Raw genomic sequence first — 113,610 nt, forward strand, 5'->3', positions numbered from 1 at the left:
GTCGACGAGCGGGGCGTCGGCGACGTCGCCCTCGACGAAGGTGATCCGGTCCGACACCGGCGCTACCGAGCGGAGGTCGCCGGCGTAGGTGAGCTTGTCGAGCACGGTGATCCGGACGTCGGGGCGCTCGCGCAGGGTGAGGTGGACGAAGTTGCTGCCGATGAAGCCGGCACCGCCGGTGACGAGGATCCGCACGAGTGCTCCTACTGGTTCGAGGAAGGGACGAAAGGCGTCGGACGCCCGGGTCGCGATCGACGACACGGGCGGACTCCGGTGGGCGCTCAGACGGAGGATGATCCCCGCGCGAGAGCGGGCAGCTGCTGGAGGTAGGCGCCGTATCCGCTCTTGACCAGCGGTGCGGCGAGCTCGGCGAGGCGGGTGTCGTCGATCCAGGAGTTGCGCCAGGCGATCTCCTCGATGCAGCCGATCTTGAATCCCTGCCTCTGCTCGATCACGCGCACGAACTCCGTCGCCTCGATCATGGAATCGAAGGTCCCGGTGTCGAGCCAGGCCGTTCCCCGATCGAGCACCTGGACAGTGAGAGCACCGGCCTCGAGATACCGCTCGTTGACCGTCGATATCTCCAGTTCGCCGCGCGCGGACGGCTTGATGCTCTTGGCTATCCCGATCACGGAGTTGTCGTAGAAGTAGAGGCCGGGCACGGCGTAGTTGCTCCGCGGCTGCTCGGGCTTCTCCTCGATGGAGACGGCTCGGAAGTGCTCGTCGAACTCGACGACTCCGTAGGCGCGCGGGTCGGCGACCTGGTAGGCGAAGATGACGGCGCCCTCGATCGTGGTGTTCGCCGCGAGGGCGGTGCCCAGGGCGGTGCCGTGGAAGATGTTGTCGCCCAGGACCAGGGCGACCGACTCGTCGCCGATGAACTCCTCGCCGATCAGGAACGCCTGCGCGAGCCCGTCGGGGGAGGGCTGCACGGCGTACTCGATCCGCATGCCCAGGCTCGACCCGTCGCCCAGCAGTGCGCGGAACTGGTCGTTGTACTCGGGGGTCGTGATCACGAGGACCTCGTCGATCCCGGCCATCATCAGCGTCGACAGCGGGTAGTAGATCATCGGCTTGTCGTAGATCGGCATCAGCTGCTTCGAGATGCCCTTGGTGATCGGCCACAACCGCGACCCCGAACCACCCGCGAGGATGATGCCCCTCACAGATGAAGCCCTCTCGACACAGGAGCGGCGGAGGCACGGAGCGGTTCCTGAGCGGAGCAGGTCCCGCCGGCGGCGGCTGCCGGAGGAGAGGAGATGAGCACGGGCGTAACCGTAGCAAGGTCACGTTTCGCCGAAATCACAGGAGGCCCCGTCAGGCCCTGTTTCGGCCTCTGGAGCGTCCCCCGGAGAGGGTAGCTGGAGAAGGAGAATGAGTCACCGACGGTTGCTCTGCCTCTCCGCGTCTCATTCCTGCTTCTGTGGGGAGTGCTTCTCCTCTCTCATTCCTGAGCGGAGTACTTCTCCTCGGTGGCGGCCTTCGCGGGGCGCCACCAGTCCTCGTTGGCGCGGTACCAGTCGATGGTGGCGGCGAGTCCGGCGTCGAAGTCGGTGTAGCGGGGGCGCCAGTCGAGCTCGGTGCGCAGGCGGGTGGAGTCGATGGCGTAGCGGAGGTCGTGTCCGGCGCGGTCGGTGACGTGGTCGAAGGCGTCCTCGGGTTGTCCGAAGGCGGTGAGGATGCGGGTGACGACGTCGAGGTTGCTCTTCTCGCCGTCGGCGCCGATGAGGTAGGTCTCGCCGATCTCGCCGCGGTCGATGATGGCCCAGACGCCGGTGTTGTGGTCGTCGACGTGGATCCAGTCGCGGACGTTGGCGCCGGTGCCGTAGAGCTTGGGGCGGATGCCGTCGATGGCGTTGGTGATCTGGCGGGGGATGAACTTCTCGACGTGCTGGTAGGGGCCGTAGTTGTTGGAGCAGTTGGAGATCGTGGCGCGCACGCCGAAGGAGCGCACCCAGGCGCGCACGAGGAGGTCGCTGGCGGCCTTGGTCGAGGAGTAGGGGCTGGAGGGGTTGTAGGGGGTGTGCTCGGTGAAGCGCGCGGGGTCCTCGAGCTCGAGGTCGCCGTACACCTCGTCCGTCGAGATGTGGTGGTACCGCACGTCGTGAGCGCGCACCGCCTGCAGGAGCGCGAAGGTGCCGATGACGTTCGTCGCGAGGAAGGGCGTCGGGTCGTGCAGGGAGTTGTCGTTGTGCGACTCCGCGGCGAAATGGACCACCAGATCCGCGTCGGCGACCAGCCGGTCCACCAGCTCGGCGTCGGCGACGTCGCCCTCGACCAGCCGCACTCGGTCGGCGACGGGGGCGAGGGAGTCGCGGCTGCCCGCGTAGGTGAGCTTGTCGAGCACGGTGATCCGCGCGTCGGGACGCTCGCGCAGGGTGAGGTGGACGAAGTTGCTGCCGATGAAGCCGGCACCGCCGGTGACGAGGATCCGCACGGGTTCTCCTGGAGGTCGGGAAGGTCGGGGGAGGCCGGGCTCAGCGGCCCGCGTTCACGCCTTCGAGGCTGAGCAGGCGGTGGAGGTAGGCGCCGTATCCGCTCTTGACCAGCGGTGCGGCGAGCTCGGCGAGGCGGGCGTCGTCGATCCAGGAGTTGCGCCAGGCGATCTCCTCGATGCAGCCGATCTTGAATCCCTGCCTCTGCTCGATCACGCGCACGAACTCGGTCGCCTCGATCATGGAATCGAAGGTCCCGGTGTCGAGCCAGGCCGTTCCCCGGTCGAGGACCTGAACGTTCAGCCGCCCCGCCTCGAGGTAGCGCTCGTTGATCGTCGAGATCTCGAGCTCGCCGCGGGCCGAGGGCGTGATCGTCTTCGCGATCGCCACGACGTCGTTGTCGTAGAAGTAGAGGCCGGGCACGGCGTAGTTGCTCCGCGGCTGCTCGGGCTTCTCCTCGATGGAGACGGCTCGGAAGTGCTCGTCGAACTCGACGACTCCGTAGGCGCGCGGGTCGGCGACCTGGTAGGCGAAGATGACGGCGCCCTCGATCGTGGTGTTCGCCGCGAGGGCGGTGCCCAGGGCGGTGCCGTGGAAGATGTTGTCACCCAGGACCAGGGCGACCGACTCGTCGCCGATGAACTCCTCGCCGATCAGGAACGCATGCGCGAGCCCGTCGGGGGAGGGCTGCACGGCGTACTCGATCCGCATGCCCAGGCTCGACCCGTCGCCCAGCAGGGCGCGGAACTGGTCGTTGTACTCGGGGGTCGTGATCACGAGGACCTCGTCGATCCCGGCCATCATCAGCGTCGACAGCGGGTAGTAGATCATCGGCTTGTCGTAGATCGGCATCAGCTGCTTCGAGATGCCCTTGGTGATCGGCCACAACCGCGACCCCGAACCACCCGCGAGGACGATGCCCCTCATCGGAGCAGCCCCGGGTGAGGAGTGGCGGCGGGGGTCCGCTGCACCGCCGAGGGGAGCGTGAAGATCTGCGGGGAGAGGGTCACGGAGCCGACTCTATCGGCGGCGCCTCGGTGCCTCCGCATGCCGGTGCGGCGGGCGCGGAACCCGTGGCGGGGACTGACGGTCGAGCGATCGCTGCCGACGCGATCCGACTCCGTGAGCGGCGCGCACGCCGCCTCCGCGTCCGTATCGCGCCTCCCACTCGGAGGCCGCCGGGCACGGGGATAACTTCTCCGACGTCCGCGGCTCCGCCTGCCGCGACGGAGAGAGGTACCGCCCTGTGCACGAGGTCATCGACCAGCGGGACTCCGCGCTCCTCCCGTCTCCCGGTCCCTGCCGCCGATCCCCCCTGACGGGGGGAGTCCGCCCGTGCTGACCATCGGGATCGTCGCCCTCGACGCCTGGCACGCGGCTCCGCTCGAGCGCGCCTGGCGCCGCCAGGGGCACCGCGTGGTCGTGGTGACCGGTGACCCGGAGGGGTTCAGCGGGGCGGAGCTCCGCCCCAGCGTGCTCGCCCGCTTCCTCGAGCCCGCCCGCCGGAGGGGCGCCGGGTCCGTCGGGCTCGCCGTCGTCACGCGCCGGGCCCGCCGACTGCTCGCTCCGGAGCGGCCCGACCTCGTGGTGGCTCTCCCGGGGACGGCCGTGGAGCTCGCCGGGCTCGCTCCGATGACCGTCCTCCTGGCCGACGACCTCCCGGCACTCCCGCGCCTCCGGTTCGAGGAGGAGCGCCGCGGTGCTGTCGTCGTCGCCCCGACGGAGCGGCTCGCGTCAGCCCTCGCGGGAACGGTCGTGCCCCTGGGCCTGCCGGACGCGTCGTTCCCGACACCGTCCGCCCCCGACGGGCCCCTCCGCTTCGCCGCCGTGGGAGCCTCCGGTCTCGACCGGGGCGCCGAGCGGCTCGATCTCCTCGCCCGGCTGGACGGCACCGAGTACGTCACCGTGATCGACGACGGCGGCGGCATCGCCGACGACCTCGCGTCGGGGCTGCGCTCCGTCGGCGAGCAGGACCGCGACGGCGTCGTCGAGGTGCTCCGCCACTCCCACGTGTACGCCCACCTGACGCCGTCGACGACCGGCGCGGCCGCCGGACTCGACGCGCTGGCGAGCGGGCTGCCGGTCCTCGCGATCGAGTCGAGCGTCCTGGCCGATCTCTGCGCGGCGGGGGCGGGCGTGGTCCTCTCCGACGACGCGACGCGCGAGGAGTACGAGGACGCCCTCCATCGGCTCCGGCGCGAGTGGACGGCTCTCTCCCGGGGGGCCGCCGAGCTCGCGCGGGAGCGCCCGTGGTCCGTCGCGGCCGAGGAGATCCTCGCCCTCGCGGAGGGACGCGTCCGTGTCGCCTGAACCGGTTCCTGCTGTCGGCGCCTCCGCCGACGCGATGCTGCCGAACGCCGTCGCCCTGCGCCTGGCCGCCGTGCTGGTGCAGTACACCCTGCGGACGCACGGCGTCCGCAGCCTCGTGGTGAAGGGCGAGGGTCTGCACCGCCAGGGGATCCGCGCGCCGATGACGTCGGCCGACGTCGACCTCTGGGTCGACCCCGAGCGCTTCGACGAGGCTCTCGGGCTGCTCGCCTCGATGGGCTGGCGCCGCCGCGCCGAGGCTCTCAGCTGGACGCTCTTCGTCGACCACTCGATCACGCTCGTCCACCCCTCGTGGCCGTGCGACGTCGACGTCCACCGCTCCTTCCCGGGTGCCTTCGAGGAGGAGCGGATCGTCTTCGACCGCCTCTGGGCGGCCGCCGAGGATCTGCCGCTGAGCGACGAGACCCTGCGGATCCCCGGGCGCGCGCACCACCTCGTGCTGCACGCCCTGCACCAGCTGCGCAGCGCGCGCTCCGCCTCGGCGACCACGGCGCTGGCGGTTCTGAAGGCGCACGGCGCCGGCCTTCCGAGCGAGGAGCGCGAGGCGATCCGCGACGCGGCCGTCGAGCTCGGCGCGCAGACGCCGATGACGGAGCTCCTCACCTCCTGGGGAGTCCCCGCCGCGCCTGAGGAGCGCTACCGGCACGCCCAGACTCTCTGGGACGTGCGCCGCAGCTCCGACCGGCACACCTTCAACTGGCTGCATGCCGTGGCGTCCGCTCCCTGGCGCCTGAAGGGAGGCCTGCTGCTGAGAGCCGCCTTCCCCACCCGCGCGGATCTCGAGGCGAGCCATCCCGAGGCGACGACGGTCCGACGTCGGCTCCGGCTCCGGGGGGAGCGGACCCTGCGGGCGCTCCGAGGCCTCCCCTTGGCCCTCACCGGTTTCGCCAGGGTGGCGCTGAGCGGCCGCAGCGAGAAGCAGGGCCCGGCGTCCTCGTTCGAGGCGATCGCGGCGACCACGGCGCCGGTGAGCGACCTCCCGGCCTCGTCCGATCCCGCGGCGAGCGCCGTGCATCCGGTGGAGGCCTCCGCCGAGGCGCAGGGTGGCAGCGCGCCGCCGGCCCAGCGCTTCGCCGTCGAGCGCACGGACCGTCAGGTCTACGTGCTCGACCTGTCCCGCCCGTCGGTGCCCCCGATCGTGCTCTCGCTGAGCGCCGCCTCGGTCTTCGAGGCCGCGATCCGGCAGCGCCGGCCCCGGGACGAGGTCGTCGACCTCCTCGCCGATCACTACGACGTCGACCCCGGGACGATGGGCCGCGACGTCGACGCCGTCCTGGCCGAACTCGACGTCCGCTTCCCGGGCGCGGTTCCCGACGGGGCACTCTCATGAGGGCCGCCCGTTCCCGATCCCTGCGGATCCTGCACGTCCTCGACTCCTTCGAGGACGGGGGCGCGCAGCGTGTGGCCCTCTCCCTGGGTGCGTGGAGCCGCGAGCACGGCTGCGAGACCGCCTACTGGGGGCGTCCCGGGCCGCTCAGCGACCGCGCCGCGCAGGAGTCGCCCGTCTTCGTGGTGCCGAGACCCGGACAGGGCTTCGCGGCCGATCTGCGCGAGATCGCACTCGCCGTCCGCCGGTTCCGCCCGCACGTCCTGCACGCCCACCAGCGCCGCGAGGCTCTGCTGGCCCTCCTCGTCGGCGCCGCGCTCGGTGTCCCCGTGGTCGAGCACGCGCACACCGAGCTGCCCGGGATCGACCGTCGAGCGCTCTCCTTCCGCTCCCGGCGGGTGTTCGCCGTCTCCGCCTCCGTGGGGCGGATGGTCGTCGAGGGCTACGGCCGCCCGCAGGAGCGCGTCGTGGTCACCGGCAACGCCCCGGCGAACGTCACCGCGGAGCCCGCGCTCGCGCCGGAACTCGCCGAGCCGGTCGTCCGCGTCCTCGGCATCGGGCGGCTCGCGGAGCAGAAGGACCCGATCCGCTTCCTCGCGGCAGTCGAGGCCCTCGCCCGGGTCCGGCCCGTCACCGGCACCTGGCTCGGCGACGGTCCGATGCTGCCGGTGCTGCGCGAGCGAGCCCGGGGGGCCGGAGTGGTCGACTTCGCCGGTCCGTCGGCGGACGTGACCGGAGCGCTGGACGCGGCGCACCTCCTCCTGTCGACCTCGCGGTGGGAGGGGACTCCGCTCGTGATGCTGGAAGCGATGGCACGCCGTCGCCCGGTCGTGGCGACCGACGTCGGCGGTGTGGGTGAGTTGCTCGCCGACGGTCGGGGCCTCCTGCTCCCCGCCGACGCCGACGGGGAGCGGATCGCCGAGCTCGTCGCCGCCGCTCTGGAGCGACCCGAGGGGCTCCTGATGCAGGCCGACCGCGCGAAGGCGTGGGTGGACGAGGCCGCCTCGCCCGACGCCGTCTTCGGACCCGTCGTCGCCGCCTACCGCGAGCTCGGGGGCCGACGGTGAGCGGGGGCGTGCACTCGGTGACCGTCGTGGCTCCCTGCTACAACGCGATCGCCCGGCTCGACGGCTTCCTCGCGCGGCTCGCACTCACTCTCGGACCGGGGACGCGGGTCGTCCTCGTCGACGACGCGTCCTCGGACGGCACGGCGGAGGTGCTCGAGAAGTGGGCCGAGGGACGCGAGGACGCCCGGGTCCTGCTCCTCGAGCAGAACGGCGGCGTCGCTGCCGCCCGGAACCGCGCCCTCGACGGCATCGACTCCGAGTTCGTCTGGTTCGTGGACGTCGACGACGAGTGGGACACGGAGATCCTCCGGACCCTCACCGCCGAGGCCGAGCGGACGGCGGCCGACGTCGTCGTCTGCCGGGCGCTCTACCGCACCCGGCAGTCGACCTCCGGACGCGTGATCGACGGTCTCGACCGACGCGAACTGGTCTCGTCCGAACTCGCTCTCGAGCGGATGGCGTCCGGGCGCCTGCACGGCTTCCTCTGGAACAAGCTCTTCCGCCGCGCCGTCCTGCAGGAGGAGCTCTTCCCGCGCTTGAGCTCCCAGTCCGACTTCGTCGGCGTGCTGCGGGCGGTCCAGGCGTCGGAACGGGTGCTCTTCGTGCCGGAGATCCTCTACTCCTACGTCTACACGGCGTCCTCGATCACCCGTCGGCGCGACCCGGACCTCCGGAACCTCCTGGTCTGCGCCGAGGAGATGCGCGCGGCGCTCGCCCGAACGTTCGAGGAGGTGCCGCGCCCGCTGTCGGACTGGTTCACGACCTGGTTCTACGCCGTCCCCGTCGCGCTCACCCCGATCCGCCAGAACTCCGACGCGGCGCTCGTCGAGACCGGCGTCCGGCTCGGGTCCGAGGCGCTGCGCGACGTCCGCGTGCTCCGCTCCGCGCGGTCGCCGCGGCTGCTCGTCCTGGGGCTGGTGCTCAAGCACGTCCCCGCCGCCTTCACGGCGCTCAGCCGGATCCTCTACGCCGTGCACGACACCCGCCGCCGGCTCTCCGATCGGAGGAGAACCCGGTGGACGACGTGACCGTCCCCGTGCAGGCGGCCGCGACCGGCCCCTTCCGCACACCAGCTCCGTTCCCTCCCTCCCGCACCGACCCCCGAGGAGCACCGGCATGACCTCCTACATCACCGGCCGCATCGAGCGGATGCCGGCCAGCATCACCACGCTCGACGAGGCGGCGGAGGCCGTGCTCGAGCTGTCCCGGAGCGGCCGCGACGAGCTGGTCGTCACGCCGAACACCGACCACTTCGTGCGCTGGAAGCACTCCGGCGAGTTCCGGCGGTACTACGGCCGGGCGTCCCTCGTGGTGCTCGACGGGGCGCCTCTGGTCTGGCTGGCCCGCTCGTACGGCCACCGCACGGCGAGCCGCGTGACGGGCATCGACCTCTTCACCGAGGTCTGCCGCCGCGCGGCGCTCGAGGGTGCGCCGGTCGCTCTCATCGGCGGACGCCCCGGAGTCGGCGATCGCGCAGCCGCCGAGCTGCAGCAGCGCTTCGCCGGGCTCCAGGTTCCGGTCGTCGTCTCGCCGGAGCCGGCCGAGCTCGCGGACGACGCCTACCTCGCCCGCCTCTCCTCGACTCTGCGCACGGCCGACGTCCGCATCGTCGCGCTCTGCCTCGGCTCCCCCAAGCAGGAGGAGGTTCGCGAGCGCCTGCTCGTCGTCGGCGGCACGGGAGCGGTGTGCCTCGGCGTCGGCGCCGCCGTGGACTTCCTCGCCGGCGAGATTCCGCGGGCGCCGCTCGTGGTGCAGCGCCTCGGCCTCGAGTGGGCGCACCGGCTCAGCCGGGAGCCCGGCAGGCTCTGGCGGCGCTATCTGGGCGACGCCGTGCGGGTGCTGCCGAGCGTGGTCGCGGCCCTCCGCTACCGGGTGCGCCGTGCCGTCCGCTGAGCACGCGGGCGGCGTCGCCGGCGAGAGGCCGCTGGTCCTGGTCTGGAAGCGCGCGTGGCTGCAGGACTCCGAGACGTTCGTCCGCAATCAGATGCACGGACTCGAGCGCTGGCGCGCCCTCGGAGTGGGCCTCGAGCGCACCGGCTCGGGCGTCCTCCACGACCGCACGGACATCGTCCTGCACGATCCGATCACCCCTCGCGGGCGGCGGTCCCTCCTCCTGCGATGGCTCGGAGTGTCACGACGGCTCGACGCGATCGTCGATGAGCACCGGCCCGCCCTCATCCATGCACACTTCCTCATCGACGCCGTCTCCATCGCCCGGTACGCACGGAGGAGGCGCCTTCCGCTCGTCGTGACGGGGCACGGCTACGACGTGACCAGCTGGCCGCTCGCGACCGGAGCTCCGCGCCTGCTCCGACCCCTCGCCCGAGCTCACCGCGCCCTCGAGGCCCGCACCGTCTTCCGTACCGCGCACGCGGTGATCGGCGTGTCCCGCTTCATCACCGACGGGCTCCTGCGCCTGGGGGCGGACCCGCGGCGCACCGGAGTGGGCTACATCGGCGTCCCGACCTCCCGCCCCGAGGCCGCACCGGCTGCGGAGCGCGCGGGAATCGTCTTCGTCGGACGCCTCACCGACAAGAAGGGCGTTCCGGATCTGCTCGAGGCGGTCGCCGCCCTCCCCGGACCGATCCGGGACGTCCCCCTGACCGTCGTCGGCGACGGCCACCTGCGGGAGGCGCTCGTCGAGCAGGCGGCGCGGCTGGGCCTGCAGGTGACCTTCACCGGCTCCCTGCCCCCCGCCGAGGTCGCCCGCATCCTCGCCGGCGCCGCGGTCTTCTGCGCACCGTCGCGGACCGCGGCGACAGGCGACTCCGAGGGCTTCGGCATGGTCTTCCTCGAGGCCGCGCTCGCAGGCGTCCCCGTCGTCTCGTACCGCCACGGCGGCGTCCCGGAGGCGGTCCAGGACGGCGTCACCGGGCTGCTCGTCCCGGAGGGGGACGTGCCCGGCCTGACCGGGGCGCTCGCCGCCCTGCTCCGGGACCCGGACCGCGCGACGCGGATGGGCGCGGCCGGGCGGGAGCGCGTGCTCGCCTCGTTCGACCTCGCCGAGCGGATCCGCGACCTAGAGGACCTCTACGACCGGACGGCCGGGCGGTCAGCGTCGACGACGGACGGAGATCGCGGATGAGCCGCGCCGAGCACCGCGCCGACGATCCGCGACCGGGCCTCCGTCCGGCCTCCGCCGGGCGGGAAAGGTGAGCCTGCGCCGGAGCACCGTCGACGCGACCGCCTGGACGGCGGTCTCGTTCGCCGTCGCGCTCGTCGTGCAGCTCGGGCAGTTCGCGCTCCTGGCGAGACTGCTGGACCCCTCCGAGATGGGGATCATCGCGATCGTCGCCCTGCTCAACGCGTTCGTCGACATCTTCCTCGGCATGGGGGTCGCCCAGGCGATCATCCAGCGCCGGCGGGCGACCAGCTTCGAGCTCTCGTCGGTCTTCTGGCTCAACCTCTCCGTCGGGCTCCTGGTCACCGTCGCCGTCCTCCTGGGCGCCGCACCGATCGCCTCCCTGCTCGGGTCCGCCGCCGCGGCGCCGGTCCTCACCGTCGCCTCGCTCGTGTTCGTGGGCAGCGCAGCCGGGCAGGTGCCGAGAGCGGTGCTCGAGAAGGGGATCCGGTTCCGAGCGGTCGCCGTGTCCGAGACGATCGCTCTCGTCGGCGGCTTCGCCGTGACGGTCTGCCTCGCGGTCTCGGGCGCAGGGGCGCTCTCCTACGCGTGGGGGCTCGTCGCGACCGCGGCTCTGCGCTCCGTGCTCGCCCTCCTGCAGGCTCGGCGCTGGTTCCGACTGCGGTTCCGGTTCCGGATCCGCGAGACCGCCCGCTTCCTCTCCTTCGGCGTCTTCCAGACCCTCGACGGCATCGTCAACTACCTGGGCTCGAACGCCGGCTCGCTCGCGATCGGCCGCCTGCTCGGACCGGCACAGCTGGGCGGGTACACCCTGGGATACAACCTCGCCGTGAACCTCCCCGCGAGGGTCAACCCGATCGTGACGCGGGTGATGTTCCCGGTGTTCTCCTCGATCCAGCACGACCGTGAGCGCGTCGCGCGGAACCACCTCCGCGTCACCGCGGTGCTCAGCATGGCGAGCATCCCGCCGCTGATGCTGGTGGCGCTGCGCTCCGAGGAGATCGTGCGACTGTTCTACGGACCCGGCTGGGGCTGGATCGCGGGCATGACGAGCGCACTGACGGTGGTGGGCGCGGTGCGGGCGATCGGCAATCCGGTCGGCTTCATCCTGATGGCGATGGACCGGGTGCGGTTCGGGCTGGTCGTGAACATCGTGAAGACCGCGATCACGGTCCCGATGATCGTCGGCGGGGGAGTGCTGTTCGGACTCGACGGCTTGATCGGCGGGCTGCTGCTCTCGAGCGCTCTCGGCTTCGCCGTCACCTGCGCCGTGCTGCGGGTGGTGCTCGGAGTGCGCCTCGGCGCGTTCCTGCGCGCGTGCGCCGCGGGGCCGCTGCTCGCCGCACCGATGGCGATCGTGCTGCTCCTGCTCCGCCTGCTCCCCGAGGGCGCGCCCCTGCGGCTGCTCCCGGTGGAGCTGGCGCTCGCGGTCCTCGTGCTGGGAGCGACCGCCCTCCTGGCGCCGGGGCGCGACATCGCCGAGGCGCGATCGCTCGTCCTGTCGCGACTGCCCGCCCGGCTCCGGCTCGGCTCCGCCGCCCCGGTCGAGGTCGCCGTGGTGCTGGCCGCCGAGGAGCGCTTCGACGGCAGCGGGGGAGCCGTGGCGACCTGGGTCCGCGAGACGGTGTCCCGGTCCTCGCTCCGGATCGCCGTGCACGCGCCGTGGTCGTCGGCGTCACCGGGTGTGGACGTCCGGCCGCACCGCCTGTACCGGCGGATCTACGCGGTCCAGCGGCGCGCGGCACTCCTCCTGGCGCGTCGGCGCGACAGCGACCCGGGCGCCGAGCTGCGTCGGCTGTCCTTCGGTGGCCGCTTCTGGCTGCTGGTGCTCGCTCCGTCGCTGCGCCGTGTCCCGACGGTCTGGATCCACAACCGCCCCCGCTACGCCGTGCGCCTGCGCCGCCTGGGCTACCGGGGGCGGATCGTCGCACACCTTCACAACGACCTGCTCGATCACCTGCCGCCCGATCCCGCCGCGTCCCGGCGCTACCTCGACGCGGTCGACGAGTGGATCTTCTGCAGCGAGTTCCTGCGCGCCCGGGCGGTCGACCGGTACGGCCTGATCGCCACAGCCGTCCTGTACAACGGGGTCGTCCCTCCGCCCGAGGTCCCGCCGGCGCCGCTCGGCGGTACTGCGGAGGCGGTCTTCGCCGGGAGGCTGGTGGCCGAGAAGGGAGCCCGCGAGGCCGTCGAGATCGTGAAGCGGATGCGGACCGAGCACGGCGCCGATCTGCGGCTGGTCATCGCCGGCGCATCGGGCCTCGGGGACGACGCGACGCCCACCCCGTACGTCCGAGCGCTCAACGAGGCGGTCGCCACCCTGCCCGGCGTCGTGCGCCGGCTCCCGTTCCTCCGGCGCGAGGACCTGCTGGAGCTGTTCGGCTCCTCGGCGCTCCTCCTCTACCCCTGCCGCTGGGACGAGCCGTTCGGGATGGTGGTGGTGGAGGCGCTCTCGCGGGGGATCCCCGTCGTGACGGTCGAGCGCGGAGGCCTCCCCGAGATCCTGCGCACCTCCGACGGAGTGGTCGACGGATCCGTCCTCGTCCCGCCGGGCACGGAGGAGGAGGTCGCGGACGCCGTCCTCGCGGAGCTCCCCGCCCTCATCGCCTCGCTGCGCGATCCCCGGCGACGCGCGGAGGTCGCTGCGGCGTCGCGGCGCCGAGCGGCGGACTTCGGCTGGCCGGGCATCGCCCGCCGCGCGGACGAGCTGCTGGCACACCCCCGCGACTGAGGCGGGACCGCCGCGCGCACACGGATCGACGTTCCGCGCCAAGCCCGTCGAGGCTCGTGCCGCGCGATTAGTGTCGGCGCGACATGCCACCTGCATCCCTTCTCCCGCCCGCGTCCGCCGACGCCACCGCCTCTCCCGTGCTGCTCGATCCGCCTCCCGCCCCGGACCGGCGCCCGCGGACGACCCTCCCGCCGCGAGAGGTCGGCCCGTCGTCCCGGAATCGGCGCGCCGCTCCTCCGCTCCGCCAGACGGAGGCCGCCACCGGCACCTCCGCGGAACGGCTCTGACATGGGCCGCCACGCCGACGACGCCCTCCTCCGCCGCCCGACCGCCTCTCGTCCCTCCGTCATCGCCGCGACCCGCGTCACCGACGCTCCGGAGACCCGCGGGCGGCCGTCGCGCGCGTCGGCGGATCCCGCTCAGCGGCGGCACGAGCGGATCGTCCTCGTCTTCCTCGCGGTGCTCCTGGCGCTGAGCGTCGTGCAGCTCTACACCCTGGGCCCCGTCACCGCTCCGGTCGCCTGGAGCCTGCTCTTCCTCCCGTACTCCGTGGCTCGGCTGCGCGGCGGGCGGATCGACCGGTTCGTGGTCGTGGTCCTCCTCGTGATCGCCGGCACCCTCTTCGCGCTCACCTACTCCGGAGCACGCGCGGCCGCGCTGCGCGACGTGGTCTCCGTCGTCTCCTTCCTCACTCCGTACCTGGCCGTCCGCGGGCTCGGCGACGGCGCCTGGCGTGTCGTCGGCCGCGCCCTCAACTGGGCGGCGCCCGTGTTCCTCCTCCAGGTGACGCTCACGATCCTCTTCCAGCTCGATCCCGTGCAGGAGACCGCCTACCTCCGGTGGCCGGACGCGGTGCTGTTCTCCGACATCTACGTGCGGGACATCTTCACGACGTCCTTCAACAACGTCCTGCAGGAGAAGTCGGGAGGGTTCTTCCTCAACGGCAACATCGCCTCGATGTACATGGCCACGACCGGCGCGCTGGCCTTCGCCGTCTGGAGACGGCAGCGGGGGAGGCTCCTCCTGCTCGTCGCCGTCGCCGGGCTGGTCGGCGCCCTCTTCACGCTGTCCAAGACCGCGATCGTCCTCGCGATCGTCCTGCCCCTGCTGGTCGCCGCGATCCGCGGACTCAAGGGACGCAGCCTCGGTCCGGTCGCCTGGATGATCACCATCCCCTCCGGGATCACGGCCGTGTACGCCGTCGCCGTGTCCTTCCCTCAGCTGGCGGAGGCGGGCCTGCTCACGCTCGGGGCCCGCGGCGACTTCCTGCGCCTGGCTGCGAGTGCGTTCCCCGACAACTGGCTGCTGGGGCTGGGGTACGGCGGATGGCAGGAGCTGTGGCTGGCGCGCGGGTCGCAGTTCACCCAGCACAGCGAGCCGCGCCCGCCTCACAACCTCCTCGTCACCGCGTGGACCAACGGCGGGCTCCTGATCGCGCTCCCCGTCCTCGCGTTCCTCCTCCTCACCACCGTCGCCGTCGTGCGCCTGCTCCTCCGGGTCGCCCGGAACGAGGCCGTCGCCGTCGGGGCGCTCGCCGTCGCCGTCCTCTGGACGTTCCTGCACGGGATGGCCGACAACACCACCTGGTTCGGCGATCAGCACTCGCTCGCGACGCTCGCCGTCTCCGTGGCGCTCGTGGGCGTCCTGTCGGCGGAGGCGCCCGCCACGCCGGGCCGAGTGCCTCACGGAAGCGCTCCGGCGGCCTCGGCCGGCGCGGGTCGGGCGCCGCTGCGACGGCCGCCGAGCCCCGGCCTCGGGCGGCGCTGACGCGACCGCCGCGCCGCAGCCGGTCCGGACACGGACCGCGCCGGTATCATCGACCCGTTATGGCACGCATCTACGACTGCTCCGTCGACACGGACCTCCTGACCGGCACCCGTCTCGCGCGGACGGCCATCGGCCGCGGCGAGCTCGTGGTGATCCCCACCGACACCGTCTACGGCGTCGCGGCCAACGCGTTCGACGCCGCCGCGGTCCAGCGCCTGCTCGACGCGAAGGGACGGACGAGGCAGTCGCCGCCGCCCGTCCTGATCGGGGACGTGGCCGCCCTCGACGCCCTCGCCGAGAACGTGCCGGAGGCGGTGCGCGACCTCGCGCGCGAGTTCTGGCCCGGCGGGCTCACCATCGTCCTGCACGCCCAGCCCTCACTGGTCTGGGACCTGGGCGAGACGCGCGGGACCGTGGCGCTGCGCATGCCGGACAACCCGGTGACGATCGAGCTCCTCGCCGAGACCGGCCCGCTGGCGGTCTCCTCCGCCAATCGCACGGGGCAGCCCTCGGCCACGACCGCACAGGAGGCGTTCGACCAGCTCGGCGACTCCGTCGACGTCTATCTCGACGCCGGCGCCGCCGGATCGCGCTACAGCGACCGCCCCGCGGGCGCCAGCGAGTCCTCGACGATCGTCGACGCGACAGCGCTGAGCTTCGAGGGCGGCACCCTGCGCATCCTGCGCCAGGGCGTCGTGTCGGCCGAGCGGATCCGCGAGGTCGTCGGAGACCTGCTGCCGGATCCGGACGCGCCTCGTGCCGAGACGTCGGAGCCCGACGCCTCCACGGCCGGCGCGGCGCAGGCCGGGGACCAGCAGGAGCCCGCCGAGACCGCGACCGGCAGCGACCCGTACGCCTTCGAGCGGACCCCGACCGCGCGCCCCGACTGGGCCTCCGGCGCCCGCCTGCAGGACGACTCCGCGCCCGGCGACTCCGCGCCCGTCGATTCCGCCGATGCGCCGGACACGGGCTCGTCGAGCACGAACGCGCCGACGCCCGGCACCGGCGCCGCCCGCACCGACTCCGCTCCGGGTGAGTAACCGGTGATCACCTTCGCCCTCGTCTCGCTCGCGGTCGCGCTCGTGACCGGAGCGCTGTCGTGGGTCATCTGGAAGCTGAGCCTGAAGTACCGGCTCTACCCGAAGATCCGCGTCAGGGACATGCACACGCGGCCGACCCCCCGCCTGGGCGGCATCGCGATGTTCCTCGGGATCCTCGTCGGCTTCGGCATCGCCTCCCAGCTGCCCTACTTCCGGCTGGTGTTCGCCAATCCCGAGCCTATCCTCGCGATCCTCGGCGCGAGCCTGCTCATCGTCCTCATCGGCGTCGCCGACGACATCTGGGACCTGGACTGGACCACGAAGCTGGCCGGTCAGCTGATCGCCGCGGGCCTGATCGCCTGGAAGGGCGTGCAGATCGTCTCCCTGCCGATCGGCGGCCTGACCGTCGGCTCGCCGTGGATGTCGCTGATCATCACCGTGCTCGCGATCGTCCTGGTCACCAACGCTCTCAACTTCATCGACGGCCTCGACGGCCTCGTGGCGGGCGTCGCCCTGATCGCCAACGGCGTCTTCTTCCTCTACAGCTACCTGCTGGTGCAGCAGACCTCGCCCACCGACTACTTCAACCTGGCCTCGCTCATCGCGGTCCTGCTGGTCGGCGCCTGCGCCGGATTCCTCCCCATCAACTGGCGTCCGGCGCGGATGTTCATGGGCGACAGCGGCGCACTGCTGATCGGGATGCTGATGGCCACCTCCGCGATCGCGGTCACCGGCCAGATCGACCCGGCCCAGCTCGCGGCGAAGGAGCTCCTGCCCGCGTTCATCCCGATCATCCTGCCGTTCGCGATCCTCGTGGTGCCGCTGATGGACTTCGGCCTCGCTGTGATCAGGCGCCTGCGCGCGGGAAAGTCGCCGTTCAGCGCCGACCGGAAGCACCTGCACCACCGCCTGCTCGACATGGGGCACTCCCACCTGCACGCCGTGCTGATCTTCTACGCGTGGACCGCCGTCGTCGCCGTCAGCTGCCTGCTGATGTTCGTGGTCGACGTGCTGTGGGTCCCGCTCGTCTTCCTCGGAGTCGGTCTGCTGGTCTGCACCGTCGTCACGCTCGCCCCGCTCAGCCGCCGCAAGCGGCTCGAGGCGGCGGCGCAGTCCGCGGAGGCCTCACCCGTCCTCGACCCCCTCGACCGCGCGTCCTCGACGGAGCTGCTCCGTCCGCCGGCCGGACTCCCGATCGACCGGGACACGACAGCGCCGACCACGGCGCGGAAGGAAGCATCATGACCGGAGCCTCCCCGGCCACCCCCCGTCCGCAGCCCGCGTCCGTCCCCGTCCTGCGCCGCGCGCTGGTCGTGGGCGGCCTCTTCGTGCTCGCCCTGGCCGTTCTCGGCACCGTCGTCGGCGGGATCGCCGCCGGGGGAGAGGGCGCGATCGGAGCCCTCCTCGGCGCGATCGTCGGCGGCGTGATGGTGCTCCTCACCGCCGCGAGCATCCTCGTCGCCAACCGCCTCGACATCGGCGGGTTCTTCGCCGTCGTCCTCGGCACGTGGCTCGCCAAGTTCGTGCTGTTCGTGATCGCCGCCCTGGTCCTGCGCGATCAGCCGTGGCTGAACAGCACCGCGATGTTCGTCACGATCATCGTCGCCGTCCTGGGGTCCCTGGTGATCGACGTCCTCGTCGTCTCGCGCTCGCGCATGCCGAACGTCAGCGACATCGCTCGATGAGGACGAGCCGAACGGTTCCTGAGAGGACCACGATTCGGCTCTCAGGCCGTTCTGTTGCTACAGTAGGGACGAATCCCGCAGGCGAACGTGTCCTCAGATCGTCTCATCGTTGATGGCGGTCGTCGAGCACGATCGCCGTCCGAGCGGAAAACCCCACCTTTCGTCGTCGCGAGAGCGTTGCGTCCGAATGATTCGATTCGGTCGGCTGCAACGTGCCACGCCCCGAATTCCAGGAGCTAGCGCTGTTTGCTAACGCTGTGACCCTGTTGGTCTCGTCCTCGACCGGTGAGAGTGACTTCCACACCCCGTCGATCTCCGAGTTCTTCCCGCCCGGTTTCCTCTTCGAGGGAACCCCTTTCGAGATCAACCGCGTCATGCTGGTCCGCTTCATCGCGGTCATCGCACTGATGCTGTTCTTCTGGCTCGGGACGCGCAAGCTGCGCCTCGTCCCCGGCCGATTCCAGAACGTCGTCGAGCTCGCGTTCGACTTCGTCCGCGTCACCATCGCCAAGGACATCCTCGGCGAGAAGGACGCGCGCCGGTTCCTCCCGATCCTCGTGACGATCTTCTTCGCGATCATCTCGATGAACCTGACCGGCATCGTCCCGTTCCTGAACATCGCGGGGACCTCCGTGGTGGGCATGCCGCTCTTCCTCGGCCTGGTCGCCTACGTGACGTTCATCTACGCGGGCATCAAGGACCGGGGGATGGGCTTCTTCAAGAACGCCCTGTTCCCGCCCGGAGCGCCGTTCCTGATCTACTTCATCCTCACGCCGATCGAGCTGCTGCAGACGTTCATCATCCGTCCGCTCTCGCTCGCACTGCGGCTCGTGATGAACATGATCGTCGGCCACCTCCTGCTGGTGCTGTGCTTCTCGGCCACGCAGTTCTTCCTCTTCAGCTCCCAGATCGACCCGGGCTTCAAGCTCTTCGGCGTCGTGACCTTCGCCTTCGGCGGTGCGTTCACGCTCTTCGAGCTCCTCGTCGCCGTGCTGCAGGCCTACATCTTCACCCTCCTCGCTGCGGTCTACATCCAGTTGGCCGTCGCCGAGGAGCACTGACCCCACTACTCACGGGCTCCCGCCCGTTCTCACGATCACCCCACTGAAAGGACCCACTCGTGGACTCAGTCACCGTTCTCGCCGAACTCACCGGCAACATCGCGACGGTCGGTTACGGCCTCGCAGCGATCGGCCCCGGCATCGGTGTCGGCATCGTCGCGGGCAAGACCGTCGAGGCCATGGCGCGTCAGCCCGAGATGGCCGGCCGCCTCCAGACCACGATGTTCCTCGGCATCGCGTTCACCGAGGTGCTCGCGCTCATCGGCCTCGCCACCTACTTCATCTTCGCGGCGTAGTCGTGTTCAGCACCGCTGTGAACATCGCTGCGGAAGAAGGTGACGTCCCCGCGGTCATTCTGATCCCGGAGTTCTACGACTTCTTCTGGTCGGGGGTGATCTTCCTCATCCTGCTGTTCTTCTTCTGGAGGCTGGTCCTGCCGCGCCTGCAGAAGATGCTCGACGCGCGCTCCGCCGCGATCGAGGGGAACATCGCGAAGGCCGACGAGGCCCAGCGACAGGCCGAGGCCGCCCTCGAGAAGTACACCGCCCAGCTGGCCGAGGCCCGCGCCGAGGCCGGAGTGATCCGCGAGAAGGCGAACGCCGACGGCAACGCGATCGTGGCGGCGAAGAAGGAGCAGGCGCAGGTCGAGGCCGAGCGCATCCTCCACAACGCGCACGCCCAGATCGAGGCGGACCGTCAGGCCGCCGTGGTCTCGCTCCGCTCCGAAGTCGGAACCCTCGCCATCGACCTCGCCTCCGGCGTGATCGGCGAGAGCCTCAACGACGACGCGAAGGCGTCCGCGATCGTGGACCGCTTCCTCGCCGACCTCGAGGCCTCGGAGAAGGCGAACAACTGATGGGCAGCGCGTCCAGGCAGGCACTCGCATCGGCGAAGGCGGAGCTCTCCGCCCTCGCCGGTCAGGCGTCCCTCGACACGGCCCAGCAGCTCTTCGAGGCCGCACGGGTCATCGACGGCCAGGCGCAGCTGCGCGCGGCCCTCGCCGACCCGAGCGCCGACTCGAGCAGCAAGCAGGCTCTCGTCGCCCGCGTGTTCGGTCCCTTCGGCGAGCCGGCCAAGCGCCTGCTCACCGTGATCGTCGGCCACCGCTGGTCGAGCCCGAGCGACATGGTCGCCGGGGTCGAGGAGGTCGGGGTCCGCGCGATCGCGTCCTCCGCTCCGGAGGGCGTCAACCTCGAGAAGGAGCTCCACTCCTTCGGCGAGGTCGTCGCCTCCGACGCCCAGCTCGAGCTCGCGCTCGGCAGCAAGCTCGCCGCCGCCGACTCGAAGGTCGCGCTCGTGCAGCGCCTCCTCGAGGGCAAGGCCGCGGCCGAGACGCTGGCGATCCTCCGGCAGCTGATCGCGCACCCGCGCGGTCGCCGCATCCCGGAGCTCGTCCGCTTCGCAGCAGGCGTGGTCGCCGACCAGGGCGGGTTCATCCTCGCCACGGTCTCGGTCGCCGCACCGATCGCCCCCGAGCAGCTCGACCGGCTCCGCTCGGCGCTCACGCGCCAGTACAGCCGACCGGTCTCCGTCAACGTCGTGGTCGATCCCTCCCTCCTGGGCGGGATGCGCCTGCACGTCGGCGACGAGGTCATCGACGGAACCGTCTCCGCACGGCTGTCCGACCTGAAGCTCCAGCTCGCGTCCTGACGGGCGCACGTATCCTCAGAGGGCACTGCCCTCGACCCCCGCACCATCCAGGTCAGGCCCCGACGACCTCTTCGGCTCGCACGGACCCAACGAATAGGAATTCCCATGGCAGATATCACCATCAGCCCGGATGAGATCCGCGACGCGCTGAAGGACTTCGTCTCGTCGTACGAGCCGGGCAAGGCCTCCACCACCGAGGTCGGCTACGTCATCGACGCCGCCGACGGCATCGCCCACGTCGAGGGCCTCCCCGGCGTCATGGCCAACGAGCTCATCCGCTTCTCCAACGGTGTCCTGGGCCTGGCCCAGAACCTCGACGAGAACGAGATCGGCGTCGTCGTCCTCGGCGAGTTCTCCGGCATCGAGGAGGGCATGGAGGTCACCCGCACCGGCGAGGTCCTCTCGGTCCCCGTCGGCGACGGCTACCTCGGCCGCGTCGTCGACCCGCTCGGCAACCCGATCGACGGGCTCGGCGAGATCGCCTCCGAGGGCCGCCGCGCCCTCGAGCTCCAGGCTCCCGGCGTCATGTCGCGCAAGTCGGTCCACGAGCCGCTGCAGACCGGCATCAAGGCCATCGACGCGATGATCCCGGTCGGCCGCGGCCAGCGCCAGCTCATCATCGGCGACCGCCAGACCGGCAAGACGGCCATCGCGATCGACACGATCATCAACCAGAAGGCCAACTGGGAGTCGGGCGACACGAACAAGCAGGTCCGCTGCATCTACGTCGCCATCGGCCAGAAGGGCTCGACCATCGCCTCGGTGAAGGGCGCGCTCGAGGACGCCGGAGCGATGGAGTACACGACCATCGTCGCGTCCCCGGCCTCCGACCCCGCCGGCTTCAAGTACCTCGCCCCCTACACCGGCTCGGCCATCGGCCAGCACTGGATGTACGGCGGCAAGCACGTCCTGATCATCTTCGACGACCTGTCGAAGCAGGCCGAGGCCTACCGCGCCGTGTCGCTCCTCCTGCGCCGCCCGCCGGGACGCGAGGCGTACCCGGGTGACGTCTTCTACCTGCACTCCCGTCTGCTGGAGCGCTGCGCGAAGTTGTCCGACGAGCTCGGCGCCGGCTCGATGACCGGTCTCCCGATCATCGAGACCAAGGCGAACGACGTCTCGGCCTACATCCCGACCAACGTGATCTCGATCACCGACGGCCAGATCTTCCTCCAGTCCGACCTCTTCAACGCCAACCAGCGTCCCGCGGTCGACGTGGGCATCTCGGTCTCGCGGGTCGGCGGCGACGCGCAGGTCAAGTCGATCAAGAAGGTCTCCGGCACGCTGAAGCTCGAGCTGGCGCAGTACCGCTCGCTCGAGGCCTTCGCGATGTTCGCCTCCGACCTCGACGCCGCCTCGCGCCGTCAGCTCGCCCGCGGCGCCCGCCTGACCGAGCTGCTCAAGCAGCCGCAGTACTCGCCGTACCCCGTAGAGGAGCAGGTCGTCTCGATCTGGGCCGGAACGAACGGCAAGCTCGACGAGGTCCCGGTCCCCGACGTGCTGCGCTTCGAGCGCGAGCTCCTGGACTACCTGGGCCGCAACACCCAGGTGCTGAACACCCTCCGCGACACCAACGTGCTCTCCGACGACACCGTCGCCGAGCTCAACCGTGCCGTCGACGGCTTCAAGCTGGAGTTCCAGACCGGTGAGGGCAAGCCGCTCGCCTCGGTCGGGCGCGAGGAGCACCAGGCCATCGCGGCCGACGAGGTCGGCCAGGAGAAGATCGTCAAGGGCCGTCGCTGACCAGCGGCACCCCGTCGATTCGCCACTTTTAGGACAACAGGAGACACATGGGAGCGCAACTCCGGGTCTACCGGTCGAAGATCCGCTCGGCCCAGACGACCAAGAAGATCACTCGGGCCATGGAGCTGATCTCGGCCTCGCGCATCCAGAAGGCGCAGAACCGCGTCGCTGCCGCGGCGCCGTACTCGAACGCGATCACGCGCGCCGTGTCCGCTGTCGCGACCTACTCGAACGTGGAGCACCCGCTCACGACCGAGCGCGAGAAGCTGGACACGGCCGCGATCGTGATCTTCACCTCCGACCGCGGCCTCGCCGGCGCGTTCTCCTCGAGCGTGCTCAAGGAGGCCGAGGAGCTGGCCGCGCTGCTGCGCAGCGAGGGCAAGGAGGTGGTCTTCTACCTGGTCGGCCGCAAGGCGAACGCGTACTTCTCGTTCCGGAAGCGGGCCAGCGTCCGCGTCTGGACGGGCGGCACCGACCAGCCCGTGTTCGAGACGGCGAAGGAGATCGCGGACGCGGTCGTCGAGTCGTACAACCTCGATGACGAGGAGGGCGGCGTGGACGAGATCCACCTCGTCTACAACCGCTTCGTCAGCATGGTCACCCAGCAGCCGACCGTCGTCCGGCTGCTGCCGCTCGAGGTCGTCGAGGGCGCCGAGGAGCAGAACAGCGAGCTGTACCCGCTCTACGAGTTCGAGCCCGACCCCGAGACGGTCCTCGACCGCCTCCTGCCCGTGTACGTCGAGAGCCGCATCTTCAACGCGATGCTGCAGTCGGCGGCCTCGGAGCACGCGGCACGCCAGAAGGCCATGAAGTCGGCGAGCGACAACGCGGACACGCTGATCAAGACCTACACCCGTCTCGCCAACAACGCCCGCCAGACCGAGATCACGCAGCAGATCGCCGAGATCGTCGGCGGCGCCGACGCCCTGTCCTCCTCCAAGTAAGAGGGCTCCGCTCCACACAGTTTCGACTCCGCCCTCCGGGAGCGGTGAGACCACAGAAGGAAGTAGCAATGACACTGACCGCACCTGAGGCGGCGACCGGGACGTCGGGCGGGGCCATCGGCCGCATCGCCCGCGTCACCGGCCCCGTCGTTGACATCGAGTTCCCCCACGACGCGATCCCCGAGGTCTACAACGCGCTCTACACGCACGTCGAGGTCGAGGGCGTCTCGAGCAAGCTGACCTTCGAGGTCGCGCAGCACCTGGGCGACGACCTCGTCCGGGCCATCTCCCTGAACCCCACCGACGGACTCGTCCGCGGCCAGGAGGTCCACGACACCGGCCTGCCGATCTCGGTCCCGGTCGGCGACGTGACCAAGGGCAAGGTCTTCAACGTGATCGGTGAGGTGCTCAACGCCGACGCCGACGGGAAGATCAACGGAGAGTCGTTCGAGATCACCGAGCGCTGGCCCATCCACCGCAAGCCCCCGCAGTTCGACCAGCTCGAGTCCAAGACCGAGCTGTTCGAGACCGGCATCAAGGTCATCGACTTGCTCACTCCGTACGTGCAGGGCGGCAAGATCGGCCTGTTCGGCGGAGCGGGCGTCGGCAAGACCGTCCTCATCCAGGAGATGATCCAGCGCGTCGCGCAGGACCACGGTGGAGTGTCGGTGTTCGCCGGCGTCGGCGAGCGCACCCGTGAGGGCAACGACCTCATCGCCGAGATGGAGGAGGCGGGCGTCTTCGACAAGACCGCGCTCGTCTTCGGCCAGATGGACGAGCCGCCGGGAACGCGTCTGCGCGTCGCCCTGTCGGCACTGACCATGGCGGAGTACTTCCGCGATGTGCAGAAGCAGGACGTGCTGCTCTTCATCGACAACATCTTCCGCTTCACGCAGGCCGGCTCGGAGGTGTCGACCCTCCTGGGCCGCATGCCCTCCGCGGTGGGCTACCAGCCGAACCTCGCCGACGAGATGGGTGTGCTCCAGGAGCGCATCACCTCGACGCGCGGACACTCGATCACCTCGCTGCAGGCGATCTACGTCCCCGCCGACGACTACACGGACCCGGCGCCGGCAACCACCTTCGCCCACCTCGACGCGACCACCGAGCTCTCCCGCGAGATCGCGTCGAAGGGCCTCTACCCGGCCGTCGACCCGCTCACGTCCACCTCGCGCATCCTCGACCCCCGCTACCTGGGCGCCGACCACTACCGCGTGGCGACGAACGTGAAGCAGATCCTGCAGAAGAACAAGGAGCTGCAGGAGATCATCGCGATCCTCGGTGTCGACGAGCTGTCGGAGGAGGACAAGATCACGGTGTCGCGTGCGCGCCGGATCCAGCAGTTCCTCTCGCAGAACACCTACATGGCGAAGAAGTTCACGGGTGTCGAGGGCTCGACCGTCCCGCTGAAGGACACGATCGAGTCGTTCGACGCGATCACCAAGGGCGAGTTCGACCACGTGGCCGAGCAGGCGTTCTTCAACGTCGGCTCGATCTCGGACGTCGAGGAGAAGTGGACCCAGATCCAGAAGGAGAACGGCTGATCATGGCCGGGACCCTGAAGGTCAGCGTCGTGTCCGCGAACGCCGAGGTGTGGTCCGGAGAGGCGAAGCAGCTCACGGCTCGCACCGTCGAGGGCGAGATCGGCATCCTCGCCGGCCACGAGCCGATGCTCGCGATCCTCGCCACCGGCGAGGTGCGCGTCACGGCCCTGGACGGCACGCGTCTCACCGCGCAGGCCGACGACGGCTTCCTGTCCGTCGAGAACGACGTGGTGACCGTGGTCGCCCGTCAGGCATCGCTGGTCTAGTACACCGCCGCTCACCGCGGCACGGAGGGGCCGGACGATCATCGCGATCGTCCGGCCCCTTCGTCGTGCCGCCCGTCCCTCTTCTCCGAAGGAGTCCTGTGCACGTCCTGCTGCCACCGTCCGAGACGAAGCGCGACGGCGGCGACGAGCCGTTCGTGCTCGAGTCGCTCGCCTTCCCCGAGCTCCACCCGAAGCGGCGCGAGCTGGCGGAGGCGCTGATCGCGCTGGCCGGGGACCGCGAGCTCTCGGCCCGGGCGCTGAAGCTCGGTCCGCGTCAGCTCGGCGAGATCGATCGCAACGCGGCGCTCGCGACCGCGGCAGGCCTCCCCGCGGTCGACCGCTTCGACGGGGTGCTCTTCGATGCGCTCGACGCGCGCAGCCTCGATCCCGGTGCACGGGAGGTGCTCGGTCGGACGGCGATCGTGCAGTCCGCGCTCTGGGGGCCGATCCGCGCCCTCGACCTGATCCCTGCCTACCGTCTGTCCCACGACTCCCGCGTCCCGGGGAGGCCGCTCAAGCGCTGGTGGGCAGCGGAGGCCGGGCGGGTGCTGAGCGCGCTCGACGGGCTCGTCCTCGATCTGCGGAGCGAGGCGTACGCGGCGCTCGGACCGGTTCCCGCGGGCGAGGGGCGGTTCTTCGTCCGCGTCCGCTCGCGCGGGGCCGACGGCGCCCTCCGGTCGCTGAACCACTTCAACAAGCAGGGCAAGGGGCGCTTCGTCAGGGCGCTGGCGGAGGACCGGGTGGCGACGGAGTCACTCGGCGAGCTCTCGGCGTGGGCGGCCGGGCGCGGGTTCCTGCTCGCCGAGAACCGGCACACGGGAGAGCTCGACCTCGTCGTGCCGGAGTCGTAGGCGTCAGCGTCGGCGCCAGCAGCCGGTGAGGTGGTCGTCGACGACTCCGGCCGACTGCATCAGCGCGTACGCGGTGGTCGGTCCGACGAAGCGGAGCCCAGCGGCCTTCAGCGCTCGCGCGAGCGCCGTCGACCCGGGCGTCGTCGCAGGGACGTCGGCGGCTCGGACCACCCGGTCCTCGACGTCCGGATCGTGGAAGGACCACACGAGCTCGTCGAGCGCGCCCTCGCCTCTCTGCTCCAGGAGCGCGAGCACGGCCCGGGCGTTGTCCCGGGTGGCGATGATCTTCGCGCGGTTCCGGATGATGCCGCTGTCCTCCATCAGCCGCTCGACATCGGTGTCGTCGTACCGGGCGACCCGGGCCGGATCGAAGCCGTCGAAGGCCTCGCGGAACCTCGGCCGCTTGCGGAGGATCGTGATCCAGGAGAGGCCGGACTGGAACGCCTCGAGGGAGATCTTCTCGAACAGCGGGCGATCTCCGTGCAGCGGGGTGCCCCATTCCTCGTCGTGGTAGCGGCGGTACTCCGGATCCGCGCCGCTCCAGGCGCAGCGGACCAGGCCGTCCTCTCCCTCGACGAGTCCGTCGGCCGTGCTCATCGGTGGGGGATCCCCTCGTGATCGAGAAGCCAGGCTTTCGTGGCGACGCCCTCGCCCGCGCTGAAGCCGGTGATCCGTCCGTCGCTCGCGAGGACGCGGTGGCAGCCCACGATGATCGGCACCGGGTTCGCACCGACCGCTCCGCCGATGGGCCGGCCCGCCCGGGGGCGACCGGCGGCCGTGCCCAGTGCGCCGTAGGAGGTGATCTCCCCGAAGCCCAGAGCCTGGAGCCGCTGCCAGATCTCGAGCTGGAAGGGCGTGCCGCGCAGAGCGACCGGCAGATCGAAAGAGCGGCGGGTCCCGTCGAAGTACTCGTCCAGCTGCTCGACGGCCCGCAGGAGCACCGGGAGGTCCGACTCCGGGAGGTGCTCGTGCGGGAGCAGACCGGCCTGCTCGATGGCGAGCGAGACGATCGCATCGCCGTCGCTGCCCACCTCGATGCGGCCGAGGGGGCTCGTCGTCCGTCGGACGTGAAGGGGAGTCGTTCTCATGCGTCGAGAGTATCCGCGGGACTCCCCACCGACCGGCGGGAATCGGACGCCGGTGCAGAACTCGGCCGATCGGCCCCTGTGGAGGGATTCCTGGCCAGAGGGCGCCATCCGTGCGCCGGCGATTCGGTGTCGATGGGACCTATTCCTCCACAGGCGACGATCTCGAGATCCTTCCGATGATCCCGGAGGACCGTCGCTCCCGGCGGGTGCGGTGGTCGGCAGGATCGCAGCATGACCTCCTCAGCGCTCCTCCTCCGCCCCGCTCCCGCCTCGCGTGTCCCGGCCTCACCCGACGACGCCGCACTGTTCCATGCCGCTCACGGATCCCGGCGGGGTGCGGCGGAGGCGAGCCTCGTGCTCGTCCCGTTCCGGGCCGGCGCGCCGAGCGGCTCGCTCCGCTTCGAGCTGTCGGGGGCGGATCCGGCCCTGGTCGCGCGGGCCTGCCTCGGCGCGCTCGGGCGGTTCGGGCGGGTGCAGCGAGCACTCGCGCTGGTGCATCCCGGCGAGGCGGGTCCGGAGTCGTGCGAGGGACTCGTCGCCGCCCTCGAGGAGCGTGCGCGCCGGCTCCCCGGCCTCGCCCTCCGCGTCGCCGTGCTCCCGTCGTCCGGCCGCGACGACGGGCTCGAGGCCGGCGACCGGGACGACCCGCGAGCGGTGGCCGCCGCGGTCGACCGTCTCCTCGACCGCCACCCGCGGGCCGAACTGCCCGACGTGCTGTTGCACGGCGTCGACGACCTCGTCCGGCGAGCTCTCACCGGTCCCGATCCCGAGGTCCGGCCTGCGGGCCTGGCTGCGCTCGTCGTGGCCGTGCAGCGCAGCCGCGGTGCGGACCGCGTGCTGCGGTCGGCGCGGAGCGGTGACCCCGGCGCGGCGGGAGCGCTCGCCCCGCTGCTCCGCCGTGCCGCCGTCGTCGCACCCGCGAGCGAGCGAGCCGGAGTGCTCGTCCTCCTCGCGCGGATCCTGGCCGGTGAGGGCCGTGCCGACGAGGCCGGACGGCTCGCCGACGAGGCCGTCGCTCTCGATCCGCACCACGCAGGTGCGCGCCGAGTCGCGGCCGCACTCGCCGCCGATCGTCGGGAGCGCGCCGCGTGAGGGCGCTAGAGCCGCGACCAGGCCTCGGTGAGCACGCTCCGGAGGATCTGCTCGATCTCGTCGAACTCGCGCGGGCCGATGGTGAGCGGCGGCGCGAGCTGGACGACGGGATCGCCGCGGTCGTCCGCCCGGCAGTACAGCCCCGCGTCGAAGAGCCCCTTCGAGAGGAATCCGCGCAGCAGCCGCTCCGACTCGTCCTCGTCGAACGTCTCCTTCGTCGCCTTGTCCTTCACCAGCTCGATGCCGAAGAAGTAGCCGTCGCCCCGGACGTCGCCGACGATCGGCAGGTCGAGCAGCTTCTCGAGCGTGGACCGGAAGACGGGCGAGTTCTCTCGCACGCGCTCGTTCAAGCCCTCCTCCTCGAAGATGTCGAGGTTCTCGAGCGCGACCGCGGCCGAGACGGGGTGGCCGCCGAAGGTGTAGCCGTGCGGGAAGACGACCTGACCGTGGCGGAAGGGCTCGTAGATCCGATCGCTGACGATCGTCGCGCCGATGGGGGAGTAGCCGCTGGTCATCCCCTTCGCGCAGGTGATCATGTCCGGCACGTAGCCGTACTCGTCGCAGGCGAACATGTGCCCGATGCGGCCGAACGCGCAGATCACCTCATCGGACACCAGCAGCACGTCGTGCTTGTCGCAGATCTCGCGGACCCTCTGGAAGTACCCGGGAGGGGGCGGGAAGCAGCCGCCCGAGTTCTGCACGGGCTCCAGGAACACGGCGGCCACCGTGTCCGGCCCCTCGAACTCGATCATCTCCTCGATGCGGTTCGCCGCCCACAGGCCGAACGCCTCCAGGTCGTCGCCGTGCTCGGGAGCCCGGTAGAAGTTGGTGTTGGGGACACGGAAGCCGCCCGGCACCAGCGGTTCGAACATCGACTTCATCCCGGGGATGCCCGTGATCGCGAGCGCTCCCTGGGGAGTGCCGTGATACGCGACCGAGCGCGAGACGACCTTGTGCTTGCCCGGCTTGCCCTGCAGCTTCCAGTAGTGCTTGGCGAGCTTGAAAGCCGTCTCCACAGCCTCGCCGCCGCCGGTCGAGAAGAAGACCCGGTTCAGGTCGCCCGGCGCGTGGTCGGCGAGCCGGTCGGCCAGCTCGATCGCCGAGGGGGTCGCGTAGGACCAGAGCGGGAAGAAGGAGAGCTCGGACGCCTGCTTCGCCGCGGCCTCCGCCAGTCGGCGCCGCCCGTGTCCCGCATTGACGACGAAGAGGCCGGACAGGCCGTCGAAGTACTTGCGCCCGGTGCTGTCCCAGATGTGGTGTCCCTCGCCGCGAGTGATGATCGGCACGCCCGCGCCCGAGTCCATCGTCGACTGACGGGTGAAGTGCATCCAGAGGTGGTCCTTCGCCTTCTTCTGCAGGGAGGCGTCGTCGATCCCCCCTGGCGCGTCGGTCCCGCGGACGGGATCGCCCGACTCGAGGCCGGAGGTCGAGAAGGCTGTCTCGGTGGTCATCTTTTACCGCGTTCCCCAGTTGTAGAACTGCTTGTGGAGCTTCAGATAGACGAAGGTCTCGGTCGAGAGCACGCCGGGAAGCGACCGGATCTCCTGGTTGAGCAGGGCGATCAGATCGTCGTCGTTCTCGCACACGACCTCGGCGAGGATGTCGAAGGAGCCGGCTGTCAGCACGACGTAGTCGACGGCGGGGATGGAGGCGAGCCGGTCCGCGACGTCGCGGGTGTCGCCGGTGACGCGCACACCGATCATCGCCTGGCGGTAGAAGCCGAGCTGCATCGGATCCGTCACCGCGACGATCTGCATGACGCCCGACTCCGTGAGCTTCTGCACCCGCTGCCGGACGGCCGCCTCGCTCAGGCCCACGGCCTTGCCGATCTCGGCGTACGAGCGCCGACCGTCCGCCTGCAGCTGCTCGATGATCGCCTTCGACACCTCGTCGAGCTGGACAGGACGCTGAGAGGGTGGGCGAGACGGGGCCATGCGGCGATTCTGGCAGTCCACGGGGGCCCGGGCAAGTGGATCCGCACGTCGGAGCTCGCTCCGGCATCGGATCCGGTGGTCTAAGCGTGGTCCCGTCTGCGCGACGGACATCGGGCGACAGCGATGGCGGCCGGCTCGGCGGAGGGCCGTCAGCGACTACCATCGGGAGGCGGCCGGGCACCCCTGGAGCCGGCGGTCACGGGCCGTCGGACCGGACGGGCGCGGGCCACGGGGATGCGAGGAGCAGCGATGACGCAGATCGGCCGCAGCCGCGCGTCCGTCACCGTCCCCGTCTCCGCCTGGAGCTCCGACGCGCCCTCGGCCGAAGTGACCCTCGGCTGGGCCGCGCGCACCGAGACCGGCCACGTGCGCAGCGCGAACGAGGACAGCTACCTCGCCAAGAGCCCGCTCTTCGCTGTCGCCGACGGGATGGGCGGGCACGCGGCAGGAGAGGTCGCCAGCGACGCGGTCGTGTCGCGCCTGTCCACCGCGGCGCTCGGCGCGACCGTCGGAGCGGAGGAGATCGACCGGGCGCTTCGGGAGGCGGTCGGGGACATCGCCCGGCAGTCGCACACGGCCGACGTCGGCACCGGGACCACGGTCACCGGGATCGCGCTCACGGTGGTCGGGGGAGAGCCCTACTGGTCCGTCTTCAACATCGGCGACTCGCGCGTGTACCTGAGCGTCGCCGGGACCCTCGTGCAGCTCACCGTGGACCACTCCATCGTCCAGGAGCTGGTCGACGCGGGCCTGATCTCCCGCGACGAGGCCGACGTGCATCCGCACAGCAACGTGATCACCCGCGCGGTCGGCTTCCACGAGGCGCCCGTCCCCGACTACCGGCTCGTGCCCGTCCTCGCCGGATCGCGTCTGCTGATCTGCTCGGACGGACTCACGAAGGAGCTGACCGATGCCGGCGTCGGCCACCTGCTCAGCGGCACCGGCTCCGCTCAGGAGGCGGCCGACGCCCTGGTCGACGCCGCGCTGGACAACGGCGGGCGCGACAACGTCACCGTGATCGTCGTCGACGTCCTCGCGGTCACCGGCGACGAGGAGGCCGGCGCACCGGTCTGACGAGCAGAGCTCCGGCACGGGACGGCCGCGGTCGCGGTGCCGCCCGACCGCCCGCACGCGCCGAACGGCCTTACGACGGCCCTGCGCCTGCCGGTTCGCGTCGGGTTCGGCCGGCTCGAGGCTCCCCGCGCCGGCGCTGGGTACGATGGTGAGCGGAAGGGCGTTCTCGGTGATCTGCAGCACGTGTGGCTCCAACCTCGCTCCCGGGGCGATCCTCTGCGGCGAGTGCGGTTCGTCGGTGGCGGCGCATGCCACGACGGGTGCGTCCCGCCCCTCGTCCTCCGGCGACACGACGGTCCTCGACCCGTCCCGCCGTGCCTGGCTGCCGGGCCTGGCCCCCGGCCGGCACCGGCGTCCCGCCCCCGGCGCACCGATGGCGCCGCCCTCGCAGGGGCTCGTGCGCCTCAGCTTCGCGACCGGGCAGCACGCGATCGTGACCGGCAACGGCCTGATCGGACGCCAGCCGCTCCCGGACCCCAACGAGACGTTCCGGCACATCCTCGCGATCCCGGATCCGTCGCGATCCCTCTCCAAGACCCACCTCGAGTTCGGCTTCGACGAGGGCGGGCTCTGGGTCAGGGACCGCTGGTCGGCCAACGGGTCCGTGCTGGTCGCGCCGACCCAGGCGCCGCTCCCGCTCGAGGCCGGCCGCCGCTACCGTGCGAAGCTCGGCAGCCGGATCCTGCTCTCCTCGGTCGAGATGGCGGTCGAGCGCGTCGACGGGTCCGCCGGCGGCTCGGGACGCCCGCCCCTCACCCGCTGACGGCACGGCCTCCGGGGACCGAATCGGCGGTCGACACGGCCTCCGGGTGCGGAATTCGTGACGATCATGTTTCCGGATGAGCGTTCTCCTCCGTTCGCCGTGACAGGCGGATGAGCGCTGTGCCAGTATTTCCCCACGTTCGGCCCCCGAGGCACGAGCCCCGACGCAGTCAGGAGCCCCCGCCATGACCCGTCCCCTCCCGAGGGATCCCGTCCTCCGCCGGGCCGTCGCCGCGGCACGCTCGCACGAGCGCGAGCGCCGGGCGGTCCTCTCGCGTCGGGCGGTCCTCGGCGGGATCGGCCTCGGAGCGGGTGCCCTCGCCCTGGCCGCCTGCGCCCCGCAGACCCGTGCCGCTCCGACCGCCGCCGCCGACGGATCGGCCGGCGACCCGCGCCTGGTGTGGGACAACTGGCCCGCCTACATGGACGAGGACGACGACGGGAACCACCCCACGCTCCAGGGCTTCGAGGAGCAGACGGGCATCGCGGTGACCTACAACGTCGCCGTCGACGACAACAACTCCTACTACGGCAAGGTGAAGGACCAGCTCGCGCTCGGGCAGTACATCGGCGCCGACACGGTCTGCCTGACGGAGTGGATGGTCTCGCGCCTGGTCCGCCGCGGCTACGTGCAGGAGCTCGACCACGCGAACATCCCGAACATCGCCAACCTCACCCCCTCGCTGGCGAACCCCGACTTCGATCCGGGCCGCCGGCTCTCCCTCCCGTACCAGGCGGGGTTCTCGGGCATCTGCTGGAACAAGGAGAAGCTGCCGAAGGGCCTCTCGAGCATCGAGGAGCTGTGGGATCCGTCGCTCCGCGGCCGCGTCGGCGTGCTGAGCGAGATGCGCGACACGATCGGGCTCATCATGCTCGCTCAGGGGACGGACATCGCCGGCTCCTGGGGCGACGACGAGTACATGAACGCGATCGACGTCTTCCGCGAGCAGGTCGACGCCGGACAGATCCGCAACATCAAGGGGAACGCGTACCTCAACGACCTGCAGAACGAGGACACCCTCGCGGCGATCTGCTGGTCCGGCGACATCACCCTGATCAACGCCGAGGCCGGCGACAAGTGGGAGTTCGCCTTCCCCGACTCGGGCGGCGCACTCTGGAACGACACCTTCGTGGTCCCGATGGGCTCCGAGCGCAAGGCCAACGCCGAAGCCCTGATGAACTACTACTACGAGCCCGAGGTCGCCGCCGAGGTGGCCGCCTGGGTCAACTACATCACCCCCGTGGATGGAGCGAAGGACGTCATGGAGAGCATCGATCCGGAGCTGGCCGAGAACCAGCTGATCTTCCCCGACGAGGACACGCTCGCGCAGGCGCACGTGTTCCGGACCCTGACCGCCGCGGAGGAGAAGGAGTACCAGGCCGAGTTCCAGAAGGTGCTCCTGGGCATCTGATGGCGATCGGGACCTTCGCCGAGAGCGGCGCCGACCTCCAGCTGGTCGGGATCAGCAAGCAGTACCCGGGCTTCACGGCCATCGACTCCCTGGACCTCACCATCCCGGCGGGCTCCTTCTTCGCCCTGCTGGGCCCCTCGGGCTGCGGCAAGACGACGACGCTGCGCCTGGTCGCCGGGCTCGAGGAGCCCTCCGCCGGCCGGATCCTCATCGGCGGGCGGGACGTCACCGAGACGAAGACGTACCAGCGGCCCGTCAACACCGTGTTCCAGTCGTACGCGCTGTTCCCGCACATGTCGATCCTCGAGAACGTCGCCTTCGGCCTGAAGCGGCGGAGGATCGCCGACCCCGTCGGCAAGGCGCACGAGGCGCTCCGCCTGGTCGAGCTCGACCACCTCGCCCAGCGCCGCCCCGCGCAGCTCTCCGGTGGTCAGCAGCAGCGGGTCGCCCTCGCGCGCGCCCTCGTCAACCGGCCCGCCCTGCTCCTGCTCGACGAGCCGCTCGGCGCCCTCGACCTCAAGCTCCGCCGGCAGATGCAGCTGGAGCTCAAGTCGATCCAGGAGGAGGTGGGCCTCACCTTCCTCCACGTCACGCACGACCAGGAGGAAGCCATGACGATGGCCGACACCGTCGCGGTGATGAACAAGGGCAGGATCGAGCAGATGGGCGCGCCGGAGGAGCTCTACGAGCTCCCGCGCACCGCGTTCGTCGCGAACTTCCTCGGCCAGTCCAACCTCTTCACGGGCGAGGTGGTCGGCAGCACCGACCGCGCACTCACTGTCGACGCGGGCGGGCACCGGATCGTCGTGCCCGTCGCCCGCTGCGCCCGTACGAGCGGGGAGATCACGGTCGGCGTCCGCCCCGAGAAGCTCCTGCTGCTGACGCAGGAGCCGTCGGCGGACTCCGGCCGGAACGTGCTCGGGCCCGGCCGCGTGGTCGACGTCTCCTTCAGCGGGGTCAGCACCCAGTACACGATCCGGATGCCGGGCCTGGGCCCGGTGGTCGTCTTCGCGCAGAACATGGTCTTCGGGCCGGTCGTCGGCGAGGGAGCGGAGGTGTGGGTCGGCTTCAGCACCGAGCACGGCTTCGGACTCGCGGACGAACCGGGCTCGGTCCCGCGCTTCGAGGCGGACGACTCCACCAGCGCCATCGCCGTGCAGCGCCGGGGGCTCCTGGCCGGTCGCAGCGGGGGAGCGTAGGCATGGCCTTCGCCGCCTTCGCCACGGGGCAGGCGGATCCTCAGGACGCTCCGGTCCGCCGGCGGTCGACGATCGCGCTGGTCCTGCTGCTGCCGGGCATCGCCTACATGCTGCTGTTCTTCCTGGCGCCGCTGATCTCGCTCGTGCTCACGTCCTTCCAGGCCGAGGTGCCGGACGGGGACATCGGCGAGTACGCCCCCGGGTTCGCCTGGCAGAACTACCTCGTGGTGATGGGCGACTACTGGCCGCACGTGCTCCGCTCCTTCGGCTACGCGCTGATCGCGACGGTGCTCGCGCTGGTGATCAGCTACCCGCTGGCCTACTTCATCGGAGTGAAGGCGCGGCCCTGGCCGCTGCTGCAGAACCTGCTCCTCACGCTGGTGATCGCGCCCTTCTTCATCAGCTTCCTGCTCCGGACGCTGGCGTGGAAGCAGATCCTCGCGGACGAGAGCCCGCTCGTGCAGGCGCTCAAGGCCGTGGCGGTCCTGCCGAGCGACGGCCACCTCACGGGGACGCCGATCGCCGTGATCTTCGGCATCACCTACAACTTCATCCCGTTCATGACGCTGCCGCTGTACACGACGCTCGAGCGCCTCGACGTGCGCTTCCTGGAGGCAGGGTCGGATCTCTACGCGCACCCCGCCTCCGTGTTCTGGAGCGTGACGGTCCCCCTGTCGATGCCGGGCATCGTCTCGGGCACGCTGCTGACGTTCATCCCCGCGGCGGGCGACTACATCAACGCGAGCCGGGACTTCCTCGGCTCGTCGCAGACCTCGATGGTGGGCAACGCGATCGAGGCGAACTTCCTCACGCTCGAGAACTACCCGGCGGCCGCCGCGCTCTCGATCGTGCTGATGGCCGTGATCCTGGTCATCGTCGGCTTCTACGTGAAGCGCAGTGGAACGGAGGACCTCCTGTGACCGCGACGGCCGACCGTCCGCTCGCGAGCGCCCAGGAGGCGCTCGGCGCGCCGCCCCCCGCCCCGATCCGGGGCCGCCGCCGCTTCCGGGGCCTCGGGCTCGGCGTGTACACGGCGCTGGCGCTGCTCTTCCTGCTCATCCCTATCGGGTACACCTTCGTCTTCTCCTTCAACGACTCGGGGAAGAGCAACCTCGCCTGGCGCGGTTTCACCCTCGACAAGTGGGTGTCGGCCTGGACCAGTGAAGAGGTGATGACCGCCTTCGGGAACAGCCTGCTGGTCGGTGTGATCGCCACCGTGCTGGCCACTGCGCTCGGCACCATGATCGCCATCGCGCTCGTGCGGTTCCGCTTCCGGTTCCGGTCGGCGATCAGCCTGCTGCTGTTCCTCCCCATGGCGACTCCGGAGGTGGTGCTCGGAGCCGGCCTCGCCGCGCAGTTCCTCAGCGTGGGCGCCGAGAAGGGACTGGTCACGATCGTGCTGGCGCACACGATGTTCTGCATCAGCTTCGTCGTGGTCACCGTGAAGGCGCGGGTGGCGAGCCTGGATCCGAAGCTGGAAGAGGCGGGACGCGACCTCTACGCGTCGCCGAACCAGGTCTTCTGGCGGATCACCTTCCCGCTGCTGCTGCCCGGCATCCTCGCCGCGGCGCTGCTCTCGTTCGCGCTGAGCTTCGACGACTTCATCATCACGAACTTCAACTCCGGATCGGTCACCACGTTCCCGAAGTACATCTACATCGCGGCGGCGCGCGGCATCCCGGCGGAGGCGAACGTCATCGCGTCGGCGGTGTTCGTCCTGGCGATCCTCGTGGTGGTGATCACGCAGGTCTCCGCGGCGGCCCGGGCGAAGCGCCTCACGCGCGAGCAGTAGCTCAGGGTGTGCCGGGAGGTGCGGTCAGACGTAGGAGGCACGGATCGCGCCGACCGGGCGCCCGCCGCCCGACACGACCGGGTTCAGCCGCACCAGCACGTCGTTCGCCGCGGTCCGGTCCACCGCGTCCGCCTCGACCAGGAGCTTCAGCGCGACCACGGTCGCGGCGCGGAGGCTCCCGTCGAGGATCTTCAGGGCGACGGTGGTGCCGTCGGGCGAGGCCATCACGAGCACGCCCTCGGCGCCGAGCTTGGCGACCAGGCCCAGGCGCTCGATCACGACGGTGTTGTCCCGGCCCGGGCCGTCGATCGCCCACGCGTTCTCGAGGATCGCGGCCGTGAGGACGCCGGCCTGGCGGTAGAGGCCGAACGGTGAGGCGGGGGAGGAGGACACGATCCGCGAGACGCCCTTCGCCAGCGCGGTCAGAGGAAGGGCGTGCACGGGAGCTCCGCAGCCGTCGATCCCCGAGGCCACGACGCGCTCGCCGGTGAGGCGCTCGATCGTGTCGACGATGTGCTGCTGCAGCGGGTGCGTCCGCTCGAGGTAGTCCTCGGTGCTCCAGCCGTTCTGCACGCAGGCCAGCAGCATCGCCGCGTGCTTGCCCGAGCAGTTCATGTAGAGCGGGTCCGGAGTCGCGCCCGCCCGCAGCAGCTGAGCGCGGGTCCCGGAGTCGCCGGGCCAGTCGGCCGGGCACTGCAGGGCGGTGTGGTCCAGGCCGGCGCGGAAGAGCAGGTTCTGCACCAGCGCCACGTGCTGGGGGATGCCGGCGTGGCTCGCGGTGGCGATGACCGCCTCCGCGCCGTTCAGCTCGACTCCGGCGGTCATCACCGCGAGGGCCTGGAACGGCTTGAGGCAGGAGCGGGGGAAGACGGGAGCCGTCGGGGTGCCGAGGCTGCGGGCGACGCGGCCCTCGGAGTCGAGGAGGACGGCGGAGCCGGCGTGGCGCGACTCGACGAACCCGGATCGCTCGACGACGGCCAGCTCGACGGACTCGGCGACGGTGAAGGTTCCTGCTGGCATCCACCCATCCTGCCCGATGCGCCGACCGGTCCCGCGCTCCCGGAGACGCCGAAGGCCACCGGGGAGCGCCTCGGCGCCCGCGGTGGCCTTCGGAGGATCGCGCCTAGAGGGTGGCGAACGCGTCGGCGATGACCGACACGGCGTCGTCGAGCAGCTCGTCGGTGAGGGCGAGGCTCGGCAGGAAGCGGACCACGTTGCCGTAGGTGCCGGCGCTCAGCACGAGGACCCCGTGCTGGGCGGCGTAGTCGATGATCGCCTGGACCGCGACGGCGTTCGGCTCCTTCGTGGTGCCGGCGGTGCCGGGCTGCACGAGCTCCATCGCCATCATCGCGCCGATGCCGCGGACGTCGCCGATGATGTCGTAGCGCTCCTGCAGGCCTCGCAGCGCCGCGCCCAGGCGTGCGCCGATCCGGTCGGCCTCGGCGAGGAGGCCCTCGCGCTCGATGCGCTCGAAGACCGCGACGGCGGCGGCGGCGGCGACGGGGTTCCCGCCGAAGGTGCCGCCCAGTCCGCCGGCCTGCGCCGAGTCCATGATCTCGGCGCGACCCGTCACGCCCGCGAGCGGCAGGCCGCCGGCGATGCCCTTGGCCGAGAGGACGAGGTCGGGGACGAGGCCGAGGTGCTCGCTGGCGAACCAGGCGCCGGTGCGGGCCATGCCCGACTGGATCTCGTCGGCGACGAAGACGATGCCGTTGGCCGTGCACCACTCCTGCAGTGCCGGGAGGAAGCCGTCGGCGGGGACCATGAAGCCGCCCTCGCCCTGGATGGGCTCGGCGACGAGGCAGGCCAGGGCGGACGCGCCGACGGTCTTCTCGAGGTACGAGATCGCGCGCTGGGCGGCCTCGGCTCCAGACAGGCCGTCGTGGTACGGGTACGAGCTCGGCGCACGGTGGACGTCGCTGGCGAAGGGTCCGAAGCCCAGGCCGTAGGGCAGCGCCTTGAAGTTCATGGCCATCGTGAGGTTCGTGCGTCCGTGGTACGCGTGGTCGAGCACCGCGACGCCGGGGCGGCCGGTGTGCTTGCGCGCGATCTTGACGGCGTTCTCGACCGCCTCGGCACCGGAGTTGACCAGGACGGTCTTCTTGGCGAAGTCGCCGGGGGTGTGCTGGGCCAGCAGCTCCGCGACGCGGATGTAGGGCTCGTACGGAGTGACGGTGAAGAGGGTGTGCGTGAGGCGCGCGAGCTGCTCCGCGGCGGCCGCGACGACGGAGTCGTCGGTGTGCCCGATCGTCGTGACGCCGATGCCGGCGCCGAGGTCGATGAAGCTGTTGCCGTCGACGTCGACCAGGATCGCGCCGTGCGCGCGGTCGATGTAGACGGGGAGCGCGGTGCCGACGCCGGTGGGCACGACGGCGAGGCGGCGCTCGTGCAGGGCCCGGGATCGCGGCCCGGGGATCTTGGTCGCGACGCGCCGCTCCTGGGGGACTGCGGACGTGGGAACCTGGGGGGCGAGCGTGTCTGTCATGGTCCTCGGAGTCTACCCGCGGGGGTTCCGCGTCCAGAGGTCCAGACCGGCGCGACCGGCCTAATCCACCGCCGTCGAGGAGGAGCCCGATGAAGTCCGAGCACGAGTACGCGGTGTCCGTCGTCTGGGAGGGCGACCGGGGCACCGGCACGAGCGGCTACCGCGAGTACGGGCGCCAGCTGACCGTCACGGCGGAGGGCCCGGCGCCCATCCTCGCCTCGGCCGACACGCCCTTCCGGGGTGACGCCGACCGCTGGAACCCGGAGCAGCTGCTCCTCGCGGCGCTCGCGCAGTGCCACCTCCTCTCCTACCTGCACGTGGCGGTCAAGAACGGAGTCGTCGTCACCGGCTACACGGACGACGCGGTGGGCTCGATGCTGCAGGAGGGGGAGAGCGGCCGCTTCACCTCGGTGACCCTCCGGCCCCGCGTCACTGTCGCCGAGGAGTCGATGGTGGCGATCGCCCAGACGCTGCACGCCGAGGCCTCCCGGCTCTGCTTCATCGCCAACTCGGTGAACTTCCCCGTCTCCCACGAGCCGGAGGCGTCCGCGCGCTGAGGCTCAGCGGCGCTCGTGCGGGAGCGCCCGGCGGATGCGCTCGACCGTGGTCGTCGGCGGCGACTCGTTGTACGCACCGGCGAGCTCCTGCCCGGAGAGCGCGTGGACGGCCGCCATCACCTCGTCGGTGGCGTGGCGTCGGACGCGGCCGGAGTCGGCGGAGCCGTGCCGCGAGAGGTCCAGCGGAGCCCCGAAGCGGACCGTGATCCGGTGCAGGCGCGGCACCCTCGTGCCCACCGGCTGGAGCTCCTGCGTGCCGATCATGCCGACGGGGACCACCGGCGCGCCCGTGGTGAGGGCGAGCCACGCCACTCCGGTGCGGCCTTTGTAGAGGCGCCCGTCGCGGGAGCGGGTGCCCTCGGGGTAGACGGCGAACGCCTCGTCCCGCTCGAGGATCGCCCGGCCGAGGTCCAGCGCCTCCTGAGCGGCCTGGCCGGCGCCGCGCTCGACCGCGACGGCTCCGACGCTCGTGAAGAAGGCGCGCGAGAGGGCGCCCCGCACGCCGGTCCCCGTGAAGTAGTCCGACTTGGCCAGGAACTGCACCGGCCGCGGGGCGAGCAGCGTCAGCACCGGGGAGTCGATGAACGAGAGGTGGTTGGCCGCCAGGATCACGCGTCCCTCGGCCGGGACGTTGTCGCGCCCCTCCACGATCGGCCGGTAGACCAGCCGGCCGACGCCGCCGATGGACAGGCGCGCCAGACGCGCGGAGAGGCCGATCCCCGGGGGAGTCGGCCTCTCGTGGTCGTCGTCGATCCGCATTCCGACGAAGCTACCGGGGCGTCCATGCCGCTCCGGTCATGCGGCGGATCAGCCGAACTGGGCGAGCGCCTCCTCGATGACCGTCGCGGCGTCGTCGATGAGCTCCTCGCTGATGACCACGCTCGGCATGATCCGCAGCACGCTGTCCCAGCTGCCCGCGTCGAGGACGATCACGCCGTTCGTGGTGGCGTGCTTCAGGATCGCGGTGAGCGCCTCCGGGTACTGCTTCTTCGTGCCCGGGTGGACGAGCTCGACGCCCCACATCGCGCCCTTGCCGCGGACCTCGCCCACGACCGCGAAGCGCTCGGCCCAGTCGCCGATCCGCGCCTGCAGCAGGCGCTCGACCCGCTGCGCCTCCTCCAGCAGGCCCTCGGACTCGATCGCCTCGAACGTCGCGAGCGCCGCGGCGGTGGAGACGGGGTTGCCGCCGAACGTGCCGCCGATGCCGCCTGGCTGCACGGCGTCCATGATCTCGGCGCGGCCGGTGACGGCGGCGAGCGGGAAGCCGCCGGCGATGCCCTTGGCCGTCGTGATGAGGTCCGGGACCACGCCGTGGTGCTCGATGGAGTACCAGGTGCCGGTGCGGGCGATGCCGGCCTGGATCTCGTCCGCGACGAAGACGATGCCGTTCTCGGTGCAGAACTCGGACAGGCGGCGGAAGTAGCCCGGCGCCGGGATGATGATGCCGCCGTCGCCCTGGATCGGCTCGACGAAGAGCGCGGCCAGCTCCTGCGCGCCGATGTGGGTGGTGATGTAGTCGATGGTGCGCTCGGCCGCCTCCTCGCCCGTCATGCCCTCGGGGTCGCGGAACGGGTAGCTGATCGGGAGGCTGTAGATCTCTCCCGGGAAGGGGCCCATGCCCGCGCGCTCCGGCCAGGGGCGGTAGGTCATCGCCATCGTGAGGTTGGTGCGGCCGTGGAAGGCGTGGTCGAGCGTCGCGATGGCGCGGCGGCCGGTGAACTTCCGCGCGATCTTGACGGCGTTCTCGACCGCCTCCGCGCCGGAGTTGACCAGGATCGAGTGCTTCTCGAAGTCCCCGGGGGTGATCTCGGCGAGCTTCTCGGCGACCCGGACGTAGTTCTCGTACGGAGTGACGGTGAAGAGGGTGTGCGTCAGCTTCTCGGCCTGCGCGGCGGCCGCCGCGGCGACCGCGGGGTGCGCGTGGCCGATGGTGGTCACTCCGATGCCGCAGCCGAGGTCGATCAGGCGGTTGCCGTCGACGTCGACCAGGACCGCGCCCGACGCGTGGTCCATGTAGATGTTCGCGAGCGTCCCGGCGCCGCGGGAGACGCTGGCGACGCGGCGCTCCTGGAGGGCGACGGAGCGCGGGCCGGGGAGCTCGGTGACGAGCTCTCGGGACTGGGGGACCGAGAATTCACGCATTCCCCGATGGTAGGCCTGGGACCGTTCGAGGACCCGCACCCAGCGCGTTGCGAGGCGCGCCGTGCAGGATGGAGCCGATCCCCAAACGTCCACCGGCCGCCGCCGGTCACGAAAGGTGCCCCTGTGCGCAGAACCCTCGCGATCCTCGCCGTCCTCGGCGCCTCCCTGAGCCTGGCGGCCTGCACCCCCGGGGAGCCGGATGCAGCGCCGTCCGCCTCCGCCACCCCGCTCGGCTGCGCGACCGAGGGCGAGGCGACCGCCGCGGTGCAGACCAGCGGCGACTTCGCCACCAAGCCGGTCACCGTGTTCCCCAGCCCGGTCAGCGTGGACGCCACCGAGCGCTCCGTCGCGATCGAGGGCACCGGCGAGGAGGTCGCCGAGGGCGACACCGTGCTGGTCGACTACACGCTCTACAACGGGACGAGCGGTGCCGAGTTCTCGGCGAGCAGCTACGCGTCCGGTGGCCGCGCGGCCTTCGAGGTCGACACCGACCAGTACCTCGCCGGCCTCGTGAAGGCCGTCAACTGCGCGACCGTCGGCTCGCGCGTCGTCGCCGTCGTTCCCCCGGCCGACGCGTTCGGCGACGCCGGGCAGAGCCAGTTCGGCATCGCCGCGACCGACTCGATCGTCATGGTGATCGACGTCGAGCAGATCGTGCCGACCGCCGCCGACGGCGAGCCGCAGCCCCCGGTCGACGGCCTGCCGACGGTGGCGCTCGCCGAGGACGGGGCGCCCACCGTCACCATCCCCTCGACCGACCCGCCCGCCGACCTGCAGCTCGCCGTCCTCAAGAAGGGGAGCGGCGCGACCGTGGCCGACGGCGACCAGCTGATCGTGCAGTACCAGGGCGTGGTCTGGGGCACCGGCGAGGTGTTCGACCAGAGCTGGGGGAAGCCCGCTCCCGCCGCCTTCGGCACCGGCGACGTGATCGAGGGCTTCAAGGAGGCCGTGGTAGGCCAGACCGTCGGCTCGCAGGTGCTGGTCACCATCCCGCCGTCGAAGGGCTACGGCGACCAGGGCAACCAGAACGCGGGGATCAGCGGGACCGACACCCTCGTCTTCGTGGTCGACATCCTCGCCATCAGCTGACCGGGAGGCGCTGGGCGCTCCGTGCCAGGATGGGCGGATGCGCAGGGTCATCATCCTCGGCTCGACCGGGTCCATCGGCACGCAGGCTCTCGACGTCATCGGCGCGAACCGCGAGCGGTTCGAGGTCGTCGGCCTCGCCGCCGGCTCGAACCGGACGGCGGTCGACGAGCAGGCGTCCGCGTTCGGCGTCGAGCACACGGCGTTCGGCGCGGAGGAGGCCGAGCAGCTGATCCGCTCGGTCGACGCGGACGTCGTGCTGAACGGGATCACCGGCTCGGTGGGGCTCGGCCCGACGCTCGCGGCGCTCGAGGAGGGCAGGACGCTCGCCCTCGCCAACAAGGAGTCGCTGATCGTCGGCGGCGAGCTCGTCACCTCGCTCGCCGGTCCCGGCCAGATCGTGCCGGTCGACTCCGAGCACTCCGCGATCGCCCAGGCCCTCCTCGCGGGCGAGCACCGCGAGGTCCGCCGCCTCGTGCTGACCGCGTCCGGCGGGCCGTTCCGGGGACGCGACCGCGCCTCCCTCCGCGACGTCACTCCGGCGCAGGCGCTCGCACACCCGACCTGGGACATGGGCCTGGTCGTCACGACCAACTCCTCCACTCTGGTCAACAAGGGGCTCGAGGTGATCGAGGCGCACCTGCTCTTCGACGTCCCCTACGACCGGATCGACGTCACCGTGCACCCGCAGTCGGTGATCCACTCGATGGTCGAGTACGTCGACGGCTCGACGATCGCCCAGGCCTCGCCGCCGGACATGCGGCTCCCGATCTCGCTCGGCCTCGACTGGCCGCACCGCGTCGCCGGGGTCGGCGTCCCGCTCGACTGGACCCGCTCCCACTCCTGGACGTTCGAGCCGCTGGACGAGGAGGCGTTCCCCTCGGTCCGGCTCGCGAAGCGCGTCGGGGAGGCGGGCGCCTCCTACCCGGCCGTGTTCAACGCGGCGAACGAGCAGGCCGTGCAGGCGTTCCACGCGGGGCGGATCGGCTACCTCGACATCCTCGAGACGGTGGAGGCGGTGGTCGACGCGCACAGCGTCGACGGCTCGCTGACCCGCGAGTCGCTGGCCGCGGCGGAGGAGTGGGCGCGCCGCACGGCGGACGAGCGGATCGCCGGAGTCTGACCAGGGGTCATCCGAACGGGCTCCTTCTCCGCGGATCCGTGTCGGCGGACGTCGCGCCGCTGATCCGCTCGGCCGCGGAGTTCATCGGATCCGTGCAGGCGCACCCCAGCGTGGACGGGCGGGCCCGGCCTACAGTGTGTCGGTGGAATCCGTGCTGCTCTTCGTCCTCGGCGTCGTCATCATCGCCGTCGGCGTCGCCCTCTCCATCGCCCTGCACGAGGTCGGGCACCTGCTCCCCGCCAAGCTGTTCGGGGTCAAGGTCACGCAGTACATGATCGGGTTCGGGCCGACCCTCTTCTCCCGGCGCCGAGGCGAGACGGAGTACGGCGTCAAGGCGATCCCGCTCGGCGGCTACATCGCCATGATCGGCATGTACCCGCCGAAGCACCCGGGGGACCGGCCCACGGAGTCGAGCACAGGCTTCTTCAACGGCCTGGCGTCCTCCGAGGCCCAGCTCGAGGAGCCCCGGCGCGGCGCCTACGCCACGATGATCGACGAGGCCCGTGCCGCCAGCGCCGAGACGATCGGCGACGGCGAGGACCATCGCGCGTTCTACCGGCTCCCCGTGTGGAAGCGCGTGATCGTCATGGCCGGCGGCCCCTTCATGAACCTCGTGATCGCCACGGTCCTCTTCACCGTCCTCCTCTGCGGCATCGGGATCCCGCAGAGCACCAGCACCCTCGCCGCGGTCTCGCAGTGCGTGGTCCCGGAGTCGCAGCGCGCGACCGCGACCTGCACCGCCGACGACCCGCTGGCACCCGGAGCCGCGGCCGGCCTGCTGCCGGGCGACACGATCACGGCGATCGACGGCACTCCGGTGAGCACCTGGAACGACCTGACCCCGATCATCCAGCGCTCCGCGGGCGTCCCGCTCAGCGTGTCCGTCCAGCGCGACGGCGCGCCGCTGACCCTCACGATCACCCCCGCCGAGAACGAGGTCGCGGTGACCGACGCGAACGGCGCCCCCGTCACCGACGCCTCCGGTGCGATCGAGACGCAGACGGTCGGCTTCATCGGCATCTCGCCCACGTCGGCCCTCGCGCAGCAGCCGGTCACCGCGGTGCCCGAGACGGTCTGGTCGAACATCACCAGCGTCGCCCACGTGATCCTCAACCTGCCGCAGCGCCTCATCGACGTCGCCCAGGCGGCGTTCGGCTCGGAGGCACGCGACGCCAACGGCCCGATCAGCGTCGTCGGAGTCGGCCGGATCGCGGGCGAGATCGCCGCCTCCGACCAGCTCCCCGTCGTGTCGAAGGTGCAGACGATGGTCGGCGTCCTCGCCTCGCTCAACGTCGCCCTCCTCGTCTTCAACTTGGTGCCGCTGCTCCCCATGGACGGCGGCCACATCGCCGGCGCCCTCTGGGAGGGCCTGCGCCGCCGGATCGCCAAGCTCTTCGGACGCCGCGACCCCGGCCCCGTCGACATCGCCCGCCTGCTCCCGCTCACCTACGTCGTCGTCCTCGTCCTCGGCGGCATGAGCGCCCTCCTCATCTACGCCGACATCGTCAAGCCGATCACGCTGTTCTGAGTTGGATTCCACGCCGGTCCTCGCCCGGCGTGGCGCGGTCGGCTTCTCGGGGTGGGGGCGTGGGTGGAGCGGGGTGCGGACGGCTAGGGCGAATCGCTGGGACGCGATTCACCCGTTCGCCTCGGGGGTGGCAGGGCGGTCGCTGACCGGCGTGGCGCGGTCCGCTCTGTGAAGGGAGCGGGCTGGCAGCGTCTGCGGTGAATCGCTTGGACGGGATCGGCGGTTCGGCTCGGGGCGCGGCGACCGCGGATCGTCGTGCGGTCTCGGGCTGAGAGCAGGTGCGGTGGACGGGTTCCGAGGCGCGCAGGAGGGGCGGCGGCTGGGAAGGTGCGGCGAGCGGACGAGGGGTCCCGCGGCGCGCGTACGATGGGGCGCGTGCCAGCAGTGAATCTGGGTCTTCCCAAGGTCCCCATGACCCTCGCCCCCCGCCGCAAGTCCCGCCAGATCAAGGTGGGCAAGGTGCTCGTGGGCGGTGACGCGCAGGTCAGCGTCCAGTCGATGTGCACCACACCGACGACGAACATCAACGCGACCCTCCAGCAGATCGCCGAGCTCACCGCGTCCGGCTGCGACATCGTCCGCGTCGCGGTGCCGAGCCGCGACGACGCGGAGGCGCTGCCGATCATCGCCAAGAAGAGCCAGATCCCGGTCATCGCCGACATCCACTTCCAGCCCAACTACGTCTACGCCGCGATCGACGCCGGCTGCGCCGCGGTCCGCGTGAACCCCGGCAACATCCGCAAGTTCGACGACCAGGTCGGCAAAATCGCCGCCGCCGCGAAGGCCGCCGGTGTCTCGATCCGCATCGGCGTCAACGCCGGCTCGCTCGAGCCGAGCATCCTCCAGAAGTACGGCAAGCCCACCCCCGAGGCCCTCGTCGAGAGCGCCGTCTGGGAGGCCAGCCTCTTCGAGGAGCACGACTTCCACGACTTCAAGATCTCGGTCAAGCACAACGACCCCGTCGTCATGGTGAAGGCCTACCGCCAGCTCGCCGAGCGCGGCGACTGGCCCCTCCACCTCGGCGTCACCGAGGCCGGCCCCGAGTTCCAGGGGACGATCAAGTCCGCCACCGCCTTCGGCATCCTCCTCGGCGAGGGCATCGGCGACACCATCCGCGTGTCCCTCTCGGCCCCGCCCGCGCAGGAGGTCAAGGTCGGCCTGCAGATCCTCCAGTCGCTGAACCTCCGCGAGCGCAAGCTCGAGATCGTCTCCTGCCCCAGCTGCGGCCGCGCGCAGGTCGACGTCTACACGCTCGCCAACGACGTCACCGCCGGCCTCGAGGGCATGAGCGTCCCGCTGCGCGTCGCCGTCATGGGCTGCGTCGTCAACGGACCCGGCGAGGCCCGCGAGGCCGACCTGGGCGTCGCCTCCGGCAACGGCAAGGGCCAGATCTTCGTCAAGGGCGAGGTCATCAAGACCGTCCCCGAGGCCGAGATCGTCCAGACCCTCATCGAGGAGGCCAACCGCCTGGCCGCCGAGATGCCGGCCGACGACACCTCGACCGGAGCCCCGGTCGTCACCGTCGGCGCGAACTGACGGCGCGGGGCGGATCGACGTGGTCCGCCCCGCACTGCGCCTCGCGCTCGTGGTCGTCGCCGCCGCGCTCCTCGCCTCCGGTGTCGCCGCGCTCCGCAGCGGCCCGTCCTCCGAGGCCGGCGAGTGCATCGACAGCCGCACCCCGCAGGACCCCTTCGGCTGCGACCGCTGGGTGCTGACCGCGGCCGAGGGGGAGACCCCGTACACGGCCTGGGTCGAGGACGCCCGCGTCCGCCTCCGCTCCGAGAGCGTCGGGGGTGCGCCGACCCTGGTCGTCGGCACCGGCTGCCTCTTGGTCAGCGCCGCCTACCGGATCGACGACGGCGTGCTGATCCCCGGCGACGAGGTGACCGGCTCCGACACCTGCTCCGACACGCCGAGCCCCGAGGCCATCCGGCTCCGGGCGCTCCTCTCCGGCCCGATGACGATCGGCGGCACCCCCGACGACGTGCTGCTGGACGGCACGGGCGGAGCGGTCGTCTTCTCGCGGATCCCCGACTGAGGCTCCCGGCGCCCTCGCGAGCCGGGGGAGCGCAGCGGATAGGATCGTCCCTCGTGGTCACCCGTCTCTCGCATCTGTTCGTCCGCACGCTCCGGGAGGATCCCGCCGACGCCGAGGTCGCGGGCCACCGCCTCCTCGTCCGCGCGGGCTACATCCGCCGTCAGGCGCCCGGCGTCTTCGCCTGGCTGCCGCTGGGACTGCGCGTCAAGCGCCGCATAGAGCGGATCATCCACGAGGAGATGGAGGCCGCCGGCGCCCAGGAGGTGCACTTCCCCGCGCTCCTGCCCCGCGAGCCCTACGAGCTCTCGGGCCGCTGGACCGAGTACGGCGACGGCGTGTTCCGCCTGAAGGACCGCAAGGACGCCGACTACATGCTGGCTCCCACGCACGAGGAGTTCTTCACGCTGCTCGTGAAGGACCTCTACTCCTCCTACAAGGACCTGCCCCTGTCGATCTACCAGATCCAGGACAAGTACCGGGACGAGGCGCGGCCCCGCGCGGGCCTCCTGCGCGGCCGCGAGTTCACGATGAAGGACGCGTACTCCTTCGACTACACCGACGCCGGCCTCGACGCGAGCTACCAGCGCCAGCGCGACGCCTACGAGCGGATCTTCGCCCGCCTGGGCCTGGAGTACGTGATCGTGCAGGCCGACGCCGGAGCGATGGGCGGCTCCCGGAGCGAGGAGTTCCTGCACCCCACCCCCGTCGGCGAGGACACCTTCGTCCGGTCGGCGGGAGGGTACGCGGCGAACGTCGAGGCGTACCGCACGCCCGTCCCCGCGGCGCTGCCCGTCGAGGGCCTGCCCGAGGCGCGCGTCTTCGACTCGCCCGACACCCCGACCATCCAGACCCTGGTCGACCTGGCGAACGCGACGCAGCCCCGCCCCGACGGCCGCGCCTGGACCGCCGCCGACACCCTGAAGAACGTCGTCCTCGCGCTCACCGCGCTCGACGGCACCCGCGAGCTCGTGATCGTCGGCCTGCCCGGCGACCGCGACGTCGACCTCAAGCGCGCCGAAGTGGCCTTCGCCCCGGCCGAGGTCGAGGCCGCCACCGCGGAGGACTTCGCGAAGCACCCCGGACTGGTCAAGGGCTACATCGGACCCTGGTCGGCCGAGGGAGCCGTCCTGGGCGAGGAGTCGGCGACCGGCGTCCGCTACCTGCTCGACCCGCGCGTGGTCGACGGCACCGCCTGGATCACCGGGGCCAACGTCTCCGGGCAGCACGTCCTCGATCTGGTCGCCGGCCGAGACTTCCACGGCGACGCCACCGTCGAGGTCGCGGACGTCCGCACCGGCGACGAGGCGCCCGACGGCTCGGGCCCGATCGAGACCGCCCGCGGCATGGAGATCGGCCACGTCTTCCAGCTCGGCCGCAAGTACGCCGACGTCCTCGGGCTGAAGGTGCTCGACGAGAACGGGAAGCTCGTCACCGTCACGATGGGCTCCTACGGCATCGGCGTGACCCGCATCCTCGCCATCATCGCCGAGGCCACCCACGACGACCGAGGACTGCTCTGGCCCGCGAACGTCGCGCCGTTCGACGTGCACGTCATCGCGACCGGCAAGGACGCGGCGGCTCTCGAGCTCGCCGAGTCGGTCGGCGCCTCCCTCGAGGCCGCCGGCCGCGACGTGCTGATCGACGACCGCCCGAAGGTCTCGCCCGGCGTCAAGTTCGGCGACGCCGAGCTGATCGGGGTGCCCGTGATCGTCATCGCGGGCCGAGGAGCGGCCGACGGGATCGTCGAGCTGTGGGACCGCCGGTCCGGCGAGCGCGAGCAGCTCCCGGTCGCCGAGGCGCTCGCCCGGCTGGGCGCCTAGACCCGACACGCCGAGGGCCCCGCCACCGCTTCCCGTGGCAGGCGGGGCCCTCCGTGCGTCGGCAGGATCCGCGGGTGGAACCCCGGGCCGCGTCGGGTACCCTTGAGGGCTGATCCGGGTGAGAGCCCGGCAGGCGAACGACCGCGGTCACCACCGCGGCATCCAAGTGAATAGAGAGAAAGGCCCGCCCGTGGACATCGACCTGAGCGTTCTGCGACTCATGGAGCGCGAGCGCGAGATCCCCTTCGAGGAACTCGTGCAGATCATCGAGCAGGCGATCCTGACCGCCTACCTCAAGCACATCGGCCAGGCCGACGACGCCGACAAGGCCACCGCCGTCGACGCGCGAGTGCACCTCGACCGCAAGACCGGTCACGTCTCGGTCTTCGTGCCCGAGCTCGACGAGGAGGGCGCCGTCGTGGGCGAGGCCGAGGACTCCCCGCGCGACTTCGGCCGCATCGCCGCCTTCGCCGCGAAGCAGGTCATCAACCAGCGCCTGCGCGACATCGCCGACGAGCACGTGCTCGGCGAGTTCAAGGGCCGCGAGGGCGACATCGTCGCCGGCGTCATCCAGCAGGGCCCCAACCCGCGGATGATCCACGTCGACCTCGGCTCCATCGAGGCGATCCTCTCGCCCGAGGAGCAGGTGCCCGGCGAGGACTACAGCCACGGACGCCGCATCCGCGTCTACGTCACGAGCGTCGGCCGCGGACCCAAGGGCCCGTCGGTCCAGGTGTCCCGCACCCACCCGTCGCTGGTGCGCAAGCTGTTCGCCCTCGAGGTCCCCGAGATCGCGTCCGGCGTGGTGGAGATCGTCTCCCTCGCCCGCGAGGCGGGCCACCGCACCAAGATCGCGGTGCGCGCGACCGAGCCCGGCGTGAACGCCAAGGGCGCCTGCATCGGCGAGCTCGGCCAGCGCGTGCGCGCGGTGACCGCCGAGCTCAACAACGAGAAGATCGACATCGTCGACTACTCCTCCGACCTGCCGACCTTCGTCGCCAGCGCGCTCTCGCCCGCCAAGGTGACCAGCGCGTTCGTGATCGACCAGAGCCTCAAGGCCGTCCGGGCGCTCGTCCCCGACTACCAGCTCTCGCTCGCCATCGGCAAGGAGGGCCAGAACGCCCGCCTCGCCGCCAAGCTGACCGGCGCGAAGATCGACATCCAGCCCGATTCGGTGATGGACGGGGAGTGATCCCCGAGCATCGGCCGTGCGGGGGAGCGGTCCCGGAGGGGAGGGAGTAGAGTGGAAGCCGTCAGAACGTGCGTCGGCTGCCGTCTGCGCGCCCCCCGGGCCTCTCTTCTGAGGCTGGTCCTCCACTCGAACGTCCTCGCGGTAGACCCGCGTGCCGTCCGTCCTGGTCGGGGAGCGTGGCTCCACGACACAGCCGACTGCTACGAGCTCGCGGTCAAGCGCCGCGCGTTCGGAAGAGCGTTCCGGACACGCGAGAGCGTGGACGCGAGCGAGCTGGAGCAGTACATCGCACGATCCGGCCGGCTCGGCCCCTCGACCGGAGGGGCCGGAGCAGCGCACGATCACACCATAGAGAACAGGCAGAACGGCCCGTGAACTGATCATGAGCGAAGACTGATGAGCGGCTCGAAATGAGACCCGTCCGTTCGTGACGCCTGCCCCCGTCTTGGGTGCAGGCCCAAGACAGGAGAGAAGTGGCAAAACCACGCGTACACGAGATCGCATCCGAACTGGGTGTCGATAGCAAGGTCGCACTTGCGAAGTTGAAGGAGCTCGGCGAGTTCGTCAAGGGCCCGTCCTCGAGCATCGAACCCCCGGTGGCGCGCAAGCTCCGCCAGGCCCTCCAGGGCCAGGGCGGTTCCTCCGCGGGAGCGTCGGCGACCCCGGCCGCCCCCGCCGCCGGTGCCCGTCCCGGGGCCCCGCGCCCCTCCGGCGCCCGTCCGTCCGCGCCCACGCCCGGCCCGGCCAAGCCGCCCGCTCCGGCGCCCGCACCGCCGATGTCTGTCGCCGAGCGCCAGGCCCAGGCTCAGGCAGCCCAGGAGGCCGCGGCCGCTCAGCGCGCCCAGGCAGCCAAGGACGCGCCCGCCGAGGCCGCCGCTCCGGCTCCGACCGAGGCCCCCGCGGCTCCGGCCGCCGCCGAGAAGCCGGCGTCCGGCGCGACCCCCGGCGGACCCAAGCCCGTGACCCCGCGTCCGGCTCCCGCCGCGAACACCCCGCGCCCCGGCGGCGCCTCGGGCGGCTCCAACCGCCCCGGCGGCACCCCGCGCCCGGGCAACAACCCGTTCGCCAGCAACCAGGGCATGGGACAGCGTCCCGCCGCCCCGCGCCCCGGCAACAACCCCTTCGCCAGCTCGCAGGGCATGGGATCGCGTCCGACCCCGGGCAACATCCCCCGCCCGGCTGCTCCGCGCCCCGGCGCGCCCCGACCCGGCGGACCCGGCATGGGCCAGCGCCCCGCCGGCTTCGGCCAGCGTCCCGGCGGACCCGGCGGCGGAGCAGGACGTCCCGGCGGTGCCGGTCGTCCGGCCGGCGGCGGCTTCCAGCGCCCCGGCGGCGCTCCCGGTGCCGGTGGCGGCTTCGCCCCGCGTCCCGGTGGCGGCGGCGGTCGCGGTCGCGGCCCCGGCGGTGGAACCGCAGGAGCCTTCGGTCGCGGCGGCGGCAAGAGCAAGGCCCGGAAGTCCAAGCGCACGAAGCGTCAGGAGTTCGAGCTCAGGGAGGCCCCGTCGCTCGGCGGCGTCAGCGTCCCCCGCGGCGACGGCAGGACGGTCATCCGTCTGCGCCGCGGCGCGTCGATCTCGGACTTCGCCGACAAGATCGAGGCCATGACCGGCGTGCCGGTGCCCCCCGGCAACCTGGTCACCGTCCTCTTCGCCCTCGGCGAGATGGCGACGGCGACCGAGTCGCTCGACGAGGCCACCTTCGAGGTGCTCGGCTCCGAGCTCGGCTTCAAGATCCAGGTCGTCTCGCCCGAGGACGAGGACAAGGAGCTCCTCGAGGGCTTCGGTCTCGACCTCGAGCAGGAGCTCGACGACGAGACGGACGAGGACCTCGAGATCCGTCCGCCGGTCGTCACCGTCATGGGTCACGTCGACCACGGAAAGACGCGCCTGCTCGACGCGATCCGCAACGCCAACGTCGTCGCCGGCGAGGCGGGCGGCATCACGCAGCACATCGGTGCGTACCAGGTCGTCGCGGAGCACGAGGGCATCGAGCGCCCGATCACCTTCATCGACACCCCGGGTCACGAGGCGTTCACCGCCATGCGAGCTCGCGGTGCCCAGGTCACGGACATCGCGATCCTCGTGGTCGCGGCGGACGACGGCATCATGCCGCAGACCATCGAGGCGCTGAACCACGCCCAGGCGGCCAACGTGCCGATCGTGGTCGCGGTGAACAAGGTGGACAAGCCCGACGCCAACCCGGCCAAGGTGCGCCAGCAGCTCACGGAGTTCGGGCTCGTCGCCGAGGAGTACGGCGGAGACGTCATGTTCGTCGACGTGTCGGCTCGCGCGGGCACCGGCATCCAGGACCTCCTGGACGCCGTGCTGCTCACCGCGGACGCCGGTCTCGACCTGCGCGCCAACCCCAACAAGGAGGCGCGCGGAGTCGCGATCGAGGCGAAGCTCGACAAGGGACGCGGTGCGGTCGCGACCGTGCTCATCCAGTCGGGAACGCTGCGCGTCGGAGACGCGATCGTCGCCGGAACGGCCTACGGCCGCGTCCGTGCGATGGCGGACGAGAACGGCAACGCCGTCCTCGAAGCCGTGCCGTCGCGTCCGGTGCAGGTGCAGGGACTCTCGTCCGTGCCCCGCGCCGGCGACACCTTCCTCGTCACCGAGGAGGACCGCACGGCCCGTCAGATCGCCGAGAAGCGCGAAGCCGCTCAGCGCAACGCCCTGCTGGCCAAGGCCCGCAAGCGCATCTCGCTCGAGGACTTCACCCGTGCTCTCGAGGAGGGCAAGGTCGAGTCGCTCAACCTCATCATCAAGGGCGACGTGTCCGGTGCCGTCGAGGCGCTGGAGGAGTCGCTCGTCAAGATCGAGGTCGACGACTCGGTGCAGCTGCGCATCATCCACCGCGGTGTCGGTGCGATCACGGAGTCGGACGTCAACCTCGCGACGATCGACAACGCGATCATCGTGGGCTTCAACGTCCGCCCCGACCCGAAGGCCCGTGAGCGCGCTGCTCGAGAAGGAGTGGACATCCGCTTCTACTCGGTCATCTACAACGCGATCGAAGAGGTCGAGAACTCGCTCACGGGCATGCTCAAGCCCGAGTTCGAGGAGGTCCAGTCCGGTGTCGCCGAGATCCGCGAGGTGTTCCGCTCCTCCAAGTTCGGCAACATCGCGGGTGTCATCGTCCGCTCCGGCACGATCACCCGCAACTCGAAGGCGCGCGTCATCCGTGACGGCGTCGTGGTCGGGGACAACCTGGCCATCGAGTCGCTGCGTCGCTTCAAGGACGACGTCACGGAGGTCCGTACGGACTACGAGGCCGGTATCGGTCTCGGAAAGTACAACGACATCCAGATCGGCGACGAGATCGAGACGATCGAGATGAAGGAGAAGCCGCGAGGCTGATCCGCTCCACTGGAAGGCCCGGGTCCGCCCGGGCCTTCCGGCGTCTCACGGCGCTGTTCGTGCGGGATCGGGAGGGGACTCTCGTCCTCTGGCGCCCTGCGGGAGGAATCGGGGGCCGCCGGTGTCCCGGAGGTGCGGACCCTCCAGTGGGCGCTTCCGCACCCCCGGGTGCGGGAGACCGACCCCGATCAGGCGCTCCCGTCTCGGTGGGTGCGCCCGCTGAGCGAGCAGCTCGCGAGCAGCGAGCCTGCGGGCGATGTCCGGCTCCCGATCCAGCACCTGAGCCTTCCCTCCCCATCCGGTCCCCGAGGATCAGGGAGCCGCGAGAAGGCACCCCACCCGCGCCGTCGATGACGCGCGGTCGAGGGGCATCACGCCCCAGAAGCAAGGCCCCCTCAAACGCGACCGGTCGTCCGGGCGGAGAGTGGTTGAATGGCGAGCTGAACGGTTCGCCGAGAGAGATGTGAGGACCAGCCATGGCAGATCCGGCCCGGGCGAGGAAGCTCGCCGAACGTATCCAGGTGATCGTCGCGAAGCGGCTCGAGCGCGGTCTCCGCGACCCGCGCCTCGGCTTCGTCACCATCACCGATGTCCAGGTGACCGGCGACCTGCAGCACGCCTCGGTGTTCTACACGGTCTACGGCACCGATGAGGAGCGCGCCGATTCGGCCGCGGCCCTCAAGGCCGCCACCGGCATGCTCCGCACCGAGGTGGGCAGGAACATCACGTCCCGGCTCACGCCGTCGCTCGAATTCATCCTCGACGCGGTGCCCGAGAACGCGAAGCACATCGAGGATCTGCTCGCCGCCGCGCGCAGCCAGGACTCGCAGGTGCAGTCGCTCGCCGCTCAGGCGGACTACGCCGGCGACGCCGACCCCTATGTGAAGCCCCGCGAGGACGACGAGGACTAGGCGCCGAGCCCGAACACCGCGGAGCCCGTGGCGACGTCGACCGATTCCAGGACGACGACGACACGGGCTCCCGGCGTGAGCGGGGCTGGGAGGTCGACGGTGATCTCCGGGTCGAGCAGCTGGACCGAGGAGCGGGTGCGCGCCGAGGAGACGACGATCCCGTGGAAGGAGGCTCCTTCGCGGCCGCGGAGGACGGCGGCCTCGACGATCGCGGTCGCCGCACGGGAGGCGGCTCCGGCCCGGCGGTCGCTCGCGGCGAGGAGCGGCGGGAGCAGGGGCAGCGCCTCGCGCAGCTGCGACGGGATCGTTCCGCCCCGGGACACCGCGAGGCAGACGGCGAGGCCGAACCGATCGACCAGGCGCCGCAGCGGCGCGGTGACGTGCGCGTACGGCGCGGCGAGAGCCGCCTGCGCAGGATGCTCCGGCGGGGCGCCGTCGAAGGCGGTGTAGCCGGCGCCGCGGAACAGGCTCGCCGCGGCGTACATGATGGCGAGCTGGGCGGGGTCGTCGGTGTCGAGGCGGCGCAGGTAGGCGCCGTAGGCCTCCTCCTCGGGCCACGGGACGCCGAGCGCCGCGGCTCGGGAGCGGAAGGTCGCGACGGTGGCGGGGTCGGCCTCGGGCATGGTCCGGAGGATGCCCACCCCCGCGTCGAGCATCATCGTCGCCGCCGCCATACCGGTCAGCAGCGAGACCTGGGCGTTCCAGCCCTCGACGGCCAGGGGAGCGCGGCGCTCGACCCGGTAGCCGCCGTCGGCGGCGACGATCTCCTCCTCGGGCAGCGTCAGGCTCGCTCCTCCGCGCTCGGCCTCGCGCGCCAGGCGCTCGCGTCCGAACCAGGGGAGGAGGGCGAGGGAGGGGTGCGGATCGCCCGCGTCGACGCTGCGCTGCACGCCCTCGTAGTCGAGCCGGGCCACGCTGCGGACGAGCGCCCGCTCGAGGTGCACCGAGCGCGGCTCCGCCCGCTCGTCGAGGGTCAGCGTCCAGACCAGCGCTCGGCGCGTCTCGTCCGGCAGGAGCGACGCGGTCCCCTCGGAGAGGACCGCGGGGTGCAGCGGGACGCGGCCGTCCGGGAGGTAGTAGGTCTGGCCGCGGCGGCGCGTCTCGGCGTCGAGCGCTCCGCCGGTGCGGACGACCGCGGGCACGTCCGCGATGGCGTAGCGGAGGACGACGCCCTCCGACGTGCGCTCCAGGTGGAGGGCCTGGTCCAGGTCGAGCGAGCCGGGCGGGTCGATCGTCACGAAGGGGAGGTCCGTCCGGTCGACGCGGTCCTCGTCGTCCGCTCCGGCGTCCGCGTGCTCGGCCTCGGCCAGCGCGGCCGGCGGGAACGGGCCGGGCAGGTCGTTCTCGACGCGGACCGCGGCGAGGGCGCGCTGGACGTCCTGGGCGAGGTCGACGTCGAGGGCGCGCTCGACGGCGGCGTCGGGGCGGGGGAGGCGGAGGCGGCGACCGGTCACGGCGCCGACCCTACCCGCCTCCTCCGACGCGGACGGCGGTCGACGGGCCCTCAGGAGCCGGGGAGGAGGTAGCCGTCCTCCGGGCCGCCCGTCGCCAGGCCGTCGGCGAGGAGCCCGGCCAGGGCGCGACCGCGCTGGTCGGCGTCCGGCCAGAGAGACTCCACCTCGGCCGCGGTGACCGGGCCGTGCGCGGCGCGCAGCTCGGCGAGGATGAGGCCGCGGACCTGGCGGTCCGAGCCCTCGAACCGCTTCTGCTTCGCCTTCACGGGCCCGGTGTGCTCGGGGTACCCCTCCGCCCGCCAGCGGCAGAGGTCGCGGATCGGGCACTCGTCGCAGCGCGGAGCGCGGGCGGTGCAGACGATCGCCCCCAGCTCCATCGCGCCCGCGTTGAAGGCCGCCGCCTCGGAGAGCGACTCGGGCAGCAGCGCCGACATCGCAGCGAGGTCGGCCCTCGCGCGGGGCGGACCGGGCTCCGCCGCTCCGTCGACCGCGCGCGCGAGGACCCGGCGGACGTTGGTGTCGACCACGGGGTGCCGCCTCCCGTAGGCGAACACGGCGATGGCGCGGGCGGTGTAGTCGCCGATGCCGGGCAGCGCGAGGAGGGTCTCGACGTCGTCAGGGACCACGTCGCCGTGCTCCTCGGCTATCGCCACGGCACAGGCGTGCAGGCGCAGGGCCCGCCGCGGGTAGCCCAGGGACTGCCAGGCGCGCACCGCCTCGCCGGGCGGGACGGCGGCGAGTGCGGAGGGTGTCGGCCAGCGCTCCAGCCACTCCGCCAGACGCGGGACGACGCGGACCACCGGGGTCTGCTGCAGCATGAACTCGCTGACGAGCGTGCCCCAGGCGGGGAAGCCCTCGCGGCGCCACGGCAGGTCGCGGGCGCTCGTGCGGAACCAGGCGGTGATCGCGTCGGCGAGAGGGTCGGAGGGCATCAGCCCACACTAGGCGGCGGCGCGTATCGTGGGCGGATGACCAGGTGGGCTCCGCAGAAGGCCGATGTGCTCGACGCTCTCGCGGCGGAGGTGCTTCACAACTACGGGCGCGGACGGGTCAAGGTCGGGATCGACGGCGACGACCCCGCGGTGAGCGCGGCGTTCGCGGTCGACCTCGCGGAGGCGCTCCGCCGGGCCGGCAAGGACGCGATCGTCGCGCACCTCGCCGACTTCCGACGTCCCCGCGCCGATCGGGACGACCCCGCCGTGCCCGAGGAGCAGCGCTCCTACGCGGCCGGGTACGACTACGAGCTCCTGCGCCGCGTGCTGCTCGATCCGTTCACCCTCGGCGGCAGCACCGGGTTCGTGCTCGCGGGCTTCGACGCAGTGCGCGACGAGGCGCGGCAGGCGCGCTGGCGGACCGCCGGCCGCGACGCGGTGCTGCTCGTCGACGGCGAGTTCGCCCTCCGGCCGGAGCTGCGCGGAGCGTGGAGCACCAGCATCCGCCTCGACACGCAGGAGCCGCCGGTGGACGCGGCGTACCGCGCCACGACGGACCCGCGCCGGCTGGCGGGGATCCTCGTCGACGTCCGCGATCCGGAGCAGCCCCGGCGCCTCTTCGCCGACTCCTGCTGAGCCTCGGGACGGAGGCCGCCGCCGCGGGCGGCGTCCGTCCGACAGGGCCGCGGGCTCAGACCAGGGCGGCGCGGCGCACGACCTCCGCCGGCGGCACGAAGGCGCCCGCCCGCTCGACCTCGTGCACCAGGTCGACCAGCAGCTGGTTGACCGGTGCCTCGCGCCCGCCGCGGTGAGCGGTGCGGACCACGGCCCCGGCCAGGTGGTCGATCTCGCTCGGCACTCCGCGGCGGACGCTCTGCAGCGTCGACCCGGGGTTCGGCACCTCGCCCATCCGCGCGGCCATCCGGCGGGGGAGCAGCTCGACCAGGGGCAGGGGAGCGGCGGCCAGGGCGCGGACGGACGTGTTCGAGAGTCCCTGCAGCGAGCCGAAGCGGACGCCAGACGCGAAGCCCGTCCGGGCGGCCTCGCGCATCGACCGGGCGAGGACGCGCCGCAGCCCCGGATCGTCGATCGTCTCCTGGACCGAGAGCCCGGTGATCGCGGGCAGGGCGTTGACCTCGTTGATCAGCAGCTTCGTCCACTGCGCTCCGGTGAAGTCGTCGGTGACGGCGGTGGGGACCGCCTCGCCGAGCACGGCGGCGGCCCGTCGCACGTCGTCGTCGGCCGGGCGGCCGGGGACGCCGAGCGTGGTCGTGGCAGGAGCCGTGACGGTGACGCGGCCGGGTTCGAGGTGGCTCGCGGCGAAGAGGGCGAGAGCACCCACGAGCCGGGCGTCGCGCACCTGCCGGGCCGCCGCGGTGAGCCCGTCCAGTCCGTTCTGGACGACGACGACGAGGGTGCCGTCGACCGTGCGGCGGTTGGTGCGCAGCGCGTCCTCGGCGTCCTGCGCTTTCGTGCAGACGAAGGCGAGATCGGGCACCAGGTCGAGGGACTCGCCGCAGCGGACCCAGGCGGTGTGCTCGCCCCACGCCCCGTCGAGCCGGATCCCCGACCGGCGGATCGCGGTGAGGTGGTCGCCTCGGGCGGTGACCTCGACGTCGTGCCCGGCGCGGTCGAGAAGGGCGGCGATGGTGCCGCCGACGGCGCCTGCTCCGAGTACTGCGATCCTCATCCGGACAGCCTAGGACGGGCGGGCGAGGGCTCCGGCTCCACCCCGGGGGTACTCCCGATCCGTCCGTGTATCCTCGCACCCGTGCTCGAGACCCCCGCCCCGGCTCCGAACGGGATCCTCCTGCTGGACAAGCCCGGCGGCATCACCAGCCACGACCTCGTCTCGCGGACCCGCCGCCGCGCGGGGACCCGCAAGGTCGGCCACGCGGGGACGCTCGATCCGATGGCGACCGGGCTGATGATCCTCGGTCTCGGCCCCTCGACGCGCCTGCTCACCTACCTCGTCGGCCTCGACAAGCAGTACGAGGCGACGATCCGGCTGGGCTCCTCCACCACCACCGACGACCAGGAGGGCGAGGTGCTCGCCTCGGCGGAGCCCGGCCTCGTCGCGGCCCTCGCCCCGGAGTCGGTGTCCGACGCGATCGCGGCCCTCACCGGAGCGATCGAGCAGGTCCCGAGCACGGTCAGCGCGATCAAGGTGGACGGCCGCCGCGCCTACGCCCGCGCCCGCGACGGCGAGGAGGTCGTGCTCGCCTCCCGCCCCGTGACCGTCTCGGAGTTCGCCGTCCTGGCGAGCCGCCCGGTCGAGGGGTTCCTCGACCTGGACGTGCGCGTCACCTGCTCCTCCGGCACCTACATCCGCGCGCTCGCCCGCGACCTGGGCGCGTCCCTCGGAGTCGGCGGCCACCTGACCGCGCTGCGGCGCACCGCGGTCGGCCCCTTCTCCGTGGCCCAGGCCGGCGAGATCGACGAGCTCGACGTCCCCGCCGCGCTCCTGCCGCCGACGCTCGTGGCGGGCGAGCTGTTCCCCCTGCTGCGCCTCGACGCCCAGGAGGCGGGCGATCTCGCGAACGGCAAGCGCATCCCGGCCCCGGAGGCGGTGGCGGGCGCGAAGGGCCTCCTCGCCGCGGTCGGCCCGGGGGAGCGGCTGATCGGCCTCGCCGAGCGGCGCGGCACCCAGCTCAAGAGCGTCGTCAACTTCCCGACCGAGGACCTGCGGACGGCCGCCTCGTGATCGAGTGGTTCACGATCCTCCAGGTGGGGATCGCCGTCGCGGCCGGCCTGCTCTGCCTCGTGCTCGGGCTGCTCGCCCGCCGTCCCTCGGACGTCTCGGTCGGCGCGACGGCGATCGTCGAGCTGCTGCTGATCGTCCAGCTGGCGGTCGCGATCGTGTCGCCGCTGGTCGGCAACCGCCCGTCGGGGAGCCTGCCGGAGTACTACATCTACCTGATCTCGGCGCTGCTCCTGCCGCTCGCTGCCGGGTTCTGGGCGCTCATCGAGCGGAGCCGCTGGAGCACCGTGATCCTGGGCGTCGCCTGCCTCTCGATCGCGGTCATGGTCTACCGGATGCACCAGATCTGGTTCTTCCAGAGCGCCTGATCGGGCCCGCCACCGGGCCCGGCCCGGCGAGCGCCTAGCATGGACGTGCGATGTCGAAACCAGCCAGCGATGCGTCCGGACGGGCCGCTCACGACCCCTCAGTCCCCTCGGCCCCCGGGAGCGGAGAGCCGACCCGTTCCGCCCGCTCGCGCGGGATCGGCAGCCTCCTGGTCGTGGTCTACGGGATCCTCGCGCTCGCCGCGACGGGGCGCTCCGTCTTCCAGATCATCGACCGGTTCGACGAGGCGCCGCTGGCGTTCTCGCTCTCGGCGCTCTCGGCCGTCGTGTACATCGTCGCGACGATCGCCCTGATCGTCCCGGGCCGCGCTTGGCAGCGGGTCGCGTGGGTGACGATCACCTTCGAGCTGGTGGGCGTGCTCGTGGTCGGCGCGCTCAGCCTCCTCGCTCCGCAGCTCCTCGGGCTCGCGAGCGCCGACCCGTTCGGGCGCCAGTCGACGGTGTGGGCGGCCTTCGGCGCCGGCTACCTGCTCATCCCGCTCGTCCTGCCCGTGCTCGGTCTCTGGTGGCTCCGCGTGCAGGGGCGGCGCACGGCCCGGGCGGCCGCCTGATGCGCGTCGAGACCCGCCCCGGCGACCTGGCCGGGATCGGACCCTCCGCCGTCACGATCGGCAAGTTCGACGGCGTCCACTCCGGGCATCGGGCCGTCATCGGCCGGCTGCACGAGCGGGCCCGCGAGCAGGGGCTCGCCGCCGTCGTCGTCACCTTCGACCGCAATCCGCTCAGCGTGATCGCGCCGGAGAAGTGCCCGCCCGTCCTGGTCGGCAACGAGCAGAAGCTCGAGCTCCTCGCCGGGACCGGCGTGGACGCGACGCTGCTGCTCACCTTCGACGAGGCGTTCCGGGCGCTCTCGCCCGAGCAGTTCGTCGAGCAGGTGCTGGTGGAGGCGCTCGAGGCCCGCGTGGTCCTCGTCGGCTCCGACTTCCGCTTCGGCGCCCGGGGAGCGGGCGACGTCGACCTGCTGCGCGTGCTTGGCGGGCAGCACGGATTCGAGGTGGAGCTGATCGACGACGTGCGGCCCGAGGACGGGCGCCGCGTCTCCTCCACCTGGATCCGCGAGCTGCTGGCCGAGGGCGATGTGGAGCACGCGACGCGCCTGCTCGGGCACGAGCCCGTCGTCCGCGGCGTGGTCGTGCACGGAGCGAAGCGCGGCCGCGAGCTGGGCTTCCCGACCGCGAACCTCTCGCCGGAGTCGCAGGGCCTGATCCCGGCCGACGGCGTCTACGCGGGCCGGCTCACCACCGACGGCGTCACGCATCCCGCCGCGATCTCGGTCGGCAGCAACCCGACCTTCGTCGGAGTGCCGCCCAAGCAGGTCGAGGCGTACGTGCTCGATCAGACGCTCGACACCCTCGACCTCTACGATCGCGTGGTCGACGTGGCGTTCGTCGGCCGGATCCGCGGCCAGGTCGCCTACGAGGGCGTCGAGCCCCTCATCCGCCAGATGAACCACGACGTGGTGCAGGTCCGCGAGGTCCTCGGCATCGACTGAGCGGGATGCCGGGCGCCGCCTAGCAGGGGCCGCGGGCCCGCACCAGCGGGAGAGGTCCCGGGGCCATCGGCGTACCGTGGCCGCATGAGCGAAACCCCCTCCGACTCGGCGCGCCCCCTCGCGCTCGTCACCGGCGCGACCGGCTACATCGGCGGCCGGTTGACGCCGCGCCTCCTCGAGGCGGGCTTCCGGGTGCGCGTCCTGGTGCGCGACCCGCGCAAGCTGGTCGACGTGCCGTGGGCGGAGGAGGTCGAGGTCGCCCAGGGCGATCTCGGCGATCCGGAGTCGCTGGAGGCCGCGGTCGAGGGCGTCGACGTCCTCTACTACCTCGTCCACTCGATGGGCTCGGGCAACGATCACGCCCACTTCGAGGAGGTCGAGAGCCGCGCCGCGCACAACGTCGCCACGGCCGCGGAGTCGGCCGGCGTCGGCCGCATCGTCTACCTGGGCGGCCTGCACCCCGAGGGCCAGGAGCTCTCTAAGCACCTCCGCTCGCGCGCGGAGGTGGGCCGGATCCTGATGGAGTCGGGAGTGCCGACGATCGCCCTGCAGGCGGGCGTGATCATCGGCTCCGGGTCGACCTCGTTCGAGATGGTGCGCCACCTCACCGACGTGCTGCCGTACATGCCCGCGCCGCAGTGGGTGCGCAACTTCATCCAGCCGATCGCCGTGCGCGACGTGCTGCACTACCTGATCGGCTCCGCGTCGCTCGAGGACGCCACGCTCAACCGCACCTTCGACATCGGCGGGCCCGACGTGCTCCGCTACGGCCAGATGATGAACGGCTACGCGGTCGAGGCCGGGCTCCCGCAGCGGCCGATCGCGTCCCTGCCGGTGTTCACCCCGTGGCTGGCCTCGCAGTGGGTCAACCTGGTCACGCCGATCCCGCGCTCGCTCGCGGTGCCCATCATCGCCTCGCTGCAGTACGACTGCGTCGTGCACGAGCAGGACATCCGCGCGCTCATCCCCGACCCCGAGGGCGGGCTGACCTCCTACCGCCGCGCCGTCCGGCTCGCGCTGGGAAAGATGCAGGCGGGCGAGATCGAGACGAGCTGGCAGAACGCGGAGGTCGTCGGCGCTCCCAGCGATCCGCTGCCGAGCGACCCGGAGTGGGCCGGCCACACGGTCTACGTGGACCTCAAGGAGCGCCGCACCCAGGCCGACCCGGCCAAGCTCTGGCGCGTCATCGAGGGCATCGGCGGCACCAACGGCTGGTACTCCTTCCCGCTCGCATGGGTGATCCGCGGCTGGATGGACCGCCTCGTCGGGGGAGTGGGCCTGCAGCGCGGGCGCCGCGACTCCGCGCGCCTGCACGCCGGCGACGCCCTCGACTTCTGGCGCGTCGAGGAGATCGAGCGGCCGAAGCTCCTGCGCCTGCGCGCCGAGATGAAGGTGCCCGGCGGGGCCTGGCTCGAGATGCGCGCCGAGCCCTCCGTAGACGGCGGCTCGGTCTACACGCAGCGTGCGGTCTTCTTCCCGCAGGGCCTCGCGGGCAGGCTCTACTGGTTCGCGATCCTGCCCTTCCACGGCATCATCTTCAACGGCATGGCCAACCGCATCACGGCCACCGCGGCCGACCTGCCGGACTCCGGCGACGAGCGCTCCCCTGGCGGGCGCCGGGTGCAGCGGTGACAATGGAGGGGTCCGGCGGCCGCGAGGCCGCCCGGGACGCCGACGAGAGGAGCACGATGAGCGAACGGTCGAGTACGGACGCGGGGCGCGGACTCCAGCTGGGGAAGGTCCTCTTCATCGGGGACAGCATCATCCAGGCGGGAGCCTGGGGCGAGTGGCTGACGGAGTCGACGGTCGTCGACGAGGGAGTCGGAGGGGCCACCACGGCGGACGTCGTCGCGCGGCTCGCCGAGCTGGTCGCGCAGGAGCCGGACACGGTGGTGCTGCTGATCGGCACCAACGATCTCGCCTGGCACCGCACGACGGAGCACGTCGTGCGCAACATCGAGACGATCGTCGCGACGTTCCGGCGCGATCTTCCGGACGTGCGCATCCTGGTGACCTCGGTCCTGCCGCGCGGACACGAGTTCGCACCGCAGATCCGCGAGATCAACCGCCACCTGTGGCAGTTCGCGCCCACGGCGCACGCAGGCTACCTCGACCTGTGGCCGGTGCTCGCGGGGGAGGACGGCGGACTGCTCGAGCAGTACTCGCCGGACGGCCTGCACCTCAACGAGGACGGCTACCGCGCCTGGCGCGAGGCACTGGGCCCGGCGCTCGAGGCGGTCGTGCGGATGCCTCCGCGGACCCGCCCGATCACGCTGCCCTACGACGAGTTCGCGCGGCCGAAGACGGCCTAGCGCAGCACAGTGGAGGGGGAGTCGACCGCAGGGTCGGCTCCCCCTCCGTCATTCCGCGGCCAGGGCGGCCTCGAAGGCCGCGAGGGCGTCCGCGGAGAAGAGGACGAACCGGACCTCGTCGAGTGCGCCGTCCGCGGTCGCCTCGCGGACCGTCTCCACCGCGATGCGCGCCGCGTCGTCCATCGGCCAGCCGTAGACGCCTGCCGAGACGGCCGGGAAGGCGAGCGTCCGCGCGCCGAGGCCGACAGCGGTGCGCACCGACTCGCGGGAGGCCGAGGCGAGGACGGCGCTGCGGTCCTCCGACCACGAGTGGACGGGACCGACGGTGTGCACGACCCAGCGGGCGGGGAGGCGGCCGGCGGTCGTGGCGACCGCGGAGCCGGCGGGCAGGCCGTCCGGCAGCTCGGCCCCGCGGAGCCGGCGGCACTCGGCGAGGATCTCCGGCCCGCCCGCGCGGTGGATCGCGCCGTCGACGCCGCCGCCGCCGAGGAGCGACGAGTTCGCCGCGTTCACGATCGCGTCGACGTGCTCGCGGGTGAGGTCGCCGCGCACGGCTCTCAGGGTGATCACGACTCCTCCTCCAGGCTTCGTCCGAGGGCAGCGATCGCCGCAGGTCCCACGCGGCAGCAGCCGCCGATCAGATCCGCTCCCGCCGCGCGCCAGGAGGCGACCAGCGCGGGGTCGAAGGCCGCGTCGCCTGCCCAGCGACGCTCGACGGCGTCCCACTCCTCGCCGCTGTTCGGGTACACGACGACCAGCTTGCCGGTGACGGAGCGGGCGATGCGGACCGCCTCGGCGACGTCGCCGGGCGGGCAGCAGTTCACTCCCACGCCGACGACCTCCTCGGAGGCGGCGGCGACGGCGAGCGCCTCGGCCAGGGGCTCGCCGGACGCGGTGCGGCCCGAACGGCCGCTCACGCAGATCCAGGCGGGGACCGAGGAGCCCGCGAGGGCCTTCACGACGGCCCGCACCTCCCGCACCGACGGGATGGTCTCGACAGCGAGCAGGTCGGGCCCGGCCGCGGCCAGGGTCTCCAGGCGCGGGCGGTGCCAGGCGGCGAGCTCGCCGCCGGTGAGGCCGTCGTCGCCGCGGTACTCGGAGCCGTCGCCGAGGCTCGCGCCTTAAGGGCCGACGGAGGCGGCGACCCAGCCGCTCTGCGCGCGCCGGGCCAGGTCGACGCTCTCCCGGAGGGCGCGCTCCGCGAGGCCCGGGGCCAGGCCCGCGGCCGCGAATCCGCTCGCGGACACCTGGTAGCTCGCGGTCACCGCGACCCGGGCGCCCGCCTCGGCGAAGGCGCGGTGCGCGGCGACGACCCGGCCGGGCTCCTCCAGCAGGACCCGGGCGCTCCAGAGCGAGGAGTCCACCGCGGCGCCCTGCGCCTCCAGCTCCGTGCCCAGGCCCCCGTCGAGCAGCAGCGGGCGCACCCGCGCCGCGGCGACGAGGCCTGCGGTCACGAGCGGTTGTTGGAGAGCTCGAAGATCTTCACGAGCTCGGCGATCGCCGCCTCGCGGGCGTCTCCGCCCTCCTCGAACATCGCGGTGATGTGCGTGCGGAGGTGGTTCTCGACGATGAGCTTGTTGAGCGAGCCGAGCGACTTCTGGATCGCGAGGGACTGCGTGACGATGTCGACGCAGTAGTCCTCGTTCTCGATCATCCGCTCGAGGCCGCGCATCTGGCCGCCCAGGATCCGGGCACGGTGCAGCGAGCGCTTCTTGAGGTCCTCGATCACTCCTCCAGCCTACGCGCCGCAGGCGGTACCCGGGCGGGGTATGCGCGCCTACGATCGAGGGGTGAGCACCCGCAAGCCGTCCCGCGCGACCGCCGCCCGCTACCCCTCGCGCGACCGCGCCCGCATGGCGCTCGCGCCCGGGATCCTCGGCGCGATCGTGCTGCTGGCAGGGCTCGCCCTCGTCGGCTCCGACGCCTACGACTTCATCCGCTACCCGGTCGCGATCCTCGCGGCGGTCATCGGCTGGTTCGCGATCCAGGCGCGCGCACTCCTCTGGCTGATCGGGCTCGTCCCGGTGCTCGTGCTGTGGAACCCGGTGCTGCCGTTCGCCTTCCCGGACGCGATCTGGTCCTCGCTGAGCCTCGCCGCGGTCGGCGTCTTCGTGGCGGCGGGCCTCGTCATCCGCGTCCCGACCCCGGAATGACGACGAGCGCGACCGTCCGCGCGGCGGAGCGCCGACCGGACCGCCCCGAGGAGTAGACTGGCGGCGCACCCGCACGCCGGGGATGCTGCGACCGGGTCCCAGACCCGTTGCTCGGAGCTCCCGACGGCCACCGGATGCACCGACGCCCGACGCCTCTCCGGAGGCGATCCGGCGGATGCACGGCGACGGCAGCGCGCGGGAACCCCTCCTCCGCCCCCCGTCACACATCGAGGAGGAGCATGGCTCGCAGCGGCCAGCGTCAGTCCGGTCAGACGCGACGAGCGTCGAACGCCGCCGGGAGCCGACCCCGATCGCGCTCGCGCGGCGTGGACAACGCGGGGATCATCCCGATCCTCGCCCGCCGCGTCCGCGAGGTGGAGGCGAAGGCCCAGACCGGCAAGGTCGGACCGACCAACCGGACGAAGTTCCTGGTGATCGCCCTCCTGATGCGCGAGGAGCGCAAGCGGGTCAAGGTCGATCCCTCGCTCAGCGACGCGCAGCGCGCCGAGGAGATGAAGCGCCTCGACGGCATCGCCACGATCCTGGCCAAGACGGCCGCCCGCGACACCAGCCTGATCGCGCTGCTCGAATCGGAGGCCGGCGTCACGGCGGCCGCGCAGAAGCTCCGCCGCGACTGGCTGCTCGAGGCGGGCGCGGAGCTCAGCCCCGACGAGCTGCTCATCGTGACCGAGCCGGAGCCCAAGCCCGAGGTGCCGGTCAACCAGGTCGTGCCGCAGTCGGTGCGCGCCCGGCAGCTGGCGAACCCCTTCCTCCCGCCGGACTTCTCGATCGCCGAGGCCTCGGCCCCGGCGCCGCGCCGCCGGCTCGACGACTGGGAGCTGCTCGGGCCGCTCTTCAAGGCGTTCGAGTACGGAGCGGGCGGACGGGCCGCGAGCATGGAGCTCCCGGAGCCGCCGAAGCTCGACCGGGTCTCGCCGCGCGGCCGCGAGCTGATGCCGCACCAGGCGCGCTTCATCGAGAGCGCCCGCGAGGGGCACCGCAGCTTCCTGCTCGCCGACGAGCCGGGTCTGGGCAAGACCGCGCAGAGCCTCCTCGCCGCCTCGGTGGTCGGGGCGTACCCGCTGCTCGCGGTGGTGCCGAACGTGGTCAAGATGAACTGGGCGCGCGAGGTCGAGCACTGGACCCCGCAGCGGCGCGCCACGGTCATCCACGGAGACGGCGGCACGCTCGACGCGTTCGCCGACGTGGTCATCGTCAACTACGACATCCTCGACCGGCACATCGGCTGGCTCGGGAGCCTGGGCTTCCGCGGCATGGTCGTCGACGAGGCGCACTTCATCAAGAACCTCCGCTCGCAGCGCTCGCAGAGCGTGCTCGCGCTGGCGTCGAGGATCCGTGAGACCACTCCGGGGCACGATCCGCTGATGATCGCGCTGACCGGCACCCCGCTGATCAACGACGTCGACGACTTCCGCGCCATCTGGCGCTTCCTCGGCTGGATCGACGAGACCAAGCCGGGACCGGAGCTGATGGGCCGCCTCGAGGAGACCGGCCTCACCCCCGCCGACACGGGCTTCTACCCGGAGGCGCGCGAGGCCGTGATCGACCTCGGCATCGTCCGGCGCAAGAAGATCGACGTCGCCGCCGACCTGCCGTCGAAGCGGATCGTCGATCTGCCCGTCGAGCTGGACGACGACCTCGGCCGCTCCATCCAGAAGGCCGAGCGCGAGCTCGGCGCCCGCATGCTGCAGCGCTTCAGGGCGGTCACCTCCTCGATCACGCACGAGCTCGACGACGACGAGCGCGAGCGGTTCATCCGCATCGTGGCGCAGAGCGAGCTCGAGGAGTCGAAGTCGGCCAAGACCGGCGAGAACGTCTTCACCATGGTGCGCCGGATCGGCCAGGCCAAGGCGGCGCTGGCCGCCGACTACGCCTCGCAGCTGGCCCGCTCGGTGGGCAAGGTCGTCTTCTTCGCGAAGCACATCGACGTGATGGACCAGGCGGAGGACACCTTCGAGAAGCGCGAGCTGACGTCCGTCTCCATCCGCGGCGACCAGACCGCGGCGTTCCGCCAGACGCAGATCGACGCCTTCAACGAGGACCCGGACGTCTCTGTCGCCGTCTGCTCGCTCACCGCGGCGGGAGTCGGCGTGAACCTGCAGGCGTCCTCCAACGTGGTGCTCGCCGAGCTGTCGTGGACCTCGGCCGAGCAGACGCAGGCGATCGACCGCGTGCACCGCATCGGCCAGGAGGAGCCGGTGACGGCGTGGAGGATCATCGCGGCGCACACGATCGACGCGAAGATCGCGGAGCTCATCGACGCCAAGGCCGGTCTCGCCGCCCGGGCGCTCGACGGCGCGGACGCCGAGACGGCCTCGGCCGACACGGTGCAGCTGGACGCCCTCATGCACGTCCTGCGCGAGGCGATCGGCTGAGCGCACCCGGCCGGGCCGGCTGAGAGCTCAGCCGGTCCGGGCGAGCGGTGCGGCGAAGAAGTCCTTCTCGAACGAACTCGACCGCAGGAACGCGTCCCTCATCGCGGCGCGCTCCCTCGGTGAGGCGTCGCGGGCGGCCTGCTCCGTGAACTCGATCGCCCGCTCGGTGGCCGTCGCGAAGACCGGGTCGCCGTAGGTGAGCAGCCAGTCCGCGTAGGGGTGCTCGGGGTGCCCGGAGGCGGCGAGGCGCGACCCGACGTCGGCGTAGAGCCAGAAGCAGGGGAGCAGGGCGGCGACGATCTCGCCGTAGCCGCCGCCCGCGGCGACCGCGAGCAGGTGGTCGGTGTAGCCGCGGGTCGCGGGCGCGGGAGCCGCGTCCCTGGTCCCGAGCCGGTCGCGGTGCAGCTGCGCCTCCGCCGCGAGGGCGGACGCCGAGCCCTCGGCCCAGAAGACCTGCTCGGCGGTGGTCGGCGCGCGCTGCGCCGCCACGGCCAGGACGCGGGCGTACTCGGTGAGGTAGAGAGCGTCCTGCTCGAGGTACCACTCGAAGTCCTCCCGCCCGAGGGAGCCGTCGCCGAGGGCCCGCACGAACGGGAGCGCGTCGATCTCGTCGCGGAGGGTCCGGGTCCTCTCCCAGACGTCCGCGCAGAACGCCGGAGGACGTTGCCGGTGGAAGTGGTCGATCGGGCCGTTGCCGGAGCCGACCTCGAGAGCGTCGGCGGCGCGCAGGGCGCCGGTCAGCCACTCCTTGGCCTCCGTCAGCGCCTCGACCAGGGCGTCGGAGGAGGTGTCGCGCCCGGCCAGGAGCGTCGCCATCGCGGACGAGAGCGAGCACCCGGTGCCGTGCGTGTTCGAGGTGGCGACACGCTCGCCGGGGACCTCGCGCACGAGGCCGTCGGGGGTGACGATCGCGTCCGGGGTGGCGGGGCCGTCGAGGTGGCCGCCCTTCACCAGCACGGCGGCGTCGAGGGCGCGGGCGAGCATCGCCCCCTGCGCGAGCGCGGCCGGCCAGTCGGAGGCGGTCGGCTCTCCGGCGAGCACGCCCAGCTCGGGGAGGTTCGGCGTCACCAGGTCGGCGCGGAGGAGCAGGTCGCGCACGGCGTCCTCGGCTTCGGGAGCGAGCAGCCGGTGACCGCTGGTCGCGACCATCACCGGATCCACGACCACGACGGGCGGGCGGACCTCGTCGAGCCACTCGGCGACGACTCCGGCGTACTCGGCCGTGGCGAGCATCCCGATCTTCACCGCGTCGATCGTGACGTCGTCGCTCACCGCGTCGAGCTGCTCGCGGAGGAACACGGCGGGTGGCAGGTGCACGGAGCGGACCCCGTGCGTGTTCTGCGCGACGAGCGCGGTGACGACCGCCATGCCGTAGCCGCCGAGCGCGCCGATCGACTTGAGGTCGGCCTGTACGCCGGCACCGCCGGTCGGATCGGTGCCGGCGATGCTGAGGACACGGGGGACGCGGGCGCCGGCGGTCATCGGTCCCACTCCGCTCGGATCAGGCGGGCGGCCGCCGCGGGGTCGGCGGCCGTGCAGAGCGCCGACACGACCGCGAGCCCGGCCGCACCGGCGAGGCGGAGTGGCCCCGCGTCCGCGGCTCCGACTCCGCCGATGGCGACGCAGGGCAGCGCCGCGGCCGCGGCGAGGGCGGCGAACCCGTCGACACCGAGGGGAGCGGGGTGGTCGGGCTTGGTCGCGGTGGGCCGGATGACGCCGACGCCGAGGTAGTCGACCGTCCCCGCGGGCAGGGCGCGGACGGCGGCGAGGTGCTCGGGGGTGTTCGCGGTGAGCCCGATCACCGCGTCGGGACCGAGCAGCGAGCGGGCGGCGGTGACGGGGAGGTCGGACTGCCCGAGGTGGACGCCGTGGACGCGGGCGCCCGCGAGGCGGGCGGCGAGGGCGACGTCGACGCGGTCGTCGACCAGCAGGGTCGTGCGCTCGTCGAGGACGGCGGCGACGGCCCGGGTCAGGGCGACGAGCTCGGCGGCGGAGGCGTCGTGATCGCGGATCTGCACGGTCGTGACTCCGCCTCGGACGGCGGCAGCGGCCACGGCGGGCACGCCGCGCGGGCCGCACTGGGCGGTGTCCGTGACGAGGTAGAGCGAGAGGTCGAGGCTCATGCGATCCGCGCCCCGGCCTCGGCGTCGGCCGGCTGGAGGGCAGCGAGGCCGTCGAGGAGGCCGACGGCGAAGGACCCGGGACCGCTGCTCGCAGCGGCGGCCCGCTCGGCGGCGAGGCCCCAGACCGCGGAGGCGCTGACGGCCGCGTCGAGCGGGCGGGCGCCCGCGCCGAGGAACGCCGCCATCACGGCGCCGAGCGCGCAGCCGCCGCCGGTCACGCGGGTCAGCAGCGGGTGGCCCCCCGTGACCCGAACGATCCGCTCGCCGTCGGTGACGAGGTCGACCGCTCCCGAGACGGCGACCACGCCGCCGGTGCGGCGGGCGAGGACGCGGGCGGAGTCGAGCGCCTGCTCGGCGGTGTCGACGGCGTCCACACCGCGGCCGCCCGCACCGGCTCCCGCGAGGGCGAGGATCTCGGAGGCGTTGCCGCGGATGATCGCCGGCCGCGCCTCGAGCAGGTCCACCGCCAGAGCGGTGCGGACGGGCAGAGGGCCGACGGCGACCGGATCGAGCACCCAGGGGGTGCCGGCGCGTCCGGCCGCGGCGACCGCCTCGCGAGCACCCTCGCGCTGCTCCGCTCCGGGCGTGCCGAGGTTGACGAGCACCGCGGAGGCGAGGCCCGCGAAGACGCCCGCCTCGCCGGGCAGGTCGCACATCGCCGGGCTGGCGCCGAGGGCCAGAAGGCTGTTGGCGGTGAAGCCGGTGACGACCGCGTTCGTGATGCACTGCACCAGGGGCCCGGCGGCGCGGAGCTCGGCGAGATCGCGACCCACGGAGGCCGGGTCGGGCGCCGTGTCGGCGGGGAGGGTCGGGTGGACAGGCGTGCGAATGCTCATTCGCGACATCCCTTCGCTAGTACGAACTAGATCAGGTTCAACGGGTCTTCTCTCAGCCCTGGCGGGCACCCCGTGTCACTGCGCACGACCCTAGCAGCGGGCGCGGGCGCGCTCGCTTCTGCAGTGCGAGAGGAGGGAGCGGGCCGTCGTCGCCCCTTCGCCCGGGAGCGGCCGCTCAGCCGGTGAGGATCGTCGAGTCGCCGCGCGGCCCCACCGCGACGCGGAGGCCGATCGGCAGCCGCTCGCGCATCGCGTCGACGTGGCTGATCAGGCCGATCGTCCGACCGCCCGACCGCAGCTCGTCGAGCGTGCTGAGCGCCGTCTCGAGCGTCTCGGCGTCGAGCGAGCCGAAGCCCTCGTCGATGAACATGGTCTCGAGCGAGATGCCGCCGGACTGCGCTGTCACCACATCGGCGAGGCCGAGGGCGAGGGCGAGCGAGGCGAGGAACGTCTCGCCACCGGAGAGCGAGGCGGGCTGCCGGCGGACGCCGGTGAAGGCGTCGAGCACGTCGATCCCGAGGCCGGAGGCGGCGCCGCGGTAGGCGAGCGAGTCGTCGTGGGCGAGGGCGTAGCGGCCGCTGGTCATCGCGTCGAGGCGGAGGTTCGCCGCGGTCACGATCTCCTCCAGGCGTCCGGCGAGGGCGAAGGCCTCGAGGTCCATCCGGCGCGTGTTCTGCCCCCGGCCGGAGACGGTCTCGGCCAGCGCGCGCAGCTCCTCGTGGCGGCGGAGGCGCTCACCCAGCACCGCGAGGCGGCCCGCGGCCGTCGCGGTGAGCTCGGCCAGGCGCTCCGAGCGGTGCTCGAGCACGGAGAGGCCGGCTCGCGCCTCGTCGCGACGGGCGGAGGCTTCGCGCGAGCGCCCCTCGGCGTCGGCGAGGTCGAAGGCCGTGCCCGGCAGTCCGCGGAGCTCCGGGTCGGCGAGCACCGCCTCCGTCGCGCTCCGCCGTCGCTCGTGCTCGGCGACGACGGCCTCGGCCCGCGCCCGGTCCCCGCTGGCCAGCGCGGCCGACTCGGCCTCCTCGGCGGTCGTGAAGCCGCGCTCGGCGAGGACCTCGGCGAGCTCCTCCCGGGCGGCGGCGGCGGCCTCGGACCGCGAGACGGCCGCCTCCTCGGCCTCGACCAGGGCGACGGCACGACGGCGCTGGGCGTTCAGCTGCTCGACGCGCGAGGCGACGCTCGTCGCGCCGTCGCGGAAGGCCTCGACGCGCTCCCGCAGCAGCCGCAGCGCTTCAGCGGCGAGGGCGGACTCGTCGGCGCGGGCGCGGTGCTCCTCACGAGCGGCGTCCCGCCCGGTCGTGAGAGCGTCGATCCGGGTGCGCAGCCGGATGCGCTCGCGCCGCAGCTCCTCCATGCGGGCGGCGGCGCGGCGCGCCGAGGCGAGCCGCTCCTCGTGCGCCGGGCGGAGCGACTCCGGATCCGCGTCCTCGCCCACGCGCTCCTCTAGCGCCGCGAGAGCCCGAGCCGCGGCTCCCTCGCGCTCGCGGGCGCCGTCGAGGGCGGCGGCGGCGCGCTCCACCGCGACGCGGGCCCGGTCGAGGTCGTCGGTGCCGACCGTCGTCGGGCCGTCGTGCTCGGCCGGGCGGGGGTGCTCGCGCGAGCCGCAGACGGGGCAGGGCTCCCCCGGCTCCAGCCGCTCGGCGAGCTCCCCGGCGAACCCGGCGAACCGGCGCGCGATCAGGGCGGCCTGCTCCGCGGCGCGCTCGCCGTGGACGCGCGCCGCGTCGGCGTAGGCCGTGCCGAGCCGCTGCAGACCCGCCGCAGTGAGATCGCGCTCGAGGGCCGCGGCGATCCTCCGCTCGAGCGCGGCGAGCTCGTCGACGCGCGTGGGGACAGCGGCGGCCTCCCCGGCCAGGGACTCCTCCTCGGCGGCGAGCGCGTCGACGCGGGCGGGCAGCTCGCGCAGCTCCGCCTCGATCCCCGCGAGCGCGGTCGCCGCCGCCTGCTCGGCGCGTGCGGACCGCTCGGTGACGCGCTCCGCGTCGGGGAGCCGGCGCTCCTCTGCCAGCGCCTCGGCGAGGGCGCCGAGGACAGCGGCGAGCCGTTCGGCCGTCTCGGCGGCCGGGCCCCCGGACGCGTCCCCGTAGGCGTCGGCGGCGAGGTCGCGCTGCTGCCGGGCGGCCCGCTCCTTCTCGGCGGCTGCCCGGGCGGAGCGGAGCAGCGGCAGCACGCCGTCGGCCCGGCGCGCGCGCTCGATCGCGGCCCGCTGCTGCTCGACGTGCGCCTCGGCGACCACGAGCTCCTCCGCCTCGATGAGGGCGCGCCGGCGCCGCTCCTGGCCCCGGGCGATGCGCCGTGCCTCGTCGAGAGCGGTGCCCGCGGCCTCGTGCGCCGCGTCGGCCGCGGCGGAGCCGGCCCGGGCCGCCTCGAGCGGAGCGGCGAGCCGCGCCGGCAGCCCGGCGAACCAGGCGGCGTCCGGCAGAGGCGGCTCGGCTCCGTCATCGAGGAGCCGGACGGCCTCGTCCGCGAGCGCCGTCACGGCCGCGCGCTCCTCCTCGAGCCCGACGGCGCTCGCGTCGCGCTGCTCGAGCAGGCGGCGGCGGAGCAGATCGAAGCGCTCGGTCGCGAAGAGCGTGCGCAGGAGCCGCTGCCGGTCGTCGTTCTTCGCGAGCAGGAACTCGTGGAAGCGGTTCTGCGCCAGCAGGATCACCTGGAGGAACTGGTCCTTCGTCAGGCCGACGATCCGGCCGATGTCGGCGCCCACCTCCTTCGCGCTCGACGAGAGCCCTACCCAGGCGCCGTCGACCTGCTCCAGCAGCTCGACCTTCGCCGGCTGGGTCGTGGTGCCGGTGCCGCGCCGCTTCGGCCGCTCGTACTCGGGCGAGCGCCGGACGCGGTAGACGCGCCCCGCCGCCTCGAACTCGAGCTCGGCGAAGGTCTCGTCCTCGGGGCCGCTGTGGTCGCTCCGGAGGCGCGAGGCGGTGCCGTCGAAGCGGGGGACCGAGCCGTAGAGTGCGAACGCGATCGCGTCGAGGATCGTCGACTTGCCCGCTCCGGTGCGCCCGGCGATGAGGTACACGCCCACGTCCTCGAGCCGGTCGAAGTCGACGCACTGCTCGGCGCGGAACGGTCCGAGTCCGGCGAAGGCGAGTCGGCGGATCCTCACCGCAGAGCCTCGGCCTCGATGGCCGCGAGCGCGTCGAGGGTGAGGGCGCGCTCGGTCTCCGTGGCGCCGTGACCGCCGCGGACGTGGGCGAGGAAGTCGTCGACGACCTCCACGTCGCTCCGCCCGCGGATCCGCTCGGCGTACGCGCGCGGCTCGGCCGCGGCGTGCGGGGGCCGGTGCTCGAGCGTGGCGCAGCCGGGGAAGCGCGACTGCAGGCGCGCCATCGCGTCGAGCGGGCGCACGGGATCGGTGAGCACCGCCGAGACCCAGTCGCCCTCCACCTCGGCCAGGGAGGGATCGCGCAGCAGCTGCTGGAGCTCGCCCTCGATCACGCTGAGCCTCCTCGGCACGGGGAGCGGCGACCACTCGACGCCCTCGAGCCCCTCGGGCCCGATCGTCACCAGCCAGGCGCCGCGCGGCTTCGACGCCTCGCCGAACGAGTAGTGCAGCGGCGCTCCGGAGTAGCGCACTCCCGGCAGCAGCTCGGCGCGTCCGTGGATGTGCCCGAGCGCCGCGTAGTCGGCCGCGGCGAAGTGCTCGACCGAGACGTAGTCGAGCCCGCCCGCCGTGATGTCGCGCTCGAGGACCGCGGCCGGGGCTCCGACCGCGAAGCAGTGCGCGAGCACGACCCAGGGACGGCCCGCCGCCTCGGCGGCGGCGCGCACCCGCGCCATCGCGAAGGCGAGCACGTCCTCGTGGCGGCGCAGCTGCTCCTCCGGGTGCCGGTGGCGGTAGAGGGCGGGCTCGAGGAAGGGGATGCCGTGGACGCCGACCTCGAGGCCGGACGCGTCGCGCAGCACGACCGGCTCGGCGTACGCCTCGGGGTCGGTGAGGACGTGGACGCCCGCTCCGCGCAGGAGCCCGGCCTGGAAGCCGAGCCGGGCGGGGGAGTCGTGGTTGCCGCTGGTGAGGACGACCTCGGCGCCGGCCGCGCGGATCGCCTCGAGCGTGCGGGTGAGGAGGGTGTAGTGCTCTGCGGCGGGCACGGCGGAGTCGAAGACGTCGCCGGCGATCAGCACCGCGTCCACGCGCTCGGCCCGCACCGTCTCGACCAGGGCCTCGAGCACGGTCGCGAGCGCCGCCGTCGTGGAGTGCCCGTGGAAGGTGCGGCCGATGTGCCAGTCCGAGGTGTGCAGCAGCTTCACGGTCGTCCTTCCTCTGCGTCGTCCGGGGGAGCGACTCCAGGCTAGTGAGGCCCTCCGACACCGGCGGCGCAGCGGACACCTCCCGTTCACCGGGAGGTGCACAATAGGGCGTCGGTCGAGCAGAGGAGATGGTCGTGAAGCTGCCCCGCGTCCCCGCGACGATCCTGGGTCTGGGCTCGCGCACCCGCGCCGCCGCCGAGGACACCGCTCCCATCCAGCGTCTGCGCCCGGACGACGAGCCGGCCCGCACCAGCACGGTCGACAACGCGATCTACCAGGACGGCCGCCGGGTCGTCTCACCCGGCAGCATCCCGGAGGCGCTCGCCGCCCTGCAGAAGCTGCCCGACGCCATGGCGTGGATCGGGCTTTACCGGCCGAACGCGGCCGAGCTCGCCGCGCTCGAGGACGAGTTCTCGATGCACCCGCTCGCCCTCGAGGACGCGATCAGCGCGCACCAGAGGCCCAAGCTCGAGCGGTACGGCAGCGACATGTTCGTGGTGCTGCGCGCCGCCAGCTACTCCGACCAGCGCGAGGAGGTCGATTTCGGCGAGCTCCACCTGTTCGTGGGGTCGAACTTCGTCGTCACGGTCCGCCACTCCGAGAAGCCCGACCTCTCGCTGGTGCGGCGGCGGATGGAGGCCGATCCGGAGCTGCTGCGCGTCGGCCCGGTCGCCGTGCTGTACGCGATCCTCGACGCCGTCGTGGATCAGTACTCGCCCGTCGTCGCCGGTCTCGAGAACGACATCGACGAGATCGAGGCGCAGGTCTTCGAGGGCGACCCGGCGGTGTCCCGACGCATCTACGAGCTCAGCCAGGAGGTGCTGGACTTCCAGCGTGCGGTCGCTCCGCTGACCGGCATGCTCGGGCGGCTCGTCACCGACTTCGAGGTGTTCCAGTCGGATGTGGAGCTGCGCCGCTACATCCGCGACGTCGCCGACCACGTCGCGCTCGTCACCGAGCGGGTCGATGGCTTCCGCACCACGCTGCGGGAGATCCTGGCGGTGAACGCGACCCTCGTCGCCCAGCGCCAGAACGAGGACATGAAGAAGCTCGCGGAGGTGGGCAACCAGCAGAACGACGAGGTCAAGCGGATCTCCGCCTGGGCGGCCATCTTCTTCGCGCCGACCATGATCTCGAGCATCTACGGCATGAACTTCGACGTGATGCCCGAGCTGCACGTGGCGTGGGGGTACCCGGCGGCGCTCGCGGCGATGCTCGCCTCGAGCGTGGTGCTGCACCGGCTCTTCAAGCGGTGGGGCTGGCTCTGAGCCCGCGTCCCGCGACGTGTCAACACCGTGACGGTCCCGGAGGCTCCGCGTAGCGTCGGTCGCGGGCCGTCCGGCCCCTGAGCGGAGGGACTCCCGATGACTCCGGAGGACACGACCACGACGGCCCCGCGGCCCCGCTCCCTCTGGCGGGCGGGCGCGGCTCCGATCCCCTCCGACGAGTTCGTCCCGGGCGCGCACTACGACGACGTCGTGGTCGGCGCCGGGCTCACCGGGCTGGTCACCGCGCTCCTCCTGCAGCGGACCGGCCGGCGTGTGCTGGTGCTGGAGGCGCGGGAGGTCGGCGCGGTCACGACCGGGAACACGACGGCGAAGCTCAGCCTCCTGCAGGGAGCGCACCTCTCCCGGATCGCGGAGCGCAACATCCCCGCGGTGACCGAGGCCTATGTCGCGGCGAACCTCGCGGGCTTCCGCTGGCTGCTCGCCTACTGCGAGGGCGCGGGCGTGCCGGTGCAGAGGCGCACCGCCTACAGCTACGCGCAGACGCCCGAGGGCGTGGACGCCGTCCTGAAGGAGCACGCGACCGCGCGCCGCTTCGGCCTCGCGACCCGCCTCGTCGGCGAGCTCGACGTGCCGTTCCCCAGCACGGCGGCCGTGGCCCTCGACGACCAGGCCCAGTTCGACCCGATGGACGTCCTCACGGCGCTCGCCGCCGACTTCCGCGCCGCCGGGGGCACGCTGGTGCAGGGCGTCCGGGCCCTCGGGATGCGAGCGACCGCTCCCGTCCGGGTGCGCACCAGCGCGGGCCCGGTGACAGGGGACCGGGCCTACCTGCTCACGGGGGCGCCGATCCTCGACCGCGGCCTCTACTTCGCCAAGATCGCAGCGCTGCGCTCGTACGCGGTCGCGTTCCGCACCGACGCGCCGATCCCCGACGGCATGTACCTCTCGGTCGACGAGCCGTCCCGCTCGGTGCGCGACGCCGAGCGCGACGGCGAGCGGCTCCTCCTGATCGGCGGCAACGGCCACCCGGTGGGGCGCAGGCCCGTCACCTCGGAGGCGGTGGACGACCTGGTCGCCTGGACGCGGCGGTCCTTCCCAGGGGCGGAGCCGGTCGCGCAGTGGAGCGCCCAGGACTACGAGCCGTTCCACCGTGTGCCGTTCGTGGGCTGGCTGCCGCGGGGCCGCGGACGGATCTTCCTGGCGACCGGCTACGACAAGTGGGGGATGACCAACGCGGTGCAGGCCGCGATGACGCTCGTCGCCGACCTCGAGGGCAGGACGCCGGCCTGGGCGAGGACGCTGCACCGCCGGCCCACGCTGCCGCGGGTGATGGCGGAGGGGCTCGGCGCCGGGCTGGCGGTGGGCGCCTGGTACGCCCGCGGCTGGTCGGCAGCGCTCCGCGCGCCCCGCTCGGCCGGGGTGGTGCCGGCGGAGGGCCAGGGCTCGCTCGCCCGCGACGGCCTGCAGCCCGTCGCTGTCTCCACCGTGGAGGGGAGGCGCTGCGCGGTGTCGGCGGTGTGCCCGCACCTGGGCGGGATCGTCACCTGGAACGACTCGGAGCGCAGCTGGGACTGCCCGCTGCACGGCTCCCGCTTCGCAGCCGACGGGACGGTGCTGGAGGGGCCGGCGGTCGAGCCGCTCGCCCCGCTGGACTAGGACGGCCGCCGGCTCAGCGGAGCCGACGGCCGAGGCAGGCCCCGCGGAGCAGGCGGCTCAGTCCTCGTCCGCTCCGGGCTCCGCGACCTCGTCGCCGTCCGCGCCCGAGGCGTCGCCGGTCGTGTGCAGATCGGTGTCGCCCGGGATGCTGAAGTCGCTCAGCGGGTCCAGGGGCTTCTTGTCGTCGGTGTCGTCGCTCATGCCTGCCACCCTACGAGCGTCCGGCGAGGCGCTGCACCGCGGCGACCGGGATCGACAGCCACTCCGGCCGGTTGCGCGCCTCGTAGATCGCCTCGTAGACGGCCTTGTCGAGCTCGAACGCGTCGAGCACCGCCCGGTGCGCGGTGACCGCGTCGCCCGCCCGCTCGGTGTAGCCCTCGAGGAACGCGGCCCGGCTCGCCGCCGCCCAGGCCGCCCTCGAGGCGCCCGGCTCGGCCTGCTCGTGCGCGCCCGCCGCGTAGTCGAAGGAGCGCAGCATCCCCGCCACGTCGCGAAGGGCCACGTCGGGAAGACGGCGCTCGTGCATGGGCCGCAGCGGCTCGCCCTCGAAGTCGAGGAGCACCCAGCCGCGACCGGGCACGGACAGGACCTGCCCGAGGTGGTAGTCGCCGTGGATGCGCTGGAGCCTCGGCCACGGCGCGGTCTCGGCGGCGCGGAACACGGCCTCGATCGCCTCCGAGTCCTCGGCGATCACGGGGACCTCGGCCGAGGCGATGCGCAGGCGACGGCGCATGGCCGCGACCATCCGGTCGACGACCTCGGACGTGGTGTCCTCGGTCGGCATGACCTCCGCCAGCGTCGCGTGCACCTCGGCGGTGGCGCGGCCCAGCTCGCGGGCGGGTCCGGTGAAGTCGGAGTCGGCGGCGACCGCCTCGAGGGCGACGCGCCACGCGTCCTGGACCCCGGGGAGGAACTCCTGCGCGAAGGCGAGGTGCCCGAAGGCGCGGCCCGTCTCCTCGCCCTCGTCGTCCCACTCGCCGGTCACGTTGCCGATCACGGGCGGGACGAGGGCGCTCCCGGCGGCGTTGAGCGCCGACTGCACCGTCACGTCCGGGTTGTCGCCGTGGTGGAGGGCGCGGAAGACCTTGACGATCACCGGAGTCGCGTCGGATCCGTCGTCGGCGGTGGTGCGAACGATCACCGAGGTGTTCGACTGCTCGCCGCTGAGCACCTTCGAGGACGCGAACGCCCCGATCGCGGCACCCGGCTGCCGGTGGCCCTCGGCGCGGGCGCCGCCCTGGGCGCCGTCCTCGTCGGAGCGGCCGCCGTCGGCGATCATGCCGAGCAGGGCGCGGGCGAACACCGGGTCGCGCGGAGCGTCGTACACGTAGTGCGCGTCGTCGGAGTAGACGAGGGCGTCCTCGAGCCCGGGCACCGGAGCCGCGTGGACGGTCACCGGCACCTGGTACAGCACCGGGCTCGTGCCTGCCCGGTCGATGAAGAGGTGGTCCACCACCTCCGCCTCGCCGGGGTGCAGCGACCAGGCGCCGCGGACCTCCAGCTCGGGGCGCCGCCCCTTGCTCGCGTACCACCTCTGGTCCGCCACCCATGCGGCGATGCGGTCGATCGACAGGCCTGCGCTCATGGTCTTCCCTCCGTCGGCACCCCGAACCCTACTGGCCGCGGACGACGGGCGGAGGGGCTTGCGGCGGGGCGCTCAGGCCAGCTCGAGCACGTCCAGCGTCCAGGCGTACTCGAACGCGATCTCGCGCCAGCGCTCGTAGCGTCCGCTCACCCCGCCGTGTCCCGCTGTCATCTCGGTGCGCAGCAGCGCGGGAGCGCCGACCTCGCGGAGCCTGGCCACCCACTTCGCCGGCTCCACGTAGAGCACCCGGGTGTCGTTGAGGCTCGTCGTCGCGAGGATCCGGGGGTACTGCACGCCGTCGCGGACGTTCTCGTAGGGCGAGTACGACTTCATGTAGGCGTAGACCTCGGCGTCGTGCAGCGGGTCGCCCCACTCGTCCCACTCGATCACCGTGAGCGGGAGCGACGGGTCGAGGATCGAGGTGAGCGCGTCGACGAACGGGACCTGCGCGAGGACGCCGGCGAACGCCTCCGGGGCGAGGTTCGCGACCGCGCCCATCAGCAGGCCGCCGGCCGACCCTCCCTGCGCGACCAGGCGGGCCGGAGAGGTGAAGCCCGCGTCGACCAGGTGCCGCGCCGCGGAGACGAAGTCGGTGAAGGTCGTCCGCTTCGCCAGCGTCTTCCCGTTCTCGTACCAGGAGCGGCCCATCTCCCCGCCGCCGCGGACGTGCGCGACGGCGAAGACGACGCCGCGGTCGAGCAGCGAGAGGCGCGCGATCGAGAAGCCAGGGTCGATGCTCGCCTCGTACGAGCCGTAGCCGTAGAGGAGGAGCGGCGCGGGGGCCGAGTCCGGATCGGCGGCGTCGCGGCGCCAGACGAGCGAGAGCGGCACCCGCGTGCCGTCCTCCGCCACGGCCCACTCCCTCCTCTGCACGTACAGCGCGGGGTCGTAGTCGCCGAGCACCGGCTGCTGCTTGAGCACCGTGCGCTCGCCCGTCGCGACGTCGAGCGCGAGCACGGTCGAGGGGGTGACGAACGAGGTGTAGGCGAGGCGGAGGGAGGGCTGCTCCCACTCCGGGTTCCCCGCCAGGCCCGCGTCGTAGAGCGGCTCGTCGAAGACGATCTCCTCGAGCCGCGCTCCGGCGCCGTCCTCGCGGAGCAGCCCGAGCCGGGTGGCTCCGTCGGCCCGGTAGGAGACGACCACGTGACCGGCGAAGGCGTCGACGCCCTCGATCCGGCGGCCCTCGCGGTGCGGTACCACCACGCGGCGCTCGCGGGCCCGGGCGTCGGCGTCCAGCGACAGGTCGGCCGGCTCCTCGACGATCTCGAAGTCGAGGGCGCCGTCGTTGTGCACGATCAGCAGGCGGTCGCGCCCGTCGACGACGGCGTGCTCGACCTCGTACTCCACGCCCTCGCGGCGCGGCCACACCGAGCGGAAGGAGCCGGTCGGGTCGGACGCGTCCAGCAGCAGGCACTCGCTCGTGATCTTGCTCCCGATCTCGATGACGAGGAAGCGGCGGCTGCGGGTGAGGCCCACGCCGATCCAGTAGCGCTCGTCGGGCTCGGCGAAGACGACCTCGTCCGGGGTCCCGGCGCCGACCTCGTGCCGCCAGATCGTGTCGGGGCGCCAGGACTCGTCGACGGTCGGGTAGAAGACGAAGCGCGCGTCGGCGCCGAAGGTCGCTCCGCCGCCGGTGCCCTCGATGACGTCCGGCAGATCCTCGCCGGTCTCGAGGTCGCGGATGCGGAGGGTGTAGCGCTCGTCGCCCTCGACGTCGGTGCCGAAGAGCAGCCGTCGGCCGTCGGCCGAGACGTCGAAGCTGCCGAGCGAGAAGAAGTCGTGCCCCTCCGCCTCCGCGTTGCCGTCCAGGACGACCTGCTCGCCCTCGAGCGGACCGCCCTCGGCGATCGACGGCGGCGTCCAGTCGTCCGGCCCGCTGATCGGCGCCCGGCAGTGCACGGCGTACTGGCGGCCCTCGTAGGAGCGCGAGAAGTACCACCAGGAGCCCTCCCGGACGGGGACCGAGAGGTCGGTCTCCTTCGTCCGCGAGCGGATCTCCTCGAACAGGCGCTCGCGCAGCGGAGCGAGAGGAGCCAGCACCGCCTCGGTGTACGCGTTCTCGGCCTCGAGGTGCGCGAGCACCTCGGGGCTCTCCTTCTCGCGCAGCCACTCGTAGTGGTCGACCACCACGTCGCCGTGGTGGCGGCGCTCGAGGGGGACGCGGCGGGCGACGGGCGGAACGGGCGCGGTCATCGCTCCAGCCTAGGGCGAGGGCGCCCCTGGCCGCCCCGGGGTGCCGCAGCGGCGCCGGGCGTGATCACAATGGACCATGGCCAGCGGTGCGGAGAACGAGTCGGCGACGTCCCTGGCGGGCGGTGCGCGGAGAGTGCAGACCGAGGTCGAGCGCAAGTACGACGTCGACGCGGGCACCCGGCTGCCCGACCTGACCGGCACCGCGAGCGTCGCGAGCGTCCGCACGGAGGAGCCGGTGACCCTCCGCGCCGAGTACTTCGACACCGCCGAGCGCGCTCTGTCCCGGGCGCGGATCACGCTGCGCCGCCGCGAGGGCGGATCCGACCAGGGCTGGCACGTCAAGCTGCCCGGCTCCTCCGGCCGCACCGAGATCCACGCGGAGCTCACGGCCTCGCGCACGGTCCCGTCCGCCGTCCGCGAGCCGGTGCTCGGGCAGGTGGGGCGCGCGCCGCTCGAGCCGCTGGCGCTGCTCGAGACGGTCCGCTCGATCACCCGCGCCCTCGACTCCCACGGGCGGGAGCTCGCCGAGATCGCCGACGACCTGGTGACCGCGCGCGACCAGCGCACCGGCCGCGAGCGGCGCTGGAGGGAGTGGGAGGTCGAGCTCGTCGACGTCCCGGGCGACGAGGGCGAGCGGGTCCTCGACGCGATCGAGCAGCGCCTCCTCGCCGCGGGCGCCCGCCCGGCCGCCAGCGCCTCCAAGCTCGCCCGGGCCACCGGCGGCCCGATCGAGGAGACGGTCCCGGATCCGCGCAACGGCGGGGAGGCGGCGCTCGCCGCGGTCCGCTCGCTCCTGCGCGAGCTGCGCGCCGTCGACCCGCGGGTGCGCCTCGAGGCCGACGACGCCCTGCACCGGATGCGCGTGCTCGCGCGCCGGCTCCGGTCCGTCCTCGCCGCCTCCCGCTCCGTGCTCGACCGTGCGGCGACCGACCCCGTGCGGGACGAGCTGCGCTGGCTGGGAGGGGTCCTCGGCGCGGCCCGCGACCAGGAGATACTCGCCGAGCGGTTCCGCGCCTCCCTGGCGGCCGTCGAGGGCGCCCCGAGCACCCCCACCGCCCTGCTGGAGGAGGTCGAGCACCGGCACGCCTCGGCGCTGCGCCGCGTCGACCGCACTCTGCGCGGCGGCCGCTACCTCGCGCTCCTCGCCTCGCTCGACGCCCTGCTCGCGGATCCGCCCCGCACCGCGCGGGCGGGCTCGAGCGCGACGGCGCTGGTGCGCCGCTCCGTCGCGAAGGACCTCGCGCGCATCTCCGCGGCGGGCTCCGCGGCGGCCGGCGGCTCGCTCGAGGCTCGTCACGACCTGCGGAAGGCGGCGAAGCGGCTCCGCTACACCGTGGAGGCGTGGCGGGCGGTCGTCCCCGAGGCTGTCGGCGCCCGGCGCCGCTCGCTCGCCGAAGCGGGCGAGGACCTCGCCGACGCCCTGGGGGAGGAGCGCGACGCGCTCGCCGCCCGCGCGCTGATCCTGGAGCAGGCCGATCGCAGCGGGGAGGGGGCCTTCGCGCTGGGGGTCGTCGCCGCCGAGGAGCGGCACCGCGCCAGACGGGCCGCGAAGGCCGCGGAGAAGGCGCGAGACCGTCTCGAGTCGCTCTCGCGCTGACCGCGCGGCCCCGCGGTCGCTGTCAAGCCGACGGCCCGGTCACACGGACGAAATCCACGGCGGATAATGTGAATCATGCCTTCCGTCCGTGCTCTTCCGTCACCGCTCCTGCGCCCGCGCCACTTCGACCGCGACGACGTCGTGGTCCATGCCGGCCTGTTCTCGCTGGTGAACTCGAGTACGACGCCCCGCGCGGCCTGGACCGAGGACCTGATCGCCATCGGCGAGGTCCTCGACGCCGCCGAATTCCCCTACCGCCTCATCCGCGGCACCGACGGCTCGCCCTTCCTCGCGGTGGACCGCGTGCTCGGCGCCGAGCTGGCGACGCTGCTGGCGCGCGCCTTCGCGACCGAGCCCTTCTACGCCAAGACGGTCGACAAGCGGGGCACCCCGCCTCAGCTCCTGGCCGAGGGCGTGCTCGCGCCGTATCCGCGCGCCTCCGTCTTCAAGCTCTTCCGCCCGCGCGTCTCCTCGACGGGATCGCTGCGCTACGGCGCCCGCAGCGGCGTCCGCCTCGAGCTGTGGAAGGTGGGCGAGGAGGAGATCATCACTCCCGCCGAGAACGCGCTCATGCGCAACAGCCTCCCCGTCGCCGAAGCGATCGACGCCCACGTCGAGGCGTACGGCCGCACCTGGCCGACGTTCGAGGGCATGTTCGAGCCGCTCGTCAGCGACATCCGCTTCGAGGTGGACATCGTCTTCTCGTGGGTCGACGGCACCGACCTGGAGTTCCAGCGCGCCCGGGCGGCCCGCATGGCGAGCTACGTGGTGGGGGAGGGCGACGACGCTCCGGCGCGCTTCCGTCAGATCGACGAGCTCAAGTACGCCCTGCGCAGCGTCTACATGTACGCGCCGTGGATCCGGCACATCTACATCGTCACCGACTCCCCGCGCCCGCGCTGGCTGGACGAGCACCCGGACGTCACCCTCGTGCGCAGCGAGGACCACTTCCGCGACCTCTCGGTGCTGCCGACGCACAACTCCCACGCGGTCGAGAGCCAGCTGCACCGCATCCCGGGGCTGGCGGAGCACTTCCTCTACTCCAACGACGACATGTTCTTCGGGCGCCCGGTCGACCCGTCGATCTTCTTCTCGCCCGGGGGCATCACGAAGTTCATCGAGGCGACGACGCGCATCGGCATGGGCGACTCCAACGCCTCCCGCAGCGGCTTCGAGAACGCGGCCCGCGTCAACCGGCGCCTGCTCCGCGAGCGCTTCGGCGCGATGACGACCCGTCACCTCGAGCACGCCGCCACGCCGCTCCGCAAGACCGTGATGGCCGAGCTCGAGGCCGAGTTCGAGCCGGAGTTCACCGCGACCGCCGCGAGCCGCTTCCGCTCCGCGAGCGACGTCTCCGTCACCAACTCGCTCTACCACTACTACGCGCTGATGACCGGGCGCGCGGTCGTGCAGGAGAACGCCTCGGTGAAGTACGTCGACACGACGATGCACCAGGGGCTGAAGGACATGCGCAAGCTCCTCAAGAACCGCGGAGTCGACTTCTTCTGCCTCAACGACGGCAGCTTCCCCGAGATCTCGGCGGAGGCGCGCACCAAGGCCGTCATCGGGTTCCTCGAGGAGTACTACCCGATCCCGGCTCCGTGGGAGCGCGAGGACTGACCGTGGGCTGGGCCGTCGGGGGAGCGGTGGCCGGGCTGCTGCTCGGCCTGGCGAGCTCGCTCGTGTTCCCGGGCATCGGAGTGGGAGCGGGCGTCGGCGTGGGCGTCGCGCTGGCCGCGGCGCTGGCGTTCGCCGGGTGGCTGTTCGCACGGGACCGCGCCGGCGGGCGCTGACACCGCCGGCCGTGTCCGAGGACGCGGTCGACGCGGCGCCCGGAGGCGTGGGAGCGACCCCGACGCCCCGCCGCGCCGCTACGCGCTGACGCCCACCCGCTCCACGAGCGGCGGGTAGAGCTCCTCGTCCCGGGCGACGGGGGCCGCCGTCGCCGCGGCGATCTCGACGCCGTGGTCCGCGAGGATCCGCTGCGTCTCGTTCGCCGAGACGTAGGACACCTCGGTCGAGGCGCCGATCGGCACCACCGAGTGCAGCACCGTGCCGTCGTAGACGTGGATCAGGTTGAACGCCTGGGCGCCGTTGCGGGCGCGGGTCGCTCCCACCGGCACGTTGAGGTCCTGGGTGTAGCAGGTGGCCGACGCGACCGAGACCGGGATGCCGGCGAACATCGCCGTCGACGAGTAGTGCAGGTGGCCCGCGATGATGCTGCGGACGTCGGAGCCCTCGAGCACCTCCGCGAGGGCGGGCTGGTCGCGCAGCTCCACGAGGACCGACAGGTCGAGCACGCTCGGCACCGGCGGGTGGTGCAGCGCGAGGATCGTGCCGTGCGGGGCCGGGCTGGAGAGCTCCTCCGCCAGCCAGTCGAGCTGCGCGTCCGAGATCTCGCCGTAGTGGGCGCCGGGCACGGTGGAGTCCAGCGCGATGATCCGCAGCCCGTTCACGTCGTGCACGCGGTCGACCGGCTGCGTGGTCGGGAGCTGGTCGAGCAGCCCCGAGCGGAACGCGCCGCGGTCGTCGTGGTTGCCCATCACCCAGATCACCTCGGCGCCGAGGCGTGCGGCAGCGGGCTCGACGACGGCGCGCAGCTTCGCGTACGCCTCCGGCTCGCCCTTGTCGGCGAGATCACCCGTGATGACGATGGCCTCCGGACGTCCGCCGGACGCCTCCAGCTCGTCGAACAGGAGCCGCAGCTGGGCCTCGCTGTCGACGTCGGAGCCGTACAGGCCGCCGTCTCCGGCGATGAAGTGGGTGTCGCTCAGGTGAAGGATGAAGTGGTTGGGCCGGGGGTACTCGGCCTGGCGGAGGGACATGATCCTCGGGTTCCACGATCGGCGGGAGCCGGATCACGCGACCCGGCGTCGGCACTTGCGCACTGCTCCAGCGGAGGCGACCCCGCTGCGATCAGTCCATCATCGCGGGGTGAACTCCGGGCCAACACCGGTCGGCGCGTCATCGAACGGTTCTCCCAGGTTGCCGGTCGCTGCGCGGTCCTCCCGGACCCCGGAGGACCGCCGCGATCAGAGCCGGGCGAGCAGCCGCGCGTAGAACTCGATGGCGCGCTCGAACTGGTCGGCTTCGACCGACTCGTCGACCCCGTGGATCCCGAGCTGCTGCCGCGGGCTGATCTCGAACGGGATGAAGCGGTAGACGTGGTCGCTGATGGCGTGGAAGTGCCGGGCGTCGCTGCCGCCGGTCTGCACGTAGGGGGCGACGACCGCGTCCGGGAACGACTCCTGGACGACCGCGCGGAGCAGGTCATACGGCCCGCCGTCGCCGGGTTCGCCGGTGGGGGAGACGGGGGAGGGCTCGTGGGCGACCTTCACCTCGACCTCGACCTCCGGGTCGTCGATGACGGCGCGGATGCGCTCGACCACGCCCGCCACGGTGCCGCCCGGGTTGATCCGCACGTTCGCGGTGGCGCTGGCGCTGGAGGCGAGGACGTTCGCTCCGGTGCTGCCGCGCAGCTCGGTGATCGCGACCGTCGTCCGCAGCATCGCGGCCGAGCGGTTGGAGTGGGCGGCGAGCGCGCCGACGACGGCGTCCGGGTGCTCGTGCGGGCGGGCGTACCAGACGGCGTGGGCCGCGTCCGCGTGGTCGGCCGCCGCGCGCACCAGCTGGGCGATCGGCTCCGGGAGGGTCGAGGGGAACGGGTTCTCGGTCAGGCGGTGGATCGCCCTCGCGAGCCGCTGGGTGGCGAGCAGCCCGGGCGGGGGCGGCGGAGCGGAGGCGTGGCCGCCGACGTCGCGGCAGGTCAGCTCGAGGTTCATGATCCCGCGCTCGGTGACGCCGATCACGGCGATCGGGGTGGTGACGCCGGGCAGGATGCCGCGCCGCACGTTCCCGCCCTCGTCGAGCACGAGGCGCGGGCGGACCCCGCGCGCGCCGAGCAGGGCGACGACCGAGGGGGCGCCGTCGCCCGCCGTCTCCTCGTTGTGCGTGGAGAGGAGGTACACGTCGTGCCGGGGCCGCTCGCCCCGCAGGACGGCCGCCTCGACCGCCTCGAGGAGGGCGACGAGGGAGCCCTTGTCGTCGAGGGCGCCGCGCGCCACGACGGAGGTGCGGCCGTCCGCGGCGACGACCGTCTCGGCCGCGAACGGGTCGTGCGACCACTCCGCCGCCGTCACGCTGACCACGTCGTAGTGGGCCATCAGCACGGCCGGCTCGCCCGGCTCCTCACCGCGCCAGCGCCAGAGGAGGGAGTGGCCGGCGACGGTCTCGGACTCCAGCGCCGCGTGCAGCGCCGGGTAGAGCTCGGCGACGAGCTCCCGGAAGGCGTGGAAGCGGCTCCAGTCGGTCGCCGACTCGTCCGAGTGGGACACGGTGTCGACGCGCAGCAGGGCCTGGAAGCGCTCGAGCGCGGTCGTCGTCACCGGGCTAGCCTACGACGGCGGTGCCGGGCCCCCGGCCCGTCGGAGCGGAGGTGCGCGGTGGGGCTGCCCGAGGTCTGCGTCGTCTACGTCCTCCGCGACGGCCCGCGGGGCGCGGAGGTGCTCCTCGGCCGCAAGCGCAGGGGCCTCGGCGAGGGCCGCGTGGTCGCCCCCGGCGGCAAGCTCGAGCCCGGCGAGTCGCCCGTCGCCGCCGCCGTCCGCGAACTGCAGGAGGAGGCCGGGCTCGTCGCCCGAGCGGCTGATCTGGAGCCGCGCGGCGTGCTCGACTACTCCTTCCCGCACCGGCCGGCCTGGAGCCAGCGCTCGCACGTCTTCCTCTGCCGCCGCGTCACCGGCGAGGTCACCGAGTCGAGCGAGCTCGCCGCCGCCTTCGTCCCGGTCGAGGAGGTGCCGTTCGAGCGGATGTGGGATGACGCCCGCCTCTGGCTGCCGGGCGTGCTGCGCGGGGGCGCGCCCGTGCGCCTCCGGGTCGAGTTCGGCGCCGACCTCGCGAGCGTGGCCTCGTGGGGGCCGGCCGACGCTCAGACGAACGTTCCCGCCACCAGCAGCGCCAGCAGCGAGATCACCGAGGCGATCGAGAGCGTCAGCGAGTAGGCGGTGAACGTGCCCCGCACGGTGAGGCCGAGCACGGACTTGAAGAGCCAGAACGCGTTGGCGTTGACCATCCCGAGGAAGAGAGCGCCGGAGCCGGCGGCCAAGGCGATCAGCGCCGGGTTCACGTCGAGCACGGGGATCAGCGGGGCGACGATGCCGACCGCGGTGATCGCGGCCGTCGAGACCGAGCCGATCGCCGCGTGCAGCACGGCCGCGACGACCCAGGTGAGCAGGATCGGCGAGAGGGCCCGCCCGTCGAAGGCGCCGGCGAGCGCGTCGCCGACCCCGGTTCCTCCGACCACGGCGGCGAGGCTGCCGCTGACCCCGGTCAGGACGACGATCGGGCCGCTGCGGGTCAGTGCTCCGCCCAGTGCCATGGCCACGGCGCCCTTCGGGAGCGTCCGCAGTGCCGTCGCGTAGGCCAGCACCAAGCCGGCCAGCAGCGCGATGTGCGCGTCGCCGAGGAACCGCAGGAGGGGGACGTCGAGCTCGGCCAGCTGGGTGAGCGAGTTCGCGGCGATCAGCACGATGGTGAGGGCGATCGGAGCGACGGCCAGCGCGAGCGGCACCCGCCGCGTCGCGAGCGCCGTGCCTCCCGTGGCCGCGCCCGCCTCGGGCTCGAGAGCGGGCCCCGGGACCGCCCCGCCCTCGAGGTCGCGCTCGTCCCGCCAGCCGCCGCGCTTCACCAGGGCGCTGTACACCAGCACGGTCAGCACGATGGTGACGATGCCCAGCGGGGCGCCGATGGCGACCATCGACGGCAGGGGAGCGCCCGCGATGCCTGCCGTGGCCAGCGCGGCGGCTCCGGGGACGACGAAGACCACGCCCACGATCATCCCGACGATGGAGGAGCCGGCCAGCAGCCCGTAGCCACCGGCACCGAGCCCCCGCGAGGCCAGACGAGTCAGCGGTGCGCTCATCACGACCAGCACGTCGGAGTAGATCGAGGGGAAGGCGACGCCCAGGGTCAGCGCGTAGGCGACCGGGAGCGCGCGCCGACCGAAGCGCTTCACGAGCCAGCGGGCGAGCAGCGGGGCCACGCCCAGCGCCTCCAGGAGCGATCCGAGCAGCAGGCCGAGCGCGATCAGCAGGCCGATGTCGCCGAGGACCGCGCCGAATCCGGACGTCATCGCGGTCACCGTCCCCTCGCCGCCCTGCCCCGAGACGAGGCCGAGCCCGAGGGCCGAGACGAGGAGGGCGATCACCGGCTCGACCTTCAGCACGACGATCAGGACCACGACGGCCACGATCGTGAGCAGGATGAGGAGCACGGGCCAGTAGTCGGTCATGGGCGGTCCTTCTGTCGAGGAGCGGGAGGGCCCGGAGACCGGGTCGCCGCGAGCCGTCCAGCCCCGGCCGTGGTGCGCCGCCAGACGGACGATCGCGCGGATCCGCGGAGCCGGGAGAACGCCGCGGAGATGCGGCGCGTCAGCGGAACATACCGATCCCCGACCCTGCTCCCCGACGTCGACGACTTCCTTCGTCATGCAGCGTCGCGAACACGCGGGCCGGATGCGCACCCTGCTACTTTCACCGGGCAGACGTCCTCGGGGGGAGGACGCAGCCGCATCTCTCCTCCGTGGTCACCCGCATCCGGACGGCCTCCGCCGTCCGACCCGCCAGGCGCCCTCCGTGGGGCGCCGCCGTCAGCGGGCCACACGACAGCGACGCGATCCGGCCCCGCCCGGACGCGCCCGAGCGCAGCAGGAGCACTACCCATGACGGCACAGATCATCGACGCGACCGATCTCGACGAGCTCCGGCGCGTCGGGCAGGAGCTCCGCGAGGGCGCGACCGTCATCGCGCAGACCGACACGAACTACGGCGTGTTCGCCAGCCCCTTCTCGCGCAGCGCCTGCTTCCGCCTCTACGACATGAAGAAGCGGGACGGCGCGAAGCCGCTCACCCTCTTCGTCTCCGCGCCCCGCGACTGGGCGACCTGGGCCTTCGCCCCGGAGACGGCCGACATGGACGCGCTCGTCGCAGCGTTCTGGCCGGGGCCGCTGAACGTCATCCTGCGCCGCAAGCCCGTCGTCCCGGACTGGGTCACCTCGGGCCAGGACACGGTGTCGGTCGTGCACAACCTCAGCGCCCCGATCAACCTGCTCTCGATATTCGCGGGCCTGCCGCTCGCGGCCACCTCCGCCAACATCAGCGGCACGGTGTCGACCGGACTCGTCGACTTCGACCTCGCCGCGGAGCACCTCGGCGGTGACAGCGACTACCTGATCCGCAGCACCACCGCCCCCGACTCCACGATGAGCAGCACGATCGTCTCCCTCGTGGGCGGCGCGTCGATCGTCCGTCAGGGCGACGTGGGCGCCGACGCACTGCGCGTCGTCGTGCCCTCCCTTGTCTGACCTCGGGCGCGGGGACGCCCCGCGCGGCCGCAGCGCCGCCGGGCTGATCACGGTCTACCGGATCGTCTCGCGCGCCTACTTCCACCTGCCCGTGGTCGCGGTGTTCCTGCTGGCGCGGGGCTACCCGATCCTGGCCGTGGCGCTGCTGCTGGCGCTCTACGGAGTGGTGGCGGCGCTCGCCGACGGCCCGCTCTCGCCGCTCACACGCCGCCTGTCCTCGGCGGGCGCGCTCGTCGTCGGCGAGGGCGTGAAGGCACTGGGCCTCGTCGTGATCGTTCTGGACGCGGATCCGGTCGCCGTCGTGATCAGCCAGCTGCTCGCCGGCTGCGGCTTCTCGCTGACGGCCGGGCGGGACGCCGCGCTGGCCTCCTCGCTGCGCGCCGGAGCCGATGCTCGCCGCCAGGAGACGCGGGTGCAGAGCGGAATGTTCCTCGCCTCCTTCGGCGCGGGAGTGCTCGGGGCCGCCTCGCTCGCGCTCTGGGACCGGCTGCCGTTCCTCCTCAGCGCGCTCGTGTCGTGCGCCGCGCTGGCCGTGGTGCTCCTTGCCCGCCTGCCGCTCGGCGCGAGCGCCGCCTCGGGAGTGGCGGCGCGCGCCGTGCGGCCGGCCGTCCTGCCCGCCGCGGTGCGCTTCTGGTCCCTCTACTACTCCGTGAACCGCGCCGTCCTGCTCGCCGCTTACACCTTCGTGATCCCGCTGCTGCTGTTCCAGGAGCTGCGTCTGACGCTGCCCGCGTTCGGCCTGGTGCTCGGCCTCTACACGCTCGCCGGCCTGGCCGCCGCCCGGCTCTCGCCGCTCATCGCCGGCACGCCCCTGGTCTTCCGGCTGACGGCGCTCACCCAGGTGCTGGGCCTCGCCCTGACCACCCTCGGGGTGCTCGGCGCCGCGATCGCCGGCCTGGCCCTGCTCGGGATCGCGGGCGGCTTCGTGCGGCCCGCGACGATGATCGCCCTGGCGCCGGCGATGAACGGGCTCGAGGACGGCGCCCGGGTCGCGGTGATGCGCGGACTGGAGCGCAACCAGGGGATCCTCCAGGCCGTCCTGCTCGTCGGCGCCGGGATACTCGTCCCCCTCACGGGAGGGACCGCGCCGACCCTCATCGTCCTCGTCGTCCTCGCGGTCCTCGCGCAGACGATCGGGGCCGTCTCGATGCGACGACAGGAGAGGAGGGCCGTCACCGCGGAAGCGGAGTGACAGAGGAAGTCCGGGACGAGTCCGCCGGCGGCGTCCCTCATCCACGTGCAAGGAGTGAAGCAATGCAGCCCATCTACACGTTCTCCGATTCCGACAGATCGACCCTCCAGCAGTCGCTGCTGGCGGTCGCCATCGACCCCTACAAGGACTACGACCGCTTCCGCGACGCGATCGCCGCGCTGATCGACAGCGGCGACGTCCCGCAGGGCTTCGTCGACGCGCTCGCCCGCATCCGGCGCGAGCGCGACGAGAAGATCACCTACGCGCACCTGATCTCGAACAACCCGGTCGACGACGAGATCCCCTGGCTCGACCAGGACGACGCGCTCGAGGACAAGTACCGCAAGAAGCTGACGTTCGTCGGCGAGGGCCTGCTCGAGCTGCAGTCGCAGTACCTCGGCTCGCCGCTGCTCGCGTACGCCACCCGCAACAACGGCGACTTCTTCCAGGACGTCTACGCCGACAACCGCTTCTCGAACACCCAGACGCAGAAGACCGACGGCGAGCTGTACTGGCACAACGAGCGGACCGCGCACCCGGTGCGCGCCGACTTCATCTCGCTCCTGGGACTGCGCACGCCCGAGACCGACCTCGTCTACACGAAGTACGTCGACGGCCGCGAGATCCTGCGCTTCATCTCACCCGAGAACCAGGCGCTCCTGCGCGAGGCGGTCTACATCACCCCGTTCGACGAGCTCTCGCGCGCCCAGAACAAGAACCAGATCGTGTCGGACCAGCACGCTCTGCTCGAGAACGAGCACAGCTTCCGCTACTACGACACCCGGACGGTGCCGGCCGACCCGGACGACCTGCCGCACCTGTGGGCGCTCTGGCAGTTCCGCGATGCGCTCTCGAAGGTCAGCGAGCAGTACCACCGGATCCGCGACGCGGACCTGCTGATCATCGCGAACCAGGACGGCCTGCACAGCCGTCAGCTCGTCGACGTCCAGGACCGCGACAAGACCCGCTTCCGCTGGCTGCTGAAGACGTACTCGTTCCGCGACGCGGCGACCGCGGACCGCCACTCCGACTACTGGCTCGACGGCGTCCGCGGCCGAGTCACCGACTGAGAGAGAAGGAGAACGACATGACCGATCTGACCAGGAGCACGCCCCCGCACCCGCTCGACTTCCTGCCCGCGACGGCGCCCCTGGAGGTGTCCAGCGACGACGTGACCGACGGCGAGCGGCTCGCCGAGGCCCAGGGGAGCGGCGACACCAGCCCGTCCCTGCGCTGGAGCGCCGGCCCCGAGGGCACGCAGTCGTACGCCGTGACCGTGTTCGACCCCGATGCGCCGACCCTCGGCGGCATCCACCACTGGGTCCTGGTCGACATCCCGAAGGAGGTCACCGAGCTGGCCGCCGGCTCGACGGAAGTGGGGCGCCCGGCGCTCAACGACCTCGGGTCGCTCGCCTACGCCGGTGCGGCCCCGCCGCCCGGTGACCGCCCGCACCGCTACCTCTTCACGGTGCACGCGCTCGGAGTGCCGACGCTGCCGGTCGACGAGTCGACTCCGGCCTCGCTGGTCGGCTTCCATCTGACCGTCAACACGCTCGCGCGAGGCTCGCTCACGGCCCTCGCCTGAGCCGTCCCGTCGGCGCGCGCGGCGCGGACGGGCGCGCACCGGGCACCGGAGTCGATCCGGAGCCCGGTGCGCGTCCGTTCGCGGCATCACCGCCGCGGACGACGGGAGGCGATCCGCTAGGCTTCCGCTCGGCCGGGGCCCCGCCCATGGCGTCTCTGGACACCACGAAAGGGAAAGAATGACCAGCACGACGGTGATCGAATGGCGTGAGCAGGCTCCTGCGGAAGCGGTGGACGCGCTCTACGCCCCCGGTGGACTGGTCGTCTGCGCGACCAAGGTCGGCTACATCCTGATGACGACCGACGGAGCGGGCCTCGAGCGCAAGTTCTCGGCCAAGCAGCGCAACCGCAACAAGCCGGGCGTCGTGCTCTGCTCCAGCATCGAGCAGCTCACCGAGCTCGCCGAGCTCAACGAGGAGGTCCTCGCCTTCTACCAGAAGCACTGGGACCAGGACGTCCTGCTCGGCTGCATCCTCCCGTGGAAGGCCGAGGCCGTCGACCTGATCGACGAGGACGCCCGCGAGCTGGTCCGCGACGGACGGGGCACCAGCTGCTTCGTCATCCGCTTCGGCCGCCCGGCCGAGCAGCTGGTCGCCACCATGTGGGAGCGCGACCGCACCCTCACCTTCGCCAGCTCGGCCAACCCCTCGGGCGTGGGCAACCGCGGCCGCGTCGCGAACATCGGCGAGCGGATCGAGAACGAGGCCGACGTCATCGTCTCTGCCGACTCCTACGTCTCCTCGATCCAGCCGGACAAGGACGAGGACTCCCGCCACGAGCAGGGCGTCATGGTCTCGATGGTGGACGCCTCGGGCGCCCTCATCCCCGTGCAGGGCGGCGAGCGCTCGATCACCCCGGGCCCCGTGCTGATCCGCCGCGGCCTCGACTACGAGCGCATCATGCTGAACCTCGCCGAGCAGTTCAACTCCTGGGACTACCGCCAGGGCGAGTACTACTGATCCGGTGAGGGATCGGATCGACGGCCGGGCCGGGGCGCGCCCCCGGCCCGGCCGTCGTCGTTGCACCGCCAGGACTCCAGCAGGCCGTGAGGGGTCGTCGACCCCTCGCTTCACCGGCGGCCGACGCTCGCCGGCCCCCTCGAGGACCTCGTGATCGACGTCTCCGATGGCGCGGAGCCCCGCGCGCTGCGCGTTCTCGGGTGGGCCGCAGCCGTCGCCCTCCTCCCGGTCGGCGTGACGGCGGCGCTGGCGGGACTCGGAGCGCTCGTGGAACCCGGCTTCGCCTCCCTCCTCCTCTTCCTCGCGGCGGTCGGGCTCCTTCCTGGAGCGCTCGTCTTCGTCCTCCCGTGTGCGGCGCTGGCACTTCGGCGATCGACGTCGACACCGTCGCTCGCTCCGGCCCTCGTCCTGGTTCCAGCGTGGCTGGCAGCCCTAATCGTCGTGTCGCCGTCGATAGCGCTCGTGGTCGGCGAGGCCGACGGGCAGCCGAGCGCGAGCAGTGTCCTGCAGGCGGTCGCTCCGGGCCCGGCGCTCCTCGTCGCCGTCCCGCCGAGCATCCTCGCTCTGGGCCTCTCCCTGCTGCTTCTCGCGCTCGGGCGACGGCGGCTCCGCCGGTCCGGTGAGCCACGGCACGAGGAGCGGGCGCCCGGATGGTACGAGTGATCGCGGGCGAGTCCCGCCGTCAGAGCTCCAGCACGTCGCCCGGCTCGAGGGCGTGGTACTCGCCGCCGCCCTCGCGCACCGCCCAGCCGAGCCGGTCGTGGCCGAGCGAGCGCCCCGCCTCCGAGAGCACCTGCTCGTGGGTCGCGAAGGCGTGCCGCGGGGCGAGCTCGAGCACGTAGTCCATCGCCTCGGCGATCTTCATCCACGGTGCTCCCGAGGGAGCAGCGAGGATCTCGACATCGACGCCCTCCGGCACTGTGAACGAGTCGCCGGCGTAGTAGACCCGGCCGTTCACCAGGACGCCCACGTTGTCGATCACGGGGATGCTGCGGTGGATCACCGCGTGACGGGAGCCGAAGAAGCGCAGCTCGAACGTGCCCACCGTCACGACATCGCCGTCGGCGACCGTCTCGACGTCGAAGCCCTCGGCGGCGGCGGCGACCCCGGCCGGGCCGAGGATCCGCAGCGACGGGGCCGCGTCGCGCAGGCGCTGCAGCTGCTCCGGGGTCCAGTGGTCGGCGTGCTCGTGGGTGAGCACCACGGCGACGGTGTCGGTCGTCCCCTCGACGGGCCGGGTGAAGGACCCCGGATCGATCACCAGCCGGGCGCCGTCCTCCTCGATCAGGACGGCGGCGTGCTCGAGTTTCGTCAGTCTCATGCCCCGAGCCAACCGCCTCGGCGGGCGGCGGGCAAGGCCGGGGCCGAGCGGAGACCGGATGGGCCGGGCGCTCGATTTGCGTCGATGCGGATCCGTGTGCAACACTCTTCGAGTTGCAAAAACGCGGCCCCATCGTTTAGCGGCCTAGGACGTCGCCCTCTCACGGCGGTAACGCGGGTTCAAATCCCGCTGGGGTCACCACGGCAACACGAGAAGAACCCCCGGTCTGACCGGGGGTTCTTCTCGTTTAACACCCGGGTGCTCGCCACGCGGCACCCGCTCGACGCATCGCGCCGATCGCCTCGTTCCCGCTCCGCCTCCCCGGGGCCGCATCCCGCCGGATCGGCGCTAGGATCGCATCCGCGAAGGGGAGTATCCCGCCTTTCCGCTCCCGTCAGTACGCACCGCCCCTGCGCGGCGCCGGGGGCGGGACGGGTGACGCGGACCGGCACGGCCGTCCGCTCCCCGGGGAGAGACTTTCGGCCCCCACCCACTCGGAAGGCCCTCATGCTCGATCTGCCCGTCTGGTTCGTGATCGGCTCGTTCGTCGTCCTGAGCCTGATCCTCGCCGCCGACCTGCTGCTGGTCTACAAGCGCCCGCACGTGCCGAGCCTGAAGGAGTCGGGGCTGTGGGTCGGCTTCTACGTGTCGCTGGCGCTCGTGTTCGCGCTGCTGATGCTGATCCTCGGCGGCGGCGAGCTGGCCGGCCAGTTCGTCGCAGGCTGGCTGACCGAGTACAGCCTCTCGGTCGACAACCTGTTCGTCTTCGTCATCATCATGGGCCGCTTCGCGGTGCCGGCGAAGCTCCAGCAGGAGGTGCTGATGGTGGGCATCATCATCGCGCTGGTCTTCCGCGGCGTCTTCATCCTGCTCGGCGCGCAGCTCATCGAGAGCTTCAGCTGGATCTTCTACCTCTTCGGCGCGTTCCTGGTCTACACGGCCTGGAACCAGGCGTTCGGCGCGGAGGACGAGGACGAGGGCACCGACAACCTGCTCATCCGGCTCCTGCGCCGCCGCGTCAAGATCTCGGACTCGTTCGACGGCTCCAGGATCCGCACCACGATCGACGGCACGCGCCACTTCACGCCGATGCTGATCGTGTTCCTCGCGATCGGCTCGACCGACCTGCTCTTCGCGCTCGACTCGATCCCGGCGATCTTCGGCATCACCGAGAGCCCCTTCATCGTGTTCACCGCGAACGTCTTCGCGCTGATGGGGCTCCGCCAGCTCTACTTCCTGCTCGGCGGGCTGATCGACAAGCTCGAGTACCTCAAGTACGGGATCGCGTTCATCCTCGCCTTCATCGGCGTGAAGCTCGTCCTGCACGCCCTGCACGAGAACGACCTGCCCTTCCTCAACGGGGGCGAGCCGGTGCCGGTGTGGGACATCGACACGATCACCTCGCTCGTGGTCATCGTGCTGAGCATGACCGTGGCGACGCTGGCGAGCCTGGCGAAGATGCGCCGCGAGCACCGCCACATCCAGCTGCACGACGGGCACCCCGAGGTCGTCGCGGACGACGCCCGGTCCTCCGCCGAGGAGAAGTGATCCCGCGATGACGACGACCACGGTCGACCTGCCCCAGGGGGCGCTGCGGCTCGCCGTCAGCAGCAGCACCGACGTCGGCGCCGTCCGCCGCGTCAACGAGGACGCCCTCCTCGCCGACGAGCTGCTCCTGGCAGTCGCGGACGGGATGGGCGGGCACGCACGAGGGGACCTCGCGAGCGCAGCCGCCGTCGAGGCGCTGCGCGAGAACCGGCCGACGAGCCTGGGTCCGGTGGACGCGGTGTTCGACCTGGTGGAGGGCGCCAACACGGCCGTGCGCGCGCTCGACGTGGGCGGTGCGCTCTGCGGCACGACGCTGACCGGGCTGATGCTCGTGCTCCCCGAGCCCGCGGGCCCGGCCCGCTGGGCGCTGTTCAACGTCGGGGACTCCCGCGTCTACCGCTGGGACGGTGCCGAACTCCAGCAGCTGACGGTGGACCACTCCGCCGTGCAGGAGCTCGTCTCGGCCGGCCTGCTCACCCCCGAGTCGGCGGAGTCGCATCCCGACCGCAACATCGTCACCCGCGCCCTCGGCGCCGACGAGGAGGTCGAGACGGACGTCTGGACGCTGCCCGTCGTGCCGCGCGCCAGCTACCTGCTCTGCTCCGACGGGCTGACGAAGGAGCTCTCCGACCAGCGGATCGCCGCCCTGTTCGCCCGCCGCGACTCCGGCGACCCTGCCGACCTCGCTCAGGCGCTCGTGCGTGCGGCGGTCGAGGCCGGCGGACGGGACAACGTCACCGTCGTCGTCGTCGACGCCGTGCTCGACGCCCGCGCCTGAGCCGGGCGACTCCGTGCCGCGCCCGCCCGGGAGGCGGGGGAGCGCGGTGCTATTCTCGGTCCATGCTGAGTGGCCCGCACCTCCTTCCGTGCCGCGACGAGACCTCGAACTGACGGCCTCCCTCGTCGCGGTGCCTCGCCCGGCCGAGCAGCGACTCCAGGAGGAGAAGGAACCGTCATGATCGAGACCACACCCGGCACAGCCGCGCCCGCGTCGAGTGGAGCAGGGACCGGCAGGAGAGCCGAGAAGCCGCGCACCCTCGCCGAGAAGGTCTGGGACGACCACGTGGTCGTCGCGGGCGAGAACGGCGCTCCCGACCTGCTCTACATCGACCTGCACCTGCTGCACGAGGTGACCAGCCCGCAGCCGTTCGACGGCCTGCGTGCCGCGGGGCGCCCGCTGCGCCGGCCGGACCTCACCATCGCCACCGAGGACCACAACACGCCGACCCTCGAGATCGGACGCCCCATCGAGGATCCGATCAGCCGCACCCAGATCGACGCGCTGCGCCGCAACGCCGGCGAGTTCGGCGTCCGCCTGCACTCCCTGGGCGACGTCGAGCAGGGCATCGTGCATGTCGTCGGCCCCCAGTTGGGCCTGACGATGCCCGGCGTCACGGTGGTCTGCGGCGACTCGCACACCTCCACGCACGGCGCGTTCGGCGCGATCGCCTTCGGCATCGGCACGAGCGAGGTCGAGCACGTGATGGCGACGCAGACGCTGCCGCTGCAACCCTTCAAGACGATGGCGATCACGGTCGAGGGCACGCTGAAGGAGGGGGTGACGGCCAAGGACATCATCCTCGCGGTCATCGCCCGCATCGGCACCGGCGGCGGCCAGGGCTACATCCTCGAGTACCGCGGCTCCGCGATCCGCGCGCTCTCGATGGAGGGCCGGATGACGATCTGCAACATGTCGATCGAGGCGGGTGCGCGGGCCGGCATGGTCGCGCCGGACGAGACGACCTTCGCCTACCTGCACGGCCGCCCGCACGCTCCGGCGGGCGAGGACTGGGACGCCGCGGTCGCCTACTGGCGGACGCTGCCGAGCGACGAGGGCGCCGTGTTCGACGCCGAGGTCGTGATCGACGCCGACGCGCTCGAGCCGTTCGTCACCTGGGGCACGAACCCCGGCCAGGGCGTCTCGCTCTCGCAGGCGGTACCGGACCCTGACGTCCTCGACGATCCGAACGAGCGCGCCAGCGCTCTGCGAGCGCTGGAGTACATGGCGCTGGAGCCCGGCACGCCGATGAAGGAGATCCCGGTCGACGTGGTCTTCATGGGCTCCTGCACCAACTCGCGGATCGAGGACCTGCGGGCCTTCGCTGCCGTCGTCGAGGGGCGCACCAAGGCCCCCGGCGTCCGCGTGATGGTCGTCCCCGGCTCCGCCCGGGTGCGGCTCGAGGCCGAGGCCGAGGGGATCGACCGGATCGTCACCGCGTTCGGCGCGGAGTGGCGCTTCGCCGGCTGCTCGATGTGCCTCGGGATGAACACCGACCAGCTCGTCCTGGGGGAGCGCGTGGCCTCCACGTCCAACCGCAACTTCGAGGGTCGTCAGGGCAAGGGGGCGAAGACCCACCTCGTCTCGCCCCTCGTCGCCGCGGCCACGGCCGTGCGCGGCACCCTCTCCAGTCCCTCCGATCTGGAGCCGGTCCGCGAGAGAGCAGGAGTCTGACCGTGCAGAAGTTCGAGACCGTCACCGCGATCGCCGCGCCCCTGAAGCGCGCCAACGTCGACACCGACCAGATCCTCCCCGGCATCTACCTCCGCCGCATCACGAAGACCGGCTTCGAGGACGCGCTCTTCCACGGCTGGCGGCAGGACGCGGACTTCGTCCTCAACCAGGAGCGCTACCGCGGCGCCGGCATCCTCGTCGCCGGCCCCGACTTCGCCATCGGCTCCAGCCGCGAGCACGCCGTCTGGGCGCTGCGCGACTTCGGCTTCCGGGTCGTCATCTCCCCCCGCTTCGGCGACATCTTCCGGGGCAACGCCGGCAAGCAGGGACTGCTCGCGGCCGTCGTCTCGGAGCCCGACGTCGAGCGGCTGTGGGAGATCATCGAGGGCACCCCGGGAATAGAACCGACGGTGGATCTGGTTGCGCGTACGGTCACCGCCGGTGGCGAGACCTTCGACTTCGAGATCGACGACTACACTCGATGGCGCCTGATCGAGGGCCTGGACGACATCGGCCTGACCCTGCGCGACGAAGCGCTCATTTCCGAATTCGAGACCCGCCGCGAGAGCTGGCGGCCCAAGACATTGCCGGTGAAATAGCGTGAACACACTTCTTCAGGACGCCAAGGCCCTGCAGGACGCCAAGGCGTCGGGAGCACGGGTGGGAATGACGACCGAGCGGATCACCATCAACGGCGGGCGACCGCTGGTGGGCCGGATCGAGCTCAAGGGGGCCAAGAACCTGGTCACCAAGGCGATGGTCGCGGCGCTGCTCGGCGAGACCGCCTCCACCCTCCGCGACGTGCCCGACATCAGCGACGTCCGCGTCGTGAAGGGCCTGCTCGAAGTCCACGGCGTCAAGGTGAAGCAGGGCGCCGAGGTGGGCGAGCTGATCCTCGACCCCTCCAACGTCGAGTCCGCGCACTTCGCCGACATCGACGCGCACGCCGGCTCCAGCCGCATCCCGATCCTCTTCTGCGGCCCGCTGCTGCACCGCCTGGGCGAGGCGTTCATCCCCGACCTCGGCGGCTGCCGCATCGGCGACCGCCCGATCGACTACCACCTCGAGGTGCTGCGCAACTTCGGCGCCGTCGTCGAGAAGCTGCCCTCGGGCATCCGGATGTCGGCACCCGAGGGCCTGCACGGCGCCAAGGTGTCGCTGCCCTACCCGAGCGTCGGAGCGACCGAGCAGGTCCTCCTGACCGCGGTGCGCGCCTCCGGCATCACCGAGCTCTCGGGCGCGGCGATCGAGCCCGAGATCATGGACCTGATCAACATCCTGCAGAAGATGGGCGCCATCATCTCGGTCGACACCGACCGCGTGATCCGCATCGAGGGCGTGGACCGGCTCACCGGCTACTCCCACCGCGCGCTCTTCGACCGCAACGAGGCGGCCTCCTGGGCGGCCGCGGCCCTCGCGACCGACGGCGACATCTTCGTCGGCGGCGCCCGCCAGCAGGAGATGACCACCTTCCTCAACGTCTTCCGCAAGGTCGGCGGCGCGTTCGAGATCGCCGAGGACGGCATCCGCTTCTACCACCCGGGCGGCGAGCTCAAGCCGGTCATCATCGAGACCGACGTGCACCCCGGCTTCATGACCGACTGGCAGCAGCCGCTGGTCGTGGCGCTCACGAAGGCCAAGGGCGTCTCGATCGTGCACGAGACCGTTTACGAGCAGCGCTTCGGCTTCGTCGACGCGCTCGTCGAGATGGGCGCGACCATCCAGATCCACCGCGAGTGCCTCGGCGGGCAGGCCTGCCGCTTCGGGCAGCGCAACTTCATGCACTCGGCCGTGATCTCGGGACCCTCGAAGCTGCACGGCGCCGACATCGTCGTGCCGGATCTGCGCGGCGGCTTCTCGCACCTGATCGCGGCGCTCTCGGCCGAGGGCACCTCGACGGTCTCGAACGTCGGCATCATCAGCCGCGGCTACGAGAACTTCCTCACCAAGCTCGAGCTGCTGGGCGCCGACTTCTCGCTCGACGCGTAGCCGCCCACCGGGACCCCGGGCCGCTGAGGACGACCGTCCTCAGCGGCCCGGGGTCCTGTCGCGCCCGGGCGCGCCCCACGCGGGCGGTTCCGCGTCCTCCTCCAGGCGTCCCCGGATCCGCTTCTCGAGGAGCGCGAGCGTCGTCTCCGGCGCGGGCCGGAGGCTCAGCGGTCCGGGCGACTCGACCAGGACCAGCGTGAGGCGTCCGCGCCGCGTGCCGGCCAGGACGACCTCGAGGGCCTCGCGCGGACGCAGGCCCACCAGCACCCACCGCCGCTCCAGCCGCGCGATCCGCGCCCAGGGCACGACGACGCCCCAGTCGCCGAAGGAGACGGTCAGTCCCCGGCGGCGCGGCACGACCACCGCGTAGGGCCGCAGCGTCGGCAGCGGGAACCGCGGCTCGACACGACGGAGGCCCGCTCCGAGCCGGCCGCGTCCGAGGACCGCGACGCCGCCGGTCGCCTCCGCCTCGACGTGGGCGAGCGGTGCCACCGCCACGCGCCAGAGGGCGTCGACCCCGCCGATCACGAGGGCGACGGCCGCCGAGCCGCCGACGAGGACCGCGAGCGTCAGCAGGAGGCCGTCGCCGAGCGCGGCCGCGTCGCGTCCGGCCTGCGTGGCGAGCAGCACGACTCCCCACACGAGCAGGAGCACCAGGCCGGACTGCGCGATCGGCGAGTCGGCGAGGCGGCCGAGCGCTCGGCCGACGGCGTCCCACGGCGACGGGCGGCGACGCGGACGGGGCGTGCCGGTACCGTACCCGGCGGCCGGGCCGCTCCTCCCACCGCGGGGCCCCGCTGCTCCCGGGCGTGGGGACGCGGCCCCTCCGATGCGGGATGCGAGGATGGGCGGGTGTCTGAGCGAAGCCGTCCGTCCATCTTCTGGTTCCTCGCGGCGGCGGTGATCCCCGTGATGACCGCCTCGGTCGACCTGCGGATCCGGAACGGCGACAAGATCCCGAGCACCGGAGCCTTCGTGTTCGCGCCGAACCACTACAGCGAGATCGACCCGATCATCACGGGCTGGACCCTGTGGCGCGCCGGCCGCGCACCGCGCTTCCTCGCCAAGGCCTCGCTGTTCTCGGTGCCCGTGCTCGGCTCGATCCTGCGCGGCTCCGGGCAGATCCCCGTCGAGCGCTCGGGCTCGGTCCGCGGCAGCGAGCCGCTGAAGACCGCCAAGGCTCTCGTGGACGAGGGCCGCTCGGTCATCATCTACCCCGAGGGCACCCTCACCCGCGACCCCGAGCTCTGGCCGATGCGCGGCAAGACGGGAGCGGTGCGGATGGCGCTGCAGTACGGCCTGCCTGTCGTCCCGGTCGCGCACTGGGGCGCGCAGCAGCTGATGGGCCGCTACTCCAAGCGGATCACCCTCTTCCGCCGCAAGCGCGTCGACGTGATCGTCGGCGACCCCGTCGACCTGTCCGCCTTCCGCGGACGCAGCCTCGACTCCGCCACACTCAACGAGGCCTCCGCGGTCGTGATGGCGGCGATCACCGCCCTGCTCGAGGAGCTGCGCGGCGAGGCGGCGCCCGAGAAGCGCTGGAACCCCTCCGAGCACAACCAGAAGGGCACGGGTCGCTTTGAGTCCGAGCAGTAGGAAGGCGCCCATCCCCGTGCCCCGCCGCGTCGCCGTCCTCGGCGCCGGCAGCTGGGGCACCACGTTCGCGAAGATCCTCGCCGACGGCGGCTCCGACGTCGTGATGTGGGCGCGCCGCGCCGAGCTGGCCCGCGAGATCACCGAGGCCAAGCGCAACAGCGACTACCTCCCCGGCATCAACCTCCCGCGCAACATCCGGGCCACGCCGCGCATCGAGGAGGCGCTGGAGGGCGCGGACCACGTCTACCTCTCCATCCCGTCGCAGTCGCTGCGGAGCAACCTCGAGGCGATCACGCCGTTCCTCACCGAGCGCACGGTGCTGGTGAGCCTGATGAAGGGCGTCGAGAAGGGCACCGGCCAGCGGATGAGCGAGGTGATCGCGCAGATGCTGCCGGTCTCCCTCGACCGGATCGCCGTCGCCTCCGGGCCCAACCTCGCCCTCGAGATCGCCAAGGAGCAGCCGACCGCGGCGGTCATCGCCTCCGAGAGCCTCGTCACCGCGCAGGAGGTGGCTCTCGCGGCGACCAACCGCTACTTCCGCTCCTACGTCAACACCGACGTGATCGGCACCGAGTTCGGCGGCGTGCTGAAGAACCTCATCGCCGTGGCGATCGGCATCGTCGACGGCGTCGGCTACGGCGAGAACACGAAGGCGTCGATCATCACGCGCGGTCTCGCCGAGATGACGGACTTCGCGGTCGCGTACGGCGGACGGGCCGAGACGATGGCCGGACTCGCGGGGCTCGGCGACCTCATCGCGACGTCGAGCTCGTCCCTCTCGCGCAACAACACGGCCGGGCGCCTGCTCGGCCAGGGCTACAGCTTCACCGACGTGGTGAAGTCGATGCAGCAGACGGCGGAGGGGCTCGCCTCCGTCGCGCCGGTCCTCGAGCTGGCGCGCGCCAGGGGAGTCGACATGCCCATCGTCGAGCAGGTGTCGCAGGTGCTCGCCGGTACGCTCGATCCGAAGGACATCGCGCCGCACCTGACCACGGATTCGGACGAGCCACAGGGTGAGAGGAACCTCGATGACCAGCAAGCTCCGCGTGGCCGTTCTGTTCGGGGGGCGCTCCAGCGAGCACTCGATCAGCTGCGCAACGGCGGCCGGGGTGCTGCGGGCGATCGACCGTGACCGCTTCGAGGTGATCCCCGTCGGGATCACCTCCGACGGCGCCTTCGTGCTCGAGGAGGACCGTCCCGAGAAGTTCGCTCTCGACGCCGCGTCGCTGCCCCGGGTCGAGGACGACGGCTCCCGTGTGCGCTGGCCGGAGTCCGCCCTCTCGCGAGAGCTCACCGTGACGACCGAGGACGGCGCGACGTGCTCGCTCGGCGAGGTCGACGTGGTGCTGCCGATCCTGCACGGCCCGTGGGGCGAGGACGGCACCGTCCAGGGGATGCTCGAGCTCGTCGGGCTGCCCTACGTCGGCTCGGGCGTGCTCGCGTCGGCTCTCGGCATGGACAAGCACTTCACCAAGACGGTGCTGCGGGCCGCGGGCCTCGCGGTGGCGCCCTGGTACCTCGTGACCGAGGCGGAGTGGCGCGCCGACCCGGGCGACGCCTCCTCGGCCCTCGACGAGCTGGGCCTGCCCGCGTTCGTGAAGCCGGCGCGGGCCGGCTCGAGCGTGGGCGTCAGCCGGATCGACGAGCGCGAGCAGCTCGAGGCCGCGCTGGAGGAGGCGTTCGCGCACGACTCGCGGGTACTGATCGAGTCGGGCATCGTCGGCCGCGAGGTAGAGATCGGCGTGCTCGGCGGCCGCCGCGGTGCTCCGGCCCGCGCCTCCGTCGCCGGCGAGGTGGTCGTCACCGGCCGCGGCTTCTACGACTTCGAGGCGAAGTACCTCGGGGCGTCCGGCATCGAGCTGGTCTGCCCGGCCGATCTCACCGACGGCGAGCTCTCCGAGATGCGGTCACTCGCGATCCGCGCCTTCGACGCGATCGGAGCCGAGGGCCTCGCCCGGGTCGACTTCTTCCTCACCGCCGACGGCTTCGTCGTCAACGAGATCAACACCATGCCCGGCTTCACGCCGGTCTCGATGTTCCCGCGCATGTGGGGCGCGAGCGGCGTGGACTACCCGGACCTGATCAGCGAGCTGCTCGACTCGGCGCTCGACCGCGTCCCGGTCGCCGCCCGATGACGCCGGCGCTCGCGCTCCGCGTCGAGGCGGGCGCGGCCGCGGCGCCCTTCGAGCAGATCCGCGAGCAGATCACCGCTCTGATCGCCGCGGGCGAGCTGCCGGTCGGGATGCGGCTGCCGCCGGTGCGCGCGCTGGCCGAGACGCTGGGCGTCGCCGCGGGGACGGTCGCCCGCTCCTACCGGGAGCTGGAGTCGGCGGGCCTGGTCGAGACGCGCGGCCGGGCGGGCACGGTCGTCGCGGGAGGCGTGGATGCGCTGGAGCGTGAGCTGCAGGCTGCGGCCGCCGTGTTCGCGTCGCGCGCGCGTGAGCTGGGGGCGACCGCCGATGGTGCGCTCACCGCAGCGAGTCGAGCCCTCGGCGTCTGACCGCTGAGACTCAGCCGGTGGGCGTGTCCGTCGGATCGAGGGTGTCGGCGTCCGAGACGTCGGTGCACTCGCGCGTCTGCGGGACGTAGGAGACGGCGTTCGCCAGGTCGAGCGCCGCGGAGGATCCGGACGCGCGGCTCTGGTCGACGGTGATCTCCACCGCGGGATCGCGCCCGTAGGTGGTCAGCGTGTAGATGTCCTCGTCCTTCTGCGTCTCGTCGATGATCCAGTCGACTCCGCTGACGTTCACGCAGAGGTCCGTCGTCGGGCCGGGCACCTCGACTCCGCAGTGGAGGATGACGGCGGCCGGGGTGCCCCAGGCGGCGGTGCCCTGAGCGTTCGTCTCGCGCTCGGGCTGCTCCGCGACCACGTCGGGCAGGCGCACCGAGACCTCGGCGCAGCCGGTGCTCGTCGCATCGGCGGCGGGCTCGAGTGCGACGCTGGCCGAGCAGCCCGAGAGCAGCAGGACGGCGGCGGCGGCGAGGAGGGGGGAGCGGAGTCGGCGGGGGGACATCGCCGTCAACGCTAGCGTGTGAACCATGGCAGAGGATCGGAGTCCCACCCTGGCCGAGCTCAGCGAGGGCGAGGTGCTCGCGAGGGTGCTGGCCCGGCTCGGCGGCCCGGGCGCGGAGACCCTGGTCGGGCCCGGCGACGACTGCGCGGTGCTGCGGGCTCCCGACGGCCGCTTCGTGGTGACCACGGACATGATGGTGCACGGCCCCGACTTCCGGCTGGCCTGGTCGAGCCCGGCGGACCTGGGCTGGAAGGCGGCGGCCTCGAACCTCGCCGACGTCGCGGCGATGGGGGCCCGTCCCACCGGGCTCGTCGTCGCGCTCGCGGCGCCCCAGTCGCTGGGCGTCGACGTGCTGGAGGGGATCGCGGGCGGACTCGCCGCCGGCTGCGCCGCGATGGCGCCGGGATGCGGAGTCGTCGGGGGAGACCTGTCCGCCTCCGCGACACTGACGCTCTCGATCACGGCGTTCGGCTCGCTCGACGGACGACCGCCGGTGCTCCGCAGCGGTGCGAGGCCGGGGGACGTGCTCGCCGTGGCCGGCCCGCTGGGACGAGCGGGGCTCGGGCTGCGCCTGCTGTTCGAGCAGGCGCGGCGGGACGGGGAGCCGTCGGCCGACCTCGCCGACCGGCTCCGCGAGCGGCATCCGTCCCTCCTCGAGGCGCAGCTGCGCCCGACCGCGCCGATCTCCGCGGGCGAGGCCGCGGGCGGGACCGCCACCGCGATGATGGACGTCTCGGACGGCGTGGTGCTCGACGCCCGTCGGATGGCGCGTGCGAGCGGAGTGGCGATCGACCTCGATGCCGCGGCGGTCGACGTGCACGCGCGCGGGCTCACGGGGGTGGAGGGCGTGGACCTCGACCTGGCGAGGGCGCTGGTGCTGGGAGGTGGCGAGGACCACGCGATGCTCGCGTGCTTCCCGCCCGCCGCGGCGCTGCCGGAGGGCTTCGTCCCGCTCGGGGTCGTCCGCGAGGGGGGCCCGGAGGTGCGCCTGGGCGGGGTCGCGCTCGAGGGGCGCGGGGGCTGGGACCCGTACCTCGGCTGGGACGGCGCGGCGGGCTGAGGCCGGTCAGCCGGCCGGGGAGGAAGCGGGCGAGGCGGCCGGCGCGGGCGACGCAGGCGAAGCCCACCAGATCGTGGTCTCGCCGTAGTCCTTCCTCCGCTCCCGCTCCAGACCCGCGGGCCAGCGCGGCTCCGGGCTGCGGGAGCTCCGCTCCACGACGACCACCGCGTCCTCGCGCAGCAGCGGCAGGACGCTGGCGAGGTCGGCGGCGAGGTCGTCCTCGCCGAGGTCGTAGGGCGGGTCGAGGAACACCGTGTCCGTGTTGAGGGCCGGGGAGCCGTCGAGGAAGGAGCGGACCGAGCCGGTCACCACCTCGATCCGCGGGGCGGGCCGCTTGTTCTTGGCAGCCGCGGTCGCGATCGCCCGTGCGTTCTCGCCCGCGGTCCGGGCGGCCTTCGGGTCGCGCTCGACCAGGACGACCGCGCTCGCTCCGCGGCTGGCCGACTCGAGCCCGAGGGCGCCGGAGCCCGCGTAGAGGTCGACCACCGTCGCGCCGTCGAGGGCGTCCCGGGCCTCGAGGGCCGAGAAGACGGCCTCGCGCACGCGGTCGCTGGTGGGGCGGGTGCCCGCGCGCGGGACCCGGAGGGTGAGCGAGCCGGCGAATCCGGCGATGATCCTGGTCACCGGACCGAGCATAGGGCGGCACCCCTGCCTGCGGCGTCCGGTGGCCGCCGCGCGGCTCCTGCCTGGCGGCACACTGCGAACTCGCGGAACCTGGACCCTTTTCCCGTCAGGACTGCGAGAATCCGTAGCTATGACGTCGCTCGAAGACACCCGCTCCGCTGTCGGCCGCCGAGCGGCACCCGAGACGCCCCTGACCCGCGAGGAGTTCACGGCGCACTGCGGCGCCGTCCTCGGGAACCTCACCCGCGTGATCGACGGCAAGTCGGCCGAGGTCTCGATGGCGCTGACGGTGTTCCTCGCCGGTGGGCACCTCCTGATGGAGGACGTCCCCGGCACCGGCAAGACGGTCCTGGCGAAGTCGCTGGCGGCCTCGGTCGGCGGCAGCGTCGCGCGCATCCAGTTCACGCCCGACCTGCTCCCCTCCGACGTCACGGGGGTCTCGGTCTACAACCAGGCGACCCGCGACTTCGAGTTCAAGCCGGGCCCGGTCTTCGCGAACATCCTGATCGGCGACGAGATCAACCGGGCCTCGCCCAAGACGCAGTCGGCGCTGCTGGAGTGCATGGAGGAGCGCCAGGTCTCGGTCGACGGCACCACCCACCTCCTCCCGCGCCCCTTCGCCGTGATCGCGACGCAGAACCCGGTCGAGATGGAGGGCACCTACTCACTGCCCGAGGCCCAGCGCGACCGCTTCATGGCCCGCCTCTCGCTCGGCTACCCCGATGAGCGCGCCGAGCTCGAGATGATCCGCACCCGCGACTCGGCCAGCCCGCTCGAGGAGCTGCGGCCCGTCGTGGGCCTCGCCGAGCTCGAGCGGATGATGGCCTACGTGCGCTCCGTGTACGTCGCACCGCCTGTGCAGGAGTACGTGGTGGCGATCATGCAGGCCACGCGGGTGGACCCCGAGCTGCGGCTCGGGGGGAGCCCGCGCGCCACGCTCCAGCTGATCGCCGCCGCGAAGGCGCTTGCCGCCCTCAGCGACCGCGACTTCGTGGTGCCGGACGACGTGGACGCGCTCGCCGTCCCCGTGCTCGGCCACCGCCTCCTGCCCGCCACCCGCCTCCCCGGCCGCTCCGGCGCCGGATCCTCGCACTCGGTCACCGAGATCGTGCAGCGCATCGTCGCGGCCACCCCCGTCCCCTTCGGCAACCGTGGCGACTGAGGCCCGCCCCGCCGAGACGCCGTCGTCCCGTCTCGGCGGTCTGCCCGCGCTCCGCGGGGTCGCGCTGACGCTGCGCGGCTGGGCGCTCGTTCTGCTGGGCGTCGCGGGAGTGGTGATCGCGCCGCTGACAGAGTTCCGCGAGCTGCTGTTCGTCGGCCTGGTGCTGCTGGGCCTGCCCCTGGGCGCGCTCGTCTCCCTGCTCCTGGCGCCGGCGTCGTTCCGGGTGCAGCGCCGCTTCGCTCCCCAGACCGTCGCGGCCGGCGACGTGGTGGAGGTCGACGTGCTGCTCGAGAACCGCGGCCGCGCCGTCCGCAGCGGGGCGCGCGCCCACGACCGGCTCGAGCGCGTGGAGCGCGGGGTCGTCGTCGGCCGGCCGGTCGCCGAGGGCGTCTTCGGGCTGCCGGGCGTCCCGTCGGGCGGCCGCGTGCGCGCCCGCTACCGTCTGCCCGCCGAGCGGCGCGGGATCCACCGCATCGGCCCGCTGCGCCTGGTGCGCGGCGACGGCCTCGGGCTCGCGCTCCGCGAGAGCGTCGTGGGGGCTGCGCAGCCGTTCGTCGTGACTCCGCGGGTCGTGCCGCTCCAGAGCGACGTCCTGGACGCGCACGGAGCAGGCGGATCGAGCCCGGTCGCGCACGCGACGGCCGGCGCCGGCACGGACGACGTGATCCCGCGCGACTACCGCCCGGGGGACGCCATGCGCCGGGTGCACTGGCGGGCGAGCGCCCGCTCCGGTGAGCTCATGGTCCGCCAGGACGAGCAGAACACCGATCCGCACGCGTGGATCCTCCTCGAGACCCGGGCCGAGCGCGTGCTCGAGCGGCGCGGCGACGACCGGCTCGAGTGGGCGGTGTCGATGACGGCCTCCCTCGCCGTGCACCTGCTCGACCGCGGCTTCGAGACCCACCTCGTCGAGACGGGTGCGGACGGCGAGCCGGAGCACTCGGAGGACGAGCGCGAGGTGGCGCACGACGTGCTGCTGCGCCTGGCCGAGCTGGCGCCCTCGCGCGAGTCGGTCGACGCGGTGACCCGGATCTCGGCCGACATGCGCGACACGGGGGGAGTACGCCCGGTCTTCGCCGTGCTCACCCGACTCCTCGAGTCGGACCTCGACGCCCTCGGCTCCCTGGCCGCGCAGTCGCGCCCCGCGATCGCCTTCGTCGTCGCCGGCACCGCTGAGGAGGAGGCGGCTCTCGCCTCGCTCGGCTGGTACGCCGTGTCCGTAGACCAGAGCGCCTCCGTCGAGGAGGCGTGGGCGCAGGCCCTCGCTCTGCGGGTGGTGGCGTGAGCCGCCGCGCCGAGAGCGATCCGCGCGCCGGGTCGGCTCCTCTGAGCGGTCTGCTCTTCCTCGCGATCACGGCCGCCGCCGCCGGGATCGGCCGGCTCCTCGTCGGCGTCGACTGGCTGGTGCTCCTCGCGAGCGCGGTCGCCGTGGTGCTCGGCGTCCCGGCCGCCGCCCGGGCTCTGCGCGTGCACCCCGTCGTCCCGCCGATCCTCGGCACGCTGACGATGGTCGGCGTGCTGACCGCGATGTTCGTGCCCGGTCGGGCCCTGCTGTTCGTGATCCCCACGCCCGGCGCCGTCGCGCAGGCGGAGGCGCTCGCGCAGGGCGGCTTCCAGTCCATCGCGCAGCAGGGGCTCCCGGCGGTCGCCGACGACGGCATCTCGTTCCTCCTGATCGGCGGGGTGGTCGTGCTCGCCTGGGCGGCCGACCTGTTCGCCTTCTCCGTCCGCCTCCCCGCCCTGGCCGGTCTGTTCCCCGCGGCGCTGCTCGCGGTGCCGGCGATCGTGGACCCCTCCGAGGTGTCCTGGGCGAGCCTCGTCGTCACCGCGCTCGCCTACGCGGGCGTGCTCGCCGCCACGGCCGCCCCCCGCCGCCCGAGCGGCCCGAGCGCGGCCTCGGCCGTGCTGCCCGCCTTCGCGGCCGTGACCGTCGTCGTCCTGGGCGCGGGAGTCGTCGCCGGCTCGGCGGCCGGCTACGCGCGCACCACCGCCCCCTCGGGCGTCTCCGGGAGCCTCTTCAACGGCGCGATCGACCCGGTGGTCGCCCTCGGCGCGGACCTGCGCCGCCCGAACCCCGTGACCGTGCTGCGCTACGCCACCGACTCCGACCTGCCCGTCTACCTCCGCGTGCTGACCGTCTCGGACTTCGACGGTGACGACTGGGCGCCGAGCGAGACGGAGCAGACCGCTCCGATCGAGGCGCCGATCGCGCCCGAGGGGCTCTCCGAGAGCGTGCCGCGCGAGGCGGAGGAGGTCGACGTCTCGGTGGAGACGCTGCGGAGCCAGTGGCTCCCCGTGCCGTATCCGGTCTCGTCGCTGACGGGCGTCGGCGACGGCTGGCTCCAGGACGTGCAGGACGGCTCGATCCGCGGCGACGCGACGACCCGCTCCGGAGACGACTACCAGGTGCAGGCGCTGCGGCTCGAGCCCGACCCGCAGCAGCTGCTCGCCGCGCCCGCGCCGTCCGGCGTCGACCGGTACCTCTCGCTCCCCGACGACGTGCCCGAGATCGTCCGCACCACCGCGGAGGAGGTCACGGCGGAGGCTCCGACCGCCTACGACCGGGCGCGCGCGCTGCAGACGTACTTCCGCTCGTCCGAGTTCCGCTACTCCGAGGACACCCCCGCGGAGGAGGGCTACGACGGCGACGGAGTCGGCGTGCTCTCGGCGTTCCTGACGACGAAGGAGGGCTACTGCGTCCACTTCGCCTCGGCGATGGCGGTGATGGCGCGCGAGCTCGGGATCCCGTCGCGGCTCGCCATCGGCTACCAGCCCGGCTCCGTCGTGCCCTCCGGCGGCAGCGACCTGACCACCTACCGCGTCCTCTCCTCCGATCTGCACGCCTGGCCCGAGCTGTACTTCGAGGGGGTCGGCTGGCTGCCCTTCGAGCCGACGCCCAGCCGCGGCGCTCCGGCCTCGTACACCCTGCCGAGCGCGACGGCGTCCTCGGGCCCCACCGCCCCGGGCTCGACCGCGACCACCGCGCCCGGTGCGACCAGCGCTCCCGCCGCGACACCCACTCCGACGGCCGCGTCGGCGACGCCGACCCCCGGCGCCGTCGGCGCCTCGAGCACCACGGCGGCTCCCGCGGCGACGCTCTGGGTGCTGCTCCTGCTGCTCGTGCTCGTCCCCTGGCTGATGCGCGCCGTCCAGCGCGCGCTGCGGCGCCGGTCCGCGCGCTCCGGCTCCGTCGAGGCCGCGTGGGCCGAGCTGCTGGCGACCGCCCGCGACCTGGGCGTCCCCGTGGAGGACACGGAGTCTCCGCGCGCGCAGGAGGCCCGCATGGCTCCCGCCCTCGACCCCGGAGCGGCGGCACGTCTGCAGGGGCTCCGGGAGCGCGTCGAGCGCCGGCGCTACTCGCCGTCCGCGAGCGAGTCGGAGGCGTGGGACGACGCGACCGCCGTGGCCGCCGCGCTCCGCGGCTCCGCGGGTGCCGGTCGTCGGGTGCTCGCGTCGGTCGTGCCCCGCTCGGCGCTGGACCCGGTCGCCCGGCTCGCGCGTCCGAGGTCCGACCTATGATCGCTAGGTGATCCCGGACCCCCTCGACGCCTCGCTCGCGCCGCTGATCGGGCCGCGCACGGCGAGTGCGGTCGAGAAGGCCTTCGGGTACCGCACGGTCGGCGAGCTCCTGGGCCACTACCCGCGCCGCTACGCGAAGCGGGGCGAGCTGACGGCGCTCTCGCGTCTCCCCGTGGGAGAGAGCGTGACGATCGTGGCGGAGGTGCGCGAGGTGCGCGAGCGGCCGATGCGCAACCGGCGCGGCACCCTGCTCGAGGTCGTCATCTCGGACGGCTCGGGCACGCTCTCGCTGACGTTCTTCGGACAGCCCTGGCGCGCGGCGAAGCTCCACCGCGGCGTGCGCGGGATCTTCGCGGGCACGGTCTCGATGTTCCGCGACACCCCGCAGCTCACGCATCCCGACTACCGTCTGTTCGACGACGAGGAGGCCGCCGCGACGGAGACGGGAGGCGGTGAGCTCGCGAAGGACTGGGCCGAGCGGCCGATCCCGATCTACCCGGCGACCAGCGCGATCTCGAGCTGGCAGCTCCAGGCCGCGATCGGCGTGCTGCTGGACGGCTTGCGCGACGTGCCCGACCCGATGCCCGAGCAGGTGCGCGCCGGCCGCTCGCTGCTGGGCCTCGGCGAGGCGCTGGAGCTGATCCACCGCCCGCAGCGGGAGGGCGAGGAGGCGCAGGCGCGCGAGACGCTGCGCTTCCACGAGGCGTTCCTCCTGCAGCTCGCCCTGCTCGAGCGCCGGGCCTCGGCGCTCAGCAGCCCCGCGACCGCCCGCGTGCCCGGCCCCGGCGGGCTGCTCGAGCGCTTCGACGCCGCGCTGCCCTTCGC

General features: G+C 72.6%; 105 protein-coding genes, 1 tRNA gene, 1 pseudogene and 1 riboswitch (2 of these 108 only partly in view). Of the genes and pseudogenes, 74 read left to right on the plus strand and 33 right to left on the minus strand.

Annotated elements, in window-relative coordinates:
* The 4 genes from rfbB (C5D36_RS00985) to rfbA (C5D36_RS01000) form a co-directional block, all read right to left on the minus strand.
* Positions 1-195, minus strand: partial view of a dTDP-glucose 4,6-dehydratase gene (gene rfbB / locus C5D36_RS00985; RefSeq protein ID WP_104232716.1) — the 5' portion only. 801 nt of this gene lie to the left of the window's left edge; only the first 195 of its 996 coding nucleotides appear in the window; it begins with the start codon at positions 193-195; its stop codon lies beyond the left edge, outside the window.
* Between the two features lie 86 nt (positions 196-281).
* On the minus strand, positions 282-1,166 hold the full coding sequence (rfbA, locus tag C5D36_RS00990; protein ID WP_104294995.1) for a glucose-1-phosphate thymidylyltransferase RfbA: 885 nt from the start codon (positions 1,164-1,166) through the stop codon (positions 282-284).
* A 278-nt stretch (positions 1,167-1,444) separates the two neighbouring features.
* Entirely contained in the window at positions 1,445-2,437 is a 993-nt protein-coding gene (gene rfbB, locus C5D36_RS00995; RefSeq protein WP_104232714.1) for a dTDP-glucose 4,6-dehydratase, read from the minus strand.
* Between the two features lie 40 nt (positions 2,438-2,477).
* The gene (rfbA, locus tag C5D36_RS01000) at positions 2,478-3,362 is read right to left on the minus strand and encodes a glucose-1-phosphate thymidylyltransferase RfbA (RefSeq protein WP_104294996.1); all 885 of its coding nucleotides are present in this window, start codon (positions 3,360-3,362) and stop codon (positions 2,478-2,480) included.
* 408 nt (positions 3,363-3,770) lie between these two features.
* On the opposite strand from rfbA (C5D36_RS01000), the gene C5D36_RS01005 reads away from it, so the two are divergent.
* The 20 genes from C5D36_RS01005 (at position 3,771) to C5D36_RS01100 (ending at position 25,521) form a co-directional block, all read left to right on the plus strand.
* Positions 3,771-4,745, plus strand: a complete 975-nt coding sequence (locus tag C5D36_RS01005) for a hypothetical protein (RefSeq protein WP_104291528.1) — start codon at positions 3,771-3,773, stop codon at positions 4,743-4,745.
* Positions 4,735-6,093, plus strand: a complete 1,359-nt coding sequence (locus C5D36_RS01010) for a PqqD family peptide modification chaperone (RefSeq protein WP_146083677.1) — start codon at positions 4,735-4,737, stop codon at positions 6,091-6,093. The genes C5D36_RS01005 and C5D36_RS01010 overlap by 11 nt, the downstream gene beginning before the upstream one ends.
* Entirely contained in the window at positions 6,090-7,157 is a 1,068-nt protein-coding gene (locus C5D36_RS01015; RefSeq protein WP_104232710.1) for a glycosyltransferase family 4 protein, read from the plus strand. The genes C5D36_RS01010 and C5D36_RS01015 overlap by 4 nt, the downstream gene beginning before the upstream one ends.
* A gap of 8 nt (positions 7,158-7,165) precedes the next feature.
* A complete protein-coding gene (locus C5D36_RS01020) occupies positions 7,166-8,185 on the plus strand; it encodes a glycosyltransferase family 2 protein (protein ID WP_181072712.1) in 1,020 nt (339 codons plus the stop codon).
* Between the two features lie 88 nt (positions 8,186-8,273).
* A complete protein-coding gene (locus C5D36_RS01025; RefSeq protein WP_104291524.1) occupies positions 8,274-9,050 on the plus strand; it encodes a WecB/TagA/CpsF family glycosyltransferase in 777 nt (258 codons plus the stop codon).
* Entirely contained in the window at positions 9,037-10,242 is a 1,206-nt protein-coding gene (locus C5D36_RS01030; protein WP_104291523.1) for a glycosyltransferase, read from the plus strand. Before C5D36_RS01025 ends, C5D36_RS01030 begins: the two co-directional genes overlap by 14 nt.
* Before the next feature lie 67 nt (positions 10,243-10,309).
* On the plus strand, positions 10,310-12,970 hold the full coding sequence (locus C5D36_RS01035; RefSeq protein ID WP_104294999.1) for an MOP flippase family protein: 2,661 nt from the start codon (positions 10,310-10,312) through the stop codon (positions 12,968-12,970).
* A 288-nt stretch (positions 12,971-13,258) separates the two neighbouring features.
* Entirely contained in the window at positions 13,259-14,737 is a 1,479-nt protein-coding gene (locus tag C5D36_RS01040) for an O-antigen ligase (RefSeq protein ID WP_104295000.1), read from the plus strand.
* Positions 14,738-14,796: 59 nt separating this feature from the next.
* The gene (locus C5D36_RS01045; RefSeq protein ID WP_104295001.1) at positions 14,797-15,777 is read left to right on the plus strand and encodes an L-threonylcarbamoyladenylate synthase; all 981 of its coding nucleotides are present in this window, start codon (positions 14,797-14,799) and stop codon (positions 15,775-15,777) included.
* A 3-nt stretch (positions 15,778-15,780) separates the two neighbouring features.
* Positions 15,781-17,022: an MraY family glycosyltransferase gene (locus C5D36_RS01050; RefSeq protein ID WP_181065442.1), complete on the plus strand. Its 1,242-nt coding sequence runs from the start codon at positions 15,781-15,783 to the stop codon at positions 17,020-17,022.
* Positions 17,019-17,462, plus strand: coding sequence for a hypothetical protein (locus tag C5D36_RS01055; protein WP_104223021.1), 444 nt, complete (start codon positions 17,019-17,021; stop codon positions 17,460-17,462). Before C5D36_RS01050 ends, C5D36_RS01055 begins: the two co-directional genes overlap by 4 nt.
* Positions 17,463-17,719: 257 nt before the next feature.
* Entirely contained in the window at positions 17,720-18,523 is an 804-nt protein-coding gene (atpB, locus tag C5D36_RS01060) for a F0F1 ATP synthase subunit A (RefSeq protein ID WP_068254016.1), read from the plus strand.
* 59 nt (positions 18,524-18,582) lie between these two features.
* Positions 18,583-18,819, plus strand: a complete 237-nt coding sequence (locus C5D36_RS01065; protein ID WP_055794702.1) for an ATP synthase F0 subunit C — start codon at positions 18,583-18,585, stop codon at positions 18,817-18,819.
* 2 nt (positions 18,820-18,821) lie between these two features.
* On the plus strand, positions 18,822-19,379 hold the full coding sequence (locus C5D36_RS01070) for a F0F1 ATP synthase subunit B (protein WP_244229449.1): 558 nt from the start codon (positions 18,822-18,824) through the stop codon (positions 19,377-19,379).
* Positions 19,379-20,173, plus strand: a complete 795-nt coding sequence (locus tag C5D36_RS01075) for a F0F1 ATP synthase subunit delta (protein ID WP_104232703.1) — start codon at positions 19,379-19,381, stop codon at positions 20,171-20,173. The genes C5D36_RS01070 and C5D36_RS01075 overlap by 1 nt, the downstream gene beginning before the upstream one ends.
* 105 nt (positions 20,174-20,278) lie before the next feature.
* Positions 20,279-21,916: a F0F1 ATP synthase subunit alpha gene (gene atpA / locus C5D36_RS01080; RefSeq protein ID WP_104223023.1), complete on the plus strand. Its 1,638-nt coding sequence runs from the start codon at positions 20,279-20,281 to the stop codon at positions 21,914-21,916.
* Between the two features lie 47 nt (positions 21,917-21,963).
* Complete coding sequence (locus C5D36_RS01085; RefSeq protein WP_104223024.1) at positions 21,964-22,860, plus strand: F0F1 ATP synthase subunit gamma; 897 nt, start codon at positions 21,964-21,966, stop codon at positions 22,858-22,860.
* A 68-nt stretch (positions 22,861-22,928) separates the two neighbouring features.
* Entirely contained in the window at positions 22,929-24,404 is a 1,476-nt protein-coding gene (atpD, locus tag C5D36_RS01090) for a F0F1 ATP synthase subunit beta (RefSeq protein WP_104223025.1), read from the plus strand.
* A 2-nt stretch (positions 24,405-24,406) separates the two neighbouring features.
* Positions 24,407-24,670 carry a F0F1 ATP synthase subunit epsilon gene (locus C5D36_RS01095; RefSeq protein WP_104223026.1) on the plus strand — a complete coding sequence of 88 codons (264 nt, stop codon included), beginning with the start codon at positions 24,407-24,409 and terminating at the stop codon, positions 24,668-24,670.
* 98 nt (positions 24,671-24,768) lie between these two features.
* Entirely contained in the window at positions 24,769-25,521 is a 753-nt protein-coding gene (locus tag C5D36_RS01100) for a YaaA family protein (protein WP_104232700.1), read from the plus strand.
* 3 nt (positions 25,522-25,524) lie between these two features.
* On the opposite strand, the gene C5D36_RS01105 is transcribed toward C5D36_RS01100, so the two are convergent.
* On the minus strand, positions 25,525-26,118 hold the full coding sequence (locus C5D36_RS01105; protein WP_104260210.1) for a DNA-3-methyladenine glycosylase I: 594 nt from the start codon (positions 26,116-26,118) through the stop codon (positions 25,525-25,527).
* Positions 26,115-26,609, minus strand: a complete 495-nt coding sequence (locus C5D36_RS01110) for a methylated-DNA--[protein]-cysteine S-methyltransferase (protein ID WP_104223029.1) — start codon at positions 26,607-26,609, stop codon at positions 26,115-26,117. The genes C5D36_RS01105 and C5D36_RS01110 overlap by 4 nt, the downstream gene beginning before the upstream one ends.
* Positions 26,610-26,840: 231 nt before the next feature.
* On the opposite strand from C5D36_RS01110, the gene C5D36_RS01115 reads away from it, so the two are divergent.
* A complete protein-coding gene (locus tag C5D36_RS01115) occupies positions 26,841-27,701 on the plus strand; it encodes a hypothetical protein (protein ID WP_104295002.1) in 861 nt (286 codons plus the stop codon).
* Positions 27,702-27,706: 5 nt separating this feature from the next.
* Here C5D36_RS01115 and C5D36_RS01120 read toward each other — a convergent pair whose 3' ends face one another.
* Both C5D36_RS01120 and C5D36_RS01125 read right to left on the minus strand, forming a co-directional pair.
* The gene (locus tag C5D36_RS01120) at positions 27,707-29,152 is read right to left on the minus strand and encodes an aspartate aminotransferase family protein (RefSeq protein WP_104223031.1); all 1,446 of its coding nucleotides are present in this window, start codon (positions 29,150-29,152) and stop codon (positions 27,707-27,709) included.
* A gap of 3 nt (positions 29,153-29,155) precedes the next feature.
* Positions 29,156-29,635: an Lrp/AsnC family transcriptional regulator gene (locus C5D36_RS01125; protein ID WP_104223032.1), complete on the minus strand. Its 480-nt coding sequence runs from the start codon at positions 29,633-29,635 to the stop codon at positions 29,156-29,158.
* A gap of 249 nt (positions 29,636-29,884) precedes the next feature.
* On the opposite strand from C5D36_RS01125, the gene C5D36_RS01130 reads away from it, so the two are divergent.
* The 6 genes from C5D36_RS01130 (at position 29,885) to C5D36_RS01155 (ending at position 35,874) form a co-directional block, all read left to right on the plus strand.
* Positions 29,885-30,709 carry a PP2C family serine/threonine-protein phosphatase gene (locus tag C5D36_RS01130; protein ID WP_104225583.1) on the plus strand — a complete coding sequence of 275 codons (825 nt, stop codon included), beginning with the start codon at positions 29,885-29,887 and terminating at the stop codon, positions 30,707-30,709.
* Positions 30,710-30,947: 238 nt separating this feature from the next.
* Positions 30,948-31,472, plus strand: coding sequence for a hypothetical protein (locus C5D36_RS01135; RefSeq protein WP_104223034.1), 525 nt, complete (start codon positions 30,948-30,950; stop codon positions 31,470-31,472).
* Positions 31,473-31,656: 184 nt separating this feature from the next.
* Positions 31,657-32,883, plus strand: a complete 1,227-nt coding sequence (locus tag C5D36_RS01140; RefSeq protein ID WP_104295003.1) for a PotD/PotF family extracellular solute-binding protein — start codon at positions 31,657-31,659, stop codon at positions 32,881-32,883.
* Entirely contained in the window at positions 32,883-34,082 is a 1,200-nt protein-coding gene (locus tag C5D36_RS01145) for an ABC transporter ATP-binding protein (protein ID WP_104225585.1), read from the plus strand. The genes C5D36_RS01140 and C5D36_RS01145 overlap by 1 nt, the downstream gene beginning before the upstream one ends.
* 2 nt (positions 34,083-34,084) lie before the next feature.
* Positions 34,085-35,002, plus strand: a complete 918-nt coding sequence (locus tag C5D36_RS01150; RefSeq protein ID WP_104223037.1) for an ABC transporter permease — start codon at positions 34,085-34,087, stop codon at positions 35,000-35,002.
* Positions 35,003-35,106: 104 nt separating this feature from the next.
* On the plus strand, positions 35,107-35,874 hold the full coding sequence (locus tag C5D36_RS01155) for an ABC transporter permease (RefSeq protein ID WP_374953765.1): 768 nt from the start codon (positions 35,107-35,109) through the stop codon (positions 35,872-35,874).
* A gap of 24 nt (positions 35,875-35,898) precedes the next feature.
* Here the strand turns inward: C5D36_RS01155 and C5D36_RS01160 are convergent, their stop codons facing one another.
* Positions 35,899-36,894, minus strand: coding sequence for an asparaginase (locus C5D36_RS01160; RefSeq protein ID WP_104223039.1), 996 nt, complete (start codon positions 36,892-36,894; stop codon positions 35,899-35,901).
* A gap of 103 nt (positions 36,895-36,997) precedes the next feature.
* Positions 36,998-38,359, minus strand: a complete 1,362-nt coding sequence (gene gabT / locus C5D36_RS01165; RefSeq protein ID WP_104295004.1) for a 4-aminobutyrate--2-oxoglutarate transaminase — start codon at positions 38,357-38,359, stop codon at positions 36,998-37,000.
* Between the two features lie 89 nt (positions 38,360-38,448).
* Here gabT and C5D36_RS01170 point away from each other — a divergent pair, with 89 nt between their 5' ends.
* The gene (locus tag C5D36_RS01170) at positions 38,449-38,916 is read left to right on the plus strand and encodes an OsmC family protein (RefSeq protein WP_104232692.1); all 468 of its coding nucleotides are present in this window, start codon (positions 38,449-38,451) and stop codon (positions 38,914-38,916) included.
* A gap of 3 nt (positions 38,917-38,919) precedes the next feature.
* On the opposite strand, the gene C5D36_RS01175 is transcribed toward C5D36_RS01170, so the two are convergent.
* Together C5D36_RS01175 and C5D36_RS01180 are read right to left on the minus strand one after the other, a co-directional pair.
* A complete protein-coding gene (locus tag C5D36_RS01175; RefSeq protein ID WP_104295005.1) occupies positions 38,920-39,675 on the minus strand; it encodes a 1-acyl-sn-glycerol-3-phosphate acyltransferase in 756 nt (251 codons plus the stop codon).
* Positions 39,676-39,723: 48 nt separating this feature from the next.
* Positions 39,724-41,058 (minus strand): aminotransferase class III-fold pyridoxal phosphate-dependent enzyme, encoded by a 1,335-nt coding sequence (locus tag C5D36_RS01180; RefSeq protein ID WP_104223043.1) that lies wholly within the window; start codon positions 41,056-41,058, stop codon positions 39,724-39,726.
* Between the two features lie 123 nt (positions 41,059-41,181).
* Between C5D36_RS01180 and C5D36_RS01185 the strand changes: the two genes are divergently transcribed.
* From C5D36_RS01185 to rbfA, 10 genes are all read left to right on the plus strand, one after another.
* Positions 41,182-42,147: an FKBP-type peptidyl-prolyl cis-trans isomerase gene (locus tag C5D36_RS01185; protein ID WP_159939270.1), complete on the plus strand. Its 966-nt coding sequence runs from the start codon at positions 41,182-41,184 to the stop codon at positions 42,145-42,147.
* A gap of 37 nt (positions 42,148-42,184) precedes the next feature.
* Positions 42,185-43,267 (plus strand): 1-deoxy-D-xylulose-5-phosphate reductoisomerase, encoded by a 1,083-nt coding sequence (gene dxr, locus C5D36_RS01190; protein ID WP_104295007.1) that lies wholly within the window; start codon positions 42,185-42,187, stop codon positions 43,265-43,267.
* A 142-nt stretch (positions 43,268-43,409) separates the two neighbouring features.
* The gene (locus C5D36_RS01195; protein ID WP_258062217.1) at positions 43,410-44,795 is read left to right on the plus strand and encodes an RIP metalloprotease; all 1,386 of its coding nucleotides are present in this window, start codon (positions 43,410-43,412) and stop codon (positions 44,793-44,795) included.
* 375 nt (positions 44,796-45,170) lie between these two features.
* Complete coding sequence (ispG, locus tag C5D36_RS01200) at positions 45,171-46,331, plus strand: flavodoxin-dependent (E)-4-hydroxy-3-methylbut-2-enyl-diphosphate synthase (RefSeq protein ID WP_173244694.1); 1,161 nt, start codon at positions 45,171-45,173, stop codon at positions 46,329-46,331.
* 19 nt (positions 46,332-46,350) lie between these two features.
* Positions 46,351-46,833, plus strand: coding sequence for a hypothetical protein (locus C5D36_RS01205; RefSeq protein ID WP_104295008.1), 483 nt, complete (start codon positions 46,351-46,353; stop codon positions 46,831-46,833).
* 53 nt (positions 46,834-46,886) lie between these two features.
* The gene (locus C5D36_RS01210; protein ID WP_104225179.1) at positions 46,887-48,653 is read left to right on the plus strand and encodes a proline--tRNA ligase; all 1,767 of its coding nucleotides are present in this window, start codon (positions 46,887-46,889) and stop codon (positions 48,651-48,653) included.
* A 190-nt stretch (positions 48,654-48,843) separates the two neighbouring features.
* Positions 48,844-49,845, plus strand: a complete 1,002-nt coding sequence (gene nusA / locus C5D36_RS01215; protein WP_104225180.1) for a transcription termination factor NusA — start codon at positions 48,844-48,846, stop codon at positions 49,843-49,845.
* A 51-nt stretch (positions 49,846-49,896) separates the two neighbouring features.
* Positions 49,897-50,220 carry a YlxR family protein gene (locus C5D36_RS01220; RefSeq protein ID WP_104295009.1) on the plus strand — a complete coding sequence of 108 codons (324 nt, stop codon included), beginning with the start codon at positions 49,897-49,899 and terminating at the stop codon, positions 50,218-50,220.
* A gap of 98 nt (positions 50,221-50,318) precedes the next feature.
* Positions 50,319-53,204 carry a translation initiation factor IF-2 gene (infB, locus tag C5D36_RS01225; RefSeq protein ID WP_104246572.1) on the plus strand — a complete coding sequence of 962 codons (2,886 nt, stop codon included), beginning with the start codon at positions 50,319-50,321 and terminating at the stop codon, positions 53,202-53,204.
* A gap of 476 nt (positions 53,205-53,680) precedes the next feature.
* On the plus strand, positions 53,681-54,115 hold the full coding sequence (rbfA, locus tag C5D36_RS01230) for a 30S ribosome-binding factor RbfA (protein WP_104246571.1): 435 nt from the start codon (positions 53,681-53,683) through the stop codon (positions 54,113-54,115).
* Here rbfA and C5D36_RS01235 read toward each other — a convergent pair.
* Positions 54,112-55,569 (minus strand): ribonuclease catalytic domain-containing protein, encoded by a 1,458-nt coding sequence (locus C5D36_RS01235; protein WP_104295010.1) that lies wholly within the window; start codon positions 55,567-55,569, stop codon positions 54,112-54,114. The genes rbfA and C5D36_RS01235 overlap by 4 nt on opposite strands.
* A 50-nt stretch (positions 55,570-55,619) precedes the next feature.
* Positions 55,620-56,501 carry an A/G-specific adenine glycosylase gene (locus C5D36_RS01240; protein WP_104225596.1) on the minus strand — a complete coding sequence of 294 codons (882 nt, stop codon included), beginning with the start codon at positions 56,499-56,501 and terminating at the stop codon, positions 55,620-55,622.
* 36 nt (positions 56,502-56,537) lie between these two features.
* On the opposite strand from C5D36_RS01240, the gene C5D36_RS01245 reads away from it, so the two are divergent.
* Positions 56,538-57,137, plus strand: coding sequence for a hypothetical protein (locus tag C5D36_RS01245; protein ID WP_146083678.1), 600 nt, complete (start codon positions 56,538-56,540; stop codon positions 57,135-57,137).
* A gap of 55 nt (positions 57,138-57,192) precedes the next feature.
* Here C5D36_RS01245 and C5D36_RS01250 read toward each other — a convergent pair whose 3' ends face one another.
* On the minus strand, positions 57,193-58,191 hold the full coding sequence (locus C5D36_RS01250) for a ketopantoate reductase family protein (protein WP_104225598.1): 999 nt from the start codon (positions 58,189-58,191) through the stop codon (positions 57,193-57,195).
* 81 nt (positions 58,192-58,272) lie between these two features.
* On the opposite strand from C5D36_RS01250, the gene truB reads away from it, so the two are divergent.
* The 6 genes from truB (at position 58,273) to C5D36_RS01280 (ending at position 63,392) form a co-directional block, all read left to right on the plus strand.
* Positions 58,273-59,205: a tRNA pseudouridine(55) synthase TruB gene (gene truB / locus C5D36_RS01255; protein WP_104295012.1), complete on the plus strand. Its 933-nt coding sequence runs from the start codon at positions 58,273-58,275 to the stop codon at positions 59,203-59,205.
* The gene (locus tag C5D36_RS01260) at positions 59,202-59,570 is read left to right on the plus strand and encodes a hypothetical protein (RefSeq protein ID WP_104223058.1); all 369 of its coding nucleotides are present in this window, start codon (positions 59,202-59,204) and stop codon (positions 59,568-59,570) included. Before truB ends, C5D36_RS01260 begins: the two co-directional genes overlap by 4 nt.
* Positions 59,571-59,620: 50 nt before the next feature.
* Positions 59,621-60,139: a hypothetical protein gene (locus C5D36_RS01265; protein WP_258062831.1), complete on the plus strand. Its 519-nt coding sequence runs from the start codon at positions 59,621-59,623 to the stop codon at positions 60,137-60,139.
* The gene (locus C5D36_RS01270; protein WP_104233805.1) at positions 60,139-61,080 is read left to right on the plus strand and encodes a bifunctional riboflavin kinase/FAD synthetase; all 942 of its coding nucleotides are present in this window, start codon (positions 60,139-60,141) and stop codon (positions 61,078-61,080) included. The genes C5D36_RS01265 and C5D36_RS01270 overlap by 1 nt, the downstream gene beginning before the upstream one ends.
* Positions 61,081-61,164: 84 nt before the next feature.
* Positions 61,165-62,712 (plus strand): SDR family oxidoreductase, encoded by a 1,548-nt coding sequence (locus C5D36_RS01275; RefSeq protein ID WP_104295013.1) that lies wholly within the window; start codon positions 61,165-61,167, stop codon positions 62,710-62,712.
* Between the two features lie 56 nt (positions 62,713-62,768).
* On the plus strand, positions 62,769-63,392 hold the full coding sequence (locus C5D36_RS01280) for a GDSL-type esterase/lipase family protein (RefSeq protein WP_104225671.1): 624 nt from the start codon (positions 62,769-62,771) through the stop codon (positions 63,390-63,392).
* A gap of 48 nt (positions 63,393-63,440) precedes the next feature.
* On the opposite strand, the gene C5D36_RS01285 is transcribed toward C5D36_RS01280, so the two are convergent.
* From C5D36_RS01285 to C5D36_RS01295, 3 genes and pseudogenes are all read right to left on the minus strand, one after another.
* The gene (locus C5D36_RS01285; RefSeq protein WP_374953766.1) at positions 63,441-63,959 is read right to left on the minus strand and encodes an O-acetyl-ADP-ribose deacetylase; all 519 of its coding nucleotides are present in this window, start codon (positions 63,957-63,959) and stop codon (positions 63,441-63,443) included.
* Positions 63,959-64,846, minus strand: a pseudogene (gene mmuM, locus C5D36_RS01290) (homocysteine S-methyltransferase). The gene C5D36_RS01285 and the pseudogene mmuM overlap by 1 nt, the downstream one beginning before the upstream one ends.
* The gene (locus C5D36_RS01295) at positions 64,843-65,121 is read right to left on the minus strand and encodes a metal-sensitive transcriptional regulator (RefSeq protein WP_104223062.1); all 279 of its coding nucleotides are present in this window, start codon (positions 65,119-65,121) and stop codon (positions 64,843-64,845) included. Before C5D36_RS01295 ends, mmuM begins: the two are co-directional and overlap by 4 nt.
* A 61-nt stretch (positions 65,122-65,182) precedes the next feature.
* Here C5D36_RS01295 and C5D36_RS01300 point away from each other — a divergent pair, with 61 nt between their 5' ends.
* Positions 65,183-65,545 carry a DUF6804 family protein gene (locus tag C5D36_RS01300; protein ID WP_244229446.1) on the plus strand — a complete coding sequence of 121 codons (363 nt, stop codon included), beginning with the start codon at positions 65,183-65,185 and terminating at the stop codon, positions 65,543-65,545.
* Positions 65,546-65,784: 239 nt separating this feature from the next.
* Complete coding sequence (locus C5D36_RS01305; RefSeq protein ID WP_104225603.1) at positions 65,785-67,941, plus strand: DEAD/DEAH box helicase; 2,157 nt, start codon at positions 65,785-65,787, stop codon at positions 67,939-67,941.
* Positions 67,942-67,968: 27 nt separating this feature from the next.
* Here C5D36_RS01305 and thiD read toward each other — a convergent pair whose 3' ends face one another.
* The 5 genes from thiD to C5D36_RS01330 all read right to left on the minus strand — a co-directional run bounded on the left by thiD (position 67,969) and on the right by C5D36_RS01330 (position 75,148).
* Positions 67,969-69,423 carry a bifunctional hydroxymethylpyrimidine kinase/phosphomethylpyrimidine kinase gene (gene thiD, locus C5D36_RS01310; protein ID WP_104233787.1) on the minus strand — a complete coding sequence of 485 codons (1,455 nt, stop codon included), beginning with the start codon at positions 69,421-69,423 and terminating at the stop codon, positions 67,969-67,971.
* Entirely contained in the window at positions 69,420-70,064 is a 645-nt protein-coding gene (thiE, locus tag C5D36_RS01315) for a thiamine phosphate synthase (protein ID WP_104233786.1), read from the minus strand. Before thiE ends, thiD begins: the two co-directional genes overlap by 4 nt.
* Positions 70,061-70,900, minus strand: coding sequence for a hydroxyethylthiazole kinase (gene thiM, locus C5D36_RS01320; RefSeq protein ID WP_104295015.1), 840 nt, complete (start codon positions 70,898-70,900; stop codon positions 70,061-70,063). The genes thiE and thiM overlap by 4 nt, the downstream gene beginning before the upstream one ends.
* Positions 70,892-70,983: riboswitch (TPP riboswitch) on the minus strand. (Overlaps the previous gene by 9 nt.)
* A 92-nt stretch (positions 70,984-71,075) precedes the next feature.
* Positions 71,076-74,003: an AAA family ATPase gene (locus tag C5D36_RS01325; protein WP_104295016.1), complete on the minus strand. Its 2,928-nt coding sequence runs from the start codon at positions 74,001-74,003 to the stop codon at positions 71,076-71,078.
* Positions 74,000-75,148: an exonuclease SbcCD subunit D gene (locus tag C5D36_RS01330; RefSeq protein WP_104295017.1), complete on the minus strand. Its 1,149-nt coding sequence runs from the start codon at positions 75,146-75,148 to the stop codon at positions 74,000-74,002. Before C5D36_RS01330 ends, C5D36_RS01325 begins: the two co-directional genes overlap by 4 nt.
* A gap of 128 nt (positions 75,149-75,276) precedes the next feature.
* On the opposite strand from C5D36_RS01330, the gene C5D36_RS01335 reads away from it, so the two are divergent.
* Positions 75,277-76,416: a magnesium and cobalt transport protein CorA gene (locus C5D36_RS01335; RefSeq protein ID WP_104223070.1), complete on the plus strand. Its 1,140-nt coding sequence runs from the start codon at positions 75,277-75,279 to the stop codon at positions 76,414-76,416.
* 96 nt (positions 76,417-76,512) lie between these two features.
* Complete coding sequence (locus tag C5D36_RS01340; RefSeq protein ID WP_104295018.1) at positions 76,513-78,033, plus strand: FAD-dependent oxidoreductase; 1,521 nt, start codon at positions 76,513-76,515, stop codon at positions 78,031-78,033.
* A gap of 57 nt (positions 78,034-78,090) precedes the next feature.
* Here the strand turns inward: C5D36_RS01340 and C5D36_RS16695 are convergent, their stop codons facing one another.
* The 3 genes from C5D36_RS16695 to C5D36_RS01350 form a co-directional block, all read right to left on the minus strand.
* The gene (locus tag C5D36_RS16695; protein WP_159914626.1) at positions 78,091-78,234 is read right to left on the minus strand and encodes a hypothetical protein; all 144 of its coding nucleotides are present in this window, start codon (positions 78,232-78,234) and stop codon (positions 78,091-78,093) included.
* 10 nt (positions 78,235-78,244) lie between these two features.
* Positions 78,245-79,618 carry a phosphotransferase gene (locus C5D36_RS01345; protein WP_104233781.1) on the minus strand — a complete coding sequence of 458 codons (1,374 nt, stop codon included), beginning with the start codon at positions 79,616-79,618 and terminating at the stop codon, positions 78,245-78,247.
* A 72-nt stretch (positions 79,619-79,690) separates the two neighbouring features.
* Positions 79,691-81,811 carry a S9 family peptidase gene (locus C5D36_RS01350; RefSeq protein ID WP_104295019.1) on the minus strand — a complete coding sequence of 707 codons (2,121 nt, stop codon included), beginning with the start codon at positions 81,809-81,811 and terminating at the stop codon, positions 79,691-79,693.
* 76 nt (positions 81,812-81,887) lie between these two features.
* Between C5D36_RS01350 and C5D36_RS01355 the strand changes: the two genes are divergently transcribed.
* From C5D36_RS01355 to C5D36_RS16700, 3 genes are all read left to right on the plus strand, one after another.
* Positions 81,888-83,408: a CYTH and CHAD domain-containing protein gene (locus tag C5D36_RS01355; protein ID WP_104295020.1), complete on the plus strand. Its 1,521-nt coding sequence runs from the start codon at positions 81,888-81,890 to the stop codon at positions 83,406-83,408.
* Positions 83,409-83,483: 75 nt separating this feature from the next.
* Positions 83,484-85,028, plus strand: a complete 1,545-nt coding sequence (locus tag C5D36_RS01360) for a stealth family protein (RefSeq protein WP_104233778.1) — start codon at positions 83,484-83,486, stop codon at positions 85,026-85,028.
* A gap of 2 nt (positions 85,029-85,030) precedes the next feature.
* Complete coding sequence (locus tag C5D36_RS16700) at positions 85,031-85,201, plus strand: hypothetical protein (protein ID WP_159939285.1); 171 nt, start codon at positions 85,031-85,033, stop codon at positions 85,199-85,201.
* A gap of 78 nt (positions 85,202-85,279) precedes the next feature.
* Here C5D36_RS16700 and C5D36_RS01365 read toward each other — a convergent pair whose 3' ends face one another.
* A complete protein-coding gene (locus C5D36_RS01365; protein ID WP_104249612.1) occupies positions 85,280-86,233 on the minus strand; it encodes a phosphodiesterase in 954 nt (317 codons plus the stop codon).
* 207 nt (positions 86,234-86,440) lie between these two features.
* Positions 86,441-87,793 (minus strand): M20/M25/M40 family metallo-hydrolase, encoded by a 1,353-nt coding sequence (locus C5D36_RS01370; RefSeq protein WP_104295021.1) that lies wholly within the window; start codon positions 87,791-87,793, stop codon positions 86,441-86,443.
* A 57-nt stretch (positions 87,794-87,850) separates the two neighbouring features.
* Here C5D36_RS01370 and C5D36_RS01375 point away from each other — a divergent pair, with 57 nt between their 5' ends.
* A complete protein-coding gene (locus C5D36_RS01375) occupies positions 87,851-88,405 on the plus strand; it encodes an 8-oxo-dGTP diphosphatase (protein ID WP_181072714.1) in 555 nt (184 codons plus the stop codon).
* Here the strand turns inward: C5D36_RS01375 and C5D36_RS01380 are convergent.
* On the minus strand, positions 88,333-89,694 hold the full coding sequence (locus C5D36_RS01380) for a GntP family permease (RefSeq protein WP_181072716.1): 1,362 nt from the start codon (positions 89,692-89,694) through the stop codon (positions 88,333-88,335). The two genes, C5D36_RS01375 and C5D36_RS01380, sit on opposite strands and share 73 nt — an antisense overlap.
* A gap of 429 nt (positions 89,695-90,123) precedes the next feature.
* Between C5D36_RS01380 and C5D36_RS01385 the strand changes: the two genes are divergently transcribed.
* The 6 genes from C5D36_RS01385 to C5D36_RS01410 all read left to right on the plus strand — a co-directional run bounded on the left by C5D36_RS01385 (position 90,124) and on the right by C5D36_RS01410 (position 95,163).
* Complete coding sequence (locus C5D36_RS01385) at positions 90,124-90,765, plus strand: L-threonylcarbamoyladenylate synthase (RefSeq protein WP_104225616.1); 642 nt, start codon at positions 90,124-90,126, stop codon at positions 90,763-90,765.
* Positions 90,758-91,957, plus strand: a complete 1,200-nt coding sequence (locus C5D36_RS01390; RefSeq protein ID WP_104225617.1) for a hypothetical protein — start codon at positions 90,758-90,760, stop codon at positions 91,955-91,957. Before C5D36_RS01385 ends, C5D36_RS01390 begins: the two co-directional genes overlap by 8 nt.
* A gap of 62 nt (positions 91,958-92,019) precedes the next feature.
* Complete coding sequence (locus C5D36_RS01395) at positions 92,020-93,027, plus strand: TauD/TfdA family dioxygenase (RefSeq protein ID WP_104223082.1); 1,008 nt, start codon at positions 92,020-92,022, stop codon at positions 93,025-93,027.
* Positions 93,028-93,044: 17 nt separating this feature from the next.
* Positions 93,045-93,542 (plus strand): YbhB/YbcL family Raf kinase inhibitor-like protein, encoded by a 498-nt coding sequence (locus C5D36_RS01400; RefSeq protein ID WP_104223083.1) that lies wholly within the window; start codon positions 93,045-93,047, stop codon positions 93,540-93,542.
* Between the two features lie 178 nt (positions 93,543-93,720).
* The gene (locus tag C5D36_RS01405; protein WP_104223084.1) at positions 93,721-94,500 is read left to right on the plus strand and encodes an L-threonylcarbamoyladenylate synthase; all 780 of its coding nucleotides are present in this window, start codon (positions 93,721-93,723) and stop codon (positions 94,498-94,500) included.
* A gap of 150 nt (positions 94,501-94,650) precedes the next feature.
* The gene (locus tag C5D36_RS01410; protein WP_104295024.1) at positions 94,651-95,163 is read left to right on the plus strand and encodes a hypothetical protein; all 513 of its coding nucleotides are present in this window, start codon (positions 94,651-94,653) and stop codon (positions 95,161-95,163) included.
* Between the two features lie 19 nt (positions 95,164-95,182).
* On the opposite strand, the gene C5D36_RS01415 is transcribed toward C5D36_RS01410, so the two are convergent.
* Positions 95,183-95,821 (minus strand): MBL fold metallo-hydrolase, encoded by a 639-nt coding sequence (locus tag C5D36_RS01415; protein ID WP_104295025.1) that lies wholly within the window; start codon positions 95,819-95,821, stop codon positions 95,183-95,185.
* 125 nt (positions 95,822-95,946) lie between these two features.
* Between C5D36_RS01415 and C5D36_RS01420 the strand changes: the two genes are divergently transcribed.
* The 6 genes from C5D36_RS01420 (at position 95,947) to murA (ending at position 101,810) form a co-directional block, all read left to right on the plus strand.
* Positions 95,947-96,022, plus strand: a tRNA-Glu gene (locus C5D36_RS01420).
* Between the two features lie 306 nt (positions 96,023-96,328).
* Entirely contained in the window at positions 96,329-97,369 is a 1,041-nt protein-coding gene (locus C5D36_RS01425) for a TerC family protein (RefSeq protein WP_104223086.1), read from the plus strand.
* Positions 97,370-97,376: 7 nt separating this feature from the next.
* Positions 97,377-98,147 (plus strand): PP2C family serine/threonine-protein phosphatase, encoded by a 771-nt coding sequence (locus tag C5D36_RS01430; RefSeq protein ID WP_104223087.1) that lies wholly within the window; start codon positions 97,377-97,379, stop codon positions 98,145-98,147.
* Positions 98,148-98,324: 177 nt separating this feature from the next.
* Complete coding sequence (gene leuC / locus C5D36_RS01435) at positions 98,325-99,821, plus strand: 3-isopropylmalate dehydratase large subunit (protein ID WP_104223088.1); 1,497 nt, start codon at positions 98,325-98,327, stop codon at positions 99,819-99,821.
* A gap of 2 nt (positions 99,822-99,823) precedes the next feature.
* Entirely contained in the window at positions 99,824-100,420 is a 597-nt protein-coding gene (gene leuD, locus C5D36_RS01440) for a 3-isopropylmalate dehydratase small subunit (RefSeq protein WP_104223089.1), read from the plus strand.
* Positions 100,421-100,487: 67 nt separating this feature from the next.
* Positions 100,488-101,810, plus strand: a complete 1,323-nt coding sequence (gene murA / locus C5D36_RS01445) for a UDP-N-acetylglucosamine 1-carboxyvinyltransferase (protein ID WP_181067970.1) — start codon at positions 100,488-100,490, stop codon at positions 101,808-101,810.
* Between the two features lie 39 nt (positions 101,811-101,849).
* Here the strand turns inward: murA and C5D36_RS01450 are convergent, their stop codons facing one another.
* Positions 101,850-102,464: a hypothetical protein gene (locus C5D36_RS01450; RefSeq protein WP_104233771.1), complete on the minus strand. Its 615-nt coding sequence runs from the start codon at positions 102,462-102,464 to the stop codon at positions 101,850-101,852.
* A 198-nt stretch (positions 102,465-102,662) separates the two neighbouring features.
* Here C5D36_RS01450 and C5D36_RS01455 point away from each other — a divergent pair, with 198 nt between their 5' ends.
* Genes C5D36_RS01455 through C5D36_RS01470 form a run of 4 tightly spaced genes read left to right on the plus strand, consistent with a single transcriptional unit; the run spans position 102,663 to position 105,906 of the window.
* Positions 102,663-103,406 (plus strand): 1-acyl-sn-glycerol-3-phosphate acyltransferase, encoded by a 744-nt coding sequence (locus tag C5D36_RS01455; RefSeq protein ID WP_244229445.1) that lies wholly within the window; start codon positions 102,663-102,665, stop codon positions 103,404-103,406.
* A gap of 16 nt (positions 103,407-103,422) precedes the next feature.
* Complete coding sequence (locus C5D36_RS01460; RefSeq protein WP_181027083.1) at positions 103,423-104,538, plus strand: NAD(P)H-dependent glycerol-3-phosphate dehydrogenase; 1,116 nt, start codon at positions 103,423-103,425, stop codon at positions 104,536-104,538.
* The gene (locus C5D36_RS01465; RefSeq protein ID WP_104295026.1) at positions 104,435-105,541 is read left to right on the plus strand and encodes a D-alanine--D-alanine ligase family protein; all 1,107 of its coding nucleotides are present in this window, start codon (positions 104,435-104,437) and stop codon (positions 105,539-105,541) included. The genes C5D36_RS01460 and C5D36_RS01465 overlap by 104 nt, the downstream gene beginning before the upstream one ends.
* On the plus strand, positions 105,538-105,906 hold the full coding sequence (locus C5D36_RS01470; RefSeq protein WP_104249623.1) for a GntR family transcriptional regulator: 369 nt from the start codon (positions 105,538-105,540) through the stop codon (positions 105,904-105,906). Before C5D36_RS01465 ends, C5D36_RS01470 begins: the two co-directional genes overlap by 4 nt.
* Positions 105,907-105,916: 10 nt before the next feature.
* Here the strand turns inward: C5D36_RS01470 and C5D36_RS01475 are convergent, their stop codons facing one another.
* Positions 105,917-106,420 (minus strand): DUF3515 family protein, encoded by a 504-nt coding sequence (locus C5D36_RS01475; RefSeq protein WP_104223096.1) that lies wholly within the window; start codon positions 106,418-106,420, stop codon positions 105,917-105,919.
* A 25-nt stretch (positions 106,421-106,445) separates the two neighbouring features.
* Between C5D36_RS01475 and thiL the strand changes: the two genes are divergently transcribed.
* Positions 106,446-107,480, plus strand: coding sequence for a thiamine-phosphate kinase (thiL, locus tag C5D36_RS01480; RefSeq protein WP_104295027.1), 1,035 nt, complete (start codon positions 106,446-106,448; stop codon positions 107,478-107,480).
* A gap of 6 nt (positions 107,481-107,486) precedes the next feature.
* Here the strand turns inward: thiL and C5D36_RS01485 are convergent, their stop codons facing one another.
* Positions 107,487-108,104 carry an RsmD family RNA methyltransferase gene (locus tag C5D36_RS01485; protein WP_104295043.1) on the minus strand — a complete coding sequence of 206 codons (618 nt, stop codon included), beginning with the start codon at positions 108,102-108,104 and terminating at the stop codon, positions 107,487-107,489.
* 130 nt (positions 108,105-108,234) lie between these two features.
* On the opposite strand from C5D36_RS01485, the gene C5D36_RS01490 reads away from it, so the two are divergent.
* The 4 genes in view from C5D36_RS01490 to C5D36_RS01505 are tightly spaced (at most 7 nt apart) and all read left to right on the plus strand, a layout consistent with a single transcriptional unit that may run on beyond the window.
* Positions 108,235-109,266 carry a MoxR family ATPase gene (locus C5D36_RS01490; protein WP_104225624.1) on the plus strand — a complete coding sequence of 344 codons (1,032 nt, stop codon included), beginning with the start codon at positions 108,235-108,237 and terminating at the stop codon, positions 109,264-109,266.
* The gene (locus tag C5D36_RS01495) at positions 109,256-110,551 is read left to right on the plus strand and encodes a DUF58 domain-containing protein (protein ID WP_104295028.1); all 1,296 of its coding nucleotides are present in this window, start codon (positions 109,256-109,258) and stop codon (positions 110,549-110,551) included. The genes C5D36_RS01490 and C5D36_RS01495 overlap by 11 nt, the downstream gene beginning before the upstream one ends.
* Positions 110,548-112,785, plus strand: a complete 2,238-nt coding sequence (locus C5D36_RS01500; protein WP_104295029.1) for a DUF3488 and transglutaminase-like domain-containing protein — start codon at positions 110,548-110,550, stop codon at positions 112,783-112,785. The genes C5D36_RS01495 and C5D36_RS01500 overlap by 4 nt, the downstream gene beginning before the upstream one ends.
* A gap of 7 nt (positions 112,786-112,792) precedes the next feature.
* Positions 112,793-113,610, plus strand: the 5' end (the start) of a protein-coding gene (locus tag C5D36_RS01505; RefSeq protein WP_374953764.1) for an ATP-dependent DNA helicase RecG. 1,354 nt of this gene lie beyond the right edge of the window; the window shows 818 of its 2,172 coding nt (coding positions 1-818); it begins with the start codon at positions 112,793-112,795; its stop codon lies beyond the right edge, outside the window.

The organism is Rathayibacter sp. AY1C6, from assembly GCF_002931535.1.
In the GTDB taxonomy this organism is placed as follows: Bacteria; Actinomycetota; Actinomycetes; order Actinomycetales; family Microbacteriaceae; genus Rathayibacter.

Bases quoted from the DNA above. Each gene is read 5' to 3' on its own strand.
- C5D36_RS01305 (WP_104225603.1), top strand. From the start codon at position 65,785: ATGGCTCGCAGCGGCCAGCGTCAGTCCGGTCAGACGCGACGAGCGTCG.
- C5D36_RS01265 (WP_258062831.1), top strand. From the start codon at position 59,621: ATGTCGAAACCAGCCAGCGATGCGTCCGGACGGGCCGCTCACGACCCC.
- C5D36_RS01400 (WP_104223083.1), top strand. From the start codon at position 93,045: ATGACCGATCTGACCAGGAGCACGCCCCCGCACCCGCTCGACTTCCTG.
- C5D36_RS01275 (WP_104295013.1), top strand. From the start codon at position 61,165: ATGAGCGAAACCCCCTCCGACTCGGCGCGCCCCCTCGCGCTCGTCACC.
- C5D36_RS01105 (WP_104260210.1), bottom strand. From the start codon at position 26,118: ATGAGCACGGCCGACGGACTCGTCGAGGGAGAGGACGGCCTGGTCCGC.
- C5D36_RS01345 (WP_104233781.1), bottom strand. From the start codon at position 79,618: ATGAGCGCAGGCCTGTCGATCGACCGCATCGCCGCATGGGTGGCGGAC.
- leuC (WP_104223088.1), top strand. From the start codon at position 98,325: ATGATCGAGACCACACCCGGCACAGCCGCGCCCGCGTCGAGTGGAGCA.
- C5D36_RS01415 (WP_104295025.1), bottom strand. From the start codon at position 95,821: ATGAGACTGACGAAACTCGAGCACGCCGCCGTCCTGATCGAGGAGGAC.
- C5D36_RS01365 (WP_104249612.1), bottom strand. From the start codon at position 86,233: ATGTCCCTCCGCCAGGCCGAGTACCCCCGGCCCAACCACTTCATCCTT.
- C5D36_RS01475 (WP_104223096.1), bottom strand. From the start codon at position 106,420: ATGTCCCCCCGCCGACTCCGCTCCCCCCTCCTCGCCGCCGCCGCCGTC.
- C5D36_RS01145 (WP_104225585.1), top strand. From the start codon at position 32,883: ATGGCGATCGGGACCTTCGCCGAGAGCGGCGCCGACCTCCAGCTGGTC.
- C5D36_RS01055 (WP_104223021.1), top strand. From the start codon at position 17,019: ATGACCGGAGCCTCCCCGGCCACCCCCCGTCCGCAGCCCGCGTCCGTC.
- C5D36_RS01350 (WP_104295019.1), bottom strand. From the start codon at position 81,811: ATGACCGCGCCCGTTCCGCCCGTCGCCCGCCGCGTCCCCCTCGAGCGC.
- C5D36_RS01075 (WP_104232703.1), top strand. From the start codon at position 19,379: ATGGGCAGCGCGTCCAGGCAGGCACTCGCATCGGCGAAGGCGGAGCTC.
- C5D36_RS01430 (WP_104223087.1), top strand. From the start codon at position 97,377: ATGACGACGACCACGGTCGACCTGCCCCAGGGGGCGCTGCGGCTCGCC.
- C5D36_RS01095 (WP_104223026.1), top strand. From the start codon at position 24,407: ATGGCCGGGACCCTGAAGGTCAGCGTCGTGTCCGCGAACGCCGAGGTG.
- C5D36_RS01160 (WP_104223039.1), bottom strand. From the start codon at position 36,894: ATGCCAGCAGGAACCTTCACCGTCGCCGAGTCCGTCGAGCTGGCCGTC.
- C5D36_RS01380 (WP_181072716.1), bottom strand. From the start codon at position 89,694: ATGACCGACTACTGGCCCGTGCTCCTCATCCTGCTCACGATCGTGGCC.
- C5D36_RS01340 (WP_104295018.1), top strand. From the start codon at position 76,513: ATGACTCCGGAGGACACGACCACGACGGCCCCGCGGCCCCGCTCCCTC.
- C5D36_RS01180 (WP_104223043.1), bottom strand. From the start codon at position 41,058: ATGCGTGAATTCTCGGTCCCCCAGTCCCGAGAGCTCGTCACCGAGCTC.
- C5D36_RS01125 (WP_104223032.1), bottom strand. From the start codon at position 29,635: ATGGCCCCGTCTCGCCCACCCTCTCAGCGTCCTGTCCAGCTCGACGAG.
- thiM (WP_104295015.1), bottom strand. From the start codon at position 70,900: ATGAGCATTCGCACGCCTGTCCACCCGACCCTCCCCGCCGACACGGCG.
- C5D36_RS01110 (WP_104223029.1), bottom strand. From the start codon at position 26,609: ATGAGAACGACTCCCCTTCACGTCCGACGGACGACGAGCCCCCTCGGC.
- C5D36_RS01405 (WP_104223084.1), top strand. From the start codon at position 93,721: ATGACCAGCACGACGGTGATCGAATGGCGTGAGCAGGCTCCTGCGGAA.
- C5D36_RS01250 (WP_104225598.1), bottom strand. From the start codon at position 58,191: ATGAGGATCGCAGTACTCGGAGCAGGCGCCGTCGGCGGCACCATCGCC.
- C5D36_RS01465 (WP_104295026.1), top strand. From the start codon at position 104,435: ATGACCAGCAAGCTCCGCGTGGCCGTTCTGTTCGGGGGGCGCTCCAGC.
- C5D36_RS01245 (WP_146083678.1), top strand. From the start codon at position 56,538: ATGACCAGGTGGGCTCCGCAGAAGGCCGATGTGCTCGACGCTCTCGCG.
- atpD (WP_104223025.1), top strand. From the start codon at position 22,929: ATGACACTGACCGCACCTGAGGCGGCGACCGGGACGTCGGGCGGGGCC.
- C5D36_RS01140 (WP_104295003.1), top strand. From the start codon at position 31,657: ATGACCCGTCCCCTCCCGAGGGATCCCGTCCTCCGCCGGGCCGTCGCC.
- C5D36_RS01085 (WP_104223024.1), top strand. From the start codon at position 21,964: ATGGGAGCGCAACTCCGGGTCTACCGGTCGAAGATCCGCTCGGCCCAG.
- C5D36_RS01335 (WP_104223070.1), top strand. From the start codon at position 75,277: ATGGTCGTGAAGCTGCCCCGCGTCCCCGCGACGATCCTGGGTCTGGGC.
- C5D36_RS01015 (WP_104232710.1), top strand. From the start codon at position 6,090: ATGAGGGCCGCCCGTTCCCGATCCCTGCGGATCCTGCACGTCCTCGAC.
- C5D36_RS01045 (WP_104295001.1), top strand. From the start codon at position 14,797: ATGGCACGCATCTACGACTGCTCCGTCGACACGGACCTCCTGACCGGC.
- C5D36_RS01040 (WP_104295000.1), top strand. From the start codon at position 13,259: ATGGGCCGCCACGCCGACGACGCCCTCCTCCGCCGCCCGACCGCCTCT.
- C5D36_RS01240 (WP_104225596.1), bottom strand. From the start codon at position 56,501: ATGCCCTCCGACCCTCTCGCCGACGCGATCACCGCCTGGTTCCGCACG.
- C5D36_RS01175 (WP_104295005.1), bottom strand. From the start codon at position 39,675: ATGCGGATCGACGACGACCACGAGAGGCCGACTCCCCCGGGGATCGGC.
- rfbA (WP_104294996.1), bottom strand. From the start codon at position 3,362: ATGAGGGGCATCGTCCTCGCGGGTGGTTCGGGGTCGCGGTTGTGGCCG.
- C5D36_RS01470 (WP_104249623.1), top strand. From the start codon at position 105,538: ATGACGCCGGCGCTCGCGCTCCGCGTCGAGGCGGGCGCGGCCGCGGCG.
- C5D36_RS01395 (WP_104223082.1), top strand. From the start codon at position 92,020: ATGCAGCCCATCTACACGTTCTCCGATTCCGACAGATCGACCCTCCAG.
- C5D36_RS01425 (WP_104223086.1), top strand. From the start codon at position 96,329: ATGCTCGATCTGCCCGTCTGGTTCGTGATCGGCTCGTTCGTCGTCCTG.
- thiL (WP_104295027.1), top strand. From the start codon at position 106,446: ATGGCAGAGGATCGGAGTCCCACCCTGGCCGAGCTCAGCGAGGGCGAG.
- C5D36_RS16695 (WP_159914626.1), bottom strand. From the start codon at position 78,234: ATGAGCGACGACACCGACGACAAGAAGCCCCTGGACCCGCTGAGCGAC.
- C5D36_RS01120 (WP_104223031.1), bottom strand. From the start codon at position 29,152: ATGACCACCGAGACAGCCTTCTCGACCTCCGGCCTCGAGTCGGGCGAT.
- C5D36_RS01025 (WP_104291524.1), top strand. From the start codon at position 8,274: ATGACCTCCTACATCACCGGCCGCATCGAGCGGATGCCGGCCAGCATC.
- C5D36_RS01385 (WP_104225616.1), top strand. From the start codon at position 90,124: ATGACGGCACAGATCATCGACGCGACCGATCTCGACGAGCTCCGGCGC.
- C5D36_RS01490 (WP_104225624.1), top strand. From the start codon at position 108,235: ATGACGTCGCTCGAAGACACCCGCTCCGCTGTCGGCCGCCGAGCGGCA.
- dxr (WP_104295007.1), top strand. From the start codon at position 42,185: ATGCGCAGGGTCATCATCCTCGGCTCGACCGGGTCCATCGGCACGCAG.
- C5D36_RS01170 (WP_104232692.1), top strand. From the start codon at position 38,449: ATGAAGTCCGAGCACGAGTACGCGGTGTCCGTCGTCTGGGAGGGCGAC.
- C5D36_RS01115 (WP_104295002.1), top strand. From the start codon at position 26,841: ATGACCTCCTCAGCGCTCCTCCTCCGCCCCGCTCCCGCCTCGCGTGTC.
- thiD (WP_104233787.1), bottom strand. From the start codon at position 69,423: ATGACCGCCGGCGCCCGCGTCCCCCGTGTCCTCAGCATCGCCGGCACC.
- gabT (WP_104295004.1), bottom strand. From the start codon at position 38,359: ATGACAGACACGCTCGCCCCCCAGGTTCCCACGTCCGCAGTCCCCCAG.
- C5D36_RS01270 (WP_104233805.1), top strand. From the start codon at position 60,139: ATGCGCGTCGAGACCCGCCCCGGCGACCTGGCCGGGATCGGACCCTCC.
- thiE (WP_104233786.1), bottom strand. From the start codon at position 70,064: ATGAGCCTCGACCTCTCGCTCTACCTCGTCACGGACACCGCCCAGTGC.
- C5D36_RS01130 (WP_104225583.1), top strand. From the start codon at position 29,885: ATGACGCAGATCGGCCGCAGCCGCGCGTCCGTCACCGTCCCCGTCTCC.
- rbfA (WP_104246571.1), top strand. From the start codon at position 53,681: ATGGCAGATCCGGCCCGGGCGAGGAAGCTCGCCGAACGTATCCAGGTG.
- C5D36_RS01280 (WP_104225671.1), top strand. From the start codon at position 62,769: ATGAGCGAACGGTCGAGTACGGACGCGGGGCGCGGACTCCAGCTGGGG.
- C5D36_RS01355 (WP_104295020.1), top strand. From the start codon at position 81,888: ATGGCCAGCGGTGCGGAGAACGAGTCGGCGACGTCCCTGGCGGGCGGT.
- C5D36_RS01360 (WP_104233778.1), top strand. From the start codon at position 83,484: ATGCCTTCCGTCCGTGCTCTTCCGTCACCGCTCCTGCGCCCGCGCCAC.
- murA (WP_181067970.1), top strand. From the start codon at position 100,488: ATGACGACCGAGCGGATCACCATCAACGGCGGGCGACCGCTGGTGGGC.
- atpA (WP_104223023.1), top strand. From the start codon at position 20,279: ATGGCAGATATCACCATCAGCCCGGATGAGATCCGCGACGCGCTGAAG.
- C5D36_RS01150 (WP_104223037.1), top strand. From the start codon at position 34,085: ATGGCCTTCGCCGCCTTCGCCACGGGGCAGGCGGATCCTCAGGACGCT.